This is a genomic window from Pseudomonas sp. MWU347 (assembly GCF_017947305.1).
Classification (GTDB): Bacteria; Pseudomonadota; Gammaproteobacteria; order Pseudomonadales; family Pseudomonadaceae; genus Aquipseudomonas; species Aquipseudomonas putida_A.
This window is the reverse complement of the sequence record NZ_JAFGZB010000007.1, coordinates 1-113715: the sequence shown is the minus strand read 5'-3', so window position 1 is coordinate 113715 and position 113715 is coordinate 1. Positions and strand designations below refer to the sequence as shown.

Here is a 113715-nt window from a genome sequence, read left to right as displayed (position 1 = left end):
TTCTACCTCAGCTTCAGGGTGGCAAGGCCGATCAACACGAGAATCACGGTGATGATCCAGAAACGGACGATCACGCGTGGCTCGGGCCAGCCCTTGAGTTCAAAGTGGTGGTGAATCGGTGCCATGCGGAACACACGGCGCCCGGTCAGCTTGAAAGAGGCAACCTGGATAACCACCGACAGGGTTTCCATCACGAACACGCCGCCCATGATGAACAGGACGATTTCCTGACGGACGATCACTGCGATGGTGCCCAGTGCCGCGCCCAGTGCCAGAGCACCGACGTCGCCCATGAACACTTGCGCCGGGTAGGTGTTGAACCAGAGGAAGCCCAGACCGGCACCGATCAGCGCGCCGCAGAACACGATCAGTTCGCCCGCACCCGGCACGTAAGGGATCAGCAGGTATTCAGCGAATTTCACGTTACCCGACAGGTAGCAGAAGATCCCCAGACCGCCGCCGACCATCACGGTTGGCATGATCGCCAGACCGTCGAGGCCGTCGGTCAGGTTGACCGCGTTGCTCGAACCGACGATCACGAAGTAGGTCAGCACGATGAAACCGGCGCCCAGCGGAATGCTGTAGTCCTTGAGCATCGGCAGGATCAGCGTGGTCTCAACCGGCGTGGTCGCGGTCATATAAAGGAAGATCGCTGCGCCCAGGCCAAAGACCGACTGCCAGAAATATTTCCAGCGGCTTGGCAAGCCACGGGAGTTCTTCTCGATCACTTTGCGGTAGTCGTCGACCCAGCCGATGGCACCGAACAGCAGCGTCACCAGCAGCACGACCCAGACGTAGCGGTTGCTCAGGTCAGCCCACAGCAGGGTGCTGACACCGATGGAAGACAAAATCAGTGCGCCACCCATGGTTGGCGTACCCGACTTGGACAGGTGCGATTGCGGGCCGTCATTACGAACGGACTGGCCGATCTGACGGTTCTGCAGGGTGCGGATCATCCACGGGCCATAGCACAGCGACAAAACCAGCGCGGTCAGCACACCGAGGATCCCGCGCAGGGTCAGGTACTGGAAGACCGCGAAGCCTTTGTAGAACTGTTGCAGATACTCCGCTAGCAGCAGCAGCATTAATGTTTCTCCAGACTGGACCCGCACAGAGCCGCAACGATGTTTTCCATCGCTGCACTGCGCGAACCCTTGATCAAAATGGTGGTGTTTGTGTCCTGCTCGGCGTCGAGGGCCTGGATCAGTTCGGCTTGCGTGCCGAAGTGATGCGCCTCTTTACCGAATGCGTTCACGGCGTGGACCATGTTCGGCCCGACCGCGTAAAGCGCGGAAACCTTGCCCCGGGCATATTCGCCCACGTCGCGGTGCCCCTGCTCCGCCCAGTCGCCCAACTCGCCGATATCTCCGAGCACCAGGACGGTGCGGCCGGAAAAGCCGGCGAGTATATCAACGGCCGCGCACATGGAGGTGGGGTTTGCGTTGTAAGTGTCATCGATCACGCGCATGCCGTTCTTCGCCAGTTGCGCGACGGTGCGACCCTTGACCGGTTGTACCGCGCCAAGCCCGGTGGCGATGCCGAACAGCGACACGCCCAGGGCGTGAGCGGCAGCGGCGGCAGCCATGGCGTTGGCCACGTTATGGGTGCCGAGCAGGTTCAGCTGAACGTGCTCCACACCTTCAGGTGTATGCAGGTTGAAGGCCGGGCAACCCCGGGCATCAGTGCTCAGGTCGCTGGCGTAGAAATCTGCCTGAGGATTGTTCAGGGAGAAGGTCAGCACCTTGCGTGCGCCGGCGCGGAGCTTCCAGATGCCAAAGGCCTTGTCATCGAGGTTGAGCACGGCGACGCCATCCGCTGCCAGCCCGTCGATGATCTCGCCTTTGGCTTCGACGATTTTTTCCGGCCCGCCGAACTCGCCAACGTGAGCGGTACCGGCGTTGTTGAGAATCGCCACGTGTGGCTTGGTCAGCCCGACGGTGTAAGCGATTTCGCCCAGACGCGAAGCGCCCAGTTCGATCACGGCGGCGGTGTGTTCCGGCGCCAGTTCGAGCAGGGTCAGCGGTGCGCCGAGGTCGTTGTTCAGATTGCCGCGCGTCGCCAGCACCGGACCGCGGGTACGCAGGATGCTCGCGAGCATTTCCTTGACCGTGGTCTTGCCGCTGGAGCCAGTGATGGCCGCGACTGGCTGGGTGAATGCGGCACGGTTCAACGCACCCAACTGGCCGAGGGCCTGGCGGGTATCCTTGACCAGCAGTTGCGGCAAGGTGCTGTCGACGACTTCGCGCTCGACCAGTGCCGCCACCGCGCCTTTGCCGGCGACGTCATTCAGATAGTCGTGACCATCGAAGCGCGGGCCAGTCAGGGCAATAAACAGTTGGCCAGCGGTGATCGCACGGCTGTCGATGCTGACGCCATCGAAACTGGCATCGCTGCTGATCAGACGGGCGTCGAGCACGTTGGTCAGTTCGCTCAATGTCAGGGCCTTAAGCATGGGCCACCTCCCACGCGGTGAGGGCATGATCGGCTTCGACCAGGTCGGAGAACGCGTGGCGCTCGCCGTTGATTTCCTGATAGTCCTCGTGACCTTTACCGGCCAGCACGATCACGTCATCCGCCGAAGCGCCAGCGATCAGTTGCGCAATCGCCTGACCACGGCCGGCGACGAAGGTGACGTTATCCACAGCGCTGAAACCGGCGCGGATGTCGTCGAAAATCTGCGCCGGGTCTTCCGTGCGCGGGTTGTCATCGGTGACCAGCACGCGATCAGCCAGACGCTCGACCACTTCGGCCATCAGCGGACGCTTGCCGCGATCACGATCACCGCCACAGCCGAACAGGCACAGCAACTGGCCTTTGACGTGTGGCCGCAGTGCGCTCAGAACCTTTTCCAGGGCATCCGGGGTGTGGGCGTAATCGACCACCACCAGCGGCTGAGTGCCGCCACCCAGACGCTGCATGCGTCCGGCCGGGCCTTCGAGTTTCGGCAGCACCTTGAGAATTTCGTCTAGGGCGTAATCCAGACCGAGCAAGGCGCCGACTGCCGCCAGTACGTTGCTCAGGTTGAAACGACCGAGCAGCGTGCTGCGCAGGTGATGCTCGCCCTGCGGCGTGACCAGCGTGGCGCGCACGCCGTGGTCATCGAACTGCGCTTCACGGCAGAACAGGTAGGCGCTGCTGTCGAGCAGGCTGTAGGTGATCAGGCGCGAATCGCGTTTTTCGGCGGCCAGTTGCCGACCGAAATCGTCGTCGAGGTTGACCACGCGGCACTTCAGGTCATTCCAGGCGAACAGCTTGGCCTTGGCCTCGGCGTACGCCTCCATGGTGCCGTGATAATCCAGGTGATCGCGGGACAGGTTGGTCATCACCGCCACATCAAATGCCAATGCGGTGACCCGACCCTGATCCAGACCGTGAGACGACACTTCCATGGCCACGGCTTTAGCCCCGGCCTTCTTCAGGTCGCCCAAGGTTGCTTGCACGGCAATCGGATTCGGCGTGGTGTGCAGACCGCTTTCCAGCGCGCCATAGAAGCCGGAGCCCAGCGTGCCGACGATGCCGCAGTGCTGACCGAGCAGGTCGAGTGCCTGCGCGACCAGTTGGGTCACGCTGGTCTTGCCGTTAGTGCCGGTGACACCGATCAGGTTCAGGTGATGGCTTGGCTCACCATAAAAGCGCCCGGCGATGTCGGACAGCTGCGCCGCCAGGCCTTTGACCGGAATCAACGGAACTTCGGTGATCGGCAGCACGGTGGCGCCTTCCACTTCATAGGCAACCGCCGCCGCGCCGCGCTGCAAGGCATCGGCGATGTGCGCACGGCCATCGAACTTGCCGCCCGGCACGGCGAGGAACAGGTCACCCGCGCGTACGTTGCGGCTGTCCAGCGCCAACTCACGGATCAGCAGATCGTGGCCGGCGTGGGGGAATATCTTGTTCAGACTCAGAGACATCAGCCGCGCCCTCCATTGGCTTTCAGCGGAACGACCGGGGTAGCGTTGGCCTGTTGGGTGGTCGGCAGGTTGTCCGGGGTCACGTTCATCAGACGCAGGGTGCCGGACATCACGCGGCTGAACACCGGTGCCGACACCAGACCACCGAAGTAACCGGCCTTGGACGGTTCATCGATCACCACCACGATGGCGTAACGCGGATCGCTCATCGGGCCGAAACCGGCGAACAACGAACGGTACGAGTTTTCGGCGTAGCCCTTGGTGCCCACCGACGTTTTACGTGCAGTACCCGACTTGCCGGCCACGTGATACGCCGGCACCTGCGCACGGAACACGCCGCGCGGTGCTTCAATCACTTGCTGCAGCATGCCTTGCATGGTTTTCGCGACCGCTTCCGGCAGTACCTGGGTGGTCTGCGGCGGCTTGTCGGTTTTGATCAGGGTCAGCGGTGCGAGACGACCGTTGTTGGCCAGCGCCGAGAACGCGTGCACCAACTGGATCGCGGTCACGGAAATACCGTAGCCGTACGACAGCGTCGCGGTTTCAGCCTTGCGCCATTCGCGGTAGTTCGGCAGGTTGCCGACGCGCTCGCCCGGGAAGCCGAGGCCGGTGTCCTGGCCGAGGCCGACTTTCTGCGCGAGGCGGAAAATGGTTTCGCCACCAATATCGAACGCGACCTTACTCATGCCGACGTTACTGGAGTTGATCAGAATGCCGGTCAGGTCGAGTACCGGACCTTCGGTCTTCGACACGTCCTTGATGGTGTACTTGCCGATCTGCAGGGAGCCCGGGTACACCTCGACGGTGTCGCTCGGTTTCCAGCGGCCGGTTTCGATCGCGGCACTCATCGAGATCGCTTTCATGGTCGAACCCGGTTCGAACACGTCGATCATCGCGCGGTTACGCATCATCGCCGGCTGCAGGTTGCGCCGGTTGTTCGGGTTGTAGGTCGGCTGGTTGACCATGGCGAGAATCTCGCCGGTCTTCACGTCCATGATCACCAGGCTGCCGGCCTTGGCGCCGTTCTCGATGATCGCGTTGCGCAGCTCGCGGTTGGCCAGGTATTGCAGACGCAGGTCAATCGACAACGCCAAGGGCTTGCCGGCCTTGGCGTTCTTGGTGACCTGGACATCCTTGATCAGCCGACCGCGCCGATCCTTGATGACCTGCCGCTTGCCCGGGACACCGGCCAGCCACTCGTCGTAGGCCAGCTCGACGCCTTCACGCCCGTGATCGTCAATGTCGGTAAAGCCGACCATGTGCGCGGTAACTTCACCGGCCGGATAGAAGCGGCGGAATTCTTCGATGCCGTAAACGCCCGGCACTTTCAAGTCGAGCACAGCCTGGCCCTGCTCGGGGGTCAACCCGCGCACCAGATAAATGAATTCTTTGTTGGCCTGGGCTTCGAGACGTTCGGCCAGGGCTTTCGGATCCTGCCCCAGCGCAGCGGCCAGCGCCGGCCACTTCTCTTTGGCGGTCTGCATTTCCTTGGCGTTGGCCCACAGGGTCGTCACCGGGGTACTCACGGCCAACGGCTCGCCGTTACGGTCGGTGATCAGACCACGGTGAGCAGGAATCGGAATATGACGCAGACTGCGCGCGTCGCCCTGACCTTTGAGGAAGTCACGGTCAACCACTTGCAGGTCGATGATGCGCCAGCAGATCGCCGCGACCATCACGCCGAGCAGTGCCACCATCAGGCGGAAGCGCCACGGGAAGAGTGCCCCTTCGAGTTTCATCATGGCGCCACCATCTTCACGTCAGCCGCGCCAGGGATGTGCATTTTCAGTTGTTCGGTGGCCAGCACTTCGATGCGGCTGTGCGCAGTCCAGGTGCTTTGCTCGAGAATCAGGCGCCCCCACTCGGCCTGCGCCTTGTCGCGCACGCTGAGTTCGTTATAAAGATTGTTGAGCAACTGCCGGTTCCAGTGCGCGCTGTAAGACACGCCGATGGCCGACACGAGCACGCCGATAAACAGCAGCAGCATGATAAAGCTGCCGCCCGGCAGGGGCTTGGCGAAAAGCTTGCTCACCGCAACTTCTCCGCGACACGCATGACAGCGCTACGGGAACGTGGGTTGGCTTTGAGTTCGGCGTCGGAGGCCGTCTGCGCTTTGCCGTGGATTTTGATTTTCGGTTCGAACGCCACGTGGCGCACGGGCAGGTTGCGTGGCAGGTTGTCAGCTTCGCCTTTCACCAGCTTGCGCATGAACAGTTTGACGATGCGGTCTTCCAGCGAGTGGAAGCTGATGACCACCAGACGGCCACCGATCTCCAGAGCATCCAGGGCGGCTTCGAGGCCGGCTTCCAGATCGCCCAGTTCGTTGTTGACGTGAATGCGCAAACCCTGGAATGCACGGGTCGCCGGGTTCTTGCCCTTCTCCCACGCCGGGTTGGCGACTTTCAAGACTTCAGCCAGATCAGCGGTGCGCTCGAACGGCTTGATGTCGCGGCGCTCGGCCACGGCACGGGCCATGCGCCCGGAGAAACGCTCTTCGCCGTATTCCTTGAACACCCGGGCGATTTCTTCCACCGGCGCGGTGTTGACGAACTCGGCGGCGCTGATGCCACGGGACGGATCCATGCGCATGTCCAGCGGGCCGTCGTTAAGGAAACTGAAGCCGCGTTCGGCGTCGTCGAGCTGCGGCGAAGACACGCCGAGATCGAGCAGGATACCGCTGACCTTGCCGCTCAGACCTCGCTCGGCAACCACCGAACCCAGCTCGGCAAAGCTGCGCTGCACAACGACAAAGCGGCCGTCTTCGGCCGCTAGCGTTTGCCCGGTGGCAATCGCTTGTGGATCTTTGTCGAACCCGATGAGCCGACCGTCCGTCCCGAGCTGGCTGAGGATCAGCCGACTGTGCCCGCCGCGCCCGAACGTACCGTCCAGATAGCAGCCATCAGGACGTACGGCGAGAGCCTCGACGGCTTCGTCAAGCAGTACGGTGATGTGGTTAAAGCCGCTATCAATAGTCACAGGATCAAATCACGCAGTTCATCAGGCATGGCGCCCGGTTGTTGAATAGCAGCAAGGTCAGCGGCAGACACCGCGTTCCATGCATCCTCGTCCCACAATTGGAACTTGTTCAGTTGGCCCACCAGCATCGCTTTCTTATCAAGCTTGGCGTATTCGCGCAGACGCGGTGGAACCAGAAAACGACCACTGCCGTCGAGTTCGAGGTCGACGGCATTACCAATCAATAAACGCTGCAGGCGACGGTTCTCTTCGCGAAGCGAAGGGAGTGCGCGCAACTTGGTTTCAATGATTTCCCACTCGTCGAGCGGGTAGACACACAGGCACGGATCAACGGCATCAATGGTCACGATCAATTGGCCGGAACTACGCGAAACGAGCTCGTCACGGTACCGGCTCGGCATGGCGAGACGGCCCTTTGCATCGAGACTGATAGCGTTAGCTCCGCGAAACACGTCAGCGTTTCTCCAATTTTTATCGTTTTGAGCTCAAAAAACCCACTTCATGCCACTTTCCGCCACTTGCGCACACTATAGGAATGCGCCCACCACACCGTCAAGGCGCGGATCAAAGGAAAACCCTTACAGAACGGAGATTTAGGAGCTTAAAAGGAGGGGTAACGACAATTTGGCGGACACTTTTGACCAATAACTTGATGCAGCACTGAAAGCTGCGCTCGGAAGTTAAAGTAATTTGTTAAGAGTAAGATTTTTTCGGTATTACAAAAGCGCTTCTGCTGTTGATTGAAGCAAGGTGGGAAATGGCTATTACTGCATTTGCCGCTGCCGGACTTTAGCGCAGGCCTGCCGATAATAACCAGCCCTGATGCCATTGATTCAAGCAGGGAAAGAAAAAGGTGGAGAGTCGATCTGTAAGCCGGGTTCTGTCTTGAACAGTCATTCGTCTACGATGGCCATCACTGGACATCTTTAGCAACCTACCCGGTCCCAGCGCGGGCCACGCCTTGGGACCCTATTTGGTCTTGCTCCAAGTGGGGTTTACCTAGCCACGAACTGTTGCCAGACGTGCGGTGCGCTCTTACCGCACCTTTTCACCCTTACCGGCGCCGAAGCGCTTAGGCGGTTATTTTCTGTGGCACTTTCCGTAGGCTCACGCCTCCCAGGCATTACCTGGCACTTCGCCCTATGGAGCCCGGACTTTCCTCCCCCCCCTAATTTTCATAGAGGGCAGCGACTGTCCGATCGACTCTCCGCCGCGCAGGTTAACGGCAGAGCGCCCGAAGAACAAGCGCTAATAGCCGTGAAACCCGTCTGCGCGACGGGTTACTCGCCCTTCTGCTGTTCCAGTGCGACCTGATACAGCACGTTTTTGCGCTCGCCGGTGATTTGCGCGGCCAGAGCGGCGGCACGCTTGAGCGGCATCTCTTCGAGCAACAGATTAAGCACGCGCATCGCTTCGCTGCTGACGGCGTCTTCGGACTCCGGTGCAGACCAGCCTGCGACCAGCACCACACACTCCCCCCGCTGCTGATTGCTGTCGGACTCGACAAACGCACGCAGCTCAGCCAGCGGCAACCCCTTAAGCGTCTCGAAAGTCTTGGTGATTTCCCGGGCCAGCAATGCCTGACGCTCTCCACCGAACACGGCTTCCATGTCCTGCAGGCATTCGAGAATACGGTGCGGGGCCTCGTAGAAAATCAGCGTGCGCGGCTCTTCTTTGACTGCTTCCAGGCGCGCCTTGCGCCCTACCGACTTGGCCGGCAGGAAGCCTTCGAAGATGAATCGGTCGGAGGGCAGGCCCGCCGCCGACAGCGCCGCGATCAAAGCACAGGCGCCCGGCACCGGCACCACATTGATCCCCGCCGCCCGCGCCTGACGCACCAGGTGGTAACCCGGATCGGAAATCAGCGGCGTCCCGGCATCGGAAATCAACGCGACGTTATCGCCCGCCAGCAAACGGGTAATAAAGCGGCTACCTTCATCACGTTCGTTGTGTTCGTGGCAGGCGGCCAACGGCGTGGCAATGCCGAAGTGCTGCATCAACCGCGCCGAGTGCCGTGTGTCTTCGGCGGCGATCAACGCCACTTCGCGAAGGATTTTCAGAGCCCGGGCGCTGATGTCGTCCAGGTTGCCGATGGGCGTCGCCACCACATAAAGCGAGCCAGCAGCGGAATTCAAAGGACCTGGAGCAGTCAAAGCGCACACCTCGTGTTCGGTAAAAGCCGGCATTGTAGCGCGTCACGAGGCTTGCGAACCGTATGAGCCAAGCGCGGTTTTGCACGCAGTTGTGCGCCGCTGCAACATTTACTCCAGCTAAATTGATTGATTCACGCCAGTAACATCGCGCCCCGGCCAGTGCTTGGGTACAATTCCACGCTAATTTGATCGAGTATCAGGAACACTTACATGATCGCTTGCCTGCGGCTGTTCACTGCCCTCTGCCTCGCTGCCTTGCTGGCGGCCTGCGCCAGCTCCCCTTCCTCCAGCCTTGGCGAACTTCCACGGACTCCGGATGCCAGCATCGAGCAACTGCTCGAACAGGCTACCCAGGCCAAGACGCCGGAAAAAGCCGCGCTGTTGCGCTTGAGCGCGGCAGACTTGGCATATCGCCAGGGCAACGCCGGCCAGTCCGCGCAGATCCTGCAACAAGTGCCGATGGAGCAGTTGAAGCCAGGCCAGCAGATCTTCGCCAGCACCCTGTCCGCTGAGCTGGCGATGACTCGCAATCAGCCGAAAGCCGCGCTGACGGCCCTGAGCCATCCGAGCCTGCAGCATCTGAGCGAAATGCCGGAAGACCAGCAAGTGCGCACCGGCACCGTGCATGCCCGCGCACTGGAAGCCGACGGCCAGACCCTGGCTGCGGCTCGCGAGCGCATCTTCATCGCACCGATGCTCAAAGGCGAAGTCGCAAGCAAGAACCACGAAGCGATATGGACCCTGATCGCCTCGCTACCAACCGATCAACTGCAACCCAATACCTCCGACGATCTCGGTGGCTGGATGGGCCTGGCCCTGGCCGTGAAAACCGCCGGCACTCTGGAACAGCAGCAAGCGGCGATCGATGCCTGGCGCGCACAAAACCCGAAACACCCGGCGGCAATCAACCTGCCGCTGCCCCTGACCAAACTCAAGGAACTGGCCAGCCAGCCCCTGAGCAAGATCGCCCTGCTGCTGCCGCAAGACGGCCCACTGGCCTCGGTCGGCAAGGCCCTGCGTGAAGGTTTCATGGCGGCGCACTATCAAGCGCAACAGGCCGGCCAGAAGCCGCCCGCCATCGAGTTCTACGACAGCTCCAAGCTGACCTTGATGGACGATTTCTACCGCAAGGCTCAGGCTGACGGCGTGCAACTGGTGGTCGGCCCGCTGGAAAAACCACTGGTCAAACAACTGAGCACCCGTCCGCAACTGCCGATCACCACCCTCGCATTGAACTACAGCGAAGGCGATCAAGGTCCGGCGCAACTGTTCCAGTTCGGCCTGGCGGCTGAAGACGAAGCCCGCGAAGTTTCGCGTCGTGCCCGCGCCGACGGCCTGCACCGCGCGGCGATCATGGTGCCGAAAGGCGAATGGGGCGACCGCGTACTGCGTGCGTTCAGCCAGGACTGGCAGGCCAATGGCGGCAGCATCGTCGCCACCGAACGTGTCGATCAGCCGGTGCAACTGGCCCAGCAGATCGCCGACATGTTCCAGCTGCGTCAGAGCGAAGCCCGCGCCAAGAGCCTGCAGAACGCCGCTGGCACCAACGTAGCCGCGCAGCCGTCGCGTCGTCAGGACATCGAGTTCATCTTCCTCGCAGCCACCCCGCAACAGGCGCAGCAGATCAAGCCGACCCTGAACTTCCAGTACGCCGGTGACGTTCCGGTGTACGCAACGTCCCACGTCTACAGCGCCAGCGGCGATGTGAACCAGTACAACGACATGAACGGTGTGCGCTTCTGCGAAACCCCGTGGTTGCTGGAAGCCAATGACCCGCTACGCCAGCAAGTCACCGCGCAATGGCCACAAGCGGCCGGCAGCCTCGGCCGCCTGTACGCCATGGGCGTCGATGCCTACCGTCTGGCACCGCGCCTGGGTCAGTTGAAGGCGCTGCCGGACAGCCGCATCGAAGGTCAGTCGGGCAGCCTGGGCATGACCCAGACCCAACGCGTGGTGCGTCAGTTGCCATGGGCGCAGTTCGTCAACGGTCAGGTTCAACGCCTGCCGGACACCCCGCGCTGATGCCCGACGGCTCGCACCTGCAGAGCGGCAAGGATGCCGAGCGCCAGGCGCTCGAGCATCTGCAACACCACGGTCTGCGCCTGCTGGCGCAGAACTGGTCATGCAAACGGGGCGAGCTTGATCTGGTCATGCTTGATGGCGATACAGTAGTATTCGTCGAAGTCCGCTACAGAAAAAACACTCAATGGGGTGGCGCGCTCGCTAGCATCGATGAGCGCAAACGGCAGAAACTGATTTTCGCCGCACAGTATTTTCTTCAGCGTGAGTCACGCTGGGCCGACTCCCCTTGCCGCTTCGACGTGGTGGCCATCGACAGGCACCCGGATCAATTGAACTGGTTGCAGAATGCGTTCGATGGTTGATTCTCTGCACACCACCCCGGACACTTTCACCGACAATTTTTGCTCTTTGCTTTGCGGGCTGCACATTCACGTGCCGAACAGCCGCGCTACTTAAGGTCACACAGATGGACATGCAATCCCGAATTCGCCAGCTTTTCCAGGCCAGTATCGACACCAAGCAACAGGCGATGGACGTACTTGCACCGCACATCGAGCAAGCCAGCCAGATCATGGTCAACGCCCTGCTCAACGAAGGCAAAATGCTTTCGTGCGGCAACGGCGGCTCTGCCGGCGACGCCCAGCACTTCTCCTCGGAGCTGCTCAACCGCTTCGAGCGCGAACGCCCGAGCCTGCCGGCCATCGCCCTGACCACCGACAGCTCGACGATCACCTCGATCGCCAACGACTACAGCTACAACGAAGTGTTCTCCAAGCAGATCCGCGCACTGGGTCAACCAGGCGACGTATTGCTGGCGATTTCGACCAGCGGTAACTCGGCCAACATTATTCAGGCGATCCAGGCCGCACATGATCGCGAAATGATTGTCGTAGCATTGACTGGCCGCGATGGCGGCGGCATGGCTTCGCTGCTGCTGCCTGAAGATGTCGAGATTCGCGTACCGGCCCATGTCACTGCACGTATTCAGGAAGTCCATCTGCTGGCGATCCATTGCCTCTGCGATCTGATCGACAGCCAACTGTTCGGGAGTGAAGAATGACCCCTAATCGCCTTGGCCTTCTGGCCTTGACCCTGTGCCTCGGCATCAGCGGCTGCACCTCGGTGGTGAATGCCAGCCGTGAAGCGCCGATTGAAGACGACCGCGGCACCCGAACCTTCGGCAGCAAAATCGACGACTCGCTGATCGAGACCAAAGTCGGCGTCAACGTGGCCAAGGCCGACCCCGGCCTGGACAAGGACTCGCATATCGTCGTCACCAGCTTCAACGGCGTGGTGCTGCTCGCCGGCCAGACGCCGCGCGAAGACCTCAAGGCCAAGGCTGAACAGGCCGCCGCCAACGTCCAGCGCGTGAAGAAGGTGCACAACGAGCTGCAAGTGATTGCGCCGTCGAGCTTCCTCGCCCGCCAGAACGACGCCTGGCTGACCACCAAGATCAAGACCCAGATGCTGACCGATGCCAGCATTCCCGGCTCGCGCATCAAGGTCGTGACCGAGAACGGCATCGTCTACCTGCTGGGCCTGCTGACCAAGCAGGAAGCCCAACAAGCGACCAACCTGGTGCAGAGCGTTTCCGGTGTGCAGAAAATCGTGAAGCTGTTCGAATACATCGACTGATACGCGACGAGCAGACACAAAAAAGGCGATCCATCCGGATCGCCTTTTTTATTACTTCACCACTTTCAGGCTTGGCCGGCCGCTTGGTCGCGGCGGCTCGCTGCCCGGTGGCGGCAAGTCGTCATCGGGTTCGACATCGTCTTCGTCATCCATCGGCGACTCGAGATCGAACACCATGCCCTGCCCGTTCTCCCGGGCGTAGATACCCAGAATCGCGCTGATCGGCACATACAGACTGTGCGGAACGCCACCAAAGCGACCCTCAAAGGTCACCACGTCGTTGTCCATGTGCAAGTGACGCACGGCGCTGGGCGAAATGTTCAGGACAATTTGCCCGTCACTGGCGAAGCCCTGCGGCACCTGCACTGCCGGGTATTCGGAATTGACCAGCATGTGCGGGGTGCAATCGTTATCCACAATCCACTCGTAGAGCGCGCGGACCAGATAAGGTCGACTGGAGTTCATAGCGGCTCCTTAAGCCTTAGCGCATATCGCGTTCGACGCCAGACAGACTTGCCTGGAAAGCCTCACGCGCAAACTGGCGCTCCATATAATCAAGCAGCGGCTTGGCCGGCCGCGGCAGTTCAATACCCAGAATCGGCAAACGCCAGAGTATTGGCAATAGGCAGCAATCCACCAGACTTTGTTCCTCACTGAGGAAAAACGGCTTGTCGGCAAACAGCGGCGACACGCCCGTCAGGCTTTCACGCAATTCCTTACGCGCCACGACACGCGCGGCCTCCTTGGACTTGGGATCAAGAATCAGATCCACCAGACCACACCAGTCGCGCTGAATACGGTGAATCAGCAGACGACTGTTGGCACGCGCCACCGGATAAACCGGCATCAGTGGCGGATGCGGGTAACGCTCATCCAGATATTCCATCACCACGGTCGACTCCCACAACGCCAGGTCGCGATCGACCAGTGTCGGGAGACTGCCGTAAGGGTTCACCTCAATCAGTTTAGGCGGCTGGCGACCAGCTTCCACGTAAATGATTTCGGCGCTGACACCCTTCTCTGCAAGCACGATGCGCACTCGGTGGGAATAGTGGTCGGCGGGGTCGGAGTAACAGGCCAACCGATTGGTCACGCCCATGGCGATCCTCCTCGCTTGTTGAAATTATCGGAACCGGAAAAACGCGCGCGCCCAGAGGGCGCCTCCCGCAATGCCTGGCGAACCAGACCTTGCGTTATCGGAGGAACCCTTGGGCGCGCGCGATTAACAGCAATGCTTGAAGCGTATCAGTGCACGTCTTTCCAGTATTCACGCTTGAGCAGGTAGGCGAACACAAAGAAGAACGCCAGGTACAGCAAGACGTAAGTACCGATGCGCTGATGTTGCAGCTTAACCGGGTTAGCCGAGTAAGCCAGGAAGGTTACCAGATTCTTGACCTTCTCATCGAACTGCTCTTCGTTCAGAGCACCGGATTTCGGCACGATGGTCAACTGATCGCACGCTTCATGGGTCAGCGGCGTACCGGTCAGCGGATCGTATTGCTTCTTGCCGTCCTCGACGATCTGCACTTGCTTGCAGCCAACCACCTGGCGACCTTGCAGGCCGACCAGCACGTTAGGCATGCCGACGTTCGGGAAGACCTTGTTGTTCACGCCCCAAGGACGTGCCGGATCTTCGTAGAACGAGCGCAGGTAACCGTAGAGCCAGTCAGTACCACGCACGCGAGCCACCAAAGTCAGGTCCGGCGGAGCAGCACCGAACCAGGTCTTGGCGTCCGCCGGCTGCATGCCGATGTTCATGTGATCGCCGATCTTGGCGCCAGTGAACACCAGCTTCTCGAGCATCATTTCGTGGGGAATGCCGAGGTCATCGGCCACCCGCTCGTAACGCTGAAACTTGGCACTGTGGCAGCCCATGCAATAGTTGGCGAAGGTCCGCGCACCATCTTGCAGGGCAGCCTTGTCGGACACGTCGATATCGACTTTTTCCAGCTCCGGACCACCGTGTTCAGCGGCGAAAGACAGCACAGGCAGAGCAGCAAAAATCAGAGCAAAAAATAACTTTTTCATCAGCCAGTCACCCTTTCCGGAACCGGTTTGGTCTTCTCGAGCCTGGTGTAGAACGGCATCAGAATGAAGTAGGCGAAGTACAGGAAGGTGCAGATCTGCGACACCAGCGTGCGCTCCGGCGTCGGGGCCAGTACGCCCAGAATGCCGAGGATCACGAAGGAAATGCAGAACACCACCAGCCAGATTTTGCTCATCCAGCCCTTGTAACGCATCGATTTGACCGGGCTGCGATCCAGCCACGGCAGCACGAACAGCATGGCAATCGAGGCGCCCATGGCGATAACACCCATGAGTTTGTCCGGGATCGCACGCAAGATCGCGTAGAACGGTGTGAAGTACCAGACCGGTGCAATGTGCTCAGGCGTCTTGAACGGGTTGGCTTGCTCGAAGTTTGGTTTTTCGAGGAAGTAGCCGCCCATTTCCGGGAAGAAGAACACGATAAAGCAGAAGATGAACAGGAACACCACTACGCCGACGATGTCTTTCACGGTGTAGTACGGGTGGAAAGCAATGCCATCCAGCGGGACACCGTTTTCGTCTTTGTGCTTCTTGATGTCGACGCCATCAGGGTTGTTCGAGCCGACTTCGTGCAGCGCCAGAATGTGCAGCACCACCAGACCAAGAATCACGATCGGCAGGGCCACGACGTGCAGGGCGAAGAAGCGGTTCAGGGTGATTCCGGAGATCAGGTAGTCACCCCGAATCCACTGGGTCAGGTCGTTACCGATCACCGGAATCGCACCGAATAGCGAGATGATCACCTGGGCACCCCAGTAGGACATCTGACCCCAAGGCAGCAGATAACCCATGAAGGCCTCGGCCATCAGCGCCAGGTAGATCAGCATGCCGAATACCCAGACCAGTTCACGTGGTTTCTGGTACGAACCGTAGAGCAGGCCACGGAACATGTGCAGATAGACCACGATGAAGAACGCCGACGCGCCGGTGGAGTGCAGCAGACGCAGGATCGAGCCGTACTCGACATCGCGCATGATGTATTCGACGGAAGCGAACGCCTCTTCTGCCGACGGCGTGTAGCTCATCGTCAGCCAGACACCGGTGACGATCTGATTGACCAGCACCAGCAGCGCCAGCGAGCCGAAGAAATAGAAGAAGTTGAAGTTTTTTGGCGCGTAATACTTGCTGAGATGGTCTTCCCACATTTTGGTCGCAGGGAAGCGCGCATCCACCCAATCCATGAACTTGCTCATCACGCTTTCTCCGTATCGACGCCAATGACAATCAGGTCATCGGTCTCATAGGAATGCGGGGGAACTGGCAGGTTCAAAGGCGCAGGTTGCGACTTGTAGACGCGGCCAGCCAGATCGTAGTGGGAGCCGTGGCAAGGGCAGAAATAGCCACCGACCCAGTCCTTACCCAGATCCGCAGGTGCCACTTCGGGACGGAAGGTTGGTGAGCAACCCAAGTGAGTGCAGATCCCGATCAGCAGGAGAATTTCCGGCTTGATCGAACGCACTTCAGGGTCGACATAGGTGGGTTGCGTGGAGTTCTTGGAAGTCGGATCGGAGAGCTGGCCCTCGATCTTCTTGAGATTCCCCAGGATTTCCGCAGTACGGCGGACAATGAACACCGGCTGGCCGCGCCACTCGGCAATCATCTGCTGTCCTGGCTCGATCTTGCTGACATTCACTTTCACCGGTGCACCGGCGGCTTTCGCCTTGGCACTGGGAAACCATGACCCCACGAACGGGACCGCAGCCCCCACCGCTCCTGCAGCACCCACCACGGATGTGGCTGCTACCAAGAAGCGACGCCGGCCTGCATTCACGCCGTCATTGCTCATTCAGTCCTCTCCCATCAGCTTTGTGGCCTGTTAAATCAGGCATCTACTAAATAAATCAATGTTACTTATAAAAATTTTGCCGAGATGGTAATGAAAAGCCCCAATTCTGACAAGGGAATTACCCGGAGCTCACACCCTCAAGCCTTGCAGTATAGGGGGTCTACGAATGTGGCAAGTTGTCACAGCGCAATTCTTTTGATAAATCGCAGGCATAAAAAAAACGCCCGGTTCCGTGAGGAATCGGGCGTTCTTTTTTGAACGTGGAAACGAATTAACGCTTCGAGTACTGCGGACGCTTACGCGCTTTACGCAGACCAACTTTCTTACGTTCAACTTCACGGGCGTCGCGAGTAACGAAGCCAGCTTTGCGCAGAGCGCTACGCAGGGTTTCGTCGTAGTCCATCAGAGCGCGAGTGATGCCGTGGCGGATTGCGCCAGCCTGACCACTTACACCACCACCGATGACAGTGACGTAGATGTCGAACTTCTCGACAGTCTCGGTCAGTTCCAGCGGCTGACGAACTACCATGCGGGCAGTTTCGCGGCCGAAGAACGAGTCCAGGGAGCGGTTGTTGATGGAGATGTTACCAGTACCCGGACGCAGGAAAACGCGTGCGGTTGCGGTCTTGCGACGGCCAGTGCCGTAATTTTGAGTCGCCGACATAATGAACTATTCCGTTAAATCTTCAGTTCTTGGGGCTGCTGAGCAGTATGAGGGTGTGCAGCGCCCGCATAGACTTTCAGCTTACGGTACATGTCACGACCCAGCGGGTTCTTAGGCAGCATGCCTTTAACCGCGGTCTCGATCACGCGCTCAGGGGCTTTGGCGATCAGCTTTTCAAAGTTGATCGACTTGATGCCGCCCGGGAAACCGGAGTGGGAGTAGTACATTTTGTCAGTGGTTTTAGCGCCGGTTACACGGATCTGCTCGGCGTTGATTACGACGATGTAGTCGCCGGTGTCAACGTGAGGAGTGTACTCAGGCTTGTGCTTGCCACGCAGACGGCTCGCGATTTCGGTGGCCAGACGACCCAGGGTCTGACCAGCAGCGTCGACGACAAACCAGTCGCGCTTTACTGTTTCCGGTTTAGCAGTAAAAGTTTTCATTCTTTATAGCCTCAGGGGCCGCCTGTAAATAAGACGGCGGATCTTACTGAATAGTGCGTACTTTGACAAGTCAAAGGCAGCCGGATACAGACGCTTTCGGGGGCTCGGGTCGGCGCGTCCGTTCAACGGCAAGATTCTTCGGCGGCGGCGCATCACTTCCACTGCAGAAAGAGGTCGGCAATTATGCAGATTGCGAAAAAATTTTCAACCTGCTTTTATGATTGTTTTGCCCAAGGAGCACCCGATGGACTATCGCCAGCTAGGCCGTACCGACCTGAACGTGAGTGCAATCTGCCTCGGCACCATGACCTGGGGCGAGCAAAACACTGAAGCTGAAGCCTTCGCCCAGATCGAACGGGCCAAGGAAGCCGGGATCAATTTCATCGACACCGCCGAGATGTACCCGGTGCCGCCGAAAGCCGACACCTACGCCACCACCGAGCGCTACATCGGCAATTACTTCAAGCGTCGCGGCGACCGCGCCGACTGGATCCTAGCCAGCAAGATCGCCGGCCCCGGCAACACCATCGACTACATCCGCGACAAGAACCTGCGCCACAATCGCCAGCACATCACCGCCGCGGTGGATGCCAGCCTCGAGCGTCTGCAGACCGATTACATCGACCTTTATCAATTGCACTGGCCAGAGCGCAGCACCAACTTTTTCGGACAGCTGGGCTACAAGCACAAGATCGAGGCCAACCTGACGCCGCTCGAAGACACCCTCGAAGCGCTCGACGAACAAGTGAAGGCCGGCAAGATCCGCCACATCGGTCTGTCCAACGAGACGCCGTGGGGCACCATGCGTTTCCTAGCCTTGGCCGAAGCCCGTGGCTGGCCGCGCGCGGTGTCGATCCAGAACCCGTACAACCTGCTCAACCGCAGCTTCGAAATCGGCCTGGCGGAAATCGCCATTCGCGAACAGTGCGGCCTGCTCGCGTACTCGCCGCTGGCGTTCGGCTTCCTGTCCGGCAAGTACGAAGGTGGCGCTCGCCCGCCGAAAGGCCGCCTGAGCCTCTACAGCCGCTTCAGCCGCTACTTCAACCCGCAGTCGGAAGCTGCTTGCAGCCGTTACGTGGCACTGGCCCGGGAACATGGTCTGGACCCGGCGCAAATGGCCTTGGCGTTCGTCACCCAGCAACCGTTCGTCACCAGCAACATCATTGGCGCGACGACGCTGGAGCAACTGGACAGCAACATTGCCAGTTTTGATCTGAAACTTTCCGATGAAGTGCTGGCGGGGATCGAGGCGATTCACAAGGATCACCCGAATCCGGCACCTTGATCGACCGCTAAAAGCTTCGCGAGCAAGCCCGCTCCCACAGAGGCTCACCGCACCTGTGGGAGCGAGCTTGCTCGCGAAGAGGCCAGTCAACTCACTGCAAATTTCAAAGCGACCGCGCAATGATCTCCTTCATGATTTCATTGGTGCCGGCATAGATGCGCTGCACGCGCGCATCCGCCCACGCCCGGGCCACCGGGTATTCCCACATGAAGCCGTAGCCGCCATGCAACTGCACGCACTCGTCGAGCACCTTGCATTGCAGGTCGGTGCCCCAGTATTTGGCCATCGCCGCTGTTGGAACATCGAGCTTGCCTTGCAGGTGCAGTTCCAGGCACTTGTCGACAAAGACCCGGCCGATCTGAATCTCGGTAGCCATTTCCGCCAGTTTGAAGCGGGTGTTCTGGAAGTCGGCAATCGCCTTGCCGAACGCCTTGCGATCACGGGTGTAATCCAGCGTCCATTTCAGCGCAGCTTCGGCTGAGGCCAGACCACCGATCGCTACCGTCAGTCGCTCCTGTGGCAATTCCTGCATCAAATAAGCGAACCCTGCCCCGGCCTGACCCAACAGGTTTTCCTTGGGAACACGCACGTCCTGGAAGAACAATTCCGACGTGTCCTGAGCCTTCATTCCGACCTTCTCCAGGCGTTTGCCCTTCTCGAAGCCCGGCGTATTCGCCTCTACCACAAACAGGCTAGTGCCCTTGGCACCGGCCTTCGGATCAGTCTTGGCGACGACGATCACCAAATCAGCGAGGAAGCCGTTGGTGATGAAAGTCTTGGAGCCGTTGATCACGTACTCGTCGCCATCCAGCACCGCCGTGGTCTTGACCCCTTGCAGGTCGGAGCCGGCGCCCGGTTCGGTCATGGCAATCGCACTGACCATCTCGCCAGAGACCAGTTTCGGCAGGTATTTGTGCTTAAGCGCTTCGCTGCCGTAATGCAGGATGTACGGTGCGACGATGTCCGAATGCAGCGAAAAGCCGATACCGGTCAGACCCAAGCGACCGACCTCTTCGATCACCACCGCGCTGTACAGAAAGTCCGCGCCCAGGCCGCCGTATTCTTCCGGCAGGTGTGAGCAGAGCATCCCCGCCTCCCCGGCCTTGTTCCACAGCTTGCGGTCGATGTGGCCTTGTTTCTCCCATTGCGCATGGAACGGGACAGCCTCTTTTTCGAGGAAGGTTCGTACGCTGTCGCGGAACAATTCGTGCTCGGAGCTGAACAAGGTTCTGGGGATCATGCGGCACCTTTCATTCTTGTTGGAGGGATATGACCTTCAGAGACTAAGCCTCACCTCCGACACAGGACACTGGACACATCCGACAAAAAATAAGACGATCCAGCCGTCTGGTGACCACTTTCCCTTATAAAAACAAAACAAAAGTTGAATTATGTCCAAGCAAGTCTCCACGCCCTTGCGGCGCGTCAGCATCCTGGCAATCGACCGGGTTTTCGCATCCACTCTCATGCAGGCCAAGGATTTCTTCCATCTGGCCAGCCTGCGTTACGGCAAACAACTGGGCCACGGCCTGACACCGGCGTTTGAAACCCGCCTGGTCAGCCCCGACGGCAAACCGGTGAACAGCTTCAGTGACGTGATGATGCCGGTGGACGGCGGCCTGGAAAACGCCGACGTCATCATCCTCCCGGCGTTCTGGGACGACTTTGAAACCCTGTGCGGCCGTTATCCACAAATCCTGCCGTGGCTGCGCGAGCAGCATGCCCGCGGCGCCGTGCTCTGCGGCGAAGCCACCGGGGTGTTCTGGCTGGCCGAGGCCGGACTGCTCAATGGTAAGGAAGCGACCACCTACTGGCGCTTCTTCAATGCCTTCGCCGAGCGCTTCCCCAAGGTGTACCTCAATCAGGACAAGCACCTGACCGACGCTGACAACCTGTATTGCGCCGGCGGCACCACTTCGGCCTGCGATCTCTATATCTACCTGATCGAACGCTTCTGCGGCGCCAACGTGGCGCAAGCCGTGGCCCGCGACATTCTGTATGAAGTGCAGCGCAGTTATTCGCCGGGTCGCATCGGTTTCGGCGGGCAGAAGCTGCACCAGGACGTGATCATCCTGCAGATCCAGCACTGGCTTGAAGAGCATTTCGCCGACAAGTTCCGCTTCGAAGACGTGGCCCGCGAGCACGGCATGAGCATCCGCAACTTCATGCGCCGCTTCCAGACCGCGACTGGTGACAAGCCGCTGCACTACCTACAACGGTTGCGTATAGAGACCGCCAAGGGCTTGCTGTCCGGCAGCCGCAAGAGCATCAAGACCATCAGTTATGAGGTCGGCTACGACGATGCGAGCTTCTTTGCGCGACTGTTCCGCCAGCATACGGAGCTGTCGCCGAACCAGTATCGGCAGCAGTTTCAGCAGGCAGCATAACTCCCTGCCCACGCACAAAACCACTGTGGGAGCGGGCTTGCTCGCGAAAGCGTACTTTCAGTTGGCATCTATTTAGCTGACACACCGCATTCGCGAGCAAGCCCGCTCCCACAGGGGTACTGCGTCGCATAAAAAAAGGCCTGCAATTGCAGGCCCTTTTTCTTTGACGAAGCTGTTTAAGGCTTGTGCGCCCGCGACAGGAATTCGTGCGATTGCATCTCCAGCAGACGGCTGAGCGTACGCTGGAATTCGAACGTCAGGCGTCCGCCGGTGTACAGGTCTTTCAACTCGACTTCGGCAGAAATGATCAGCTTGACGTTACGGTCGTAGAACTCGTCGACCATGTTGATGAAACGCCGGGCGATGTCATCAGTGGTGACGCTCATCTGCTCGACGCCACTGAGCAGCACGGCGTGGAAGATCTTGCCCAGCTCGATGTAGTCGTTCTGGCTGCGTGGGCCGTCGCACAGTTCGCGGAAGTCGAACCAGGCCACGTCGTCGCAGGTGCGCAGGGCACGGATTTCACGGTTCTCGATGATCAGCACATCGTTTTCCACCGCGGCGGTGCATTCCGGCGTCAGGGCCTTGAAGCTCTTGCGCAGGCTTTCATGGGCGGCTTCATCCAGCGGATAGTGGAACAGCTCCGCTTGTTCGAGGTGGCGCAGACGGTAGTCGACACCGCTGTCGACGTTGACGATCTCGGTGTTCTGCTTGATCAGCGCAATAGCCGGCAGGAAGCGTGCGCGTTGCAGGCCGTCCTTGTACAAGCCGTCCGGAACGATGTTCGAGGTCGCGACCAGGGTCACGCCGTTCTTGAACAGCTCTTCCATCAGCGTGCCGAGGATCATCGCGTCGGTGATGTCCGAAACGAAGAATTCATCGAAGCAGATCACTCGCGACTCGGTCGCGAAGCGCTTGGCGATGATGGTCAGCGGGTTTTTCTCGCCGCCCAGGGTTTTCATCTCTTCGTGCACACGCTTCATGAAGCGGTGGAAGTGGGTGCGGGTCTTTTCCTTGAACGGCAGCGCTTCGAAGAAGGTGTCGACCAGGTAAGTCTTGCCGCGACCCACGCCGCCCCAGAAGTACAGGCCCTTGACCGGCGTCTGATCCTTCTTGCCAAACAGCTTGCCCAGCAAACCCGGCTTGTTCTGCTCGGCCGCGATCAGATCGTCGTACAGGCGCTGCAGATGACGCACGGCAGTTTCCTGCGCGGCGTCATGGAAGAAGTCCGGGCGTTTCAGATCAGCTTGATATCGTTCTAGGGGCGTCATAATTCGTTAGCAAGGCAACAAAAACGGGCCGTCACTGTAGCGACGGCCCGTAGGAATGGCAATCAGCCCTTGGTCGGGCCGCGCCGCGGATTAGTCCTGAACCGGGGTCAGTGCAACGCGCAGAGCTTCGACAGCCGCGTCCCGCGCAGCAGCATCGGCGAACGCCGGGCTGTCGCCAACGCACTCGCCTTCCAGCCACACGCTGAAGCTCAGGTCTTGATTGCGGATGTCCAGCGCCTGACCGGATTGCAGTTGCTTGGTCACTTGGCCGGCGGTTTTGCCGTCGGCAAAGTTGCGCGACAGCAATAGTTGCTCGCCATCAGCCGCCAGCAGACGGAAGCGGAAGCTGCCGTCGTCTTCACGGAAGCTCACGAAACGTGCAGCTTTCACGGCTTTCTTTTTGGTGGTCGCCGCGACTTGCACCTGATTGACGAACGAACGCAGGCCGACCGCTTCACGCAGTTCGTTGAGGAACGGCGTCGCCACCGCACGAGCCTTTTTCGCGCCGTGTTGCAGGATGTCTTCCAGATCCGCCGGGCGCTCGATCAACTGGTGATAGCGCTCGCGGGACTCGCCCAGTTCATTGTCGAGCAACTGGAACAGACGATTCTTCGCCTCGCCCCAACCCAGACCGCCGAGCAGTTCGCTGCGGAATTCGTCCGCCTGCGCCGGTGTGGCGAACGCCTGAAACAGAGTGAACAGGTGCGAGTTATCCGGATCTTTGGCTTCGCCCGGCGCTTTGGAGTCGGTGACGATCCGCGAGATCGCGTCCTTCATCTCTTTGGCGCTGGAGAACAGCGGGATGGTGTTGTCGTAGCTCTTCGACATCTTGCGCCCATCGAGGCCGGGCAAGGTCGCCACGCTCTCCTCGATCAGCGCTTCAGGCATGGTGAAGAACTCTTTGCCTTGGCCGAACAGGTGGTTGAAGCGCTGGCCGATGTCGCGGGCCATTTCCACGTGCTGGATCTGGTCACGACCGACCGGGACCTTGTGCGCGTTGAACATCAGGATGTCCGCCGCCATCAGCACCGGGTAGCTGTAGAGACCCATGGTGATCCCGGCATCCGGGTCTTCACCGCTCTCGACGTTCTTGTCCACCGAGGCCTTGTAGGCGTGCGCCCGGTTGAGCAAGCCTTTGGCGGCGACGCAGGTCAGCAGCCAGGTCAGCTCGGGGATTTCCGGAATGTCGGACTGGCGATAGAAGGTCACACGGTCGACATCCAGGCCACCGGCCAGCCAGGTCGCGGCGATTTCCAGACGCGAGCGCTGGATGCGCAGCGGGTCATCGCATTTGATCAAGGCGTGGTAGTCGGCCAGGAAGTAGAACGAATCGGCATTGCTGTCGCGGCTGGCGAGAATCGCCGGGCGGATGGCGCCGGCGTAGTTGCCCAGGTGCGGCGTGCCGGTGGTGGTGATGCCGGTGAGGATACGGGTACGGTTCGTCATGGGTAATCGCTTGTCAGACTGCAATCAATTCGAGAGACGCGGCAGGATCAGATCCTTGAGATCGGTCAGCTTGCCATGAAAAAAGTGTCCGCATTCTGCCACTTTCAGCAGCTCATGGGGGCGCTGGAGTTTTTCCGACCAGTCGTAGACCAACTGCGGATCGATCACTTCGTCGGTTTCCGGCTGGATCACGGTCAGCTCGCCGTGCTGTGGCAGTTGATCCTGATCGCCCAGGCGCATCACCGCCGGCGCGACCATAAACAACTGCTTGAGCTGCACGCCTTGGGCTTCGAGACGACCGCCGAGACTTGCTGCAACAAATCCGCCGAAGGAGAAACCGAACAGGGTCAGCGGCAGCTCCGGATGCTTTTCCAGTAGCCATGCTGCGGCAGCCTGAGCGTCGTCGACTTCACCGCTGCCCATGTCGTGGGAGCCTTCGCTGGCACCGACGCCGCGATAGTTGAAGCGCAAGGTGATCAAACCTGCGTCGCGCGCAGTGCGCTGCAGGGTCGAGACGACCTTGTTGAGCATGGTGCCGCCCTGCACCGGGTTTGGATGGCAGATCAGCGCAATGCCGACTGGCTGCTCGTTATCGAGGTACAGCGCTTCGATTTGGCCGACTGGGCCGGCAATCACTACAGGGGTTTCACGCATCAGCAAGGAAGGAACTCCGTGACCTCGAATCGGGTCGACTCGTCTAGCAAATTGTCTGTGCCAATCTATTGCGAGTGAATCGCGGTATACAGCGCAGGTTCGAGCCGTTAACGTAAAGCAAAGCCGTTTATAGAGGAAGGACTCGTGGAACACTCGCTCTTAGTTTGGTTGTTACCGACTCTTGCCCTGGTTGTGGGTGTCGCCATTGGATTCCTGATCGCTCGCGTCGCACCGAATGCCGCGCCGAGCCGCACGCAGCGTCAACTGGATGATATCCAGGAGCGTTTCGACAGCTATCAAAACGAGGTGGTCACTCACTTCAACAGCACCGCGACGCTGGTCAAGAAGCTGACCCAGAGCTATCAGGAAGTGCAGGATCATCTCGCCGAGGGTGCCAACCGCCTGGCCCTGGACGAGCAGACCCGTCAACGCCTGATCGCCGCTTTGCACGCCGATGCCGCGCAGGCACCGCGCGAACGCCTGACGCCGCCGCGCGATCAGGAGCCGCCACGCGACTACGCGCCGAAAGCCCCGAACTCGCCGGGCATGCTCGATGAGCATTACGGCTTGAAGAAGTAATCAGCCTTCGCTGCAAGCAAAAAGCCCCCGGACAATTCGGTTGTCCGGGGGCTTTTTTGTATCTGATGATTTGAGGGTGTTGGTCCGGCCCCTTCGCGAGCAAGCCCGCTCCCACAGGGTCATGTGGTGAACGCAGATTCTGTGAACAACCCCCATCCCTGTGGGAGCGGGCTTGCTCGCGAAAGGGCCAGCACGGGCAACCCAAAAAAATGCCCGGTCACAAGACCGGGCATTTCTTCACTCAAGCATTCACTTACGGATACTGCTGAACCGTCCCCGGCTGTTGCTGCTGACCACCATACTGCTGACCCGGAATCGCTTTCAGGTTGACCTCGACGCGGCGGTTCTGCGCGCGGCCATTGACGTCACCGTTGCTGGCAATCGGGTTATCCGGGCCGGCGCCACGGGCCGAGAGGTTGGCACCGCTGACACCTTGAGAAGTCAGGTAGGTGGCCACGCTCTGCGCACGACGCTGAGACAGGTCCATGTTGTGCTGGCGGCTGCCGGTGCTGTCGGTGTAGCCGACGATTTCGATCTGGTTCTGGTTGAACTCTTTCAACGAGTTCGCCAGGTTGTTCAGCGGCTGATAGAAGCTTGGCGCGATGTTCGCCGAATCGGTGGCGAAGGTGATGTTGCCTGGCATGATCAGCTTGATCTGATCGCCCTGGCGCTGCACTTCAACCCCGGTGTTGGCCATGCTGGCGCGCAGCTTTTTCTCTTGCTGGTCGGCGTAGTAACCGTAACCGGCCGCCGAGGCACCAACGACCGCCGCGCCGATCAAGGCACCCTTGCCACGGTTGTTGTGGTCGATGGCGGCACCTGCCAAGGCGCCGGCCAGCGCACCGAGACCGCCGTACTTGGCGGTTTTGCTCATGCCTTGCGAGCCACCGTCGGCCTGCCCCTGATTGTCATACGGGTTGGGCGAGGCGCAGCCGGCCAACATGGCCACAGCGGTAGCAACAATAATCAAACGAGGCGTGGTGAACATGAAAAGCTCCTGGTTTTTTTCGCATTCTGTGTGGCAGCGGCCCTAGGCAATAGACCTGTGCGGGCGTTGGATCATGACAATGCCGAAAAATTCCGCCGCACATTCATGACAAAATGTTTAGGCGCGCACGAACGGGTTTTCGCGCATTTCATCCCCGAGACGCGTGTCCGGGCCATGTCCGGCAACCACGATTGCGTCTTCGTCGAGGGTGTACAGCCGCTGCTTGATCGATCGCACGATGGTCGCCTGATCGCCGCCCCACAAATCCGTGCGCCCTACCCCGCGACGAAACAGCGTGTCGCCGGCAATCAACAGCTTAGCCTCGGAAAACCAAAAGCTCATGGAACCGGGCGTATGTCCCGGCGTATGCAGCGCCACGCCGCAGCCGCAGGCCAGTTCTTCATCGTCGCTCAACCAGCGATCCGGCGACGGCACCGGCGTGTAGGGCACACCGAACATCTGGCATTGCATTTCAAGGTTGTCCCACAGGAACTGGTCTTCCTTGTGCAGATGCAGGGTTGCGCCGGTCTTTTCCTTCATCTGCCCGGAGGCGAGGAAATGATCGAGATGCGCGTGGGTGTGGATGATGCTGACCACTTTCAGACCGTGGGCATCGAGGCGCGCCATGATCAGATCGGGGTTGCCGCCCGGATCGACGACGATGGCTTTTTTCGTGATGGGGTCGCCGATGATCGTGCAGTTGCACTGCAGCGGGCCGACGGGAAAGGTTTCGCGGATGAGCGCAGGCGCTGGAACAGTCATGGGGCAATCCTGATCAATATTCGACGGCGGCGAAAACCGCTGATGTCGAAGATTTTAGCGGGACTAGATCATTAACCCCAGCGCCTTGGCGCGGGCCACCGCCTGAGTACGCCGCTCAACCCCCAACTTGCTGTTGATATGGCTGGCATGGGTTTTCACCGTATGCAGCGAAATGAACAGTTGCTCGCTGATTTCCTGATTGGAACATCCCTGGGCAATCAAACGCAGCACCGCCAGCTCGCGACTGCTGAGTTGTTCGGCAGATCCACATTCAATGACAGGACGGGCAACCACCAGCGGAAAATGCGTCAGCAACTGCTGTCCTGCCAGTGCTGGCGAGTTTTGCAGCTGGCTGCGCAGCCAGTCCGGATGCGCTTTGATCAAGGCGTCAAATGGCTGTATCACGCCGCCCGCCGCCGCTTCCAGCGCCTGGTTCAATGCTTTGCGTGCCTCGGATTCGCGACCACTGCTCAGCAGCAAATTCACTTTCTGCGCCAGCGCCATCACACACAGCAACTGGCGCCCGGTTTGCTGACCGTTTTCCAGCAACACATTCAACCGCCCTTCGGCGAGCATCGGCTGGCCCTTGATCACGTCGAGCAACGCTTGTTGCAATTCCACATGCAGCGGCAGCTGTGGATGAAATTCCGGTGGTGCGGCTGCACGTTCGCCGGTGTAGGTCTGGCCCAGTCGTGCCAGCCAGGCTTCGGCCAGATCAGTGCGGCCTTGCGCCAGCCACAGTTCGCATTTGACCAGGGTGATCATCGCCAGATAGTAGATCGGCGGCACATCCCATATATGCATCAGACGCTCGGCTTCAGCGAGTTCGGCGAAGGCCTTGGCGAATTCGCCGAGGCTGCCGTCGAGACGGGCGATCACGCAGTGACCGATCAATACGCTGATATCGCGACAGGCCCGCGCTTCGGCCAGACCGCTCAGCAATCGGGCCCGGGCCTGCTGCGGTTGCAAGCGCATCGACAGCAGAAAACCTTCATACAGCGTCAATCGCGCACGCACCGCGTACAGACGTTGCGCCGACAACCCGCGCAGACGATCAAGACCCTGATGCACCTCATCCAGTGCCCGCAGAATTTCCCCACGCGATTGCAGGACCCGCGCCCGGTCGTAATGCGCCAAGGCTTCGAACAACGGATTGCCGACCCGCTGCGCCAGCTCGAGGGATTCTCGATTCAAGCCCCGCGCACGCCACAGGTCACCGTCGGCGATCGCCAGATTGGACAAGGTCGACAGGCACATCAGGCGTTGCCCGTAACGTTTCACCGGCAGGCTTTCCAGCGCTTCGCTGCAATAGCGCTGGGTCAGCTCACGATGCCCGCGCCCGCGGGCGATGATGCCGCTGAGCGCCAGCCATTGCGCGAGCATCGACTTCTGCGCAGAGGCCGAAGGCGCCGGCAGGAAACGACTTAAATGACTGGCCAGCTCTTCAGCGGCATCCAGCTGACAGGCCAGCCCGAGCGCCCAGCTGTAGAGCACGATCAAGCGTGGCGTGCTGATCAGCAGACTGTCGGGCAAGTCCATTTTCCAGCGCAGCAGCATGCCCACGTTCTGCTCGGCGAGCAGTTGTTCCTCGGACAGGTTCTGCACCAGATTCGCTGCGACATCCAGATGGCCGGCGCGCAAGGCCTGCTCCACCGCTTCGTCGAGCAGCCCTTGAGCATTGAACCAGCGACAGGCGCGCAGGTGCAGGGTCGCCGCCGGCACCAGCGTCTGGGTCACGGGACGGCTGCGCAGCAGATCGGAAAACAAATGGTGATAGCGATACCAGTGACCGTGTTCGTCCAGCGGTACCAGAAATACCTGATGCGCCAACAGAAACCGCAGGATTTCGGCGCTGTCGTGGGCTTCGCGCACCGCGTCGCACAGCTCGCTGCAAAAGCGCTCTTGAGGGGCGGTGTCGTAGAGAAACGCCTGCACCTCGGCCGGCAGGCAATCGATCACTTCTTCCAGCAGGTAATCGCGGATCAGCCCTTCCCCGCCGTTCAGCGCGGCTGGCAGCGGAGCCCCGCTGCCAGCCTCGGAGACCGCGAGCAACCAGAAACGCAGCCCGGCCACCCAGCCTTCGCTGCGCTGGATCAGGTTTTCCAGCGCTTCGCCGCGCAATGAACTGCTGTGTCGATCGAGCAGCGTCAGGGCTTCATCGTGGGTCAGGCGCAAGTCCTGCTCATGCAGTTCAAGCAACTGGCGCGACAGGCGCAGACGCGCCAGATGCCAGTCCGGGCGCTGCCGACTGGTGACCATGACCAGCAAGCCATCGGGAAGATGATTGAGGAAAAACTGCAGGCAACGGTCGAGTACCGGGCCTTGGGCGAGATGGTAGTCGTCGAGCACCAGCAACAGCGGCGCCGTCGGTTGCAGTTGCAGGGCCAGTTCATCGAGCAAGCCATCGAGCCATTCTTCGAAGGCGAACGGCTGATGGCGCTGGCGCATCTTCAACAGGCCGAGTGCACGACTGCCCAGATCCGGAAAGTAGTCCTGCAGTCCCTCCAGCAATCGCTCGAGAAACCGCCCCGGATCGTTATCCCGTGGGCTCAATCCCAGCCAGAGACTTTGCCAGTGCCCCGGCAGGCTCTGACAGAACTCCACCGCCAGCGAACTCTTGCCGAACCCGGCCGGAGCGCACACCAGTAACAGACGTCCACCGAGCCCGGTTTGCAGGCGCTCGCAGAGACGTGGCCGCAAGACGTATCCGTCCGGCAGCGGAGGACGGAAAAAACGTCCGTCCAGTGCCGCGACGGCAACGCTTGCGGGACCCGGAAGTGGGGACAGATCAGTCATGGCCGGCTCTTGTTCGAATGGCTATTGGCGGCGTAGCAGATGTCCGCAGCCTAGCCTTAAACGTAGCGGTTATGAAGGTTGCTGCTACAAATGGCTACAAAAAGACTGTCGCGAGCCGGCAGCTCCTACAAAATCAACGCCAAAAAAAACGCCCCGAACCAGTCGGGGCGTTTTTTCGAGGATGCGGCCTCGGGTCAAAGCTTAGCGGATACCGTCCTGGCCCAGGTTGCCCGGCTGGAATTCGCTCTTGGTGGCAGAGAAACCGAAGTCATACGCTGATTTTTCTTCGTTCTTCATGCCCAGCGCCAGGTAGCGACCCGATTGCAGGTCGTACAGGGCTTCCAGCGCGTACCACGGCACTTGCTTGTCGTAGTAGTCCTCGGCATGCGCTTCGGCGACACGCCACAGCTGACCGCGACCGTCGTAGTGGTCGATGACTGCTGCCTGCCAGGTGTCTTCGTCGATGTAGAAGTCACGTTTGGCATAGATATGGCGCTGACCCGGTTTCAGGGTGGCGACCACGTGCCAGACACGACGCAACTCGTAACGGGTCAGGTCCTGGTTGATATGGCCGGCCTTGATGATGTCGGCGTACTTGAGGGTCGGCGAGTCGATCTTGTAGCTGTTGGAGGCAATGTACATCTCTTTCTTGCCTTCGAGCTTCCAGTCGTAGCGATCCGGCGCACCGTTGTACATGTCGAGGTTGTCGGAGGTACGCAGACCGTCCGCCGCAGTGCCCGGGCCGTCATAGGACACTTGCGGTGCCTGACGCACACGACGCTGACCAGTGGCGTAGACCCACGCCTTGCGCGGCTCCTTCACCTGGTCGAGGGTTTCGTGCACCAGTAGCACGGTACCGGCCAGACGTGCCGGCGCGGTCACTTTCTGCTTGAAGTAGAACAGGATGTTGCCCGGGTTGGCCGGATCGTAGTCCTTCATCTTGTCGCGGAACACGAACTGGTCCTGGAAGTACACCAGGCTGAACGAGCCGTTGGTTTGCGGAGTCGCCTGGGTCACCAGACGGGTCACGCTGCCACCGCGATAGCGGGTGATGTGGTTCCAGATCACTTCCAGACCGCTTTTGGGAATCGGGAACGGCACGGCGGTATCGAAGTTTTCCAGACCGTTACCGCCTGCGACCAGATTGGTGGTGGTGGCGTTTTTCTTGATCGCGGCGAACACATCATCCGGCACGGTCGAGCCGCGATGGGACGGATAAACCGGAATCTTGAAGGTGTCCGGGTAGCGCTTGAACATCGCGTACTGGCCCGGAGCAAGCTTGTCCTTGTACTGCTCGACGTTCTGCGCGGTGATGGTGAACAGCGGTTTTTCACTGCCGAACGGATCGGACAGGAAGCCCTTGCTGTCGACCGTGCCGGCATTTTTCGCCAACGGTTTCCAGGCAGGGATCGAACCGTCGGCGTTGCCGGCCATTTCGGCGCCCATCGGGGTCAGGCTCTTGCCCAGCTTGTCGGCTTCGGCGGCGGGAACGGCCGCCATGACGCTGGTCGCCAGCAGCGACAAACCCAGAACACTCGCGTGGAACAGACTCTTTGTTATTTTCATATGTGTGTTCGTCCTGAAAAAACTGTGCTTAGAAGTTCACGCCGACGCTCAAGGCCACGAAGTCACGATCGTCCACGGTCGTGTAGTCGCCGCCAAAGAAGTTGGTGTAGGCCAGGCTCGCCGTGTAGGTGTTCTGGTATTCGGCATCGAGACCGAGGCTGATGGCCTTGCGACCTTCCTCGAAGTTGCCGCCAGGGCCTGGCGAGTAACCTTTCACGTCGTGCGACCAGGCCACGTTCGGCTTGAGGTTCACACCGGCAAACACGTCGCTGTAATCCCAGATGGCACGAGCGCGATAGCCCCACGAAGTGGCCGTGGTGAAACCATCGTTGTTGCAGTTGCTGGAAACGTTGTCGCGCGAAGCCCCCGGCCCGGCACCGTTGATGGTGGAGGTGTTGAGGATCTGCGAGCAGGTGTTGAGACCTCCCGTGGCAGGCAGTTCGCCCGGGCCGAACACCGGATCGCGGCCGTAACGGGCTTCGGATTTGCTTTCCAGACCACCGACGTGGGTCACGCCGACTTCACCCACCAGGGTCAGCCGGTTGGCGCCCATCACCTGATCGAAGAAGTGCGTCAGGGTGGTTTGCAGTTGGGTGATTTCTTTACGGTTGTAACCGTGCAGATCCTGGCCCGGCACGCCGTTGAGGACCGACGCGTTGGTCAACGCGCCTCCCAGCGGACGTACGCCGGCGAACAGGATGTCGGTGGAGTTCAACTGCACCGGAGCATTCGGCCGGTAGCTGACTTCACCGCTCCACGCCGTACCGGTAGGCAGGGTAGTGGAGAAGCTCAGACCGTAGAGGCGAATGTCTTCAGGGTATTCGATGAAGTATTCCGAGTTGCCTGCCACGACCAGCGGGCCCAGTGCCTGGAACGGCCCTGGCAATGCCTTGACGCCGTTATAGATCGACTGGGGCGCGCCGGTGGCGCTGAAGATCGGCGCACGGCTGTGGTAGTTCATGAAGTAGGCGCCGAACTCGGTGGCCAGCGGGTCGAACATGTACTTGGCGGAAACGCCCCACTGCCCGCTGTCACGCGCGTTGCGGTTGGGCGAACGGCGCACCAGCACGCCCTCTTCGTTGACGTCGACACCAGCGTTGGCCAACGGCCCGAGCGCAATACCCGGAATGGTCGAACGCTTGTTCAGTACCCGCAGGTTGTCGTCGCAACCGGTGGTGACGATGTCCGGCTGCGAGAAGAACGTGCCGCAGTTGTCGGTCACGGTCTTCTGCCAGTCGATCTGGTAGAAACCTTCGGCCGAGAGGTTTTCGGTAATGCTCTGGGACACGTAGAACATGTTGACCGGGATCAGGCCTTCCTTGATCTCGGCACCCGGACGGCGGAACGCAGACACGTCGATCGGGTTGATCGAGTTGATGCCACCACCGATGAAGGTACTTTCGCCCCAGTTCACCACCTGCTTGCCCAGACGCACCGAACCTGGCTCATCGGCAATCGAGTAGTTGTGGTAGACGAAGGCGTCGAGGATCTGCCCGCCGGAAGAACGCGCCGCGACGTCGCGGTTGTGGTTGCTGACGTCCTTGTATTCCAGGTCCTGATTCTGCAGCGCGAAGTCGTACCAGTATTTGCCCCGGACGAAGACCCCGGTGTCGCCGTATTTCAGTTCCAGATCATGGATGCCCTTGAAGATCTTCGAGAAGGCTTGCCCGCTCTTGAAGTTCAGGTGGCCGTTGTCGGAGGTCTGGGACAGGCCCTTGCCGCCGTTGTTGACACCAATAAGGTCCTTGTTCGGCTGCTGGGTCGAGATACTCATGCCCAGGGAGAGCGAGGAGTCGAACTGACCTTCGATTTCACCGACGTTGAAACTGACGCCGAATGCGGGCCCGGCGAGCGTAGAGGCAAGACTGACGGCCAGAGGCAGTTTAGCCCGGCGCCAGAACTGGTTTACTGATGTCATCGACGCTACTCCATGTGCATTATTGTTATGGCAGTGAGTACTTTTAAAAACGCCTGGAAGACCGGGAGCCAGTAGCCACCCGACGTCACTCCAAAGTTGCATCGCCCCTGTTCGTGCGTGTGCCCCGTTCTTAAAAATCCTTGAGCGGACTATAGCCAGCAGGGGGTACTGCTTGATCCCTCTAAAGTGTGATTTGCAGCTGCCGGCCACTCTGGAACAGTCCTTTCGCCAGTCCGACACATGTCGGCACGGCAAGGATGGCTGAATTTTTCGATTTAACAAGCCAAGCGCTTGCTTGGTGGGTCTGGCGCGCCGGTTTCGGCGCGCCAGCAGACACTCAAAGTGTCGAAAGGAAGGTGCTGTTGTTGGCCTGCCATTCGGTGATGTCGAGGCGGATGCGCTTCTTGTCGAGCTTGCCGACACTGGTCTTGGGAATTTCCGTAACAAGGGCGATCTGGCTTGGAATCGCCCACTTGCTCAAGTGCCCTAGTTCCACGAACGGCTTGAGGTGTTCCTTGAGCTCGCGCGCCCCGATCTCGTGCCCTTCGCGGATCACCAGCAGTGCAAACGGCCGCTCGCCCCATTGCGGATCGGCGATGCCCACCACTGCTACTTCACGTACCGCGACGTGACGGCTGATCAGGTCTTCGAGGTCCAGCGAGGAAATCCACTCGCCGCCAGTCTTGATCACATCCTTGATGCGGTCGCGGATGTCGATCACGCCCATGCTGTCGAGCGTTGCCACATCGCCGGTGTGCAGCCAGCCGCCGGCCCAGAGCTCGGCGCCCTTCTGCGGTTCGTTGAAATAGCCTTCGGTGAGCCACGGCGCGCGCAGGACCAGTTCGCCCTGGGTTTCGCCGTCGGCGGGGAGGAAGTTGCCCTCGGCGTCGACGATCGCCGCTTCCACCAACGGCCCCGGCACACCGGCCTTGATCCGGTAAGTGGTGCGCTCATCTTCGGTGCCGGCCATCAACTCGTCGTTCAAATGCGCACAGGAAACCAGTGGCCCGGTCTCCGACATGCCGTACGCCGCCGTCAGCTGAATGCCCCGGGCCTTGGCGGTTTCATACAGCGTACGGTTGAGCGCGCTGCCACCGATGACGATCTTCCAGCCGCCGAAATCGGTGCCCTGCGCGCCTTTGGCGTTGAGCAGCATTTGCAAAATGGTCGGCACGCAGTGGGAGAACGTGACCTTCTCTTTGCGCCACAGCTCGACGAGGAACTCCGGGTCGTAACGCCCCGGATAAACCTGCTTGAGCCCGAGCATGGTTGCCACGTACGGCAAGCCCCAGGCATGCACATGGAACATCGGGGTAATCGGCATGTACACGTCGTTGGTGCCGAGCAGGCGCACGCTGTCGATCGCGCCCATGATCGTCGACACGCCCATGGTGTGCAGCACCAGTTGCCGATGGGTGAAGTACACGCCTTTCGGGTTACCGGTGGTGCCCGTGGTGTAGAAGGTAGTGGCGACCGAGTTCTCGTCGAAGTCCTGGAAGTCGTACTGCGGGCTCGCAGCGGCCAGCAGTTGCTCATACTCGCCGACCAGGTTCGGCAGCTCGGCGGTCTTTTCCGGCAGATCGGTCAGCAGCAGGGTTTTCTCGACGGTGGTCAGGTGCGGCGCGATGGCCTGGTACAGCCCGACGAACTCGCTGTTGACCAGCACGAAGCGGTCCTCGGCGTGGTTCATGGTGTAGAGGATCTGCTCCGGCGACAGACGCACGTTGATGGTGTGGATCACCGCGCCGATCATCGGAATGGCAAACATGCATTCGAGGTAGCGATGGCTGTCCCAGTCCATCACCGCCACGGTGTCACCCGCCTTCACTCCGGCCGCCGTCAACACGTTGGCCAGCCGCGCCACCCGCTCGATCAGGGTCGGATAGCTGTAGCGCAACTGGTCTCGGTAGATGATCTCGCGGGTTTTCTCGTAACGGGCGCCGGACATCAGCAGCCGTTTGATCAGCAATGGATACTGGTAGGCCCCATCGGCCGGGGGAATGACGCGAGTCTGCAACATATGAATCCCTTTTCTGGCTGCACGGTGTTGGCGTAGAGAGCGTTACTCTAGAGCCGTTATACCCCAGTCAAATCAGCCGAAGGAATGATTTGCACAGCCGTACAAATGCTAGCTTTGCGCCAGCATTTGTCGGTATTTCAGCGCCGTTCAGGCCGTTTGCCCTACAGCCGCTTCTGAAGGCGTCCGTGGGAAAACCAGCGCAGCAAGGAAGGTCAATGCGCCGAAACCCGCCAGAATCAAGTAAAGCCCGACAAACCCATGGCGCGGCTCGATGTAGGCAATCAGCGGAATCGCCGTCGCACTGGCGCCGAACGACAGGCAGTAACGCAGGGCGAAGACCCGCGATTGCCACTGCGGCGCGACGAAATTGGCGACCATCGAGTCGTTCACCGTCACCTGACCGAACACCACGAACATGAACGCCGCACCGAGCACGATCACTGCCCAGCCATCGACATACGCCATGGCGTACAACAGCGGCGCCTGAAACAGCGTCAACACAATAAACGGCCATTTCAGGCTGACTCGGTGCAGCACCTGGCCAATGCTCAACTGCGCGACTGCACCAAAGGCATACGCGAGGCTGACCACCACGCCGAGGGTTTGCGGCGAGGCGAACAGGTCATGCAGACGTTCCTGAAACAGCTTCGGATAGGTCATGGTGGTGGCGTTGAACACCACGCCACCGGTGGCCGTCGCCAGCGCCAGCACGCCGAATACCATGAGCATCGAAATCCGCTGCCCGGCAGCGCCCTTCAGTGCGGTGTGTGGACGCTGCGGGATCGGCTCTTCACGCACCTGCAAGGCAAAGCCGATTCCCAGCATGATCGCCACCACCCCCGGTAACACAAAGGCCGACCGCCAGCCGAACTGCGCCACCAGCAACCCGGTGATCAGCGCCGAGAACGCCACGCCGAGGTTGCCCCACATGCCATTGATGCCGATCTCCCGCCCGCGATTCTGCGCGTAGGCCACCAGCATCGCGGTGCCCACCGGGTGGTAGATCGCGGCGAAAATGCCGATCAGGGTCAACCCGATCACCAGCATCGTCGGGCTGGTGCTCAGCCCGGTGAAGATCGCCGAGGCGCCGATGCCGAAGAAAAACACCAGCATCATCTGCCGCCGACTCCAGTGATCGCCCAGCCAGCCGGCCGGTAACGAACAGGCGCCAAAGGCAATGAACCCACCCAGCGAAAGGCCGATCAGCGCGGCGTAGTCGAGGCCGAAGGCCTGGGTCATGCCGAGCACGGCGGCGGGGAAAATCAGCATGAACATGTGATCGATCACATGGGCGGCGTTGACGTAGCGAATGACGTTTCGAGATTGATTCATGGCGGCACGCTTGTGTTTGTTATGGGCGGATTGTTGTCAGCGGCTTTATGCTAAGTTGGCGAAAAAGCGCATACCTGCCAACCAGGTCATCGAATCCGACATGTTGATCAGCCACTTCGAACACGGTCCGGTGAGCGCCTATCCCCGGGATTATCTGGACGGCGCGCACCAGTCGCTGCACCTGCATCGCGAGGCGCAGTTGCTGTATGCCGTCCGAGGGATCATGCGGGTGGTCACCGACCTCGGTGCCTGGGTGATTCCGCCAAGCCGCGCAGTGTGGATTCCGCCGCAAGTCGCGCACGAGATATTCATGTCCGGCGATGTGCAGATGCGCTCGCTGTTCATTGCCCCCGAGCTGTCACCGGCCGGCCTGCAACAGTGCTGCGTGCTGGCGGTGACGCCGCTACTGCGCGAGTTGATCCTGCGCGCCGTTCAAGGCCCGCCGCACGCGGATAATCCGCTGATCCAGCAGTTGATGCTGGAAGAGCTCGCCAGCCTGGAAAACCTGCCGCTGCACATTCCAATGCCTACTGACCGACGCCTGCAGAACATCTGTCTGGCGTTGCTGCACACACCGGATCACCCCAACACCCTGGAAGACTGGGCGCAGCAGGTCGGCGCCAGCTCACGCACTCTGGCGCGGCTGTTCCAGCGACAACTGAAGATGAGTTTCAACGCCTGGCGCCAGCAACTGCGCCTGATGGAAGCGTTACCGCGCCTGCTCGCTGGGGACAGCGTGCAGCGCGTGGCGCGGGATCTGGGGTACGGCAGCGCGCGGGCGTTCAGCGCGATGTTTCGCCGGTTGCTCGGGGACAATCCCCGGGAGTACCTGAATAATCTGAGCAAACTCAGCCAACTCGTGTAGGAATTCCCCATTTCCCTGTGGGAGCGAGCTTGCTCGCGAAAGCAATCTTCCAGTCACCTGTGATATCGACTGATCCGACGCCTTCGCGAGCAAGCTCGCTCCCACAGTTTTGATCGGGTTTCAGCTCTTAGTGCATCTCGGTAAACGCGATTTTCACGCCGAGAGCGATCAGCACCGCGCCCATGGTGCGGTCGAACCAATGGCCCATGCGGGCAAAACCGGCACGTACACGTTGCTGACTGAACAGCATCGCCACTAGACAGAACCAGAAAGCGGTCGCAACGGCCAGATAGACGCCGTAACCGGCCTGGACCGCCAGCGGTGTGTGCGGGTTGATCACCACGGTAAACAGCGACAGGAAGAACAGCGTGGCTTTCGGATTCAGACCATTGGTCACGAAGCCCGAGGTGAACGCGCCGCGCGCCGTGCGCACGCCGGCTTCCTTGTGCAGATCATCGGTAACGGTTTTCGCCGGCTGCGCGCGCAAGGCCTTGAAGCCGATATACAGCAGGTAAGCGGCCGCGGCCCATTTCAAGGCGTTAAACAGCACGATCGACTGCGACACGATCAGGCCGATGCCCAGCAGTGAATAACCCACATGCAGGAAAATCGCCGTGCCCACGCCCAGTGCGGTCCAGGTGCCGGCGCGACGCCCATGGGTCACGCTCTCGCGCACCACCACGGCAAAGTCCGGGCCGGGGCTGGCCACGGCCAGCAGATGGATCAGTGCAACGGTCAAGAACTCGGTCCAGTACATGGGGGCTCCTCTGGGGGTGATCATCAACTTGAACACATCGCCTGAATGCTTTTCCCCTGTGGGAGCGGGCTTGCTCGCGAATGGCGTTGTGTCAGGCAACCTTTATGGGTCTGACACGCCCTCTTCGCGAGCAAGCCCGCTCCCACAGGTTTTGTGAGCACCTCGGGCACTGCGTAACGTTTTGTTTCATCTGGTAGGCTCGGCAGATTACGCCTTCCGTTCCAAGCACAAAAGGTACAGTTGATGACGAACCCGCGCCGCGCCGTATTCCTCGATCACCCGTCACTGGATCTCGGCGATCTCGACCTCAGCCCGTTGCGCGCCTGCTTCAGCGACCTGCAACTGTTCGCCCAGACTGCGCCTGATCAAGTCGCCGAACGCCTGCACGGGGCCAGCGTGGCGATCACCAACAAGATCCGCATCGATGCCGCCACGATGGCCGCCAACCCGGATCTGCAACTGATCCTGATCACCGCCACCGGCACCAACAACGTCGATCTGGACGCGGCTCGCGCCCACGGCATCACCGTGTGCAACTGTCAGGGTTACGGCACGCCGTCGGTGGCGCAACACACGATCATGCTGCTGCTCAACCTCGCCACCCGTCTCGCGGATTATCAAAAAGCGGTCGGCGAAGGTCGCTGGCAGCAAGCCAGACAGTTCTGCCTGCTCGACTACCCGATTGTCGAACTGGAGGGCAAAACCCTCGGCCTGCTTGGTCACGGCGAACTCGGCGGTGCGGTCGCGCGACTGGCCGAAGCGTTTGGCATGCGCGTATTGCTCGGGCAGATTCCAGGCCGCCCCGCCCGCCCGGATCGCCTGCCACTGAACGAACTGCTGCCGCAGATCGACGCCCTGACCCTGCACTGCCCGCTCAACGAACACACCCGGCACTTCATCGGCGCCCGTGAACTGGCGTCGATGAAACCCGGCGCCTTTGTGGTCAACACCGCTCGCGGTGGTTTGATCGACGAGCAAGCCTTGGCCGACGCGTTGCGCAACGGTCACCTTGGCGGCGCCGCCACCGACGTGCTCAGCGTCGAACCGCCGGTCAACGGCAATCCGCTGCTGGCCGCCGACATTCCACGGCTGATCGTCACTCCGCACAACGCCTGGGGCAGTCGCGAAGCGCGGCAACGCATCGTCGGCCAATTGACCGAAAACGCCCAGGCATTCTTCAGCGGTAAAGCGCTGCGGGTCGTCAGTTGATAAACTGCGGCACTTTTTTTCCAAGGAGCAGTTATGGATCCGCGCAGTGAAGTACTGCTTCGTCAGGCCGAGTTATTCCAGGGTTCGCTGTTGTTGGCCGGTTTGCCTGCCGACGATCTGCTCGGGCGCCTGCCCAATGCGTTCGGCTGGTGCTGGCATGCCGGCGATCAGGCCGCTCTCGATGCGCGCTTCGAAGGTCGCAGCCATTTCGGCGTAAACGTGCCGGAGCGCGAGTTCGACAGCGCCGTGGTGTTTTTGCCCAAGTCCAAGGATCTGACCGATTACATCCTCAATGCCGTGGCCGCACGTCTGCCCGGGCGCGAGGTGTTTCTGGTCGGGGAAAAACGCAGCGGCATCGAGGGTGCGTCCAAGCAACTCAACCCGTTCGGCAAGCCGCGCAAACTCGACAGCGCCCGTCACTGCCAACTGTGGCAGGTCACCGTGGCCAACGCGCCTGAAGCAAAATCGCTGGAAAGCCTGGCGCAGACTTATGAGCTGCCGCTGGCCGAAGGCCCGCTTAAAGTCATCAGCCTGCCGGGCGTGTTCAGCCATGGTCGACTGGACCGCGGCAGCGCCCTGCTGCTTGAGCATCTGGACAAACTGCCGAGCGGTCATCTGCTGGATTTCGGTTGTGGCGCCGGGGTTTTGGGCGCGGCGGTCAAACGGCGTTATCCGCACAATCAGGTGACTTTGCTCGACGTCGATGCCTTCGCCGCCGCCAGCAGTCGCCTGACGTTGGCGGCCAACGGTCTGGACGCCGAAGTGCTGACCGGCGACGGTATCGACGCTGCACCGATGGGTTTGAACGCGATTCTGAGCAACCCGCCGTTCCATGTCGGCGTGCACACCGATTATTTCGCTACCGAAAACTTGCTGCGAAAAGCGGCCAAACATCTGAAAAACGGCGGCGAACTGCGCTTGGTTGCGAACAGCTTCCTGAAGTATCAGCCGCTGATCGAAGAGCATCTGGGCGTGTGTGCAATCAAGGCCGAAGGCAATGGTTTCCGGATTTACCGGGCCAAGCGCGGCTGAGAATTTGTTCTTGCTCTATCGGTTTTGCGAAGGCAGAATCCGCTCCGTCCTAGGGGAGTAGTCTCCCACGAGCGCCAAGCTCGTCCGGCATACGTCAACATACTTGATCCTCAGATCATGGCGTATGCGACCCAAGCGTCCGCACCAGACGGATCGCAGGGTTTGACAAGACCTATGACACGCACACCTTACCCGGGGCGGGAAGGCTGTACGTGTCATAGCCGTGTCGACCCGCCCCTTAGGAAAATCCTGATGCTGGACTCGTTACTCGTTCCCACCGCAATCGTTGCCTTGGCCGAAATCGGCGACAAGACGCAACTGCTCGCGCTGATTCTCGCCGCTCGCTTTCGCAAACCCTGGCCGATCATTGCCGGTATCGTCGCTGCGACCCTGGCCAACCACGCGGCAGCCGGTGCGGTAGGCGCCTGGTTCGGCAGCTTCTTCTCCGATTCGGTGCTGCACTGGATTCTCGCCGCGAGCTTCACCGCCACTGCGCTGTGGACGCTGGTCCCGGACAAGATGGACGACGATGAAGCCAGCACCGCACGCAAGTTCGGCCCCTTCCTGACCACGCTGATCGCGTTTTTCCTCGCGGAAATCGGCGACAAGACGCAGATCGCCACCGTGATGCTGGCGGCGCAATACCCTGAGCTGTGGCTGGTGATTATCGGCACCACCTTGGGCATGTTGATTGCCAACGTGCCGGTGGTATTGGCGGGTAACTTTGCTGCGGAGAAACTGCCGCTGACCCTGATCCGTCGCCTGGCCGCTTCGGCGTTCTTCATTCTGGCGATCGTGGCGGTGTACAAGGCGATGCAGAGCAGTGGCTGGATTTAACCCCCGTCCACTGAACTACCCAAAACCTGTGGTGAGGGGATTTAGCGAAACGTCGCACCGCCCCGATGGGGCGCGAAGCGCCCCCAAGCTGACCACCTCGGTGCACCCGGTACACCGCAGTCATAGGTTTTGGGGCTGCTTCGCAGCCCATCGGGGATAAATCCCCTCACCACAATAAAGCCAGTTCCCTTCAAGCCCCGACGGACTCAGGATTTAGGGGCTTTCTCGTACAACGGCATGACTTTTGGAATCGCTGCCTGCAGCGAGGCGATCCGGCTGGACGAGGCCGGGTGGGTGCTCATGAACTCCGGCGGTGCGCCTTCCGAAGCCTTGCTCATCTTGTTCCACAAGGTGATCGCCGCATTCGGGTTGTACCCGGCGCGGGCGGCCAGTTCGAGGCCGATCAGGTCGGCTTCGTTTTCGTTGGCACGGCTGTTGGGCAAGGTCATGCCGTAGTTGGCCACGGTGTCGGCCAGCGCCAGGCTGTCCTGACCCAGACCGAGCAACGCACCGGCACCCTGCTTGGCCATTTCAATGCCATAGGCTTTGGACATCGCCTCACGACCGTGCTCGCGCAGGGCGTGGGCGATTTCATGGCCCATGACCGCCGCGATTTCATCGTCGGTCAGCTTCAGGCTGTCGATCAGCCCGGTGTAGAAAATGATCTTGCCGCCAGGCCCGCAGTTTGCGTTGAGCTCGTCGCTCTTGATCAGATTGACTTCCCACTGCCACTGCGCCGCATCCGGGCGGAAGTTCGGTGCCTGGGCGATCAGCCGGTTGGCAATCGCCTGAACCCGCTTGGCCTCCGGGCTGGTCTTGTCCAGCACGCCTTTGCTCGACGCCTCGCCGACGGTCTTCTGATAGGACTGGGCATACATCTGGTCGACCTCTTGCGAGGACAGCATGCTGAACATGTACTGCTTGCGCTCCACACCGACGGCTCCGCCGCTGGTGGTGTTGACCGACTGACAACCGGCCAGCAACAGCGCTGCGCTCAGTGCACTTACAACCAATGTCTTGTTCATTCAAAAGCTCCCTGAAAACCTGCCGCGTATCGTAGGGGGTGAATTGTATCGGCGCCAGATACAACAGACGTGTTGCAGCGTCTTTCGGAAGTTTCCCACCGCTGTTGTCGTAAAAAATTCACAGCACCCGGCAAGTCTGCTGCCGCTGCGTCGCGCACCGATCCATTTGCGACATCCTCCGCCCTTTGTTCCGCTCAACGCTCATGGCGCCATGCCTGCTGCCGATACAACAGCGCAGACGTCCTCTTGCGTGCGGAGCTCCCATGAAGTTCAAGTCGATCCAGTTTTCCGTGGCCGCCCTGGCCGGCGCCATCGTCCTCAGCGTGGTCGCCGCGCTGGTGCTGTACGCGCTGTTTTCCGGTGCCCGCACTCAAGACATGGTGCAACAGCGCACCCAGGCGCAGTTCGAACAAGTCATCGAACAGCGCCTGACCTCGCTGGCGCAGACTCAGGTCAGCCAGATCCAGCGCGAACTCGAAGCGCCGTTGCTGATTGCCGGCGGACTGGTGCGGGTCAACGCGCTGCTCGGCACACCGGGTGCCGATGGCCAGCCGCGACTGAGCATGAGCCGCGAGCAACTGATCAGCCTGATCAAGGAAAACGTCGAAAAGAATCCGAAGATTCTCGGCACCTACATCGGCTGGGAAAAAAACGCACTGGACCACAATGACGCGGCCTACATCGGCAGCGCCGTGATCGGTATCGATCCCGCCAACGGACGCTTCCTGCCGTGGTGGTTCCGCAATACCGACGGCAGTCTGGGCGTGGACAAACTGGCCGATGTCGACGATCAGAAAACCCTGTCCACCGGGGTGCGCGCCAGTGAGTACTACCTCTGCTCCAAGGAAACGAAAAAGCCCTGCGTGATCGATCCGGCGCCGTACAAGGTCGGCGACAAGATCGTGATGCTCGCCTCGTTCATTGAGCCGATCATGCTCAACGGCGCATTCCAGGGCATCGTCGGCGCCGACCTGTCGGTGAACTTCATTCAGGAAATGCTCCTCGGCGCCAACCAGAAGCTGTACAGCGGCGCCGGGCAAATGGCCCTGATCGGCGGCAACGGCCGGATCGTTGCCTATACCAAAGATCCGAGCAAATTCGGTGAAAAGGTCAGCGACATTCTCGACGCCGAGCAGATCGCCAACATGGCCAATCTCAAACGCGGCGAAGTCACCTACTCGGTCAACAAGGACAAGGGCCGCATCGAGCTGTACCTGCCGTTCGGCATCGGCCAGACCGACGCGCGCTGGACCCTGATGCTGCAACTGCCGTTGAACGCGGTGATGGCGGATCTGCAAAAACTCCAGGCCGACCTTGATGCGCAACGCAAGTCCGACACCTTCGGCATGGCCATGGTCGGCCTGATCATTGCCGCCATCGGTTTGCTGGTGATCTGGCTGATGGGTCACGGCATCGCCCGACCGCTCAAGCAAATGGTCGCCATGCTCGATGACATTGCCAAGGGTGAAGGCGATCTGACCCGTCGTTTGAGCAGTGATCGCAGTGATGAACTGGGCTCGATCGCCAAGGGTTTCAACACCTTCCTCGCCAAGTTGCAGGCGATGATCACGCAGGTGGTGACGTCGGTGCAGAGCGTCAGCGATTCCTCGGAGCACACTGCCGACATCGCGATTCGCACCAACATCGGCATTCAGAAACAAATGGCCGAGATCGATCAGGTCGCCACCGCGGTGCAGGAGATGACCGCGACTGCGCAAGACGTGGCGCGCAACGCCACTCAGGCTGCGCAAGCCGCCAGCCACGCGGATCAGGCTGCCGGCCAAGGCATGCAGATCGTCCGTGATACCTCGAACTCGATTGGCGTACTGGCGGTGGAAATCGGCAAAGCGGTGGAGGTCGTGCAGACGCTGGCCAAGGACAGCGAAAACATCAACGCGATCCTCATCGCGATTCGCGGGATTGCCGAGCAGACCAACCTGTTGGCGCTGAACGCAGCAATCGAAGCGGCGCGGGCCGGCGAACAAGGGCGCGGCTTTGCGGTGGTGGCGGACGAGGTGCGCAATCTGGCGCAGAAGACCCAGAAGGCCACCGAAGAAATCCAGAGCATGATCCAGCAGCTGCAACAGGGCACCCGCGATGTGGTGCGGGTCATGGAGGACAGCCAGAACCGCACCGACGAAAGCGTGCAGCACGCGGCGAAAGCGGCTGAAGCGCTGGAGACAATTACTCAGGCGGTGTCGGTGATCAATGACATGAACACGCAGATTGCCAGTGCCGCTGAAGAGCAGAGCGCAGTGGCGGATGACATCAACCGTAACGTGATCAATATCGGTCAGGTGGCGAATGAAGTGGCGGGCGGTGCGGATGAGTCGAGTTCGGCCAGTGCCGGCCTGACTAAATTGGCGGAGCAGCAGCGGCGGTTGATCAATCAGTTCAAGGTCTGAAAAGCGAAAAGCCCCTCACCCTAACCCTCTCCCAGAGGGAGAGGGGACTGACCGAGTTGTCTCCCGTCATACATCGACCTGAAATAACCAGTCGATTATGGATTCAAAGCTGAGCGTTCAAGTCGGTATATTTCGTCAATATCCCCCAATCAGTCCCCTCTCCCTCAGGGAGAGGGGTCTGACCGAGTTGCCTCCCGTCATACATCGACCTGAAATAACCAGTCGATTATGGATTCAAAGCTGAGCGTTCAAGTCGGTATATTTCGTCAATATCCCCCAATCAGTCCCCTCTCCCTCAGGGAGAGGGTTAGGGTGAGGGGCTTTTGACTTAACCCGGGGTCAGGCATTCCGGCCCATTGAGCTTCGGATCATTCACCAGATTCGCCAGCACCCGCTCGCGCAATGCCGCCGGCTCACTGGCGAGCAAGCCCTGCAGCACATGCAACGGCGTCGCGGGATCGAGCCATGCCGCCTGCCCTGCCTCATCAAGAATCAACGGTCGGCGCTGACTGGCCGCCGGCTGCGTGATGACGGCGGTGCTCAGCCACACCTGCTCCTGCACCGGATACGCCTCCCAGATCGCCGCGAAAAACAGCGACGAGCCCTCCCCCGGCGTCAGCCAGTACGGGCGCTTGCGCAGGTTGCCGCGCCATTCGTAGAAACCGTTGGCCGGCAGCAGACAGCGGCGCAGGCGCAGCGCCTCGCGGAACATCGGTTGCTCGGCGACGGTTTCGGCCCGGGCATGCGCCGGGGTACGCGACAGATCGGTCAGCCACGGTGGCGTCAGCCCCCAACGGGCGCGGGCCAGGGTGCGTTGGCCGTCGGCCTCGGCACGCAGCATCAACACCGAATCATTGGGGGAAATGTTCCACTGCGCCTGCTGATCGGCGGGAAATCCGGGCAGGGCCGCGAAATCGCGGTTCCAGCGAAACAGGGCATAACGTCCACACATGGGGCAACACGACTCAGAAAAAAAACGAACGCCAGCCTAACAGACCAGCGTCCCGGGGAAGCTCTCCGGTTCATCGCCGGGCAGCGGCAGCGCGGCATTGTACGCGGTGATCAGTTCGCGGGCGTATTCGGCCTGATCGTTTTCGACCGATAGCCCCAACAGGCCAAAAATCGGCAATTCCCCCGTGCCGCCGAGCAGATCGCGGCCCACCAGGTGCGCTTCGATGCCTTCACTGGCGAGCATGCCCTTGAGCATCTCGCCCTCCATCAGGTTTTCCGGCTCGTAGATTCGCTGCATGGGCGCCCCTCACTCGTTTTCGCTGAAGACTTCCAGAAACCAATCCTCGCCATGCACCTGCAAGACAAACTTGATCGGTTGACAACACACCTGGCAGTCCTCGATGTAGGTCTGATCACCGCCGGACAGGTCCACCGTCGTCTCGACCTCTTCACCACAATACGGACATTCATACAGTGCGCTTTCCAGCATCGCGGTCTCCCAGGTGACTTGTGCGTATAATCGCCGGTCTATTTGCAGGGCTATTTTTGTCTGGCTACTTTTTCAGACCGTGCCCCGTTGGTTTTCGATCAAAACCTTTACTTACCCTAGCCGTTTCCAACAAGAGAGCATGATGGGCGAATTCGATGCCATCCGACCTTACGACGACAGCGAAGTACCTGCGGTACTGGCAAGACTGCTCGGCGACAAGGCGTTTCTAGATATCCTCACCCACTTCCGCTTCCCGCGTTTTGCCGGTGCCTTCGGCTGGATGCTCAAACCACTTATAGCCCATCGGCTGCGTCGTGAGTTTGCCGACGTGACCTCCGTGGCCACTTTGCAGGACAAAGTCGAGTTCTACGTCGACCACACCATCGAGCGCGCCACTGATGGCGTGACCTACACCGGTGTCGAGCAATTCAAGTCCGGCAGCGCTTATCTGTTCATCGCCAACCACCGCGACATCGTGATGGACCCGGCCTTCGTCAACTACGCGGTGTACCACGCCGGCCTGCCGACCCCGCGCATCGCGATCGGCGACAACCTGCTGCAGAAACCCTTCGTCAGCGACCTGATGCGCCTGAACAAGAGTTTTATCGTGCATCGCTCGATCACCGGGCGCCGCGAGAAGATGGCGGCGTATCAATTGCTGTCGGCGTATATCAACCACTCGATCCGCAACGATTGCGCCTCGATCTGGATCGCGCAGGCTGAAGGCCGGGCGAAGGATGGCGACGACCGTACCGAGTCGGCGATCCTCAAGATGTTCCACATGAGCCGCAAGGACGAGCCGTTCGGCGAAGTGATTCAGTCGCTGAACCTGACCCCGGTGTCGATCAGCTACGAATACGACCCGTGCGACCAGGCCAAGGCCCGCGAGTTGTACATCCGCGCCACCACCGGCACCTACGCCAAGGCGCCGGGCGAGGATGACGTGAGCATTGCCAAGGGCATCACCGGTTATAAGGGCCGGGTGCACGTGAACTTCGCCGCGCCGATCACCGAGCTGTTCGAAGACACCAAGCAATTGGCGGTCGAGATGGACAAGCAGATTCTCGGCGGTTATCGCCTGTTCCCGGTGCATTACCTGGCGTATGCGATGTGGGCCGATGCCGATCCGCAACTGAACGTGCCGAAGGCCGCCGAGGTGTTCCCGGCCGATGAGCTGGCCAAGGCGCAGGAAGAATGGCAGCGCCGGCTGGACGCCTGCCCCGAGGAGCACCGTCCGTATCTGGTGCTGCAATATGCGACGCCGGTGCGCAATCAGTACCGAGTGAAGGCTGGGTTACCGTTGTAAACAGGCATAGCGGAGCCCCTGTGGCGAGGGGATTTATCCCCGATGGGTCGCGAAGCGGCCCCAGGATTCTGCCTGAATAATCATGGGCCTGCTGCGCAGGCCATCGGGGATAAATCCCCTCGCCACAAGGTTTTGCATTCGCTTCAGAAGCGCGTGCTGATCCAGGAGACGATCAGGGCCAGCCCGAGGCAGGCAAAACCGAAGCGGTAGAAAAAGCGGTTCATGCGCAACGTCGCCCAATCCAGAATCGGTTCGGCGTTGGGTTGGGCCTGGCGTTGCGCGGCGATGCTGGCCATGGCGCGTTGTTCACGACGGCGGGTCGCGTGCAGCAGCCAACTGCCTGGAAAGGCCAGTGCCAGTGCCAGCAGGTTGATCAATTTGGCGGGATGGGCGGTAAACAGCGTCATCAAGTGCAGCGACATCACAGACCTCGGAACTGAATCGGTGTGGCAGGCGCCAGATCGACGACCGCGGCGCGGATTCTACCGAAACACGCCTCCACTACCCTACCCTTTGCGACAAATAACCTGACAATCGACCGATGGCTGCCCTGTGTCACGGCATCGTCATTTACATCGGCCACCATGCGCGCCTCGAAACACACATGGAACGCGACATGCTTCACGCCGAAAACCAGGATCGCCTGTACCTCATCACCCCGACCGACGAACAACAGAGCCTCGTCGGCAGTCTTGCCTTCAATGTTCAGGATCGCCACTGGCTGGTGTATTGCGCCCTCGGCGGGCATCAGCATGCGGATTTGCCGGAGACGGATTTGCTGACGGGTGTCAGCGTGCTTGATTTTTATTCCCAAGCAGCCTGAAAAGTAAAAGCTCCCTCACCCTAACCCTCTCCCGGAGGGAGAGGGGACTGACCGAGTTGTTTATTCGAGGTGCATCGACCTGAAAACTCCAGGTGAACGCCGGTTCTGAAAAGCCCCCGATCGGCTCCCTTCCCCCTCGCCCCCCTGGGGGAGAGGGCTGGGGTGAGGGGGTACGATTCCATGCCCCACAAAAAAGCCCGGAGCCATCACTGGCGCCGGGCTTTTTCACATCAACCGCACAGCTTACTCGGCGAGGATCTGACCCACGGTCGGGTCCTTGAACAGACGGGTCAAGGCATCGCTCAACACGTCGCTGACCAGCTTGGTGTTGGTTTCCTGGTTCGGCGCCATGCCGAAGCGCTGGTCCAGCGAAGCACCGTAGCGCCCGCTGTAGCGACGGTTGCCGCTCTGCACGTCGGAGCGGAAGGTCGCGCCGATGGTGGCTTCGGTCACGTACATGCCTTCTTTCGGCGACTGGTACTTCAGCTCGGTCAGGGTCACGGTCAGTTGCGGCGCGTTCATCCCGTTGCTGGTCGGGGTGAAGCCGAGTAGACGTACGGCGGCTTCAGCCTGCGCCTGCAACTTGGGCAGGATCTGCTCACGCTGCACGGTGATCGCGCTGGTTTCCGGGTACAGGCCGCCGCGGGTGCCGAGGGTTGGCGACGGACGACCGTCAACCACACGCACCACCACTTGCTGGCCATGGCCGACCGGGGCCAACTGCGTGGTCAGCTTCGGTTCCGGGCTCAGTTGTTGCGGGCTGTGGGCGCAGCCAACCAGGGTCAAACTGGTCACAGTGATCAAACCGAACAACAGGCGTTGCAACATGCTCTTTTCTCCAGAATCAGGCACAAACAGGCCGGCAGTATAGCGGTGGGCCACTGCGGGTCACCAGCACCCGACAGTGAATACTCAAATGTCTGACCCAGCCGTGGGAATGCGGTTCCTGTCACAGATTATTCACCGCCCATACACGTTGGCGTCACGGCCGCCCGGCAAGCTTCAAACCAGTCCTCCAACAAGGTACTCGGCCATGCGCTATCTGATCTCGTTGTTCGCCCCACGCCCACTGCACCGCAGCTTTGCCCTGCTCGACCGCAACGGTCATTGCCAGGCATTCAAACAGTGCAGCCTGCAACCGATGGGCGATGGTTGGGTGGAAATCGAAGAAATCCGCCTCAACTGGTTGCACCAGCCACTGCCCGCCAGCGCCCGCGTCATACCGTCGCAGCCCCGCGCACGCGTGCAAGCGATGTTGAGCATCTGACCGGATGCCTAATAAAAGTCATTAAACACGAGCAACTGCCCGCATTTCTTCGATACAATCTCCCCCCGATTATAAGGACGTCTCCTGATCGGGCCCCGCAACACCGTCAATGCGCATGCATCGACACCCAAATCGCCCACAGAGAGCCGCCCACACAGATCGAGTGAAGTTGGCGCGCTTGCCTGTTCTTCCGGCAAAAACCCCGCTTTTCGCGAATCTGCAGAGCTGTCATGACGCTCGGCCACCGCGTTGTTTTGCCCTTGCGGGCGGGGTGCCAGGCCTGGACAGCCCTTTTTTGAGGTTCACGTCTTCAAAAGAGCGTGAAAAAAACGGGTTTTCACAACTTCACAAGAGTGTGGCGAGCAAATGAAAAGTTTTGCGTCTGAACATGCACCATTAGCGTCTGAAACAGCCCAACGACACAGGACCGGGTATACCTCGAACATCGGAGCCTGAAGCCTGTCCGCTACGGATTTGGTTGCACAAAAACGGATGTCTCGACCATAAGTCGAATTGCCAGCCGCGTGCTGAAATGAGTTCATGGAGCTCTTGAAGCCAGGCCGCATGCATCCGTCGAAGTTGCGAAAAATTGCGAAGATTCGGACATGACGAACCTGACCATGGGTATCCGGGGCGCAACTGACCTGCCCCGTCACTCCCTGGCAGCCATGCCGACAATTTGGTGCTGCAGATTTTGGAGACGCGTTAAATGGCGCATAACGAAGCAGTCGACGTAGTTCTGGTTGGGGCGGGCATCATGAGTGCCACCCTGGCAGTACTGCTCAAAGAGCTCGACCCGGCGATCAAGCTGGAAGTCGTCGAGTTGATGGATTCCGGTGCTGCGGAGAGTTCCAACCCGTGGAACAACGCCGGTACCGGCCACGCCGGCCTGTGCGAGCTGAACTACACGCCGCAGGCAGCCGACGGCAGCGTCGATATCAAGAAAGCCGTGCACATCAACACCCAGTTCGAAGTGTCCAAACAGTTCTGGTCGTACCTGACCAAGAAAGGCACCTTCGGCTCGTGCAAATCCTTCATCAGCCCGGTGCCGCACCTGAGCTTCGTTCAGGGTGACAAAGGCGTGTCGTTCCTCAAGGAACGCTTCAACGTGCTGCACAAGCACCACGCCTTCTCCGACATGGAATACACCGAAGACAAGGCCAAGATGGCCGAGTGGATGCCGCTGATGATGCCGGGCCGCTCGCCGGATGAAGTCCTGGCCGCCACCCGCGTGATGAATGGCACCGACGTCAACTTCGGCGCCCTGACCAATCAGTTGCTCAAGCACCTGACCAGCGCACCGGACACCCAGGTCAAATACTGCAAGCGCGTCACCGGCCTCAAGCGTAACGGCGCCGGCTGGACCGTCAGCATCAAGGACGTCAACAGCGGCGCCAGCCGTGAAGTCGACGCCAAGTTCGTCTTCCTCGGCGCTGGCGGCGCGGCTCTGCCATTGCTGCAGGCTTCGGGCATCGAAGAAAGCAAAGGCTTCGGCGGCTTCCCGATCAGCGGGCAATGGCTGCGTTGCGACAACCCGGAAGTGGTCAAGCACCACCAGGCCAAGGTCTACAGCCAGGCGGCAGTCGGTTCGCCACCGATGTCGGTGCCGCACCTGGACACCCGTGTGGTCGATGGCAAGAAATCCCTGCTGTTCGGGCCATACGCCGGTTTCACCACCAAGTTCCTCAAGCACGGTTCCTTCATGGACCTGCCGCTGTCGGTTCGCGCCGGCAACATCGGCCCGATGCTGGCAGTGGCGAAGAACAACATGGATCTGACCAAATATCTGGTCAGCGAAGTGATGCAATCGATGGAGCAGCGTCTGGAATCCCTGCGCCGCTTCTACCCGGAGGCGAAAGCCGAGGACTGGCGCCTGGAAGTGGCCGGCCAACGGGTACAGATCATCAAGAAAGACCCGAAAAAGGGCGGCATCCTGCAATTCGGTACCGAACTGGTTGCGGCGAAAGACGGCTCCCTCGCCGCCCTGCTCGGCGCTTCGCCAGGTGCTTCGGTAACCGTTTCGATCATGCTCGAGCTGATCGAGAAATGCTTCCCGGCCAAGGCCAAGGGTGAGTGGGCGGCCAAACTGGCGGAGATCTTCCCGGCCCGCGAGAAGGTTCTGGAAACCGATGCTGCGCTGTATCGCAAGATCAACACGCAGAACAACATCGCGTTGGAACTGGTTGAAGAAAGCAGCGAGACCCCAAGCTTCGCTTGATCTTGCGACATAAAGAACGCCCCGTACTCAGTGAGTGCGGGGCGTTTTTTTTGCTGGGATAAAAACCAATACTGCTGGCTCACCAACACTTGTGGTGAGGGGATCTATCCCCGATCGGCTGCGCAGCAGTCGCAAAACCATTGATGCGATTTACCTGACACCCTTGCACTCAGGCTTCGGGGCCGCTACGCAGCCCATCGGGGATAAATCCCCTCGCCACAGATATCGGGTGATCTCAACCGCGAGCCTTGTCGATCAGCTCGATGTACTCGGCCGCGTTACGCTGATCCTTGATCAGCTCAACGAAGGTCTGACCGTGCTCGTCCTTGCCATCCACGTCATAACCGGCAGCCACGAAGAACGTCAGAAAGCGCTCGAAATCGTCGATGCGCAGGCCACGGTAGGCCTTGATCAGTTTGTGCAGCGACGGCGAAGTGGCGTCGACCGGTTCAAAATCGAGGAACAGCTTGATCTGCTCATCGCCGATCTCGTCACCAATCACCTGTTTCTTATCTTTACGCATTGCCGACTCCAGCTCGCAGACATTACACGGGGCGGGCAGTTTACCCCTGCCCTGCCACCAGGCTCAACGCGCACGAACGGCCCCGGTGTGCAGATCGGCCCAGATGTGGCCGTTGGCATAACTGAGGAACTGTACATACACCGTGTCGTTGCGCAGCAAATCGATCACCACCCGGTACTGGGCCAACGGGTAGAACAGAGTCAGGGTCTTGCTCTTGTCGTCGTAAACCGGTTTTTTCAGGCTTTTGCTTTCGCCGTCGAAATTGATCAACACCTGAGTGATGGTCGCCCCCTTGTTCAGCGACTTGCCCTTGAGGCGGATCATCAGCGGCGACGTGACCGGAATCGGCTGCTGATTGGACTGGCGTTGTGCGCCGACCACCACCGAATAATCGGTGACCTGCAGCAGTTGTTGCTGCTCGGGTTCGGCACCGCGCAGGGTCTGGTCGTCCGGCGGCAGGAATTGACTGTGCATCGGTGCCGGGGCGGCGGCCAAGGGCAGGCTGAGGGTCAGCAACAGGGCGACAATGCTGCGGATCAAGAGGCTCATGGCAGGCTCCGGGGGCGGGGCCGAGCACTCTAGCATGGGTGTAGCAGATGGATCAGCACACACAAAACAACTGTAGGAGTGAGCCTGCTCGCGATAGCGTCGTATCAGTCAACATCAACATTGCTGACAGATCGCTATCGCGAGCAGGCTCACTCCTACAGGGGATAGTGCAGGGTTCTTACATGCCTTTAACGGCAAAGATCCCGTTGGCGTTGCGCCAGTAACCTTTGTAGTCCATGCCGTAACCGAAGATGTAGCGGTCAATGCACGGCAGGCCGACGAAGTCTGCCTTCAGATCAGGACGCGCCTTGCGGTCGTGATCCTTGTCGATCAGCACGGCGGTGTGCACTTTGCGCGCGCCGGCGTGTTTGCAGAAGTCGATGATCGCGCCCAGGGTGTGACCTTCGTCGAGGATGTCGTCGATGATCAGCACGTCGCGGTCGATGAACGAGACTTCCGGCTTGGCTTTCCAGAACAGGTCGCCGCCGCTGGTTTCGTTGCGATAACGGGTCGCGTGCAGGTAGGACGCTTCCAGCGGGAATTGCAGGTGAGTCAGCAGTTTTCCGGAGAAGATCAGGCCGCCGTTCATCACGCAGAACACCACCGGGTTGCTGTCGGCCAGTTGTTCGTTGATTTGTGCACCGACGCGGGCGATGGCGGCCTCGACTTCAGATTCGGTGTACAGGCAGTCAGCCTCTCGCATGATTTGACGGATATGCTCGAGATCAGCGGACATGGCGCTCTCCAGGGGGATGTTTTCGGAAAAGCGGGCAAAGGTACGCATCCCGTGAGGTCGAATCAAGCCTTAATGGACTAACGTACTCAATGTCCTATAGGACATCACCCTCGGATAGATTAATCTAGGCCGGTTTTTTTGCCCGCCGCCGGAGTTTTTCCATGCCCATCCTCGAGATCCGCCACCCGCTGATCCGCCATAAACTCGGCCTGATGCGCCGCGCCGATATCAGCACCAAGAATTTCCGTGAGCTTGCTCAGGAAGTCGGCGCCCTGTTGACCTATGAAGCTACAAAAGATCTGCCGCTCGAATCCTACGATATCGCAGGTTGGTGCGGCACTGTGTCGGTAGAGAAAATCGCCGGCAAGAAGATCACCGTCGTGCCGATCCTGCGCGCCGGCATCGGCATGCTCGAAGGCGTGCTGAGCCTGATCCCGGGTGCCAAGGTTTCCGCTGTGGGCGTTGCCCGCAATGAAGAAACCCTGCAAGCGCACACTTATCTGGAAAAACTGGTTCCGGAAATCGACGAACGGCTGGCGATGATCATCGACCCGATGCTCGCCACCGGCAGCTCCATGGTCGCGACCATCGATCTGCTGAAAAAAGCCGGTTGCAAGGACATCCGCGCAATGGTGCTGGTGGCCGCGCCGGAAGGCATTGCCGCTGTGGAACAGGCTCACCCAGACGTGACCATCTACACCGCTTCCATCGATGAGCGTCTGAACGAACACGGTTACATCATCCCAGGGCTTGGCGATGCCGGTGACAAGATCTTCGGTACCAAGCAGAAGGACGCGTGAGCATGCAGCAAGAGTTCAACGATCCGCTCTGGCGCACGGTGCTGTCCGGCGCCCAGATGCTGTTCGTGGCTTTCGGCGCCCTGGTGCTGATGCCGCTGATCACCGGGCTTGACCCGAACGTGGCACTGTTCACCGCGGGTCTGGGGACGATTCTGTTCCAGATCGTCACCGGGCGTCAGGTGCCGGTATTCCTTGCATCAAGCTTTGCCTTCATCACCCCGATCATTCTCGCCAAGGGCCAGTTCGGCCTCGCCGCGACCATGGGCGGCGTGATGGCAGCCGGTTTCGTCTACACCTTCCTCGGCCTCGCCGTGAAAATCAAAGGCACCGGTTTCATTGACCGTCTGCTGCCGCCAGTGGTGATTGGCCCGGTGATCATCTCCATCGGTCTGGCCATGGCGCCGATTGCCGCGAACATGGCGATGGGCAAGGCGGGTGACGGTTCCGAGCTGATCCACTACCAGACCGCGATGATGATCTCGATGCCGGCCCTGCTGACCACGTTGATCGTGGCGGTGTTCGGTAAAGGCATCTTCCGTCTAGTGCCGATCATTTCCGGCGTGCTGGTCGGTTTTGCCATGTCGTTCTATTTCGGCGTGGTCGATACCGCGAAGATTGCGGCGGCGCCATGGTTCGCCCTGCCGCACTTCACCGCTCCGGAGTTCAACTGGCAGGCGATCCTGTTCATCGTTCCGGTGGCGCTGGCTCCGGCCATCGAGCACATCGGCGGAGTGATCGCGGTGGGTAGCGTGACTGGTCGTGACTATCTGAAGAAACCGGGCCTGCATCGCACCCTGCTCGGCGACGGCATCGCCACCACGGCGGCCGGTCTGTTTGGCGGCCCGCCGAACACCACCTACGCCGAAGTGACCGGCGCGGTGATGTTGACCAAGAACTACAACCCGAAAATCATGACCTGGGCGGCGATCTTCGCCATCACCCTGGCGTTCATCGGCAAGTTCGGCGCGCTGCTGCAAAGCATTCCGGTGCCGGTGATGGGCGGGATTCTGTGCCTGCTGTTCGGCTCGATCGCGGCGGTGGGGATGAACACCCTGATCCGTCACAAGATCGACCTCGGTGAGGCGCGCAATCTGGTGATCGTGTCGGTGACCCTGGTGTTCGGTATCGGCGGTGTGCTGGTCGGCACCGGCACTGGCCCGGACGACTTCGGCCTCAAAGGCATCGCGCTGTGCGCGGTGGTGGCGATTGCGCTGAACCTGATTCTGCCGGGCAATGATGGCTGGAAGAACAAGAAGGCCGATGAGCCGCTGATTTAAGGGTCTGGATCCTTGTTGTCTGACAGATAGCTTTCGCGAGCAAGCCCGCTCCCACATTTGATCTTCAGCGCACCGTAGATCAAATGTGGGAGCGGGCTTGCTCGCGAAGCTTTTGGCTTTAAAGCGCCAGCGGCGCTCGTTCACACAGGGTTGCCAACGCCTTCGCCCATTGCGGGTCATCATTCAGGCACGGCACCAGCACCAACTCCTCGCCCCCCGCTTCGCGGAACTGTTCCTTGCCGCGATCACCGATCTCTTCCAGCGTCTCGATGCAATCGGCGACAAACGCCGGGCACATCACCAGAATCTTCTTCACCCCGCTTTGCGCCAGCTCGTCCAGCCGCGCTTCAGTGTAGGGTTCGATCCACTTCGCCCGCCCCAGACGCGACTGAAACGACACCGACCATTTGCCATCGGCAATGCCCGCGCGCTTGGCGAACTCTGCGGCGGTGCGCATGCACTGGGCGCGGTAACAGGTGGCCAGCACGGCCGGCGAAGCGTTCTTGCAGCAATCCGCGTTTTTCAAGCAGTGATTGCCAGTCGGATCGAGCTTGGTCAGGTGCCGCTCCGGCAAGCCATGGAAGCTCAACAGCAAGTGATCGTAGTCCTGCTGCAAATGCGGGGTAGCGCTGGCGACCAGCGCGTCGATGTACTCAGGCTGATCGTAAAACGGTTGCAGCACCGAGAGTTTTACATCGAGCTTCTTCTCGCGAATCACCCGCTTGGCTTCTTCGATCACCGTGGTCGTGGTGCTGTCAGCGAACTGTGGATAAAGCGGTGCCAGCGTGATGCGCTTGTGCCCCGCCGCCACCAGTTGCAGCAACCTGGTTTCAATCGACGGCTCGCCGTAACGCATGGCCAGTTCCACCGGGCCGTGGGTCCACTGGGTGGTCATCTGCTGCTGCAGACGACGGCTGAGCACCACCAGCGGCGAGCCCTCCTCCCACCAGATCGAAGCGTAGGCATGGGCCGATTGCTCGGGGCGCTTGATCAGGATCAGCGACACCAACAGCCGCCGCACCGGCCACGGCAGGTCGATCACATACGGGTCCATCAGAAATTGATTGAGGTAGCTGCGTACATCGGCCACCGAGGTGGAGGCCGGGGAACCCAGGTTGACCAGAAGCAAGGCGTGATCGGTCATGCATCGTCCTATTTCAAAGGCGGCCGGAGAGATCATCCAAAGCCGCGCGCAAATCCGTGAACTGGAAAGTGAAACCCGCTTCCAGCAAGCGTGCCGGCACGGCCCGTTGGCCACCCAGCAACAGCAATGACATTTCGCCAAGCCCGACCTTCAGCGCCAGGGCCGGCATCGGCATGAACGCCGGGCGGTGCAGTACGCTGCCCAGCGTCTTGGCAAACTCGCGATTGCGCACCGGTTTCGGTGCGCACGCATTATAAGGACCGCTCGCCTGATCGCGGTGCAGAAGAAAATCAATCAGGGCGATTTGATCATCGATGTGAATCCACGGCATCCACTGCCGACCATTGCCCAGCGGCCCACCCAACCCGAGTTTGAACGGCAGCAACAGCCGCGACAAAAAGCCGCCCTCGGCCGACAGCACCAGCCCGGTTCGCACCAGCACCACGCGGATGCCCTGACCTTCGGCACGCTGGGCGGTTTCCTCCCAGGCAATGCACAACTGACTGGCAAAATCGTCGATCACTGGCGGCGAATCTTCGGTCAGCTCGCGTTCGCCGCCGTCGCCGTACCAGCCAACAGCCGAACCGGAGATCAACAACGCCGGTTTCTGCTGCCGTGTTTCCAGCCAGGCCAGCAGGGTTTCGGTGAGGGTGATGCGGCTGCTCCACAGCAACGCCTTGCGCCGGTGGGTCCATGGCCGATCCGCGATCGGTGCACCGGCCAGGTTGACCACCGCGTCCAGCGGCTCGTTGCCGAAGTCTTCGAGACGCGCAATTGCACGCACCTGCGCGCCACAGATTTTCGCGACCTTTTCCGGGCGTCGACTCCACACCGTCAATTGATGGCCCTGCCCCGACCAGTGTCGGCAGAGCTGACGGCCTATCAAACCAGTACCGCCGGTCAGCAATATGCGCATGACTTCTTCCTCGCGTGGCGTTTTACCCGGATCACTAGTCTATTTTTATAAGCAGGGATCATTTCTATCGGGCAGGCTCTATTGTTTAACCATAGGCCAAGCTGTCAGAACGAGAACGCTAGAAGTTATACCAAAAAACAAAATTGTACAGGTTTCATTGACGGCGTAGTCTGTACAGAAAGGTAAACGAGGCCCCTATGACTGTACCTATCGCAATCATCGGCACCGGCATCGCCGGACTCTCCGCCGCGCAGGCGCTGACAGAGGCCGGACACACCGTCCAGCTCTTCGACAAAAGCCGCGGCAGTGGCGGACGCATGTCGAGCAAACGCAGCGACGCCGGTTCGCTGGACATGGGCGCGCAATACTTCACCGCCCGCGACCGGCGTTTCGTCACCGAGGTGCAACGCTGGCAGAGCTTGGGCTGGGTCGCCGAGTGGACGCCGCAGCTCTACACCTTTCAGGGCGGGCAACTGAATCTGTCGCCGGACGAACAGACGCGCTGGGTCGGCACGCCACGCATGAGCGCGATCACCCGGGGTTTGCTCGACGGTCTGGAAGTGCACTTCGCCTGCCGCATCACCGAAGTCTTTCGCGGTGAAGAACACTGGCACCTGCAGGACGCCGAAGGCTTCACCCACGGTCCCTTCAGTCACGTGGTGATTGCGACGCCAGCGCCGCAAGCCACGGCGTTGCTGGCTGCGGCACCGAAACTGGCCGGTGCGGCCACCGGGGTAAAAATGGACCCGACCTGGGCCGTCGCCCTCGCCTTCGATACGCCACTGGATACGCCGATCGAAGGTTGCTTCGTGCAGGACAGCCCCATCGACTGGCTGGCACGCAACCGCAGTAAACCGGGGCGCGATACCATGTGCGACACCTGGGTGCTGCACGCCAGCAGCGCCTGGAGTCGGCAACACATCGACCTGTCCAAGGAAGCGGTCATCGAGCAACTGCACGGTGCATTCGCCGAACTGCTGCACAGCGCGATGCCCGCTCCGACTTTCAGCCTCGCCCACCGCTGGCTCTACGCACGCCCTGCGACCGGCCACGAATGGGGCACGCTGGCCGACGCCGATCTGGGCTTGTACGCCTGCGGCGACTGGTGCCTGTCGGGGCGTGTCGAAGGGGCCTGGCTCAGTGGCCAGGAAGCTGCACGCCGCTTGCACGAACACCTGCAATGAATCGCATCAATCCGCAAAAATTGCTGCTGTCGAAGTGGACAGCAGCCCACCCGCAAAACCGCGAAAAACATTTTCTGGTCACCGAACTGTTCCGGGATGAGGAAGGCACGGTGCTGGAGATTGAGTTGCAGGCGGTGCTGACCAAGCGCGCCGAACGCCTCGATTGGCAGACGTTGAAGAACAACGATCACTGGTTACTGGGCTGGCAATAAAGATCCTGTAGGAGTGAGCCTGCTCGCGATGGCGTCGCATCATTCAACATCAATGCTGCCTCCCACAGTCGATCGTGGTAAACCTGGAAAAACTTATACAAATGAGTTGACTTGTACACGCATGAATCTATGCTGAGGAAAAGTTGTACAGAGATAAATATCTGTACAGGAATAGATTCGAGGTGTGCATGTCCGATCTTTCTGCTTCCCGGCCCAAAATCGCCATCAGCGCCTGCCTGATGGGCGCCGAAGTGCGCTACAACGGCGGGCACAAGGAATCGCGGTTGTGCAGCCGCACCCTTGCCGAGTATTTCGAATTCGTGCCGGTATGTCCGGAAGTCGCGATTGGCCTGGGCATCCCGCGCGAACCGATCCGCCTGGTTGGCGATCCCGATGCTCCTGAAGCTATCGGTACGGTCAATCCGCAAATCAATGTCACCGAACCACTGGCAGCCTACGGGCAGAAAATGGCCGGCGAGCTCAATGACATCTGCGGCTATATCTTCATGCAGCAGTCGCCTTCGTGCGGTCTGGAGCGGGTCAAGGTCTATCACGCCAACGGCGCGCCGGTGAACGGCGGCGGCCGTGGCATCTACGCTCAGGCGTTCTGTGCGCAGCACCCTGACCTGCCGGTGGAAGAAGCCGGACGCCTGAACGATCCGGTGTTGCGGGAAAACTTCATCACCCGCGTGCTCGCCTACAGCGCCTGGCAGCAGGTGCTCGAACAAGGCTTGAGCCGCCGCGCACTGACCGAATTCCACTCACGCTACAAATACCTGCTGATGGCACACAACCCTGAGCAATACAAAGCCTTGGGCAAACTGCTGGGCAACATGGCCAAGACCGATCCGGTCGAACTCGGCCCGCGCTATTTCAGCGAGTTGATGAGCGCGTTGAAGAAATGCGCTACCCGCCGCACCCACAGCAACGTGCTGCAACACATCAGCGGCTACCTGAAACAGGCGATCAGCCCGGAAGACAAACAGGAAATGCAGCATGTCATCGGCCAGTACCGCCACGGCATCGTGCCGCTGGTGGTGCCATTGACTCTGCTCAAACACCACTTTCGCCAACACCCGGATCCGTACATTGCGCGGCAGGTTTACTTGCAGCCGCATCCGGAAAACCTCAGCCTGCGAAACGCCATTTGATGAACGACAAACTCGACACCAGCGCCCAGGAAGACCTCGGCGCCGACTTCAAGAAAGCCCTCGACGAGGGCTGGCTGCCGATCCGCGAAGTGGCGCGGCAGACCGGGGTCAACGCCATCACCCTGCGCGCCTGGGAGCGCCGTTACGGGTTGATCGTGCCGCAGCGCACGCCCAAGGGCCATCGCCTGTATTCCAGCGAACATGTGCAACGAATCCTGACCATCCTGACCTGGCTTAACCGCGGCGTGGCCGTCAGTCAGGTCAAACCGTTGCTCGATGCTCCGCAAGCCTTTACCGAGACGGTGGAAAACGACTGGCAACGGCAGCGCCAGTCCTTGCTCGGCGCCGTCATCCAGCTCAATGAGCGCAACCTCGACGACAGCATCAACCAGGCCATGGCCCTGTACCCGCCACGCACCCTGTGCGAGCAATTGCTCCTGCCGCTGCTGGCCGAACTCGAGCAGCGCTGGCAAGGCCAGTTCGGCGCACAGATGGAACGGGTGTTCTTTTATTCCTGGTTACGCAGCAAATTCGGCGCGCGCATCTACCATAACAATCGGCAATTACACGCTGCGCCGTTGCTGCTGATCAATCACTCGGACCTGGCACTGGAACCTCACCTGTGGCTATGCGCGTGGCTGATCAGCAGTGCCGACTGCCCGGTGCAAGTGTTCGACTGGCCGCTACCGGCCGGAGAACTGGCGCTCGCGGTCGATCATCTGCAAGCGCGGGGAGTGCTGCTGTATTCCAGCAAGGCGATGAATCTGGCGCAGCTGCCAAAACTGCTGAATGGCATCGGCACTGCAAAAATGCTCGTCGGACCAACGGTATGCATCCACCAGACCGAGTTGTCCGTAAGAACCCCTGAGATCGCTGATCTGATCCTGGCCGAAGACCCGCTCTCGGCACATCAGGAACTGGTTCAGCGTGGGCTGATTTAATGGAAACCGCCATGCAATTGATCTGGCTGCGCAGCGACTTGCGCCAACATGACAACACCGCCCTCGCGGCCGCCGCAGCGCGCGGTCCGACGGTTGCCGTGTATCTGTTGAGCCCGCAGCAATGGCTGGAACATGACGACGCCGCGTGCAAGGTCGACTTCTGGCTGCGCAACCTGCGTGAGCTGAGCAGTCGCCTCGGCGAGCTGAACATCCCGTTGCTGCTGCGCACCGCCAATCATTGGGATCAGGCCCCGGCGGTGCTGCTCGAACTTTGTGTGCAATTGAATATTCAAGCTGTGCACGTCAACGAAGAATATGGCATCCACGAAAGCCAGCGCGACGCCGCGGTGGCGGTGGCCCTGAAGACCAAAGGCATCGCTTTCCACAGCTACCTTGACCAACTGCTGTTCAAGCCCGGCACGGTACTGACCAAAACCGAAACCTACTTTCAGGTGTTCAGCCAGTTCCGCAAGGTCTGCTATGAACGCCTGCACCGCTCGATGCCGGTGCTGGTCAAGACGCCCGGCAAACAGGCAAAGCTGAACATCGACAGCGATCCGGTGCCGGCATCCGTCGCCGGTTTTGCAACGCCGAGCGAGTCTTTGCGCACACTGTGGCCGGCCGGCGAACAGGAAGCCCGGCGCCGTCTCGACACCTTCGCCGACGCGCAGATCGACTACTACCAGAGCGAACGCGACTTCCCGGCCAAACCCGGCACCAGTCAACTTTCCGCGTACCTCGCCGCCGGGGTGATTTCGCCGCGCCAATGCCTGCATGCGGCCTTGCAAAGCAATCAGGGCGAGTTCGACAGCGGCAAGGTCGGCGCGGTGACCTGGATCAACGAGCTGCTGTGGCGCGAGTTCTACAAACACATTCTGGTGGGCTACCCACGGGTTTCGCGCCACCGCGCATTTCGCCCGGAAACCGAAGCCTTGGCCTGGCGTGATGCGCCGGACGATTTGGCGGCCTGGCAAGAGGCGCGTACCGGTTTGCCGATCATCGATGCGGCCATGCGCCAACTGCTGGAAACCGGCTGGATGCACAACCGTCTGCGGATGATTGTGGCGATGTTCCTGACCAAGAATCTGCTGATCGACTGGCGTGAAGGCGAGCGCTTTTTCATGCGCCACCTGATCGACGGCGATCTGGCGGCGAACAACGGTGGCTGGCAATGGAGTTCTTCGACCGGCACCGATTCGGCGCCGTACTTCCGCATCTTCAATCCGCTGAGTCAATCGGAAAAATTCGACAGCGAAGGCCTGTTCATCAAGCACTGGCTGCCTGAACTGGCCGGCCTGAACAAGAAGGAAGTACACAACCCGGCCAGCGCCGGCGGACTGTTCGGCGTGGCGGATTATCCGGCGCCGATCGTCAATCTCGGGGCTTCGCGCGAACGCGCGCTGGCGGCGTTCAAGAACCTGCCGTCGCGCTCGTCTATGGAAGAAGTTCATGAGTGAATTCCTGCGCCGCTTCGCCCGCCAGTTCGCCGAGTTGAACAAAGACAACTTGCAACGTCTGGGCGAGCTGTACAGCGATGACATTCACTTCACCGACCCGCTGCATGAAGTGCAGGGGCTGGTGCAACTGCGCCATTACTTCAGCGAGCTGTACGCCAACGTCAGCGAGCTGCGCTTCGATTTCCACGGCTTCGACCAGATCGCTGACGGTGAAGGTTACCTGCGCTGGGTCATGAGTTACCGCCACCCGCGTCTGGCCGGTGGTCAATTAATTCGCGTCGCCGGGTGTTCGCACCTGCTGTGGCGGGACAAGGTTTATCGCCACCGGGATTATTTCGATGCCGGGGCCATGCTGTATGAACATTTACCCGTATTGGGCCGGGTGATCGCCTGGTTGAAAAGGAGAATGGGATGAGTCGTACACCTCCACGGCGTTATTGGCTGACCGGTGCCAGCAGTGGCATCGGCGCAGCACTGGCTGAAGACATTCTGAAAAGCGGCGCGCATCTGGCTGTAAGCTCGCGTCAGGTGGCACCGCTCAAAGTGCTGTCGCAACGCTACCCGGGGCAAGTGCTGGTGGTGGCCGGCGACCTGACCAACAGTCAGACCGTGCGCGAAATCGGCCAGCAGATCGAACAGGCCTGGGGCTCGCTGGACAGCGTGATTCTCAATGCCGGCACCTGCGAGTACGTCGATGCGCGACAGTTCGATGCCTCGATCATCGAACACGTGGTGCGCACCAACCTGCTCGCCAGCAGCTACTGCATCGAAGCAGCCCTGCCGTTGCTGCGCAAAGGCACCGCGCCGCATCTGATCGGCATGGCCAGTTCCGTGACCTACCTGCCGCTGCCCCGAGCCGAAGCCTACGGCGCGTCGAAAGCAGGGCTGCGCTATCTGTTCGAATCGCTGCGGATCGACCTGGCCGTCGAGGGCATCGATGTCACCATCATCAGCCCGGGTTTTGTCGAAACCCCGCTGACCGCCAAGAACGACTTCCCGATGCCGTTGAGCTGGCCTGTGGATAAAGCGGCGCGGCACATCTTCGCCAAGCTCAAGGATCGTCCGCTGGAGATCGCCTTTCCGGCACTGTTCATGGCGGCGCTGTGGCCACTGTCGAAGCTGCCGGCGCGCCTGCAACTGGCGATCGGCAAGCGCATGGTGCGCAGCAACCCACCGCTGCGGGACCCGATATGAAGATTGCCATTGTCGGCAGCGGAATCGCCGGCCTGACCTGCGCCCACCTGCTCAATCGCCGACACGACATCATGGTGTTCGAGGCCAGCGACTGGGTCGGCGGTCACACGCATACCGTGCAGGTGACCGTCGATGGCCGCGAATACGCCGTGGACACTGGGTTCATCGTGTTCAACGACTGGACCTATCCGAACTTCATTCGATTGCTTGGCCAGATCGGCGTGTCGTTCAAACCGACGGAAATGAGCTTCTCGGTCACCGACCCGGACACCGGTCTGGAATACAACGGCAACAACCTCAACAGCCTCTTCGCCCAGCGCAGCAACCTGCTGTCCCCGGGGTTCTGGGGCATGTTGCGCGACATTCTGCGCTTCAATAAAGAAGCCCAGCGCGACCTCGCCGAACAGCGCATTGCCGCCGATACCACGCTCGACGATTACCTCAAGGCTGGCGGTTATGGCGAACGTTTCATCCTGCATTACATCGTGCCGATGGGCTCGGCGATCTGGTCGATGCCGATGGCCGAGATGCTCAATTTCCCGCTGCAATTCTTTGTGCGCTTCTTCAAGAATCATGGCCTGCTGTCAGTCAGTGATCGCCCGCAATGGCAGGTGATCGAGGGCGGCTCCAGTGCCTATGTCGCGCCACTGACCGCAGCGTTCCAGGACAAGATCCGCCTCAGTTGCCCGGTGACGCGCATCGATCGCGATGAACACGGCGTGGTTATCCACAGCCCGGCCGGCATCGAGCGTTTCGACAAAGTCGTGCTTGCCTGCCACAGCGACCAGGCTCTGCAATTGCTTGGCACGCCAAGCCAGGCGGAACGCTCGATCCTCGGCGCCCTGCCCTATGCCGATAACGAAGTTGTGCTGCATACCGATACCCGTCTGCTGCCGACCCGCAAACTGGCGTGGGCCAGCTGGAATTATCGCTTGAGCGGCGCCGGCCATACCCACGCGGCCGTTACTTACGACATGAACATCCTGCAGGGTATTCAGAGCGACACTACGTTCTGCGTCAGCCTCAATCAGAGCGCCGGGATCAGCCCGTTCAAGGTGCTCGCCAAATACACCTACGCCCACCCGCAATTCAGCCTCGCGGCGGTAGCGGCGCAAAACCGCTGGGCCGAACTCGACGGTCAGCAGCACACCCATTATTGCGGCGCCTACTGGGCCAACGGCTTTCATGAGGACGGCGTGGTCAGCGCGTTGCGCGTGGCCGCCGCGTTCGGGGAAAGCTTATGAACAGCGCCCTGTACAGCGGCTGGATTGGCCATCGGCGCTTTTCGCCCAGACGCCACGAATTCCGTTACCGGATCGGTCTGTTGTACCTCGATCTGGCGGAACAGGACGCCGTGTTCGAAATGTCACCGTTTGCCAGTCGCAGCCGCTTTGCACCGTTTTCGTTTCGCGAAACCGACTACCTGAAAACCTTTACCGGCAGCGGCATGCGCCTGATCGATGCGGTACGCCAGCAAGTCGGCGTCGCCATCGGCCATCAACCGCAGGGTTCGATCTGCCTGCTGACCCAACCGCGCAGTTGGGGTCTGGCGTTCAATCCGGTGAGTTTCTTTTATTGCCACGAGGCCGACGGGCAACTGGCGGCGATTCTCTGCGAAGTCACCAACACGCCGTGGTGCGAGCGTTATCACTACGTGCTGCCGGCCCGCACACCGACCGACCTGCAAGACTTTCACCAGCACTTCGCCGTGGCCAAGGCCTTTCATGTCTCGCCGTTTTTGCCGCGTGACCTCGAGTACCGCATGAGCTTCAGCCCGGCTGCGCAAAATCTCGGCGTGCACATGGCCGACTGGCAGGGTGAGCACAAGCTGTTCGACGCCAAGCTCAATCTGCAGCGCGAACCCCTCGACCGCCACAGCCTGCACCGCTACTTGCGACGTTTTCCGTGGATGACCGCGAAAACCTGTCTGGCGATTTACTGGCAAGCCGTGCGCCTGTTGCTCAAGCGTGCTCCGATTTTTGCTCATCAGGCTGCCGACGGCAGCTTTCAGATCGCCACTGTGCCTCCCAAGGAGCACCACCATGAAATCCTCTAGCCTGTCGGTCAGTCGCTTCAGCACCAACGGTTTGACCGGTTCGCTGCTGCGTCGCGGCGTTTTGCGGCAACTCAGTCAGCTCAAACACGGGCAATTGCTGGTGGTCGAGGATGGCGAACGCCTGATGTTCGGCACACCGGGCAGCCACCTGCTCGGCGAAATCCATGTGCAGGATGCAGCGGTGTGGGGCATGGTCGCCGGCAACGGATCGATTGGTGCCGGCGAAGCGTTTATCCACGGTTACTGGAGTTCACCGGACCTGACGGCGGTCGTGCGCGTGTTCGTCAGCAACCTCGACGTGCTCGACGCCATGGAGCGCGGTCTGGCCCGCCTCAGCCGGCCGCTGGTGCAAGGCCTGCACTGGCTCAACCGCAACACGCGCAAGGGGTCGCAGAAAAACATCGCGGCGCACTATGACCTCGGCAACGACCTGTTCGAACAGTTTCTCGACCCGACCATGATGTATTCGGCGGCGCAGTTCCTCAGCCCCGACGACAGCCTGGAACAGGCTCAGTTGAACAAGCTGGAACGGATCTGCCAGAAGCTCGCGCTCAAACCCGAAGATCACCTGCTGGAGATCGGCACCGGTTGGGGCAGCATGGCGCTGTACGCCGCGCAGCAATACGGCTGCCGTGTCACCACCACGACGCTGTCGAAAGAGCAGTACGCGTTTACCGCCAGGCGCATTGAAGCACTGGGGTTGCAGGATCGGGTAACGCTGCTGCTCACCGACTACCGCGACCTCACCGGCGAATACGACAAACTGGTGTCGATCGAGATGATCGAAGCGGTCGGTCACCGCTTCCTGCCCACCTATTTCAAGCAATGCGCGCACCTGCTCAAGAGCAACGGCCTGATGCTGTTGCAGGCGATCACCATCCGCGAGCAGCGCTACGAGCAGGCCAAGCGCGGCGTCGACTTCATCCAGCGCTACATCTTCCCCGGCGGCGCCCTGCCCTGCGTGCAGAAGATGCTCGAAGTGGTCAGCCGCGAGACCGATATGAACCTGCTGCACATGGAAGATTTCGGCCTGCACTACGCCCGCACCCTGCGCCTGTGGCACGAAAACTTTCGCCGCGCCCATGGCCGTTTGAGCGAGTTGGGTTACGACGATTACTTCCTGCGACTGTGGGAGTTTTACCTGTGCTACTGCGAGGGCGGGTTTCTGGAGCGCACCATCGGCACCGCGCAACTGCTGCTGGCCAAACCGGCCGCGATGCCGGCGCCGTTGCTCGGACGCTTCGATGCTTGAGCGGCTGACCAATGCCGTGCTGTTCCAGGTCGGCTGGCTGGCCTGTGTCATCGGCGGCGACAGTCTGTGGCTGCTGCTGGCGCTGGCGGTGCTGGTGGTCCATTTTGGTTGGATCAGCAGTTGGGCGGAGGAAGGTCGCCTGATCCTCAGCGTGGTGCTTGTCGGTACAGCCGTAGACAGTCTGTTGCGCGCTGCCGGCGTGTTCGAATTCCAGGACCTGTCGCCACTGATTCCGCTGTGGCTGATGCTGCTCTGGGCCTTGCTCGCGACCACGTTGCGTCACTGTCTGCAATGGAGCGCCCGCCCGTGGTGGCTGACCAGCGTGCTCGGCGCGGTGGGCGGCGCCGTGTCCTATTACGGCGGCGGACGTTTGGCCGGCGTGCAATTTCCTTACGGTGAAGTGCCGACCCTGATCGGCATCGGCCTGCTGTGGACGCTGCTGTTTCCGCTGCTGCATGCCATGGCACGGCGCCTGAGCCACTGAGCGTCTGTCAGGCCTTTCACACAGCAACCGGTGGCTGCCTTACACTGCGCAGCATGAAAACCATTCCCCACCAGCAAATCACCGAGCCAGCGGTCACCTGTTCGACCTGCGCAGCGTGCTGTTGCCAGCTCGAAGTGATGCTGATCACCGACACCGGCGTACCTGAACGCTTTATCGATACCGATGAGTGGGGTGGTGAAGTGATGCTGCGGCTGGACGACGGCTGGTGTGCGGCGCTGGATCGCGACAGCATGATGTGCACGATCTATGAGAAACGTCCGCTGATCTGTCGCGAATTCGAGATGGGTGCACCGGAGTGCATTGAAGAACGCAAAGGCATTGCCACTGCTTACCGCTGATTTCAACAGCAGCTCAAAACCAATGTGGGAGCGGGCTTGCTCGCGAATGCGGTGTGTCAGTCAATTCTGTTGTCGACTGACACACCGCATTCGCGAGCAAGCCCGCTCCCACAAAGATTTGTGCAAGCTGCAGTTACAGCGGCATCGTGTAATGCAGCGCGTAGCTTTCTACACCGTCGTTGCTGCTGGCCAGGCCGGCGTTGGAATAGTGCGTCGCCCGAATCCCCACTTCATGCCCGCCATTGAAGCGCAGACCAAAACCGATACGGTCTTCGAACTGGAAAGAGCCGCCGATGTTGTTGCTTTCATATTTGGTGTTGGAGAACGCTGCGACACCAATGCCCGCTTCAACATACGGCTTGACCGACTGACCGGCAAACTCGTAAACGAACACCGGCGAGAACGACAGGCTGTTGTTGCTGGAAGTCTTGTCACCTTCCCAGTAAGTGTAAGCGCCGCTCCAGTAACCGGTCAGGCGACCGACATCACTTTGCAGCCAGCTCTTGTCCCAATCGAAATTCATGCCCAGGCGATAAGTCATGGTCGAATCGCTGGTCGCACCCACTGCAAATTCAACACCTGCAGCTTGCGCGGTAATACTTTGCCCCATCAGTGCGGCCGCAATCGCGGCCAAGCAGAATAGTCGCTTCACTTTGAAACTTCCTTTTCCGGAACGATCGTTTGGTTTTCTAGATAACTCATCGCTATAGAAGCTAGCGCCTGATTAGAAGTTCAGCTGTTTTTTTAGTTATTTCACATTTTTTTTACAAGCTGAATTTTTCGACGTCGCCGGCAACCTGACCCAGCAGGGGCAGGGTCTTGCGGAAGAACGCGGGGTCGGCACTGGTCCAGAATCTGACCGGGCGGTTCGGCCCTTCGGCGAGCAGATCACGTTCGGCCAGCAACCGTTGCAGTTGCCGCGCTACGGCTGCGCCAGTGTCAATCAGGCTGATGCTGTCGGGAATCATCGTCTTGAGCATCGGCTTGAGAAACGGATAGTGAGTGCAACCGAGAATGATCGTGTCGCAACCGTTGGCCAGCAGCGGGTCGACGTAGTGCTGCAGCAACGTGCGCAACTCGGCGCTGTGCAGATCACCGCTTTCAATCAGTTCCACCAGGCCGGGGCACGGCTGGGTGATGACGCGAACGTCAGCAGCGAAGCGGTCAAGCAACGCGGCGAACTTGGCACTCTGCAACGTGCCGGTGGTGGCGAGCACGCCAACCACACCGCTGCGGGTGGCGGCAGCTGCGGGTTTGACCGCTGGCTCCATGCCAACGATCGGCCACTCGGGGAAATCCCGGCGCAGATCGGCAACCGCGGCCACCGTCGCCGTGTTGCAGGCGATCACCAGGGCCTTGGCGCCCTGCTCCCGGAAAAAACCGGCCATCACATTGCAGCGCTGGCGGATGAACTCCGGGGTTTTCTCGCCGTAGGGAATATGCCCGCAATCGGCGAAATACAGCAGTGATTCATGGGGCAGCAAACGCTGGATTTCAGCCAGTACCGACAAGCCGCCGACACCGGAATCGAACACCGCGATCGGCGCCTCACGCATGCTGCGAACCACAGACGCTGCAACCCGGATCACGCTTGACCCGCAATTCACGGAAGCGCGAACCCAAGGCATCGATCAACAGCAAACGACCCACCAACGGTTCGCCAAAACCGACCAGCACTTTCAACGCTTCAAGCGCCTGCAGGCTGCCGACCAGCCCCACCAGGGGCCCGACCACACCGGCCTCGCTGCACGTCAGTTCGGCTTCGCTGCCATGCCCGTACAGACAGTGGTAGCACGGACTTTCCGGGCGGCGCGGGTCGAACACCGACAACTGCCCTTCCAGACGAATCGCCGCGCCGCTGACCAGCGGTTTGCGCGCTGCCACACACGCGGCGTTGACCGCCTCGCGGGTGGAGAAGTTATCGGAGCAGTCGAGCACCAGATCCACCGCCGACACGGCGGCGGCCAGGGAATCCTCGTCCAGCGCCTGACGATGAGGCACCAGTTTAATCTCGGGATTGATCGCGCTCAGGCGCTTGAGCGCCGAGTCGACCTTGCTCATGCCGACGCTGTCGGTGTCATGAATGATCTGGCGCTGCAGGTTGGTCAGGTCGACCGTGTCGAAATCCGCCAGATGCAATTCACCGACACCGGCCGCCGCGAGATACAGCGCGACCGGGGCGCCGAGACCGCCGAGGCCGACGATCAGCACGCGGCTGTTTTTCAGCTTCAGTTGCCCGTCGATGTCGATGTGTTGCAGCAGAATCTGCCGGCTGTAGCGCAGCAATTCCTGATCATTCAGCACGGCAGACGCCCCAGGCTGATCCGTTGATGGCCGCCCAGATCGGTGCGGCTGTGGACTTGTTCAAAACCGCGAGTGAGCAACAGATCACGCACGGCTTCGGCTTGATCATAGCCGTGTTCGAGCATCAGCCAGCCGCCGGCTTCCAGATGATCCGGAGCCTGCGCGACAATCAGGCGCAGATCGTCGAGCCCGTCGACACCGGCCACCAGCGCACTGGCCGGTTCGAAGCGCACGTCGCCCTCGACCAGATGCGGATCGGCAGCCGCAATGTACGGCGGATTGCTGATGATCAGGTTGAAACGTTGGCCTTCGAGGGCGCTGAACCAGTGACTGCTCAGCACCGTGGCGTTGTTCAGGTTCAAGCGCTGACGGTTGCGTTCGGCAAGGGCCACGGCTTCCAGCACGCGATCCACCGCCGTGACGTTCCACGCCGGGCGTTCGCTGGCCAGGGCCAGGGCAATCGCGCCGCTACCGGTGCCCAGATCGAGGACTTTCGCCGGCGTTGCCGCCAGCAGTTCCAGTGCGGCCTCGACCAGCAACTCGGTGTCCGGGCGCGGGATCAACGTGTGCGGCGCGACTTCCAGATCGAGCTTCCAGAACCCCTGCTGACCAAGGATGTAGGCCACCGGCTCGCCACTTCGACGCCGTTGCAGGTACTCGGTAAAAATCAGCACCGCTTCGCTGGGTACGATGCGCTCGGGCCAGGTGTGCAGGAAGCTTCGCGATTTGCCCAGTGCCGCTGCCAGGAGCAATTCGGCATCCAGGCGCGCGGTGGGCGAGTCCGGCAATTCGGCAGCGCGCAACAGACTGGCGATGATGGTCATTTATTCACCTATCGCTGCAAGTTGGTCGGCCTGGTATTCGGCCAGCAAAGGCTCGATCACCGCTTCAACGCCACCGGCGAGGATTTCATCAAGGGAGTACAGGGTCAGGTTGACGCGATGGTCAGTGACCCGGCCCTGGGCAAAGTTGTACGTGCGAATGCGCTCGGAACGATCACCGGAACCCACCAGCAACTTACGCTCGCTGGCAATCGCATTCGCCGCCGCTGCGGTTTGCTGATCGTTGAGTTTGGCCGACAGCCAGGCCATCGCCCGGGCACGGTTCTTGTGCTGGGAACGTTCTTCCTGACACTCGACGACGGTGCCGGTCGGTATGTGCGTGATGCGGATCGCCGAGTCGGTGGTGTTGACGTGCTGACCACCGGCCCCGGAGGAGCGGTAAGTGTCGACACGCAGATCCGCCGGGTTGATCTCGATGGCTTCGCGCTCGTCCGGTTCGGGCATCACCGCCACGGTGCAGGCCGAGGTGTGGATACGGCCCTGGGATTCGGTAGCGGGTACACGCTGTACGCGGTGCGCGCCGGATTCGAACTTCAGCTTGCCGTAAACGTTGTCGCCTTCAATGCGGGCGATGACTTCTTTATAGCCACCGTGCTCGCCTTCGTTTTCCGAAAGGATCTCCACGCGCCAGCCACGTCGTTCGGCGTAACGCGAGTACATGCGAAACAGATCGCCGGAGAAGATCGCCGCCTCGTCGCCACCGGTACCGGCGCGAATTTCGAGAAAGACGTTACGCCCGTCATTGGGATCCTTGGGCAGCAACATGCGCTGCAGATCATCTTCCAGCCTGATCAGCAATTCCTTGGCTTCGCGGACTTCTTCCACGGCCATTTCACGCATGTCCGGGTCGCTGTCCTTGAGCAGCGCCTGGGCGCCTTCAAGATCACTTTGTACGCCGAGCAGCTTTTTGTAGCCTTGTACCACCGGCTCGAGTTCGGCGTATTCCTTGGAATAGGCGCGGAATCTGGCCTGATCGGCAATGACTTCGCCGTCGCCGAGCAGCGCGGTCAGTTCCTCGAAACGGTCCTGGAGGGTGTCCAGCTTGTTGAGCAGTGACGCTTTCATTGCGGTTTTTTATCCGAAAAACTATCCGGTGAGCCCTCGAGGGCAAAGAGTTCCTGGGCCATGGCCAGCGCATCGAGGCGGCCTTCGGCAGAAAGCTTTTTCAATTGCACGCTGGGCGCATGCAGCAGTTTATTGGTCAGGCCACGGGCCAGTTGCCCGAGCACCTCTTCGGCGTTGCCGCCGTTGGCCAGCAGACGCAGGGCTTTTTGCAGCTCCTCGTCGCGCAGGCGTTCGCTTTGTTGCCGATAAGCCTTGAGCACATCGACCGCCGCCAGCTCACGCAGACGCACCATGAAATCGTCGGCGCCGACCGAGACCATCTCTTCCGCCGCCTGGGCTGCGCCCTGACGACTCTTGAGGTTCTCGGCGACCACTTCGTGCAGATCGTCGACGCTGTACAGGTAAACGTCGTCGAGTTCGCCGACTTCCGGTTCGATGTCGCGGGGTACGGCGATGTCGACCATGAAGATCGGTTTGTGCTTGCGCTGCTTCAGCGCGCTTTCCACCGCGCCCTTGCCGAGGATCGGCAACTGGCTGGCGGTCGAACTGATCACGATATCGCTGCGCACCAGTTCCGCCGGAATGTCCGACAGCAGCACCGCGTGCGCGCCGAACTGCTCGGCCAGCAGGCTGGCACGTTCCAGCGTGCGGTTGGCGACCACGATGCGCTTGACCCCCAGCTCATGTAAATGGCGGGCGACAAGCGTGATGGTCTCGCCAGCGCCTATCAGCAGGGCCTGACTGCGTTGCAGGTCGCTGAAAATCTGTTTGGCCAGACTGACCGCGGCAAACGCCACGGACACCGGGTTTTCGCCGATGGCGGTGTCGGTACGCACTTGCTTGGCGGCATTGAACGTCGCTTGAAACAGCCGCCCCAGCAGCGGGCCGATGGTCCCGGCCTCGCGAGCCACGGCGTAAGCCGATTTCATCTGGCCGAGAATCTGCGGTTCGCCCAGCACCAGCGAGTCGAGCCCGGAGGCGACGCGCATCATGTGACGAACTGCCGCATCATCTTCATGCACATAAGCACTCGCGCGCAGCTCATCGAGGCTTAAATGGTGATAATCGGCCAGCCAGCGCAGAACCAGATCAGCCGAAACCTGATCCTGTTCTATATACAGCTCACTGCGATTGCAGGTGGAGAGGATCGCAGCTTCGCGGCTGTCGGTGAGTCGGCAGAGCTGCTGCAAGGCCTCCACCAGCTGCTCAGGGGTAAAGGCCACGCGCTCGCGGACGTCTACTGAAGCAGTCTTGTGGTTAATACCGAGTGCAAGGAAGGCCATTCAAGGTCGCTGATGGTGACGTGAAGCCGGCAATTGTCCTACTTCGTCAGATTCAGAACAACTACCGCTGACTATTGTCCCAATTGTCGGCCACTATAAAGGCCACATTCGAGACTCGGTTATGTTTGGCCGAAGGCTTGTGTCATGATGATCCGACCGCAGGTTAGTCGTCCTCTTCCTATATGAATAGATCTTCCGCGTTGCTCCTTGCTTTTGTCTTCCTCAGCGGCTGCCAGGCCATGGCACCCGTTTCGCCGGACGGTACCCCGCCGGTCGAAGACACCGCGTCCCCGCCTGAAAAACCCAAGGTTTACAGCTCGTTCAGCGAGGAAACCGTTTTCAGCCTGCTGAGCGCCGAACTCGCCGGCCAGCGCAATCGGTTCGACATTGCCCTGGACAACTACGTGACCCAGGCGATCAATACTCAGGACCCGGGGGTTTCCGAGCGCGCGTTCCGCATCGCCGAATATCTCGGTGCCGACCAGCCTGCGCTGGACACCGCACTGATCTGGGCAAAAAACGCCCCGGACGACCTTGAAGCGCAACGCGCCGCCGCCGTGCAACTGGCTCGCGCCGGGCGTTACGACGACTCCATGGTCTATATGGAGAAAGTCCTGCAGGGCAAGGGCGACACACATTTCGACTTCCTCGCGCTATCGGCCGCCGATACCGATCAGGAAACCCGCAACGGCCTGATGAAAAGTTTCGACCGTCTGCTGCAGCGCCACCCGAAGAACAGCCAGCTGATTTTCGGCAAGGCCCTGCTGCTGCAACAGGACGGCGACAATAAAGCCGCCCTGACACTGCTCGAAGACAACCCGCCGGAAGAAGGCGAGATTGCGCCGATCCTGCTGCGCGCGCGTCTGCTGCAAACCATGAATCGTGGCGACGAAGCCCTGCCGCTGTTGCGCAAAAGCATCAAGAAATACCCGGACGACAAACGCCTGCGCCTGACTTATGCGCGCACGCTGGTTGAACAGGACCGGATGGATGACGCCAAGGTCGAGTTCTCCACCCTCGTTCAGCAATACCCGGAAGACGACGAACTGCGTTATTCGCTGGCACTGGTGTGCCTGGAAGCCAAGGCCTGGGACGAGGCCAAGGGTTACTTGGAAGACCTGATCGCCCGGGAAAGCCACGTTGACTCGGCGCACCTCAACCTGGGGCGCATCGCTGAAGAACGCAACGACCCGCAGGGCGCGCTGATCGAATACGCGCAGGTCGGCCCTGGCAATGACTATCTGCCGGCGCAACTGCGTCAGGCAGACATTCTGATGAACAACGGCAAGACCGCTGAAGCCCAGAGCAAACTGGCGGCCGAGCGCGATGCCCAACCGGATTACGCGATCCAGCTGTATCTGATCGAATCCGAAACCCTGTCGGCCAACAAACAGGACGACAAGGCCTGGAAAACGCTGGATAAAGCCTTGCAGCAATACCCGGACGATCTGAATCTGCTCTACACCCGGGCCATGCTCGCGGAAAAACGCAATGATCTGGCACAGATGGAAAAAGACCTGCGCCTGATCATCAAGCGCGACCCGGACAACGCCATGGCGCTCAATGCGCTGGGCTATACCCTGTCCGATCGCACCACCCGCTACGCTGAAGCCAAGGCCCTGATCGAACAGGCGCACCAGATCAATCCGGAAGACCCGGCGGTACTCGACAGCCTCGGCTGGGTGAATTTCCGCATGGGCAATCTGGACGACGCCGAAAAATATCTGCGTCAGGCGCTCGAGCGTTTCCCGGACCACGAAGTCGCCGCGCACCTGGGCGAAGTTCTGTGGGTCAAGGGCAATCAGCGCGAGGCCAAGCAAGTCTGGGGCAAGTACCTCAAAGATCAGCCCGACAGCACCATCCTGCGCAGCACCATCAAGCGCCTGACCGGATCCGAGACTCTTTAACTCATGTTTTTGCGCCACGTTATTGTTTTCAGCTTCATCGCCCTGCTCGCCGGTTGCGCGGGCTTCGGCGCTCGCGAATCGGTCGAGGGCCACGGCAGTCCGGCTCAGTGGGCCGCGAACAAACAACAGCTGACCGGCCTCGACGGCTGGCAGATCGACGGCAAGATCGGCATTCGCGCACCGAAAGATTCCGGTAGCGGCACGCTGTTCTGGCTGCAACGCCAGGACTACTACGACATTCGCCTGTCCGGCCCGCTGGGTCGTGGCGCGGCACGTCTGACCGGGCGCCCGGGCAAGGTTTCGCTGGAAGTCGCCAATCAGGGCCGCTATGACTCCGAGTCACCGGAAGCGCTGCTCGAAGAGCAACTCGGCTGGAAGCTACCGGTGTCGAATCTGGCCTGGTGGGTCCGTGGCCTGCCGGCCCCCAGCAGCAAAAGCCGTCTGACCCTCGATAACGACAGTCGCCTGGCCAATCTGGAACAGGACGGCTGGAAGGTCGAGTACCTCAGCTACGCCGAGCAAAACGGTTACTGGCTGCCCGAGCGGATCAAGCTGCACGGCACCGATCTGGACGTGACGCTGGTAATCAAGACCTGGCAACCGCGTAAATTGGGGCAATAACGCATGACCGCTCCACGTCTGACGCTGCCATCGCCGGCCAAGCTCAACCTGATGCTGCACATTCTCGGTCGCCGGGCAGACGGCTATCACGAACTGCAGACGCTGTTTCAGTTCGTCGATTACGGCGACGAAATCACCTTCGCCGTGCGCGATGACGGCGTGATTCATCTGCACACCGAATTCGCTGGCGTGCCCCACGACAGCAACCTGATCGTGCGCGCGGCGAAAATGCTTCAGCAACAGTCCGGCTGCACACTCGGCATCGACATCTGGATCGACAAGGTGCTGCCCATGGGCGGCGGCATCGGTGGCGGCAGCTCGAATGCGGCGACCACCCTGCTCGGCCTCAATCACTTGTGGCAACTGGGCTGGGATGAAGATCGCCTCGCCGCGCTGGGCCTGTCGCTCGGCGCCGACGTGCCGGTTTTCGTCCGTGGTCACGCGGCTTTTGCCGAGGGCGTGGGCGAGAAACTGACCCCGGTCGACCCCGAAGAACCGTGGTATCTGGTGCTTGTGCCGCAAGTCTCTGTAAGTACGGCAGAAATTTTTTCCGATCCTTTGTTGACACGTAACACGCCGCCCATTAAAGTGCGCCCCGTTCCCGAGGGAAACAGTCGAAATGACTGCTTGCCGGTGGTTGCAAGGCGTTATCCAGAAGTACGTAACGCATTGGATTTGTTAGGTAAATTTACCGAAGCAAAACTCACCGGAACTGGAAGTTGTGTGTTTGGGGGCTTCCCAAGCAAAGCTGAAGCTGATAAAGTCTCGGCCCTTCTGACAGAGACCCTTACAGGGTTTGTAGCGAAAGGAAGCAACGTTTCGATGTTGCATCGCAAGCTGCAAAGTCTGCTCTAAAAGGAATCAAGTGCAAGGCACTTGAAGCAACAGATACAGGGGCGTCGCCAAGCGGTAAGGCAGCAGGTTTTGATCCTGCCATGCGTTGGTTCGAATCCAGCCGCCCCTGCCATTTTCTATACTCATCCAGGTTACCCTCAGCCTCTAGGTACTGCGCGTGTCCAAGATGATGGTCTTTACGGGGAACGCTAACCCCGATCTGGCTCGGCGTGTTGTACGTCAGCTGCATATCCCTCTCGGTGACATCTCTGTCGGTAAATTCTCCGACGGCGAAATTACTGCCGAGATCAATGAAAACGTTCGCGGTAAAGACGTTTTCATTATTCAGCCGACTTGCGCTCCGACCAACGATAACCTGATGGAACTGGTAGTGATGGCTGATGCCTTCCGCCGCTCCTCGGCTACTCGTATTACTGCTGTTATTCCTTATTTTGGTTATGCCCGTCAGGATCGCCGTCCGCGTTCCGCACGTGTGGCTATCAGCGCGAAAGTCGTTGCTGACATGCTTACCGTAGTCGGCATCGACCGTGTTCTCACGGTTGATCTGCATGCTGACCAGATTCAGGGCTTCTTCGATATTCCGGTAGATAACATCTACGGCTCCCCGGTTCTGGTGGATGACATTGAAGATCAGCGCTTCGAAAACCTGATGATCGTGTCCCCGGACATTGGTGGCGTCGTGCGTGCACGGGCTGTTGCCAAATCCCTGGGCGTGGATCTCGGGATCATCGACAAACGCCGTGAGAAAGCCAATCACTCTGAAGTGATGCATATCATCGGTGATGTCGAAGGGCGTACCTGCATTCTGGTCGATGACATGGTCGATACCGCCGGCACTCTGTGCCACGCGGCCAAGGCCCTGAAAGAACATGGCGCAGCCAAGGTCTTTGCCTACTGCACACACCCTGTGCTGTCGGGTCGGGCCATCGAGAATATCGAAAATTCCGTGCTGGACGAGCTGGTGGTGACTAACACCATCCCGCTGTCCGCTGCAGCACAAGCCTGTGCACGTATCCGTCAACTGGATATCGCACCGGTTGTTGCCGAAGCGGTTCGCCGCATCAGCAATGAAGAATCGATCAGCGCGATGTTCCGTTAAGGGCCCTGCCCTTCTCGAAATGTCTCGTTGACGAAAAGCGCCCCGCCCCGGCATTCCTGTCGGGGCGGGGCTTTTTTGCCCATACCGTGTTTGGCGCTGGTCGCAAACGCCACTCGGTCATGGCTATTTTGGAGATACAAAATGAACGATTTTACTCTGAATGCTGAAGTGCGTTCCGACCTGGGGAAAGGTGCGAGCCGCCGCCTGCGTCGTCTCGCCGCTCTGGTTCCAGCTGTTGTTTACGGTGGCGACAAAGCCCCTGAATCCATCAGCATGCTGGCCAAAGAAGTTGCCAAACTGCTCGAAAACGAAGCGGCTTACAGCCACATCATCGAGCTGAACGTTGGTGGCAAGAAACAAAACGTCGTCATCAAAGCCCTGCAACGTCACCCGGCCAAAGGCCACGTGATGCACGCTGACTTCGTACGCGTTGTAGCTGGCCAGAAACTGACCGCTATCGTTCCTGTGCACTTCATCAACGAAGCTGCTCCAGTGAAGAAAGGCGGCGAAATCTCGCACGTTGTTGCCGAGATCGAAGTTTCCTGCCTGCCAAAAGACCTGCCTGAGTTCATCGAAGTCGACCTGGCTGACGCTGAAATCGGCACCATCGTTCACCTGTCGGACCTCAAAGCTCCTAAAGGTGTCGAGTTCGTTGCTCTGGCACACGGCGATGACAAGGCAGTAGCCAACGTCCACGCTCCACGTGTTGCTCCAGAAGCTACCGAAGAAGGCGCAGCAGAGTAATTTCACTCTGTTCGTCGGAGTGAGTGAAACATCGCGGACTGGAACGTAGCGAGAAAGCGGGCGAGAACGCGGAGTTTACATTCATGGTAAATGAGCAATTTTCGTCCACTTTCGCCGCCTTCACTGCTTGCGGCGATGTTATCCACCACTCCAAGGAAGGGCCCCTATCGTGACTGCCATCAAACTGATCGTTGGCCTGGGAAATCCAGGCGCTGAATACGAACAGACCCGGCATAACGCAGGGGCCCTTTTTGTTGAGCGCATCGCTGCCGCGCAAGGTGTGAACCTTGTGGCCGATCGCAAATATTTCGGCCTGACCGGGCGCTACTCGCATCAGGGTCAGGATGTTCGTCTGCTGATTCCCACCACCTACATGAACCGCAGCGGCCAGGCCGTGGCGGCACTCGCCGGTTTCTTCCGCATCAAGCCTGAAGAAATCCTGGTGGCGCACGACGAACTCGACCTGCCTCCGGGCGTCGCCAAGCTCAAACAGGGCGGCGGCCATGGCGGTCACAACGGGTTGCGCGACATCATTGCGCAACTGGGCAATCAGAATACTTTCTACCGCCTGCGGCTTGGCATCGGCCACCCGGGCGTCGCCAGTATGGTTTCAAATTTCGTCCTGGGTCGTGCGCCACGCGCCGAACAGGAAAAACTCGATGCCAGCATCGACTTTGCCCTCGGCGTGCTGCCGGATATCCTCGCCGGTGAATGGAACCGCGCGATGAAAAACCTGCACAGCCAGAAGGCCTGACTCTAATCCGAGGGGAAACACCATGGGATTCAATTGCGGCATCGTCGGCCTGCCTAACGTCGGCAAGTCCACCCTGTTCAACGCCCTGACCAAATCCGGTATCGCGGCCGAGAACTTCCCCTTCTGCACCATCGAGCCGAACAGCGGCATCGTGCCGATGCCGGATCCACGTCTGGAAGCCCTGGCGGCCATTGTCAATCCGAAGCGCATCCTGCCGACCACCATGGAATTCGTCGACATCGCAGGCCTGGTGGCCGGCGCCTCGAAAGGTGAAGGTCTGGGCAACAAGTTCCTGGCCAACATCCGCGAAACCGACGCCATCGCTCACGTGGTGCGCTGCTTCGAAGACGACAACGTGATCCACGTTTCCAACAGCGTCGACCCGAAGCGCGACATCGAAATCATCGACCTGGAACTGATCTTCGCCGACCTCGACAGCTGCGAGAAGCAACTGCAGAAAGTCGCGCGCAACGCCAAGGGCGGTGACAAGGACGCAGTCGTTCAGAAAGCTCTGCTTGAGCAACTGATCGCGCACTTCACCGAGGCCAAGCCTGCGCGCAGCCTGATGAAGAACATGAGCGCTGACGAAAAGTCGGTGATCAAGGGCTTCCACCTGCTGACCACCAAACCGGTCATGTACATCGCCAACGTCGCTGAAGACGGTTTCGAGAACAACCCGCACCTGGACGTGGTCAAGGCCATCGCCGAAGAAGAAGGCGCCATGGTCGTTCCGGTGTGCAACAAGATCGAAGCGGAAATCGCCGAGCTCGATGACGGCGAAGAGAAAGACATGTTCCTCGAGGCCTTGGGCCTGGAAGAGCCTGGCCTGAACCGCGTGATCCGCGCCGGCTACGAAATGCTGCACCTGCAGACCTACTTCACCGCCGGTGTCGAAGAAGTCCGCGCCTGGACCGTCCGCGTCGGTGCCACTGCACCACAAGCTGCTGGCGTGATCCACACCGACTTCGAGAAAGGCTTCATCCGCGCCGAAGTCATCGCCTACAACGACTTCATCCAGTACAAGGGCGAAGCCGGTACCAAGGAAGCCGGTAAATGGCGCCTGGAAGGCAAGGACTACATCGTCAAAGACGGCGACGTGATGCACTTCCGCTTCAACGTGTAAGCGACACGCCCAAGAAAAAGCCGCGTTTGATACGCGGCTTTTTTGTGCCTGACAGATTTGTTTGCAACACCACCAATCCCCCTGTGGGAGCGGGCTTGCTCGCGAAGGCGATGTGTCAGCCACATTAATATCGACTGATATACCGCCTTCGCGAGCAAGCCCGCTCCCACAGTTGGAATTGTGTAGGTCAGGTTTTTTTGGTGCGCGGCAAGAAAATCGCCAACACCCCGAACAACGGCAAAAACGAGCACAGGAAATACACGTACTCGATACCGTGTACATCCGCCAGATGCCCAAGCAGCGCCGCGCCAATCCCGCCAAACCCGAACATCAAGCCGAAGAACACCCCGGCGATCATCCCGACATTACCCGGCACCAGTTCCTGCGCGTAAACCACGATCGCCGAGAACGCCGAAGCCAGAATGAAGCCGATCACCACGCTGAGGACAGTGGTCCAGAACAGATCGACGTGCGGCATTAGCAACGTGAACGGCGCCACGCCGAGGATCGAAAACCAGATCACCGCCTTACGCCCGATCTTGTCGCCGATCGGCCCGCCAAAGAACGTCCCCGCCGCCACCGCGCCGAGAAACAGGAACAGGTGCAGTTGCGAGCTGGCCACCGACAGGTCGAACTTCTCGATCAGGTAGAACGTGAAATAGCTGGTGAGGCTGGCCATGTAGAAATACTTGGAGAACACCAGCAGACCGAGCACCACCAGCGCACTGATCACTCTGCCCTTCGACAACCCGTGAGTCGCCGCCTGACCGGCCTTGAGTTTGAACAGGTTCAGGTGATGGGCATACCAGCGGCTGATGCGATACAGCACGAACAGCGCAAACACCGCGAACAAGCCAAACCACGCCACGTTGCCCTGACCGAACGGAATAATGATCGCCGCCGCCAGCAACGGGCCGAACGCGGAACCGGCGTTACCACCGACCTGGAAGGTCGATTGCGCCAGACCAAAGCGTCCGCCCGAGGCCAACCGCGCGATCCGCGAAGCCTCGGGATGAAAGGTCGAGGAGCCGATACCGATCAGCGCCGCCGCCAGCAGAATCAACGGGAAACTGCCGACCATCGACATCATCACGATGCCGATCAGCGTGCAAACCGAACCTGCCGGCAATAGCCACGGTTTCGGATGGCGGTCAGTGTGATAACCGACCCACGGCTGCAACAGCGACGCGGTCAATTGGAAGGTCAGCGTGATCAGGCCGACCTGGGTGAAGCTCAAGCCATAGTTGGCTTTGAGCATCGGATAGATCGACGGCAGCACCGACTGAATCAGGTCGTTGATCAAATGCGCCAGCGCCACCGCGCCGATGATACGCATCACCAACGGGCTGCTTTGGGGGGGAGCGGACGCCGAGGCAGCGGCGGTCTGAGCGTTGCTGATAGCCATGAAAGTTTCCGTACAGCAGATGGGTGCACGCAGGCAGGTGCGTCAATGTGCCATTTTTCGGTGCGCCAGCGCCATCCCCTTAGCCAGCTAACTAACTGACTGACCGTCGCACGCGAAGTGATAGCGCAACGCCATGGTCTGAATCTTGCCTTGCTTCTCCCCTCGAACGCGGCGGCCTTACAAAGGCCTCCGAGAATGGGAAGTTTCGCTACAGAGCCGGCCTACAGAGCGGGCGAGAGTGAACTTTCGGGGCCTTTTAGCAGGGCACGACATCGAGGTCGCACGACCGTGATGCACGCCAATGGTGCGTGATGTCCAGAGGAGTCATGAGGCATGCAGGCTTTCTTGTCACCGGGGATCAAATTGCTGGGGCGGTTTGGATTCGCGCGTAAATTCCAGCTGTTGTTTCTGCTGTTCATTCTGCCGTTGGCCGGCAGCCTGTTGATGATCGGCCAGGACTATCGCGACAAGCTCAATCTGATTTCCGGCGAACGCGCCGGCGTACGCCAGTTGCTCAGCCTTGATGCGCTGGACAACCTGCTCGCCGCCCAGCGTGACCGCGCCGCCCGTTGGCGCGCCACCGAAACCAATCGCCAGCCAACCCCGGCCACCCTCGCCGCCATGGCTGCGTTTGACGCGGTGCAACCAGCCGTCCAGCAAGCCACCAGTGATTTGGGCAACGCGCTGAAAAATGAAGGTGCCGAAGGCGAAACCCTCGCCCGCTATCAAGCCCTGCAAACCGCGCTCGGTGGTCTGGATTCGAAAAGCCTGAGCAGCGTCGGTTGGTGGCCGGACGGTTACGATCGTTTCACCAACGCCCTCAGCGCCCTGCAAGCCTTGCGCGAGCAGATCGTCATGGACAACCGCCTGACGTTGGCGCCATGGCTGGAAACCTATCTGCTGACGCAGATATCCACGCAACACGCACCGGATCTGATCGAGCGTGTGGGTCGCCTCGCCGCCGTCGGCCAGGCTTCGGTGGTCTCGGGACAATTCACCCTGCAAAGCCGCTTGCAGCTGCGTGACTTGCGCGGCCGCATCGGCGACGCCCGCGAGCAGCTTGTCAAAACGGCAGGCCTGCTCGAAGCGCGCCTGCCGAGCGATCTGCAAACCTGGGCCGGTCAATACCACGACAGCCTCAAGCGTCTGGACGCTGGGCTGAAGGTGCTGGATGACGGCGTGTTCGGCGGCAGCATTACCCTCAAGCCTGAAGACTTCGAACGCAGCCTCGATGCTCTGCTGGGTGATCTCGCGTCGTTGCGCCAGCAATCACTGCTGTCACTGGATCAGCGCCTGGACGCTTACCACGCCTCGGCGATTCGCCAGTTCATCGTGGTCGCCGCCGTGTTCGGTTGCCTGCTGCTGGCGGCGCTGTATCTGTTCGTCTGCCTGCAGGCTTCGATCCGCCGCAGCGCCAGCGGCATTACTCTGCTGGCCGAGGCCCTGCGTGACGGCAATCTCAGCCTGCAAGTGCCGGTGGTGGGCCGCGATGAGCTGGCGGCGATCAGCACCGCGCTCAACGTTGCCGTGGTGCAACTGCGCGCGAGCATGCTCGGGGTCGATCACGAAACCTCGCAACTGAGTCACGCGGTGCGCAGCCTCAACGATCATTCGAGCGGCGCGCTGAGCGAAGTCGAAGCGCAGCAGTTGCAGATCAGCCAGATCGCCGCCGCTGCCACGCAACTGGCCGCCACTTCGCAAGGTGTGGCGCAGAGTTGCGAACAGGCGTCCGGCAGCGCCCAGCACACCCGGCGCATCGCCGCCGACAGCAGCCGCGACAGCCAGCGCACCACGGCGAGCATTCAGCAGCTCAATCAACGCCTTAACGAAACCGCAGCGGCACTCGGTCGAGTCAGCGAACAGGGCCAGCAGATTCAACTGGTGGTCGACACCATTCGTGGCGTCGCCGAGCAGACCAATCTGTTGGCGCTCAATGCCGCAATTGAGGCGGCACGGGCCGGCGAACAGGGACGCGGCTTTGCCGTGGTCGCCGATGAAGTGCGCAGCCTGTCGCAGCGCACCCAGTCATCGACCGCGCAGATTGCCGGCACCGTCGACAGCTTGCGCGCCACGGTCAACGAAGCGGTGAGCCTGATGGAGGCCGCGTGCGGCCAGGCACAATCGGATGCTGAAGCCGTGACCGGTCTTGGTGAACGTCTTGGTGAAATCGCCAGCGCGGTGCAAAGTGTCACTGACACCTTGGCGCAGATCGCCACCGCCGTTGAGGAACAGGCGAGCACCGCCGATGAAGTCAGCGGCAATATCCAGCAGGTCGATCAGGCGGCGATGCGTTTGCTTGAAGGTGCGCGGGCGGTGAACCTCGCAGCGGACACGCTGAGCCAAGGCAGCCATGCGTTGAGCGCCAATACCGCGAGATTCCAGCTGCGTTGACGCCCTGCCCGCCCCCGATTTCCGGGGTCGGAGGATAAGCGGTTGAAAATAAGAAGAAATATTTTAAATTTACGCTTGACGCTTTTCCATTTCAGGGGAATAATGCGCGCCACTTGGCTACATAGCTCAGTTGGTTAGAGCATAGCATTCATAATGCTGGGGTCCGGGGTTCAAGTCCCTGTGTAGCCACCAAGTACTAAAAACGGCTTACCGAAAGGTAGGCCGTTTTTTTATGCCTCGAGAAAACCGTCATCTGTGGTGAGGAGATTGATCTCCTCGCCACAATGCCAGGCCCGACCTATTCAGGTCTGCTCTGCCGACAAGGCTATCAGCCCCTTCGCCCAGATCTGCCGAGTGCGCAACCCGACCATCGCCCGCCAATCCGGATCGGCCGGATAGAACTGCTCCAGCAGTTTCAACTTGATCGCCCGCCCCGTCGCATCCAGCGGATCGCCATGCAGATGCAACCAGTGATCATCGCGCAAATAACGATGCACCTCCGGCCCCGGATACGTCCCGCATTCGATCACGAACGGCATCAGTTGCACGCCCGGCAACGCACTGAGCAATGCCTGTGAGGTGTAGCCGGTAGCCGTCGCGGCGACACCGGTTTCGCTCAACGTTTCGGCGCCGGTGTGCAAGGTGTACAACCATGGGCCGTAGATCGACTGTGCTTGCGCCAACGCCGGATAAGGCGCCTGGGTGATGGTCAGCAACATCGGATGACCGTATTCGCCGGCGCCGGTGTGCAGGTCGAAACACATCACGGTTTCCGCGCCCGCCAGATGCGCGTCGATGATCTGGTGCAGCGTGCGATTCGACCAGCTCGGCGCGCGGCCGCCGTAGAACAGACCATCGGGGTGACTGTGCTGACCGCCCTCGACTATCGACATCACCGCCGGCCAGCCGTGTTCGGCAATCTGTGCGTCGAGCAAAGCGTCGGCGCGCTGACGCTCGGGGCCGTGCAACTCGGTGCAGGCGTAGATCTCGTGCAGCGTGGCGTAGGCGCGGTTGTCCGGCAACGGCCCGGTGAAATCCAGGTGATTGCGGTTGAGGTCGATGTTGTCTTCGTTGACCCGCCGCAGCCACGCGGTGCCCCACGGGTTGATCAGGTGGATCATCACTACCGCGACATCCTTGGGCAGCGAGCCCGGCACGAAAGTCTTCAGCCAGTCGATCTGGCAATCCGAACCGTAATAGCCCTCAACTCCGTGAGTGCCGCTGAGCGCCACCAGCCGGCGCTTTGCCTGCGGATCACCGAGCACCGCGACATCAGTGCTCAGCGGTTCGCCGAAAGGGCCACAGCGCGGATGGGCGTAGGAGGTGAGCGTGGCGCCAGCGGCGTTGGTGGCGGCAAGAAACCGTTCACGTTGATCGCGGTAGCTGGATTCGGTGGGGAACTCGCTGTGCATGCGTCGCCTCTTGTTGGTTTTGTATTTGTGGGAGCGAGCTTGCTCGCGAAAGCGATTGTGCATTCAACATTTTGGTTGCCTGACACGCCGCATTCGCGAGCAAGCTCGCTCCCACAGGGGCTTTGTTTCAGTTCGATGAGTTTGACGTTGACCCTAGCGAATATCCGCCCGGAAAAGAAAGACAAAAATGCCCGCCGGTTTGCGTCGCGACCGAGCGGTCGATAAAGTCCGTCAGACCTTTCACCCCACGGACGGAGAGCCCCACGTGTTTCCAGCCCTGCCCCTGAGCCGCTTTCGCCTGCCTGCCCTGACGCTGATCATCAGCGCCCTGACCCTCACCGCGTGCAACGCCCCGCCCTCCTCGACCTTGCCGCTGGCGCCGGAAGCCGCTTCCGGTTACCGCACCGACCTGCAGACCCGTCACGCCAGTAAACACATGGCCGCTGCCGCCAATCCACTGGCCGCCGAGGCCGGGCGCGAGATGCTGCGCAAGGGTGGTTCGGCCATCGACGCGGCGATTGCCATGCAAGCAGTGCTGACTCTGGTAGAACCGCAATCCTCCGGGATCGGTGGCGGTGCGATGATTGTGTTGTGGGACGGCAAACAGGTGCGCACCTACGACGGACGTGAAACCGCCCCGGCGGGTGCCACCGAGAAGCTGTTCCTGCAGGCCGACGGCAAACCGATGCCATTCCCGCAGGCGCAGATCGGCGGGCGCTCGGTGGGTACTCCGGGCGTGCTGCGTGCGCTGGAAATGGCACACAAACAACACGGTCGCCTGCCGTGGGCCACGCTGTTCGAGCCGGCGATCAAACTCGCCGAGCAGGGCTTTGCGATTTCACCGCGCCTGCATTCGCTGCTGGAATCCGACCCGGTGATCCGTAAATCGCCGGACATGGCCGCCTACTTCCTCAACCGCGACGGCAGCGTCAAAGCCGTCGGCACCCGTCTGCAAAACCCGGCATTGGCCGCCGTGCTCAAGCGCATCGCCACCGAAGGTCCGGACGCGCTGTACAAAGGTCCGATCGCCGAAGAGATCGTCGCCAAGGTGCAGGGCCACGCCAATCCCGGCAGCCTGTCACTGAATGATCTTCAGCGCTATCAGGCCAAAGAGCGCGCGCCGCTGTGCACCGACTACAAACGCTGGCAGGTCTGCGGTATGCCGCCGCCGTCGTCGGGCGGGATCGCCGTGGCGCAGATTCTCGGCACCTTGCAGGCGCTGGAAAGCCGCGACCCGCGTCTGTCGCTGACACCGCTCAAACCTGTGAAAACCAACAAACCGGCCGGTATCGAACCCGATCCCCAAGCCGTGCACCTGATCGCCGAAGCCGAACGCCTGGCCTACGCCGACCGCGCGCAATACGTGGCCGATACCGACTTCGTTCCGGTGCCGGTCAAAGGCCTGGTCGACCCGGGTTACCTCGCCAGCCGCGCCAGCCTGATCGGCGAGCGCAGCATGGGCAGCGCCAAGCCGGGCACACCGCCGGGCGTGCAAGTGGCCTACGCCCCGGATCGCTCGCCGCTGCGCATCTCCACCTCGCAAGTGGTCGCCGTGGATGATCTGGGCGGCGCGGTGTCGATGACCACCACCATCGAAGCGGCATTCGGCTCACATCTGATGGTTCAGGGCTTTTTGCTGAACAATCAGATGACCGACTTCTCGTTCATCCCCGAAGAGCACGGGCAGAAAGTCGCCAACCGCGTCGAACCCGGCAAACGCCCACGCTCGTCGATGGCGCCGACGCTGATCTTCGACCGCAACAGCGGCGAATTCCTCGCCAGCGTCGGCTCGCCGGGCGGCTCGCAGATCATCGAATACGTGGCCAAGACCACCGTCGGCCTGCTCGACTGGAACCTCGACCCGCAAAGCGCCATCAGCCTGCCCAACTTCGGCAGCCGCAACGGCCCGACCGAACTGGAACAAGGCCAGTTCAGTCCGGCGCTGATTCAAGCGTTGAAAGACAAGGGACATGTTGTGAATGAAATCGACATGACCAGCGGCACGCAGGCGATCGTGCGGATCAAGGATGCGCAAGGGAAAGCCTCGCTGGAAGGTGGCGCGGATCCACGGCGTGAGGGGGAAGCGTTGGGGGATTGAGATTACGCAGGAAAAAACAAAAGGCTTACCGCGAGGTAAGCCTTTTTTGTGCCTTGTAAATTGTGCTCCTCTGCCGCAAGAGGCTAGCTAATCAAACCGGCAGGATTTTACCGTCCACCGCATCGCCAATCGTCAGGAAATGCCCGCCGGCCACGTGGTGCAGCGTGCGCAAGCCATCATGCCCGTCGAAATGCCAGCGCCCGTCGCTGAACACCCGCTCATCCGCCTGAGCGGCGATGACTTCGGCGAGGAACAGGTCGTACTGCTCGTGGTTGCGCGGCTCCGGCAGCAAGCGGCATTCGAGCCAGGCCACGCAGCCTTCGAGCAGAGGCGCCTCGACGGTTTCACCAGCGAAGGTTTGCAGGCCATAAGCCTGAAACTTGTCCTGCCCCTGATTCTGCTGGATCTCCAGACCCGAGGTATTGCCGACGGTTTGCACGATGTCAGCCTGATTGACGCACGGCACGTTGAGCACAAAAGTGCCGGACGCTTCGAGCAACTGGCGGGTCCAGGTGGACTTGTCGAGGACGACCGCAACTTTCGGCGGTTCGAAATCCAGCGGCATCGCCCACGCGGCGGCCATGATGTTGCGCTGGCCGTCATGGGCAGCGCTGACCAGCACGGTCGGCCCGTGATTGAGCAGACGATAGGCTTTGTTCAGGGGCACCGGGCGGCGGTGGGAAGCACTCATGGGGATCTGCTCCGGGGAAAAAGGAACAGATTGTAGCGCCAGACCACAGAAAGAAGGCGGATGAAAAACCTGTGGGAGCGAGCTTGCTCGCGAAGGCGATAGGTCAGTTACATCAATGTTGAATGACACACCGCATTCGCGAGCAAGCTCGCTCCCACATGGGATCAATGGAGATTAGTTAGAGAGTTGATTGGCAAACTGGCCGACCGCATCCACCACTTTCTGCGCGCCGTCCTGGATCTCGACGATCACCGTGCCCGCTTCCGCCGCCAGTGCCAGGCCCTGTTCAGCCTGAAGCTTGCCATCGGTCATCAGGGCCACGGCGTTACGCGCCATTTCCTGGTTCTGTCGCACCACAGTGACGATCTCTTCGGTCGCCTGACTGGTGCGCGAGGCCAGTTGCCGCACTTCGTCGGCAACCACCGCAAAGCCCCGGCCCTGTTCGCCGGCACGAGCCGCTTCGATGGCGGCGTTGAGCGCCAGCAGGTTGGTCTGTTCGGCAATGCCGCTGATGGTTTTGACGATGGTACCGATCACCTGCGACTGCTCGTTCAGTGCCTCGATGCCCTCACCAGCCGCCTGCATGTGGCGCGACAGATCACGCATCACATTCACTGCCTCGGTGACCACCGTAGTGCCACGTTGAGCGGTGCTGTCGGTTTGCTGCGAAGTGCTGTAGGCAATGCTGGCCGCGTCGGCTACCGCTTGTTCGCGATTGACCTGATCGGTGATCACCGTGGCGAATTTCACCACTTTGTACAGTTTGTTGTTGGCATCGACCACCGGGTTGTAGGACGCCTCCAGCCACACCGTACGACCATGGCTGTCGACCCGCTTGAAGCGGTTGGCGACAAACTCGCCGTTGTTCAGGCGACGCCAGAAATTCTGGTACTCGGCGCTGTTGTACTCCTCGGGCGTACAGAACATCCGGTGATGTTTGCCTTTGATCTGCGCCAGGCTGTAACCCATGCCATGCAGAAAGCGCTCGTTGGCATTGAGCACGTTGCCATTGAGGTCGAACTCGATCACAGCCGTCGAACGCACCAGCGCGCCGATCAGGTTTTCGTGTTCGCGGGAGGCTTCAATGGTGCGGGTCAGGTCGCTGGAGAAGATCGAGAAATGCTTGATCCGCCCGTCCGAAGAGCGCACCGGCTGCACGATGGAGCGCAGCCACGCCTCTTCGCCATTACCACGCAACAGGCGCACGGCTCCGGCGAAATGCTCGCCACGGGTGAGTGCGGCCTTGAAACGGTGATGAAAGTCGTCGGCCTTCACGTGCGCCGGAACGATATCTTCAATGGCGCGCCCCACCAGATCCTGGCTCTTGTAGAGCATCTCGCCAAGGAAGTTCTGATTGACCGACTGAATCCGGCCATCAGGTTCCAGAGTCAGCACCAGCATCTCGCTTTCCAGGCTTTCCTTCACCTGCAGCAGGCTGGAGAGTTCTTCACGAAGAGTGGCCAGCTCTTGCTTGAGGCGTTTGTTGAACATGGGGAAATACCGATAGGCAGGGTAGAAAGCGGGATGCAGCTTAACCATCGGCCTTGGAAAACTTTTCTGAAGAGCGTTTGAGACCGGCCAGTCAAAAATAATCCCGCCGGGCTTTTACTCCTATCGATCACTCCACTGAGCCGTTACAAAAGCCGCCGCTCTGGCCCGGCCACTTCAGGTATTCTCAGGTCAAATTGCAACAACATGTTGCAGGTATCCGCCCGATAAGGAGTGCCGTTTTGGATTTATCGACCGCTGCCTGGATGATGCATGACACCCGCCTGATTCTTTGCTGCCTGCTGGCGATTGCGACGATTATCGTGTTGATCAGCGCCACCAAACTTCCACCTTTTCTCTCGATCCTGATCGGCACTTTTATTGCCGGTGTCGGCGCCGGTCTGCCGCCAGAGGATGTAGCGAAGGCGTTCAGCAAAGGCGCCGGGGCGATTCTCGGAGAAGCGGGGATCATCATTGCCCTGGGTTCGATGCTTGGCGCACTGATGGCCGAGTCCGGCGCTGCCGACCGTATCGCCTCGACGCTGCTCGGGCTGGGCAAAGGCAAGTCCCTGCCGTGGGTCATGGCGTTGGTGGCGATGGTGATCGGCCTGCCGCTGTTCTTCGAAGTGGGGCTGGTGATGATGGTGCCGATCATCTTCGTCATGGCCCGCCGCTCGGGTCAGCCATTGTTGAAAATTGCGATTCCGGCGCTGGCCGGGATGACCACCCTGCATGCCCTGATGCCGCCGCATCCCGGGCCGCTGATCGCGGTCAGCGCATTGCATGCCGACCTTGGGCTGACCATGTTGCTGGGCTTCAGCATCGCGATCCCGGCCGTGATTCTGGCGGGGCCGATCTACGGCAACTGGCTGTCGAAACGCATGCACGTCGATGAGCCGGCAGAGCTCGGCGCACTGTTCAGCGCCCCGCCGAAAGCGCCGCGCCAGCCGAGTTTCGGCCTGTCGCTGCTGATCATTCTGTTGCCGGTGCTACTGATGCTCGGCAGCACCTTGGCCAAAGTCGCGATGCCCCCCGAAAGCAGCGTCGCCCTGACCCTGAAGTTCCTCGGCGAACCGTTGGTGGCGCTGGGCATTGCGGTGATGGCGGCGGTGATCTGCCTCGGTTGGGCCAACGGCATGCCGCGCGAGCAAGTCGGCGGCACGCTGCGCAAAAGCCTGGCGCCGATTGCCGTGTTGCTGCTGACGATTGGTGCCGGCGGCGGCTTGAAGCAGACCTTGCTGGATGCCGGCGTCAGCCAGACCATCAGCAAAGTCGCCGAAGGCGCGCACATGCCGTACCTGCTGCTGGCCTGGCTGATTGCCGTGGCACTGCGTCAGGCCACCGGCTCGGCGACAGTCGCGACCACGACGACGGCGGGGATTCTGGCGCCGATGATGGCGGGGCTCGCCGCGACGCAAAGCTCACTGGTGGCGCTGGCGATTGGCGCCGGCTCCGTGTTCTTCTGCCACGTGAATGACGCCGGCTTCTGGATGGTTCGCGAGTACTTTGGCTTGCAACTCAAACAGACCATCTGGGTCTGGTCGATCCTGCAAACCATTGTCTCGGTGGTGGGACTGGTCGGGACGTTGCTGTGGTGGCACTGGCTGACCTGATCAGCCTTCAGGAACAGGGCGCCACCGAACGGCGCCCGACACCGGGCATGCGCACACCGAAGTAAGCCGCGCTGACGATGCCAACCGCCCCCATCACCGCACAGAACATTACGCAGATCCACGGACTCCAAGGCATCAGACCGATCAGCAACAGCGGTGTGATGCTCGCCCACGCGGCGTAGGCAATGTTGTAGGTGAAGGAGATGCCCGACACGCGAATCCGCGCCGGAAACAATCCGACCATCACCGACGGCACCGCGCCGACCACACCACAGGCCAGACCGGCGATGGCGTATGCCAGACCCACCCAGTTGCCGCCCGTGATCAAACAGCTGTAAAGCACGCCAACGCCCAATGGCAGCAGCAGGCTATAAAGCATGACCGTGCGCCAGGCACCGATGCGATCGACCAGCAGCCCGGCAATCACACAGCCGATGTTGAGGAAGACGATGCCCAACGCGCTCAGGGCAAAGGTGTGACTGGCGCTCATGCCGAAGGTTTTCTGCATCATGGTCGGGGTGATGACCACGAACACCACCACCGCCGACGTCAGCACACAGGTCAGCAGCATCGCCGGCAACATCGCCAGACGATGCTCGCGCAGCACCGTGCGCAGCGGCAGTTCGACCCGCGCTTCACGCTGGGCTTCCATGGCCATGAACACCGGGGTTTCGCTCAACCAGCGGCGCAGGTAGACACCGATCACGCCGAACACACCACCGAGCAGGAACGGATACCGCCAGGCGTAATCAAGGATTTCTGCCGGGGTGAACACTTGTGCGAGGAACGTGGCGGTCAGCGCGCCGATCAGGTAACCGAAGGTCAGTCCGGCCTGCAGGAAGCCCAATGCATAACCGCGATGCCCGGCAGGCGCGTGCTCGGCGACGAACACCCAGGCGCTCGGCACTTCGCCGCCGACCGCCGCGCCTTGCAGGATGCGCAGCGCCAGCAACAGCAGCGGTGCGAAATAACCGATCTGGGCATAAGTCGGCATGATCCCGATCAGCAAGCACGGCAGCGCCATCATCAGGATGCTCAGACTGAAAACCTTTTTCCGGCCCAGACGATCGGCGAAATGCGCCATCAGAATTCCGCCCAGCGGGCGCGCCAGATAACCGGTGACAAAGATCCCGAAGCTTTGCAGCAGACGCAGCCACTCGGGCATTTCCGGCGGGAAGAACAACTGGCTGAGGGTCAGGGCGAAGAACACGAAAATGATGAAATCGTAGATCTCCAGCGCCCCGCCGAGGGCCGCAAGACCGAGGGTCTTGTAGTCGGAGCGGCTGAACGGCGCCGGTCGGGCTGTGGATTGGGCAGTCATGGCAAAGAACTCTGGCAGGCAAAAAACCAAGGCGCCCATGGTCTACGCAAATCTGCCTGGGGACAACCCGTTAGACCATAGTCCCGGTTTCGCAAAACCAGCTCACAAAACAGCCAGGCTTGATTTACTGTTTAGACCAGTCTCCAGCCGCACCTGGTGAAAACCTGTGGGAGCGGACTTGCTCGCGAATGCGCTGTGTCAGCCAAATCAGCGTCGACTGACACACCGCATTCGCGAGCAAGCCCGCTCCCACCCAAAGCACTCAGCGTGCTGCAGACCCACAATAACCATAAAAATCCGAGGTACTCCCTGTGGCCGTTGATATCGAAGATAGCCGCTCTGCGCGCTTTGCCTTGCGCTGTTCAAGCTTTGCCGAACGCTGGTTCCCCGACTCCTGGGTATTCGCCGCACTGGCGGTGATCATTGTCGCGCTGGCCACTTTGGCCATGGGCGCCAAACCCACCGATGCCGCGATGGCCTTCGGCGACGGGTTCTGGAGCCTGATCCCGTTCACCATGCAAATGGCCTTCGTGGTGATTGGCGGCTACGTCGTCGCCAGTTCGCCGCCAGCGGTCAAACTGATCGACAAACTGGCGCGCATCCCGAAAAACGGCCGCTCTGCCGTGGCCTGGGTCGCGCTGATCTCGATGGTCGCCTCGCTGCTGAACTGGGGCCTGTCGCTGGTGTTCGGCGGTTTGCTGGTGCGCGCCCTCGCCCGCCGCACCGATCTGAAAATGGATTACCGCGCGGCCGGTGCGGCGGCGTATCTGGGCCTGGGCGCGGTCTGGGCGCTGGGCCTGTCCTCATCGGCGGCGCAGTTGCAGGCCAACCCGGCCAGCCTGCCGCCGGCGATCCTGTCGATCACCGGGGTGATTCCGTTCACGCAGACCATCTTCCTCTGGCAATCCGGCGCCATGCTGCTGGCGCTGATCGTGATTTCGATCATCGTCGCCTACGCCACCGCGCCCGGCCCGAACTCTGCGCGCGACGCCAAGGATTGTGGCATCGACCCGGCGTTCAACCTGCCACCGCTGCAACCGCGTACCCGGCCCGGCGAATGGCTGGAGCACAGTCCGCTGCTGATCATTCTGCTGGTGTTGCTGGCGGCCGGTTGGCTGTTCCACGAGTTCTCGAGCAGACCGGCGATCACCGCGATTTCCGGGCTCAACACCTATAACTTCCTGTTCATCATGCTCGGCGCCCTGCTGCACTGGCGGCCACGCAGCTTCCTCGATGCGGTGGCCCGGGCGGTGCCGACCACCACTGGCGTGCTGATCCAGTTCCCGTTGTACGGCTCGATCGCCGCGCTGCTGACCACGGTCAAAGGCGCCGATGCGCAGACGCTGGCGCATCACATCTCGACCTTCTTCGTCAGCATCGCCTCCCACGACACCTACGCGTTGCTGATGGGCGTGTACTCGGCGATTCTCGGCTTCTTCATCCCGTCCGGCGGCGGCAAGTGGATCATCGAAGCGCCCTACGTGATGCAAGTCGCCAACGATCTGCAGTACCACCTCGGCTGGGCGGTACAGATCTACAACGCCGCCGAAGCGCTGCCGAACCTGATCAACCCGTTCTACATGCTGCCGCTGCTGGGCGTGCTCGGTCTGAAGGCGCGAGACCTGATCGGCTTCTCGTTCGTGCAATTGCTGGTGCACACGCCGCTGGTGCTGTTCTTGCTGTGGGTGCTGGGGACGACATTGGCGTATACGCCGCCGGCCATTCCTTGAGTCAGTGCGGGGCGCGGTCAATCGGCCGACGCCCCGCCTTTCCCTTCCTGACAGCGCCGTGTTGAGGCCGACATGGCTTTCTGTCGCAAATAATGGCTCAGCGCCATCATCGTCCTTTACCGCATTACCGCCTCGGTAATATCCTTGCGCGCCGAAAATATGTTTCATTTTTTTGCCAAGCGCCAAGGGAGTTGTTGCAATGATCGTAGGGATTGACCTGGGAACCACCAACAGCCTCGTCGCCGTCTGGCGTGGCGAATCCTCCGAATTGGTGCCCAATGCCCTCGGTCAGTTCCTGACACCGAGCGTGGTGGGGCTGGATGATCAGGGCCGGATTCTGGTCGGCCAGGCTGCGCGCGAGCGTCTGCACACCCATCCGCGCCTGACGGCGTCGCTGTTCAAGCGTCACATGGGCAGCGCCACGGAAGTCTATCTGGCCGACAAGGCGTTTCGTCCGGAAGAGCTGTCCGCGCTGGTGCTGAAAAGTCTGAAAGAAGACGTCGAACGGGCTTATGGCGAAACCGTCACTGAAGCGGTGATCAGCGTCCCGGCCTACTTCAGCGACGCCCAGCGCAAAGCCACGCGGATCGCCGGCGAGCTGGCCGGGCTGAAAGTCGAGAAGCTGATCAACGAACCGACTGCCGCCGCCCTCGCTTATGGGCTGCACCAACGCGACAAGGAAACCTCGTTCCTGGTGTTCGACCTCGGGGGCGGCACGTTCGACGTGTCGATTCTGGAGTTGTTCGAAGGGGTCATGGAGGTCCGCGCCAGCGCCGGCGACAACTTCCTCGGTGGTGAAGACTTCGACAGCGTGCTGCTGGAACACTTTATCGACCAGCACCGCTCGGTCGCCGACTTTCCTGACCGCAACAGCGTCATCCAGCCCCTGCGCCGCGAGGCTGAGCGTGTGCGCAAGGCCCTGGGTCAGGACAGCAGCGCCGAGTTCCGGCTGCAACTGGGTGACCGCCACTGGACCCACACCATCACCCAGCAAGAATTGGCGACGCTTTACATGCCACTGCTCGAGCGCCTGCGCGCGCCGATCGAACGGGCTCTGCGCGACGCACGCATCCGGGTCAGCGACCTTGATGAGATTCTGCTGGTCGGCGGTACTACCCGGATGCCGCTGGTGCGCAAACTTGCCGCCGGGTTGTTCGGCCGCTTTCCGTCGATCACCCTCGATCCGGATCAGGTGGTGGCGCAAGGCGCAGCCATTCAGGCAGCACTCAAGGCCCGCTCGGCCGCACTTGAAGAAGTGGTGCTGACCGACGTCTGCTCCTACACCCTAGGCATCGAAACTTCGACTCAGATTGGCCGCAATTATGAGGCCGGTCACTACCTGCCCATCATCGAGCGCAACAGCATCGTCCCGGTCAGCCGGGTCAAGACCGTGTACACCTTGCAGGACAATCAGGAGCAGGTGGTCGTGCGGATCTTCCAGGGCGAAAGCCGTCTGGTCAAAGACAACGTTGCGCTTGGCGAACTGGCGATCAAGGTGCCGAAACGCAAGGCCGGCGAAGTGTCCCTCGATGTCCGTTTCACCTATGACAACAACGGCCTGCTGGAGGCCCAGGTGAATATTCCGCTGACCGGGCAACAACATTCGCTGGTCATCGAAAACAACCCCGGCGTGCTCACGCCTGAAGAGATTCAGCAACGCTTGCAGAACCTCGCTCAGCTCAAGATTCACCCGCGCGAGCAACAGGTCAACACGCTGCTCAGTGCCCGTCTCGAACGGCTCTACCAGGAAAGCCTGGGCGACCTGCGCGATCAGATTGGCCATTGGGCCAAGCAATTCCAGATCGCGCTCGACTCGCAGGACGAGCGCCAGATTCGTGAAGTGCGCACCGAGCTGAGCAGGCACCTGAGCGAACTTGATCGCACGCCGTGGCAATAAGGGAGCGCTGACATGGATTGCTGGTCCTTCCTGCATTTGCCCGATGACGCTGACGTCCGCGATATCAAGCGCAGCTATGCACGCCTGCTGAAAACCTTCAGGCCCGATGAAGATCCCGAAGGCTTCCAGCGCTTGCGCGAAGCCTACGAACGCGCGCTGGCGATTGCCCAATGGCGCCTGGAAAACGCCGAACAGGAAGACGAGCAGGACGCCGACGTCGCTGTCGCCACGGCGTCCAGCGCCTTTGCTGCACTGGCGCTCGATAATGCCCTGGCCAACAGCTCCAGCCAGGCGCAAAACCAGGCGTGGGATTTCGCCTCTCTGGAGGTTTCGCCCGTCAGTCCGGCAGCCCCGGAGCCGTTTGTGCCGCCATCGAAGGACGACGCCCTGCGTGTCGAGCCGCTGGCGGCGGACGCGGGCGCCGACGCGCAGAGTCTTGAAGCGCAGGCCGCATGGCGATTGCTTGAAGATCTGTCGCCAGACAACCTCGGCGAGCGCTGGGAGCAGGCGCAACAACAAGGCTGCGCCAAGGCATTCGAAAGGCTGTTGCTGCAATTATGTTTTGAGCATCCACAACTGCGCGGCCCGGTACTGCACTGGGCCGTCGAGCAGTTGGGATGGTTGGGCCCCTGGCAAGAAGTGCTGATGAATGATCGCCAGCGCGACATGCTCGCCGAGAGCCTGATGTCCGACTATCGAAACGCCTTGCAGGCGCTGCTCGAAAGCCAAAGCGAGCGCGAATTCCTCAACTTGCTCAAACACTACAGCGGCCAGCCGTGGCTCCAGGTATTCGATCGCCGCGAGCAATGGCAACAAAATCTGCTGCATCTGCTTAACGACCATGAGTGGAGCGTGCCGCTGTTCGACCGTATCGGCCAATTGTTCGGCTGGGATCACACCAAAGGTCTGCACCCGCAACCAGACTGGCTTTGGGAAAAATTGATCGAACGCTGCAATCAGGAAAGTTTCTACGACAACCTGCGGGCCAAGGCTGAAAGCGATCGTACGTGGGCGGCCGACGTGCAGGCAGCGCATCTGTTGATCAACCCGCTCAAAACGATGCAGCAGAAGAAGATCATCGACGGCTTTGGTCAGAATGAATGGCAGGCCTGCCACGATCTGTCGGAAAAGCTCAAATGGCGCTTCCCGGAGCTGCTCGCGCGATTGCCCTACGCCGACGTTTTTTACTGGCGGCGGTTTTTGCCACGGCCCATCGCCGACGAGACCTGGGTGCGGGTCTGGACGGCCATTGCCTTGGCGCTGTTCCTGTTCTATCTGGCTTCGCCACAAAAAGATGCGGCAACCCTGGCCTTCATTCCGCTGGGGTTAGCGTGTGTGCCGGTGTGGTTTTTTCGTTTTGCGCTGAGTTGGTGGGTGGTGCTGACGTCTCACGTGATCGTTGCGGATCTTTGGCTCACCGAAGGGCTGATTCCGCGCCGATGGAACCCTGACACCCGCTGGCTGGTAATACGCCACGGGCTACCGCAGGTGGTCATGGTGCTGCTGTTTTCGCTGCTGCTCGGGCCACTGGGCGCACTCACTTACGTGGGCGTGATCCTGATCGGACTGGTGCACAAACGACGAATCGGCTCGCTCGACCCGCAGCTGAGCAATAACCACCCCTGGCTGACCGCGCTGCACTGGGCGCACTTCAGTCCGCTGCAACTGCTGTTTCTGGTGGTGATGACCGCGATAACGGCGGCCAGCAGGCTCGGCTATTCCTTGCACTCGCTGATGCCCGGCTAGAACAGCAGCGGGCTTGCGTTGCGCCTGTTGTAATCGAGTGAATCGTTGTGGGAGCCGACCTGGTCGCTCCCACATTTGTTTTGCTGCACCTGAAAGTGTCACCCAACTGTCACATTGCCTTGCTAGCGTCCGCCCGAAACAAACTGAAACAATTAAGCAGAACGGGCTGACAGATGAAAGACGAGACAGACGGCACTGACGCACCTGAATCCGACAACCCCACCGACACCAGTCGCCGCCGCTTTCTCGGCGGTGTCGCCGTCCTCGGCGTGGGCGCGACCCTGGCCGGCTGCGGCAACGCCAGCGATCAACCGGGTAAACCAGTCGAGCGCCCGCTGAGCCCGACCGAGCTGGACAAGGCCTTGCGCGAGCAGGTGAAAACCGTGGTTGTGATCTACGCCGAGAACCGTAGCTTCAACAACCTGTTCGGTGATTTCCCCGGTGTCGAAAAGCCGCTGTCGGCGCTCAAGCCTGCCGATTACCAGCAACGTGACCGCGACGGCAGCCTGCTGCAGACGCTGCCGCCAGTCTGGGGTGGCGTGCTGCAGATCGGCCCGCAAACGCTTGATGGCGTGACCTACCCCAGCGCCACGCAGTTTCAGGAAAACCTGCCCAACGCGCCTTTCGCCCTCAAGGGCCCGAATGCCGAAGACTTGCCGTTCGGTCTGGTGACCCGTGATTTGTGGCACGTGTTTTATCAGAACCAGATGCAGATCAATGGTGGCAAGAACGACGGCTTCGTCGCCTGGGCCGATTCCGGTGGGCTGACCATGGGTCATTACGCACAGAGCCGTTATTCCCTGCGTCTGTGGGATGTGGCCCAGGAATTCGTGCTGTGCGACAACTTCTTCCAGGGCGCTTTCGGCGGCTCGTTCCTCAATCACCAATACCTGATCAGCGCCACCGCGCCGTTCTATCCGGACGTAGCCAATTCGGTGGCCAAGTCACAGATTGCCGCCCTGCAAAGCGATGATCCGACTGACCCGCGCCTCAAGCCATTGGAACAGTCACCCGCCGGCGCCATGACCGGCCCGCCGCAGTTCGGCCCAAGTGCGCTGACCCCGGACGGCTTCGGCGTCAACACCCTCGCCCCGCCGTACTGGCCGACGTGGATTCGCGATCCGGAGCGTCCGGCGTACTCCAAGCCGGATCTGCCCAATGTGATGGTGCCGCAGACCCACGAGCATATCGGCGACAAACTGTCGAAGAAGAATGTCGACTGGGCCTGGTATGCCGGCGCCTGGCAGGCGACGCTGGAGCAGTACAAGGACTCGGGCGGGATTCCGAAGATCCCCAACTTCCAGTACCACCACCAGCCGTTCAACTACTTCAAGCAGCAAGGCCCGGAGAACCCGCAAGAGCGCAACAAACGTCTGCGCGATGCCGGCCTGGGCGATGAGTCGAGCAGCAACAAGTTCTTCGCCGATGCCGAGGCCGGCAAGCTGCCGGCGGTAACTTTCTACAAACCGCAGGGTAACCTGAACATGCACGCCGGTTATGCCGACGTCGCCTCCGGTGACCGGCACATCGTGCGCGCCCTGAAGGTGCTGCGCGAAAGTCCGCAGTGGAAAAACATGGTGGTGGTCGTGACGGTCGATGAAAACGGCGGCTGGTGGGATCATGTGGCGCCACCCAAGGGCGATCGCTGGGGCCCGGGGTCGCGGGTTCCGGCGCTGGTGGTGTCGCCATTCGCCCGCAAAGGCACGGTGGATCACACGGTTTACGACACGGCGTCGATCCTGCGCCTGATCACCCGAGTGTTCCAACTGGAAACCCTCGACGGCCTCAAGCAGCGCGATGAGGCAATGATCGCCCGTGGCCAGAAACCGATGGGCGATCTGACCAACGCCCTGCATTTTCAGGCGTGAAACCGAGTTCTGCGGGCTGACGCAAAAATCCGTGAATGACCGCTTCTCTGTGCAACACGGCTGATCCAATATGAAGCGCCCCGAACCCGGGGAACCCACGCTGAAAAGGATCTGAGCATGTTCAAACTCGCAGGATTTACCCCCGCAGTTCTTACCCTCGCCGCGCTCACCCTGAGCGCGGCTGCCCACGCCGATGTCGACCTGAAGCTGGGCAGCACCGAGCGCGTCACCCGCCTCTTCGCCTACCCCAACAATTGCAGCGTGATCTGTTATCGCAACTGGTCCCTGGAGCAGACCGTCGCCCATTACCTGAGCCAGAGCGTGCAGCGCGATGGTTACAGCGATGCCAAGGTGTTGGTGAAGAACGATAACGGGCAGATTTACGCCGAGATCAGCGGCGTGCCCAAAGGTTACGACAAGCCGCTGTCGGCGCTGCTCGATGCCGGTGATCTGGCCTATAACGGCGCCAGCAAGCTCAATGCCGATGGCAAATGGGCGTACAGCTGGTATCTGTTCCTGCCGCTGGGCATGGCCCTGGAAAACCGCAAGAGCGTCGAACTGCTGCACTTCCCGCCGGACTATTCGCTGACTCAGGCGCAGGACTACCTGCGTTCGAACACCACCGACCGCTGGGCCACGCTGCTGACCGTCAACGGCATCCCGGCCGAGCAGACGCCGGCCTATCAAACCATCATCGACATCGCGCCAATCGCCGCGCCGTCCAACGCCGGTAGTGATCTGGAGGGCGTCTACGACTACTTCAAGGATTATCAGACCACGCTGGTCAAGCAGTTCAGCCAGACCAGCGCCGGCACCACCCTGCCGATGGTCGCGTTCGGTGCGCCGGTGCGTAACTGGATCAAGCAGCAATACGGCCCGACCGTGGCCGTATTGGGTCTGGCGACCATCAGCCCGAGCGCGGGGGTGAACGTGCCGGTGCTGGGATCGAACCATCCGAGCTACATCTGGTACGCCGCCGACCCGGCCAGCTATGACGGCGATGAGGCCAAGGCCGATGCCGCCGGTTTGAAGGTCATGGGTCAGGACTTGAGCGCCGCTTGCTGGCAAGCCGGGATGGGCAGTAAACCGGGCACCGATGCGAAAGCCCTGCTCAACAGCTGCACGCAGACCTGGCAAGTGACGCAAAAGGGCAAGACCTGCGAACTGTTCTACACCTCGATCCGCAACCTGACCCCGGCACAGGCCGCCGCCAAGTGCTCGACCACGCCAATCAAGGCCCAGTTGCAACAGCTTCAGGGCGAATTGCCGGCCACCGCCGTTCCTGCACCACACCTCTGATCCGCTGAAAAAGCTTCCCGTGTCAGTCAATGCTGACGCGGGGAGCAGCCAATCACGCCTGTCAGATCTGACAGTAGACAGTTTGAGGGATACACCGGAATATTGGATCCAAACATGTTGCAGCGCTGACAGGACGTCAGACCAGGGAAGTCGCAGCATTTGCCGACAGGGACCGTTATGAATAATCAGGCCCATCAACACAACATCCCACGCGACGCACCCGGCATCTACCCGTTTGCCGGATTGCCGGTGCGTCTGGGTTTCCCATCCACCGAGGATTTCGAAATCGTGCAGGACCACCACGGTCACGCGGCAGTGGTGGCGCGCCGGGCGTTCTTGCGCATCACCCGGATGTGTCGGGTATCCGGACAACTGTTGCCCTATCGCTGCCGACAGACGCGTCAGTTACTGGCCGGCATCCATCTCTACGATCCGCGCTTTTGCGGGTTGCTCGAACACGCCTGCGATCCGAATGTGTTTCTGGACATGAGTGAGCTGTGGCTGTGGGCACTTCGCGACATTCAGCCGGGTGAACGCCTGACCATCGACTTCGCCGCCACCGAAGACCGTTTGCTGCAACAGTTCGCCTGCACCTGTGGCTCGCCGCGCTGTCGTGGGTGGATCACCGGCTACGATGAGCCACCCAGTATCGAGGGCCAGCACTTTTTGCAGCACTGGCGGCATCCACACTGATCGGGATTACAACGCCCCGACCGGACGCAGACGATATTGCGGCGGCAGTTGCTCGAAACCGCTGATGGTGGTGTTCAGGCTTTTCCAGCGACCGTCCTTGATGCCGTAGATGCAGCCGTGAATCGACAGGCTCTGGCCGCGGTGCCAGGCGTTCTGGATGATGCTGGTGTGCGCAACGTTGGCCACTTGCTGGACGACGTTGAGTTCGCACAGCCGATCGACCTGCTCTTCCTCGGTCGGCAGCTTGGCCAGTTCTTCACGTTTTTCGTAATACAGGTCGCGGATCGAGCGCAGCCAGCCATCGATCAGACCGAACTGGCGATCCTGCATCGAGGCGCGCACACCGCCGCAGCCATAGTGGCCGGTCACGAGGATGTGTTTGACCTTGAGTACATCAACCGCGTACTGGATCACCGACAGGCAATTGAGGTCAGTGTGCAGCACCACGTTGGCGACGTTGCGGTGTACGAACAGATCGCCCGGCAGCATGCCGACGATCTCGTTGGCCGGCACCCGCGCGTCGGAGCAGCCGATCCAGAGATATTCCGGGGTCTGCTGGCGCGCCAGCTTGGAGAAGAAATCCGGGTCTTCCTTGGTGATCGCGTCAGCCCAACGCTCGTTGTTATCAATCAGGTCTTGTAAGTCGTGCATGGTTAAGGCCTCAAGAAAGATGCGCTGGTATGACAGACGACCGCCCGTCGGGGTCACGCAAGAACCGCAGGTGTTTTTCTTTGGAATTCTCGGGTGCACGGTGAGTCCACTCAGTAAGGCCCACAGTATGAGGATTTGCCATGACTGATTCACGACGTCCGTTCGATGCGGTGCAACCGGAATCCATCGATGACAACGAAGACCGCATGGGCTCGGTGCATGAGCTGGATTTCGATGAAGACGAACCCAGCGCGAAAATCGGTGACGAGATTCCGGAACGTGAACGCGAGCAACTGATGCCCGCTGAACGGGTGCGCGAGGCCGGGCTTACCGGTGCATCGACGGCTGATCACGAACCGACCGACGATGACTTGAGCCCGGAAACACTGATTCACGAGGATGGCGCACGCGATGCCGAAGAGGCTGGCGAGGGCAATCAGGCCGATTGGGATCTGAGCATTGTCGATGAGGATGACATCGGCGGCGGCAATGGTCTGGATGAGGCGGAGCTGGCGCGGCGTGATCCGCTGGATGGCAATCGCTGATCTGTATTGCCTGTAAGGACGCCTTCGCGAGCAAGCCCGCTCCCACAGAGAATTGAGACTCGGCTCAAAACCAATGTGGGAGCGGGCTTGCTCGCGAAGCTTTTAAACAAGATCAGTCGACCAGGGTGCAGGCCATCACTACGGCGTCTTCGCGCCCGCCCACCGCCGGATAATAATCGCGACGCCGGCCAATCTCATTGAAACCATACCGCTCGTATAGCCGGAAGGCTGCAGTATTGCTGTCGCGCACTTCCAGGAAACACTCCCGCGCCGAGGCCGCATACGCCCGCGACATCAGATGCTCGAGCAGCGTCAGCCCCAGCCCCCGTCCCTGATTCTCCGGTTTGACCGTGATATTCAGCAGATGCGCCTCGTCGAGAATGATCTGCACCACGCCATGGCCGACCTGCTGCTGGCCTTCGAACATCAGCCAGATCTGGTATTTGCCCAGCCCGTCGAGAAAAATCCCGCGCGTCCAGGGATGGCTGTACGCCGCGTATTCGATCTTCAATACCGCGTCCAGGTCCGCCTCGGTCATCGGGCGGAACGATACAGCTTCACTCATTCGATGGTTTCCAGCGCGCCATCAGCCGACGCATGGCTTGCCACACAGCGGCTTTGCGCTGTGGCTCTTCGATTAACAATTCCAGACCGGGGATGGCCCATGCCAGGCCCAGGCCTTCGATCTGCAATTCACTATTGAACGCTTCGGCGTCCGCTTCACCGGCAAAGCGCACCGCCGGCAGGCCGATCAGCCACAGGCAGGCGCAGGGTGCCGCTTCCATCTGTACCGAGAGGAAACCCTGAACAAAGTCGCGCGCCGCTTCCGGGCCCTGATCCATGGTGCCGCGGTTCAGCCACGGCCAGCGCACCGGCTCGCCGACGATTTGTGGCGCATCCGGCAGACCGGCGGCGCGCAACATGTCTTTAAGCAGCAGATAGGCCGGATCGCGGCTCTGGAACGCTTCGCCTGTGGGTAACTCGACCAGCAGCAGGCAAGCCCCGGCGCGCAGCAACTGCAGGGCAAAACGCGGTGGCGGCACGGGCGCGGGTCTGGCGACAACTGGCGCCTCCTCGACCTCTTCCACCGGTTTGGCGCCATTGCGGGTACTGGCGAGCGACGGGCGTGGCACTTCGATCTTCGGCCGTTCGACCGGACGGGCGGGCTGCGCCGGAGCTTCGGCCTGTACAACCGGCATCACCACGACCTCTGGCTCAGGCTCGGGCATGTCCAGCAGCTCGGGCCGCGACGGGGCGGCGAAAGGCAATTCGGTGCGCGGCAGCCAGTTGACCACCTGCATGGCGTTCAAATAGGCGCGGCGGCGGGACTCGATAAGCAAAGGGTCGGCCACTTGTGGATAACTGAAGTGGGCTGATTCTACAGCCCTTCGTTCAAGATCGCTTGCTGTTGATCGATAGCCTTTACCAGGGCTCGCTCCCTGAGAAAATGCGACAGCCCGTCCCGAGAGTGAATCGCATCCCTCGTGATGCAGTACAATCGCGGCTTTTAATCGCCAACCAGCCGGCCATTCCGATGATCGAACCCAAGCGCGTCTTGCGCGCCCTCGCTGAACACTGGGCACTTCTGGAGCCACTGTGCGAGCACTTCGACCAGGGCACCCTGAGCCTCAACGAACTGCGCACGCAACTGGCCGCCCAACAACTGGACAGCACGCCGCAGGACATCACCAGCCTGCTCGACGTGTGGATTCGCCTGGACATTCTGGTCCCCGTGGCGAAAAGCCCGAACCGTTTCGAGCTCAACGCGCAGATCCACGACTTCCTCGCCTACCTGCGCCGTGAGCACCGTCTGGGCCTGTGCCTGGAAATCGAAGCCTACTTGCGTCACCTCGAACGTCTGGCCGGCTACATTCAGGACGCGTTCGATGTGCGCGACGGCAACGACCTCGCCCGTCAGCTGCGTTTGCTCGACATGCGCGTGCGCGACGTGCTGAAGAAACTCGACAACGACGAGCAGGCACTGGTCGCCGTGGCCGAACGGGCCAAGACCAGCGACCGGCAGATTCCGCTGCGTCAGCGATACGCCGAAGTCCTGGCGACCTGGGACGAATACGTCGAGCCGATGATCGACCTGGTGAACGCCGACGGCGCCTTCGAACAAGGCGTGCGCAAGGTCGAAACCGTGCTGCTGAAGATGCTCAGCGAACAGCAGCGCCTCGGCCATCTGGTCGATGACGACATGCTGCTGCGCACCCACGCGCGCATCCTCGAAATGCAGACCAGCGCCCAGTTGACCCTGCGCCACGCCCGCGAACTGCTGCTGCCGCTGCGTGAAGAAGCGCGCCGGCACAACGCCGTGACCCGTGGCGCCGCGCTGGCGCTGGCGGCGATTCGCCGCAAAGGCATCGACGCCGTGCCGCAAGCGGCGATGCCGCTGTTCACCCGGCCGCAAAGCACCTTCCTCGGCAGCGCCAGTCAGGTCGAAGCCTACGTCTACGCCCTGGCGCGTTTCGAGCCGAAACCGGCGCGTTTCCCCAAAGCGCACAAGACCCAGAAATCCGGCGATGCCCCGCGTGCACCGCGCACCGTGCGCGAGATGGTCGAGCGTTGCGAAGAGTCCCTGCCGATGCCGGATCTGATGACCTGGTTGCTGGAGCAGGAACCGGACGGCGCCACCGACGAATTGCTCTACTGGTTCTCGCGTCTGTCGCGGGAAAAACGCTTCACCCGCGAGCGTCTGGAACGCCGCGAATACCACACTCACGAGCACCAGGTCAGCCTGCGCTCCTTCGCCCTGCTCTCGGCCCGCGACTCCGCCGCCGAGGATTCTGCGAGCATCCCCAATGCATCTTGATCTATCCGAACTGTCCCAACTGGCGCCGATCTTCCGCGAGCTGTTCAAGGGCTATCACGTCAGCCGCCGCGACCCGGAGTTGTACGCGCAACTGTCGAACTTCCAGGATCAATACCGCACGCTGTTCAAGGCGCTGGGGTTCGAGCTGGTCTGCGACACCCGTGGTTTCTACTACTTCGTGCCGGACATGGCCGCTGCGGCGGTGAACAAGACCGCTCAGCGCCTGGCGCTGTTCACCTTCATTCTCGTCGAGCATCTGGCCGATCAGGGCCGCGATCCGATCGCCGTGCTCGACGGCGGCAGCCTCGGCCGTGAAGAACTGCCGTCGTTGCTGGATAAATACCGCGACCTGTTCATCCAGGCCGAAGTGCAGACCGTCGAAGAACTCGAAGAAAAAATCATGCGTCGCATGACCCAGCTCGGTTTCGCCGGCGAAGAAAACGGCGTGTACCGTTTCCTGCCGCCGATGCACCGTTTCCTCGATGTCTGCCTGTCGGTGCAGCAGGACCGCGATCTGGCGGCCAGCGTACACAGCGTGCTGCCGCTGCCGGCACCGGTGCTGATCGACGAAGAGGCCGAAGCCAAATTCCTCGAGACCGACGATCCGCTTGATCTCAGCGAATTTGAGGAAGAGAGCGAAGAAGACGCACTGGCCCGGGCCATTGCCGAAGAACAGGAGTCCGACGCATGAGCCAGGAACGCTACGGCATCCGCCGCTTTGCCCTTTTGAACACCGCCGGTTACAGCCTCGGCCTGTTCCCGCTGGAAGAACCGTTGTCGGTCTACGGCGCGAACAACCTCGGCAAATCCGCCTCGATCAACGCCTTGCAGTTCCCGATTCTGGCGCGCATGTCGGACATGAGTTTCGGCAAGTACAGCCTGGAACAATCGCGGCGTTTCTACTTCGCCTCCGACACCAGTTACATCCTCGTCGAAGTCAATCTGCCCCACGGCCCGCACGTGATCGGCGTGGTCGGTCGCGGCCCGGGTGGTGGTTTCGGTCACCAGTTCTTCGCCTACGCCGGCAAGCTCGATCTGGCGCATTACCAGAAGAACGACACTTGCCTGCGTCAAAAAGAACTGTTCAGCAACCTTGAGAAAGAAGGCCTGAAAGCCTACGAACTCAAGCCGGACGAACTGCGTCGTTTGCTGGTGGGCGGTCACACGTCGATCCCGCTGGACCTGACCCTGATTCCGCTGCGCTCCACCAGCGAGCAGAGCCTGAAGACCTTCCGCGCGCTGTTCATCAACCTGCTGCACATGCGCGAAATCACTGCGGCCAAGCTCAAGCAGTTGTTCCTCGATGCCTTCGAGCACAGCCTGCGTTCCGGCAGCGTCGACTACATCGCCGCGTGCGAAGAAGCCTTCCGCGATGTGCGCCGGATGGAGCAGGACTACAACTCGCTGGTCGCTGCCGGCCCATTGGTCGAAGCTCTGGCCAACGGCGTGAAACAGCGCGATGTGCTGCGTGGCAAACTGCATCGCCTGTCGCCGTTGCTCGACTCGTTGCTCGGCACCTGGTCGGACTACGCCACGGCGCGCAAGGAAGAGCTGACGATCCAGGCCGAACACTACCGTCGCGAACAGGATGATCTGCAAAACGATCAGCGCGGTGGCACGCAGGAGCTGATGCGTCTGGAACGGGAAATCTCCGGCATCCAGCGCTGGCTGGGTGAACTGTCGGTGCTGAAGAATCGCTTTGCGCTGGTCGATGACGTCAAAGTGCTGGAGCAACAACTGCTCGCGGCCAAGGACGCGCACGACGAACTGGCTGGTGCGCTGGCACAGTCGCGGCAGTTCAGCGCCGAGGATCTGGAAGAACGTCTGCGCGATCTGGAAAAACGCCTGAAGTCGGTGAAGCAGCAACTCGATCACGCCGACAACAACAGCTACGCCCGCCTGCGCGAAGAGTTCTCGCAGCAGGACGTCGAGCGCCTGATGCGTCTGTTCAACAGCGCGCTGTTCAGCCTGCCGCTGGGCGAACATGGCATCACCCTCGACGAGGATGGCGAGTGGGTCAAATCGGTCGAGCTGATCCTCGATGGCTTCAAGGGCGAGCGCTTCGAAGTGCCGGGCCTGTCGATCGACATCTCGCACATCGAGCCGCCGGCTCTGCAAGCGCTGGCCGACCGCGCCGCGCTGCGTGACCAGAAAGAACGTCTGGAAAAAGAGCTCAAGCAACTCAAGACCCAGCAAGCCGTGGCCGCCGACCGCGCCGCGAGCAAGACCCAGACCGAAGCGCTGTACCAGCAAGTGCTGGATGCGCAGAAAGCCCTGGAAGATTTCCGTCGCACCCAGACCCTGAGCGCCGAAGAAGGCGACAAGCTCGAGCAACTGGCGCAGATGGAAGCGGCGCAGGACGAACTCAAGCGCTCCAGCGATGCGTTCACCGAGCGCGTCCAGCAACTGTCAGCCAAGCTGCAACTGGTCGGTCGGCAGATCGCCGACATGGAAGCCAAGCAGCGCACTCTCGACGACGCCCTGCGCCGCCGTCAGTTGCTGCCGGCGGATCTGCCGTTCGGCACGCCGTTTATGGATCCGGTCGACGATTCGATGGACAACCTGCTGCCGCTGCTCAACGACTATCAGGACAGCTGGCAAGGCTTGCTGCGCGCTGACGGGCAGATCGAAGCGCTGTACGCGCAGGTGCGCCTCAAAGGCGTGGCCAAGTTCGACAGCGAAGACGACATGGAGCGCCGTCTGTCGCTGCTGATCAACGCTTACGCGCACCGTACCGACGAAGCCCTGACGCTGGGCAAGGCCCGGCGTGCGGCGGTCACCGACATCGCCCGGACCCTGCGCAACATCCGCAGCGACTACGACAGCCTCGAGCATCAACTGGCGCTGTTCAACCGCGAGATCAACAAGCGTCAGGTGTCCAACCTGCAGAGCTTCCGCATCGTCCTGGCGCCGAACAAGGAAGCGCTCAAGCACATCGATCAGATCATCCACAGCGCCGGTCAGTACGAAGAAGGCGAAACCCTGTCGGTGTTCGATCTGAGCCAAAGCGCGGAACAGGACAACAAGAACGAAGAGGCCAAGGAGTACCTGGCGCGGCTGGTGGCGGCGAACCACAACCAGCTCGGTCTCAAGGACTTGTTCGAACTGGCGTTCGAGATCACCAAGGTCAACGGTCAGCCGGTGATTCACACCGACATCGACGGCGCGGCGTCCAACGGCACCACCATGACCATCAAGGCGCTGACCAACATGTACTTGTTGCTGCACTTGATGGACCGCGATCTGGCCGGTCGCGTGCGCCTGCCGTACTACCTCGACGAGGCGGCGGACATCGACGAGAAGAACCAGGCAGCGCTGCTGGAAACCAGCCTGCAATTGGGCTTCGTGCCGATTCTGGCGAGTGTGAAGCCGCAAGTCTGCGCCAGTGTCGCCATCGACCTGGAGGGCGGCAGCGGCCCGGCGGGGATCTACATCGACGAGGCGGACTGGAAGTACATCCGCCGGCATGATGTGGTGAAGGCCACCGTCAATGTGCAAGCCGATGAGCCGGAGCTGGATGAGGTTTGATCGACTTTAGCTGAAAACCAAAAAGGGCCGCGATCTGTTGGGATCGCGGCCCTTTTTTATGGCTTTGGGTTTGTGCTGATCAGGAGGACCTCATCGCTGGCAAGCCAGCTCCCACAGGTTTTTGCGTTGAATACACATTCTGTATACGACACAAACCCTGTGGGAGCGGGCTTGCCCGCGAAGGCGTCCTTCCAGACGCCACATCAATGACGGGTTATTTACCGAGCGAAATCTTCGGCGCCCAAGTCAGCCACTCATCCTCGAACTTGTCGAACAACGGGAACGTCTGCTCAGGTCGTGCCGGGTTGCCCATGCGCTCACCGTCCGGCGTGGCGAAGGCGATGCCTCCCTGAATCGCTGTCTCCAGCGACTCCGTGCGCACCGTCAAACCATTGAACAAGCCGATGTCGAAACCGACACCGCTGGTGTTCCAGAATCGGCTGCCGCTGCGCACCAACGGCGCGTATTTTGGCTCGATCAAAATGTGCACCAACACCCGGTCAGCCGTCTGGCCCAGTTCGTAACCGGTGACCTTGCCCACGGTGATTTCGCGGTAGGTCACGGGTACGCCCGGTTTCAGCGAGCCACGACGCGCGGCACTCAACACCAGACTCAAGCCAGCCTCCTGCTTGCTCACTTCCGGCGGACTGGCCAGCGCAACGAAGTTCTTCTGCGGGCCGAGATTTTTCGCCGCCGGCTGCACTTCCACATACTGCCCGGTGACCAGGGTTTCCAGGTTCTGGGTCTTGATCAACCCCAACTCCGGCTTGACCACCCAGAACTGACTGCCGACCCGCGCAATGCGCTCCGGCACTTCGGTGATCCGCGCGGTAATCATCACGGCTTGCAGATCGTCGGTCAGATCGACGTCTTCAATCTTGCCGACATCCAGCCCTTTGAAACGAATCGGTGTGCCCGGGCGCAAACCGTCGGCGCGGTCGACCTTGATCGTCACCAGCGTGCCTTTCTGGTTGGCCTCGTCATGATTGGCGAACAGACGGAAGCGCGGAATACGCTTCTGCAGTGGCGCCTTGGCTTGCGGCGTTTCGAAAGCGATACCGCCGGCCATCAATGTCTGCAACGACTCGCTCTTCACTTGAATACCACCTGTCAGACCACCGGTGAGGGTGATGCCGCTGACATTCCAGAAGCGTGTCGACGCGTTGACCAGGTTTTCGTACTCCTTCTCGATATGCACGCCGATGACGATTTGCTTTTTGGTCTTGGAGAACTGATAGCTCTGTACCGAACCGACCTTGACCTGCTTGTACAGAATCGGACTGCCGACTTCGATCGAACCGAGAACATCGGTAAACAGCACCAGGTGCAGACCCGGCGAACGCAAATCCAGCGGCGGCGCTTTTGGCCGCGCCTCGAATTCGCGTTTCGGCGCGGCACCTTTGTCGCCCGGACGCACGGCGATGTAGTTACCTTTGACCAACGCTTCGAGCCCGGTGATACCGGCCAGGGAAATCGACGGTTTGACCACCCAGAACTGCGTGCCTTCGACCAGATAGTCCTCCGCCAGAGGATCCAGCGTCAGCTCGGCGGTGGCACTGTTCAGATCCGGATCGATTTTCAGCGCCTTCATGTTGCCGACCTGAATGCCCTTGTACATCACCGGCGTACGACCGGCCTGCAGGCCTTCGAAGTCACTGAGTTTGACCTTGACCCGGATGCCGGCAGCGGCGGCGTCGAAGTCTTCATACAGACGGAACGGCAGGCTTGGATCGGTGGGCGGACTGTCCTTGCGATTCTCCGGAGTGGCGAAGGCAATACCGCCGGCGACGATGCTCGCCAGGGATTCGCTGCGTACCTTCACCCCGGACAGGTTGGCGTCGATGCTGATGCCGCTGGCATTCCAAAAACGTGTGTGTTTGCGCACCAGTTTGGCGTAGGTCGGCTCGATGAACACTTTGAGCTCAACGGTGCTCTGGTCTTCAGACAGCACGTAGCTTTTGATCTGGCCGACCTTGATCTGCTTGTAGAACACCGGACTGCCGCGGTTCAGCGAACCGAGGCGATCGGCCTTGATCGTCAGGTGCAGGCCGGGCTTGGAGTCCGATAGCGGCGGCTCTTCGGCCAGCGCCTTGAACTTGCGGGTCGGCTCGCCTTCACCGGGACTGATGGCCACGTAGTTACCTGAAACCAGGGTTTCCAGACCGGTGATGCCGGCCAGGGTCACGCTCGGTTTCACCAGCCAGAAACGCGTGCTGGTCTTGAGGTACTGCTCGACGTCCTTGTTCATCTCGACGGTGGCAATCACGCCTTTGGAGTTGCCCTCGTCATCAAGTTTGAGCGTCTTCACCTTACCCACCGGCATGCCCTTGTAGACCACTTCGGTCTTGTTGGCCTGGATGCCTTCACCGCTTTCGAAACGCACCTGAATCTCGATGCCGGTTTCGTTATAGGCACGCCAGCCGAGCCAGCCGCCGATGATCAGGGCAATCAGAGGCAGTACCCAAATGGCAGACCAGTTCGAGGCCGGTCGGGTTTTCGCTACAGGCAAATCAGTCATGGTCGTCGTCCGACTCCGTGTTATCCCAAATCAGTCGGGGATCGAAAGTTACTGCGGCAAGCATCGTCAGAATCACCACACTGGCGAAGGCGATGGCGCCAAGGTTGGCTTCGACACTGGCAAGCCGGCCGAAGTTGACGACCGCCACCAGAATGGCGATCACAAAGATGTCGAGCATCGACCAACGACCGATGAACTCGATGAAGCGGTACATCCAAATCCGCTGCCGCGCGGACAACGGCTGACGTCGCTGCACCGAAAACAGCAGCAGTGCGATGCCCACCAGTTTGAAGGTCGGCACCAGAATACTGGCGATGAACACCACGGCGGCAATCGGGATCATGCCGTGCTGCACCAACTGGATCACGCCGGACATGATGGTGCTCGGGTCGCCCTGCCCCAGCGAACTGACCGTCATGATCGGCAACACATTGGCCGGGATGTAGATAATCGCAGCCGTGATCAGCAGGGCCCAGGTTCGGGCCAGACTGTTCGGACGACGAGCGTGAACCAGCGCACCGCAGCGGGTGCAGGTCTGCTCGTCGGTGTCCGCATCCCGTTTGTTCAATTCATGGCATTCGGTACAGATCAGAATGCCCGCATCAATCGCCCGCATGGGCATCCTCTCCTGATAACGCCTGCCAGATCTGATGCGGTGACATCACCACTTCCAGCCAGACCTGAACCAACAACAAACCGATGAAACACGCCAGACCGAGGCCGACGGTGATGGCCGCCATGTCCGCCAGTTTGACGATCGCCACGAGGACGCCCATGAGGTAGACCTCGAGCATTCCCCAGTCTTTGAGGTGGTGATAAATGCGGTAGAGCAATAAGCCGTAACTGCGTCCGACGTTGAATCGAATCGTCAGCAAAACGAATAACTGGCACAGCAACTTCAGCAACGGAATAGCCATACTGCACAGGAATACAACGATCGAAACGCCCTGCATGTCCGTATTGAACAAGCCGAGCACGCCGCTCCAGACCGTATCCTGCGAAGATTGTCCGAGGATATTGAGTTGCATGATGGGTAAAAAGTTTGCCGGGATGTACAGCAATAATGCTGCGATCACCAAGGCAAGGCTGCGCTGCACCACATTATGGCGATGGGCGTACAACTCGTAACCGCAGCGCGGGCAGAGTGCTTTCTCGCCATGGGCAAGCTTGGGCTTGCGCATCAGCAGGTCGCACTCATGACAGGCCACCAAGTCTTCCAGCGGTAAATCTGACAGCCCTTGGGCGTCAACCGGATCTGACATAAAGGCTCTGGCTCCGAAGAAGATGGGGGTTATTCTAGTGTTCTGATTCGAAAATAACTGTGCAAAATTGTTCGCTGCCTAAGTAAAAAT

General features: G+C 60.5%; 105 protein-coding genes, 2 tRNA genes, 1 other RNA gene and 1 riboswitch. Of the genes, 52 read left to right on the top strand and 56 right to left on the bottom strand.

Features of this window, described 5'->3' with window-relative positions:
* Window positions 1–2 precede the first annotated feature (2 nt).
* The 9 genes from mraY to rsmI form a co-directional block, all read right to left on the bottom strand.
* Window positions 3–1085 carry a phospho-N-acetylmuramoyl-pentapeptide-transferase gene (gene mraY, locus KCG87_RS16460; protein ID WP_025109289.1) on the bottom strand — a complete coding sequence of 361 codons (1083 nt, stop codon included), beginning with the start codon at window positions 1083–1085 and terminating at the stop codon, window positions 3–5.
* The gene (gene murF / locus KCG87_RS16455) at window positions 1085–2452 is read right to left on the bottom strand and encodes a UDP-N-acetylmuramoyl-tripeptide--D-alanyl-D-alanine ligase (RefSeq protein ID WP_135296532.1); all 1368 of its coding nucleotides are present in this window, start codon (window positions 2450–2452) and stop codon (window positions 1085–1087) included. Before murF ends, mraY begins: the two co-directional genes overlap by 1 nt.
* Entirely contained in the window at window positions 2445–3908 is a 1464-nt protein-coding gene (locus tag KCG87_RS16450) for a UDP-N-acetylmuramoyl-L-alanyl-D-glutamate--2,6-diaminopimelate ligase (protein ID WP_210558547.1), read from the bottom strand. The genes murF and KCG87_RS16450 overlap by 8 nt, the downstream gene beginning before the upstream one ends.
* A complete protein-coding gene (locus KCG87_RS16445) occupies window positions 3908–5647 on the bottom strand; it encodes a penicillin-binding protein 2 (RefSeq protein WP_171061849.1) in 1740 nt (579 codons plus the stop codon). Before KCG87_RS16445 ends, KCG87_RS16450 begins: the two co-directional genes overlap by 1 nt.
* Complete coding sequence (ftsL, locus tag KCG87_RS16440) at window positions 5647–5940, bottom strand: cell division protein FtsL (RefSeq protein WP_007961627.1); 294 nt, start codon at window positions 5938–5940, stop codon at window positions 5647–5649. The genes KCG87_RS16445 and ftsL overlap by 1 nt, the downstream gene beginning before the upstream one ends.
* Window positions 5937–6878: a 16S rRNA (cytosine(1402)-N(4))-methyltransferase RsmH gene (gene rsmH / locus KCG87_RS16435; protein WP_097086287.1), complete on the bottom strand. Its 942-nt coding sequence runs from the start codon at window positions 6876–6878 to the stop codon at window positions 5937–5939. The genes ftsL and rsmH overlap by 4 nt, the downstream gene beginning before the upstream one ends.
* A gap of 2 nt (window positions 6879–6880) precedes the next feature.
* Window positions 6881–7336, bottom strand: coding sequence for a division/cell wall cluster transcriptional repressor MraZ (mraZ, locus tag KCG87_RS16430; RefSeq protein ID WP_003228026.1), 456 nt, complete (start codon window positions 7334–7336; stop codon window positions 6881–6883).
* Between the two features lie 401 nt (window positions 7337–7737).
* Window positions 7738–8091, bottom strand: an RNA gene (gene rnpB / locus KCG87_RS16425) — RNase P RNA component class A.
* 73 nt (window positions 8092–8164) lie between these two features.
* The gene (rsmI, locus tag KCG87_RS16420) at window positions 8165–9070 is read right to left on the bottom strand and encodes a 16S rRNA (cytidine(1402)-2'-O)-methyltransferase (protein ID WP_210558548.1); all 906 of its coding nucleotides are present in this window, start codon (window positions 9068–9070) and stop codon (window positions 8165–8167) included.
* A gap of 177 nt (window positions 9071–9247) precedes the next feature.
* On the opposite strand from rsmI, the gene KCG87_RS16415 reads away from it, so the two are divergent.
* From KCG87_RS16415 to KCG87_RS16400, 4 genes are all read left to right on the top strand, one after another.
* Entirely contained in the window at window positions 9248–11059 is a 1812-nt protein-coding gene (locus KCG87_RS16415; RefSeq protein ID WP_210558549.1) for a penicillin-binding protein activator, read from the top strand.
* Window positions 11059–11421 carry a YraN family protein gene (locus KCG87_RS16410; RefSeq protein WP_027612188.1) on the top strand — a complete coding sequence of 121 codons (363 nt, stop codon included), beginning with the start codon at window positions 11059–11061 and terminating at the stop codon, window positions 11419–11421. The genes KCG87_RS16415 and KCG87_RS16410 overlap by 1 nt, the downstream gene beginning before the upstream one ends.
* 104 nt (window positions 11422–11525) lie before the next feature.
* Entirely contained in the window at window positions 11526–12119 is a 594-nt protein-coding gene (locus KCG87_RS16405) for a phosphoheptose isomerase (RefSeq protein WP_007961622.1), read from the top strand.
* Entirely contained in the window at window positions 12116–12694 is a 579-nt protein-coding gene (locus KCG87_RS16400; RefSeq protein WP_007961621.1) for a BON domain-containing protein, read from the top strand. The genes KCG87_RS16405 and KCG87_RS16400 overlap by 4 nt, the downstream gene beginning before the upstream one ends.
* Before the next feature lie 51 nt (window positions 12695–12745).
* Here the strand turns inward: KCG87_RS16400 and KCG87_RS16395 are convergent, their stop codons facing one another.
* From KCG87_RS16395 to rplM, 7 genes are all read right to left on the bottom strand, one after another.
* Window positions 12746–13159 carry a ClpXP protease specificity-enhancing factor gene (locus KCG87_RS16395; RefSeq protein WP_135296535.1) on the bottom strand — a complete coding sequence of 138 codons (414 nt, stop codon included), beginning with the start codon at window positions 13157–13159 and terminating at the stop codon, window positions 12746–12748.
* Window positions 13160–13175: 16 nt separating this feature from the next.
* Window positions 13176–13793: a glutathione S-transferase N-terminal domain-containing protein gene (locus tag KCG87_RS16390; protein ID WP_007961620.1), complete on the bottom strand. Its 618-nt coding sequence runs from the start codon at window positions 13791–13793 to the stop codon at window positions 13176–13178.
* A gap of 146 nt (window positions 13794–13939) precedes the next feature.
* Window positions 13940–14722, bottom strand: coding sequence for a cytochrome c1 (locus tag KCG87_RS16385; protein ID WP_007917027.1), 783 nt, complete (start codon window positions 14720–14722; stop codon window positions 13940–13942).
* The gene (locus KCG87_RS16380; protein WP_096797145.1) at window positions 14722–15933 is read right to left on the bottom strand and encodes a cytochrome bc complex cytochrome b subunit; all 1212 of its coding nucleotides are present in this window, start codon (window positions 15931–15933) and stop codon (window positions 14722–14724) included. The genes KCG87_RS16385 and KCG87_RS16380 overlap by 1 nt, the downstream gene beginning before the upstream one ends.
* Window positions 15933–16526 carry a ubiquinol-cytochrome c reductase iron-sulfur subunit gene (gene petA / locus KCG87_RS16375; RefSeq protein WP_003228055.1) on the bottom strand — a complete coding sequence of 198 codons (594 nt, stop codon included), beginning with the start codon at window positions 16524–16526 and terminating at the stop codon, window positions 15933–15935. Before petA ends, KCG87_RS16380 begins: the two co-directional genes overlap by 1 nt.
* 271 nt (window positions 16527–16797) lie before the next feature.
* Window positions 16798–17190 carry a 30S ribosomal protein S9 gene (gene rpsI / locus KCG87_RS16370; protein WP_007961615.1) on the bottom strand — a complete coding sequence of 131 codons (393 nt, stop codon included), beginning with the start codon at window positions 17188–17190 and terminating at the stop codon, window positions 16798–16800.
* A gap of 14 nt (window positions 17191–17204) precedes the next feature.
* Window positions 17205–17633, bottom strand: coding sequence for a 50S ribosomal protein L13 (gene rplM, locus KCG87_RS16365; RefSeq protein WP_003228062.1), 429 nt, complete (start codon window positions 17631–17633; stop codon window positions 17205–17207).
* Between the two features lie 244 nt (window positions 17634–17877).
* On the opposite strand from rplM, the gene KCG87_RS16360 reads away from it, so the two are divergent.
* A complete protein-coding gene (locus tag KCG87_RS16360) occupies window positions 17878–18918 on the top strand; it encodes an NADP(H)-dependent aldo-keto reductase (RefSeq protein ID WP_210558550.1) in 1041 nt (346 codons plus the stop codon).
* Between the two features lie 103 nt (window positions 18919–19021).
* Here KCG87_RS16360 and KCG87_RS16355 read toward each other — a convergent pair whose 3' ends face one another.
* Window positions 19022–20158: an acyl-CoA dehydrogenase family protein gene (locus tag KCG87_RS16355; protein WP_003228064.1), complete on the bottom strand. Its 1137-nt coding sequence runs from the start codon at window positions 20156–20158 to the stop codon at window positions 19022–19024.
* Between the two features lie 250 nt (window positions 20159–20408).
* Between KCG87_RS16355 and KCG87_RS16350 the strand changes: the two genes are divergently transcribed.
* A complete protein-coding gene (locus KCG87_RS16350) occupies window positions 20409–21305 on the top strand; it encodes a GlxA family transcriptional regulator (protein ID WP_171061848.1) in 897 nt (298 codons plus the stop codon).
* A gap of 176 nt (window positions 21306–21481) precedes the next feature.
* Here KCG87_RS16350 and zapE read toward each other — a convergent pair whose 3' ends face one another.
* The 3 genes from zapE to KCG87_RS16335 all read right to left on the bottom strand — a co-directional run bounded on the left by zapE (window position 21482) and on the right by KCG87_RS16335 (window position 24676).
* Complete coding sequence (gene zapE / locus KCG87_RS16345) at window positions 21482–22576, bottom strand: cell division protein ZapE (RefSeq protein WP_041074841.1); 1095 nt, start codon at window positions 22574–22576, stop codon at window positions 21482–21484.
* 90 nt (window positions 22577–22666) lie between these two features.
* Window positions 22667–24022: a tryptophan--tRNA ligase gene (locus tag KCG87_RS16340; protein WP_210558551.1), complete on the bottom strand. Its 1356-nt coding sequence runs from the start codon at window positions 24020–24022 to the stop codon at window positions 22667–22669.
* A 24-nt stretch (window positions 24023–24046) separates the two neighbouring features.
* Window positions 24047–24676, bottom strand: a complete 630-nt coding sequence (locus tag KCG87_RS16335) for an alpha/beta fold hydrolase (protein ID WP_097086289.1) — start codon at window positions 24674–24676, stop codon at window positions 24047–24049.
* A gap of 144 nt (window positions 24677–24820) precedes the next feature.
* Here KCG87_RS16335 and KCG87_RS16330 point away from each other — a divergent pair, with 144 nt between their 5' ends.
* The gene (locus KCG87_RS16330; protein ID WP_027612195.1) at window positions 24821–25255 is read left to right on the top strand and encodes a DUF1043 family protein; all 435 of its coding nucleotides are present in this window, start codon (window positions 24821–24823) and stop codon (window positions 25253–25255) included.
* Window positions 25256–25508: 253 nt separating this feature from the next.
* Here KCG87_RS16330 and KCG87_RS16325 read toward each other — a convergent pair whose 3' ends face one another.
* From KCG87_RS16325 to KCG87_RS16295, 7 genes are all read right to left on the bottom strand, one after another.
* Window positions 25509–26243 (bottom strand): OmpA family protein, encoded by a 735-nt coding sequence (locus KCG87_RS16325; RefSeq protein WP_007961595.1) that lies wholly within the window; start codon window positions 26241–26243, stop codon window positions 25509–25511.
* Window positions 26244–26360: 117 nt separating this feature from the next.
* Complete coding sequence (locus tag KCG87_RS16320; RefSeq protein ID WP_027612196.1) at window positions 26361–27005, bottom strand: MBL fold metallo-hydrolase; 645 nt, start codon at window positions 27003–27005, stop codon at window positions 26361–26363.
* A 63-nt stretch (window positions 27006–27068) separates the two neighbouring features.
* Entirely contained in the window at window positions 27069–29801 is a 2733-nt protein-coding gene (locus KCG87_RS16315; RefSeq protein ID WP_210558552.1) for a LuxR C-terminal-related transcriptional regulator, read from the bottom strand.
* 201 nt (window positions 29802–30002) lie between these two features.
* The gene (locus KCG87_RS16310) at window positions 30003–31367 is read right to left on the bottom strand and encodes a DUF1329 domain-containing protein (RefSeq protein ID WP_027612198.1); all 1365 of its coding nucleotides are present in this window, start codon (window positions 31365–31367) and stop codon (window positions 30003–30005) included.
* A gap of 28 nt (window positions 31368–31395) precedes the next feature.
* Complete coding sequence (locus KCG87_RS16305) at window positions 31396–33285, bottom strand: DUF1302 domain-containing protein (protein ID WP_134787308.1); 1890 nt, start codon at window positions 33283–33285, stop codon at window positions 31396–31398.
* Between the two features lie 337 nt (window positions 33286–33622).
* Window positions 33623–35305, bottom strand: a complete 1683-nt coding sequence (locus KCG87_RS16300; protein WP_027612200.1) for a fatty acid--CoA ligase — start codon at window positions 35303–35305, stop codon at window positions 33623–33625.
* Window positions 35306–35452: 147 nt separating this feature from the next.
* Window positions 35453–36637 (bottom strand): MFS transporter, encoded by a 1185-nt coding sequence (locus KCG87_RS16295; RefSeq protein ID WP_098965555.1) that lies wholly within the window; start codon window positions 36635–36637, stop codon window positions 35453–35455.
* A 100-nt stretch (window positions 36638–36737) separates the two neighbouring features.
* Between KCG87_RS16295 and KCG87_RS16290 the strand changes: the two genes are divergently transcribed.
* Entirely contained in the window at window positions 36738–37502 is a 765-nt protein-coding gene (locus KCG87_RS16290; protein ID WP_098965556.1) for a helix-turn-helix transcriptional regulator, read from the top strand.
* A 127-nt stretch (window positions 37503–37629) separates the two neighbouring features.
* On the opposite strand, the gene KCG87_RS16285 is transcribed toward KCG87_RS16290, so the two are convergent.
* The gene (locus tag KCG87_RS16285) at window positions 37630–38259 is read right to left on the bottom strand and encodes a LysE family transporter (protein ID WP_027612203.1); all 630 of its coding nucleotides are present in this window, start codon (window positions 38257–38259) and stop codon (window positions 37630–37632) included.
* Between the two features lie 243 nt (window positions 38260–38502).
* Here KCG87_RS16285 and KCG87_RS16280 point away from each other — a divergent pair, with 243 nt between their 5' ends.
* The 3 genes from KCG87_RS16280 to KCG87_RS16270 all read left to right on the top strand — a co-directional run bounded on the left by KCG87_RS16280 (window position 38503) and on the right by KCG87_RS16270 (window position 41337).
* Complete coding sequence (locus tag KCG87_RS16280) at window positions 38503–39468, top strand: 2-hydroxyacid dehydrogenase (protein ID WP_210558553.1); 966 nt, start codon at window positions 38503–38505, stop codon at window positions 39466–39468.
* Between the two features lie 33 nt (window positions 39469–39501).
* Complete coding sequence (locus tag KCG87_RS16275) at window positions 39502–40500, top strand: class I SAM-dependent methyltransferase (protein ID WP_027612205.1); 999 nt, start codon at window positions 39502–39504, stop codon at window positions 40498–40500.
* A 40-nt stretch (window positions 40501–40540) separates the two neighbouring features.
* Window positions 40541–40663: riboswitch (yybP-ykoY riboswitch) on the top strand.
* Window positions 40664–40752: 89 nt separating this feature from the next.
* Entirely contained in the window at window positions 40753–41337 is a 585-nt protein-coding gene (locus tag KCG87_RS16270) for a TMEM165/GDT1 family protein (RefSeq protein ID WP_134787312.1), read from the top strand.
* Between the two features lie 206 nt (window positions 41338–41543).
* Here KCG87_RS16270 and KCG87_RS16265 read toward each other — a convergent pair whose 3' ends face one another.
* On the bottom strand, window positions 41544–42362 hold the full coding sequence (locus tag KCG87_RS16265; protein ID WP_027612207.1) for a M48 family metallopeptidase: 819 nt from the start codon (window positions 42360–42362) through the stop codon (window positions 41544–41546).
* 263 nt (window positions 42363–42625) lie between these two features.
* On the opposite strand from KCG87_RS16265, the gene KCG87_RS16260 reads away from it, so the two are divergent.
* Window positions 42626–44767, top strand: a complete 2142-nt coding sequence (locus tag KCG87_RS16260; RefSeq protein ID WP_210558554.1) for a methyl-accepting chemotaxis protein — start codon at window positions 42626–42628, stop codon at window positions 44765–44767.
* A gap of 328 nt (window positions 44768–45095) precedes the next feature.
* Here KCG87_RS16260 and KCG87_RS16255 read toward each other — a convergent pair whose 3' ends face one another.
* From KCG87_RS16255 to KCG87_RS16245, 3 genes are read right to left on the bottom strand one after another with little or no spacing between them, the layout of a single operon-like run.
* The gene (locus KCG87_RS16255) at window positions 45096–45719 is read right to left on the bottom strand and encodes an SOS response-associated peptidase (RefSeq protein ID WP_007967716.1); all 624 of its coding nucleotides are present in this window, start codon (window positions 45717–45719) and stop codon (window positions 45096–45098) included.
* 36 nt (window positions 45720–45755) lie between these two features.
* Window positions 45756–46016, bottom strand: coding sequence for a DUF2007 domain-containing protein (locus KCG87_RS16250; protein ID WP_003228093.1), 261 nt, complete (start codon window positions 46014–46016; stop codon window positions 45756–45758).
* A gap of 9 nt (window positions 46017–46025) precedes the next feature.
* Window positions 46026–46208, bottom strand: coding sequence for a CPXCG motif-containing cysteine-rich protein (locus tag KCG87_RS16245; protein ID WP_134787315.1), 183 nt, complete (start codon window positions 46206–46208; stop codon window positions 46026–46028).
* Between the two features lie 142 nt (window positions 46209–46350).
* Here KCG87_RS16245 and KCG87_RS16240 point away from each other — a divergent pair, with 142 nt between their 5' ends.
* Window positions 46351–47514 (top strand): 1-acyl-sn-glycerol-3-phosphate acyltransferase, encoded by a 1164-nt coding sequence (locus KCG87_RS16240; RefSeq protein WP_177439983.1) that lies wholly within the window; start codon window positions 46351–46353, stop codon window positions 47512–47514.
* Between the two features lie 143 nt (window positions 47515–47657).
* On the opposite strand, the gene KCG87_RS16235 is transcribed toward KCG87_RS16240, so the two are convergent.
* A complete protein-coding gene (locus tag KCG87_RS16235; RefSeq protein ID WP_007967709.1) occupies window positions 47658–47936 on the bottom strand; it encodes a hypothetical protein in 279 nt (92 codons plus the stop codon).
* Between the two features lie 194 nt (window positions 47937–48130).
* Between KCG87_RS16235 and KCG87_RS16230 the strand changes: the two genes are divergently transcribed.
* Window positions 48131–48337 (top strand): hypothetical protein, encoded by a 207-nt coding sequence (locus tag KCG87_RS16230; RefSeq protein WP_027612213.1) that lies wholly within the window; start codon window positions 48131–48133, stop codon window positions 48335–48337.
* Between the two features lie 243 nt (window positions 48338–48580).
* On the opposite strand, the gene KCG87_RS16225 is transcribed toward KCG87_RS16230, so the two are convergent.
* On the bottom strand, window positions 48581–49165 hold the full coding sequence (locus KCG87_RS16225; RefSeq protein ID WP_003228101.1) for a YajG family lipoprotein: 585 nt from the start codon (window positions 49163–49165) through the stop codon (window positions 48581–48583).
* Between the two features lie 205 nt (window positions 49166–49370).
* On the opposite strand from KCG87_RS16225, the gene KCG87_RS16220 reads away from it, so the two are divergent.
* Both KCG87_RS16220 and mqo read left to right on the top strand, forming a co-directional pair.
* Window positions 49371–49604, top strand: coding sequence for a hypothetical protein (locus KCG87_RS16220; protein WP_003228102.1), 234 nt, complete (start codon window positions 49371–49373; stop codon window positions 49602–49604).
* A gap of 709 nt (window positions 49605–50313) precedes the next feature.
* Window positions 50314–51822, top strand: coding sequence for a malate dehydrogenase (quinone) (gene mqo, locus KCG87_RS16215; RefSeq protein ID WP_027612214.1), 1509 nt, complete (start codon window positions 50314–50316; stop codon window positions 51820–51822).
* Window positions 51823–52057: 235 nt separating this feature from the next.
* Here the strand turns inward: mqo and KCG87_RS16210 are convergent, their stop codons facing one another.
* The 3 genes from KCG87_RS16210 to KCG87_RS16200 all read right to left on the bottom strand — a co-directional run bounded on the left by KCG87_RS16210 (window position 52058) and on the right by KCG87_RS16200 (window position 53630).
* Window positions 52058–52345 (bottom strand): PA4642 family protein, encoded by a 288-nt coding sequence (locus KCG87_RS16210; protein WP_134787316.1) that lies wholly within the window; start codon window positions 52343–52345, stop codon window positions 52058–52060.
* A gap of 63 nt (window positions 52346–52408) precedes the next feature.
* Window positions 52409–52894, bottom strand: a complete 486-nt coding sequence (locus tag KCG87_RS16205; RefSeq protein WP_210558555.1) for a hypothetical protein — start codon at window positions 52892–52894, stop codon at window positions 52409–52411.
* Window positions 52895–53072: 178 nt separating this feature from the next.
* A complete protein-coding gene (locus KCG87_RS16200; RefSeq protein ID WP_016987197.1) occupies window positions 53073–53630 on the bottom strand; it encodes a hypoxanthine-guanine phosphoribosyltransferase in 558 nt (185 codons plus the stop codon).
* Between the two features lie 161 nt (window positions 53631–53791).
* Between KCG87_RS16200 and upp the strand changes: the two genes are divergently transcribed.
* On the top strand, window positions 53792–54430 hold the full coding sequence (gene upp / locus KCG87_RS16195) for a uracil phosphoribosyltransferase (protein WP_003228118.1): 639 nt from the start codon (window positions 53792–53794) through the stop codon (window positions 54428–54430).
* Window positions 54431–54432: 2 nt separating this feature from the next.
* Complete coding sequence (locus KCG87_RS16190; protein ID WP_003228120.1) at window positions 54433–55707, top strand: uracil-xanthine permease family protein; 1275 nt, start codon at window positions 54433–54435, stop codon at window positions 55705–55707.
* 118 nt (window positions 55708–55825) lie between these two features.
* Here the strand turns inward: KCG87_RS16190 and hemH are convergent, their stop codons facing one another.
* Complete coding sequence (gene hemH, locus KCG87_RS16185; protein WP_098965564.1) at window positions 55826–56851, bottom strand: ferrochelatase; 1026 nt, start codon at window positions 56849–56851, stop codon at window positions 55826–55828.
* A 13-nt stretch (window positions 56852–56864) separates the two neighbouring features.
* Complete coding sequence (locus KCG87_RS16180) at window positions 56865–57767, bottom strand: TIGR01777 family oxidoreductase (protein WP_115988916.1); 903 nt, start codon at window positions 57765–57767, stop codon at window positions 56865–56867.
* A gap of 197 nt (window positions 57768–57964) precedes the next feature.
* On the opposite strand from KCG87_RS16180, the gene KCG87_RS16175 reads away from it, so the two are divergent.
* The 12 genes from KCG87_RS16175 to KCG87_RS16120 all read left to right on the top strand — a co-directional run bounded on the left by KCG87_RS16175 (window position 57965) and on the right by KCG87_RS16120 (window position 68057).
* Entirely contained in the window at window positions 57965–58951 is a 987-nt protein-coding gene (locus KCG87_RS16175) for an FAD-dependent oxidoreductase (protein ID WP_210558556.1), read from the top strand.
* Window positions 58948–59163, top strand: coding sequence for a TIGR02450 family Trp-rich protein (locus tag KCG87_RS16170; protein ID WP_027612220.1), 216 nt, complete (start codon window positions 58948–58950; stop codon window positions 59161–59163). Before KCG87_RS16175 ends, KCG87_RS16170 begins: the two co-directional genes overlap by 4 nt.
* 188 nt (window positions 59164–59351) lie before the next feature.
* On the top strand, window positions 59352–60314 hold the full coding sequence (locus KCG87_RS16165) for a DUF523 and DUF1722 domain-containing protein (RefSeq protein ID WP_027612221.1): 963 nt from the start codon (window positions 59352–59354) through the stop codon (window positions 60312–60314).
* Window positions 60314–61255: a MerR family transcriptional regulator gene (locus KCG87_RS16160; RefSeq protein WP_096797277.1), complete on the top strand. Its 942-nt coding sequence runs from the start codon at window positions 60314–60316 to the stop codon at window positions 61253–61255. Before KCG87_RS16165 ends, KCG87_RS16160 begins: the two co-directional genes overlap by 1 nt.
* Before the next feature lie 11 nt (window positions 61256–61266).
* Window positions 61267–62712, top strand: a complete 1446-nt coding sequence (gene phrB / locus KCG87_RS16155; protein ID WP_210558557.1) for a deoxyribodipyrimidine photo-lyase — start codon at window positions 61267–61269, stop codon at window positions 62710–62712.
* Window positions 62705–63127: a nuclear transport factor 2 family protein gene (locus tag KCG87_RS16150; RefSeq protein ID WP_027612224.1), complete on the top strand. Its 423-nt coding sequence runs from the start codon at window positions 62705–62707 to the stop codon at window positions 63125–63127. The genes phrB and KCG87_RS16150 overlap by 8 nt, the downstream gene beginning before the upstream one ends.
* Window positions 63124–63906: an SDR family NAD(P)-dependent oxidoreductase gene (locus KCG87_RS16145; RefSeq protein WP_095136816.1), complete on the top strand. Its 783-nt coding sequence runs from the start codon at window positions 63124–63126 to the stop codon at window positions 63904–63906. Before KCG87_RS16150 ends, KCG87_RS16145 begins: the two co-directional genes overlap by 4 nt.
* Window positions 63903–65150 carry an FAD-dependent oxidoreductase gene (locus KCG87_RS16140; RefSeq protein WP_134787318.1) on the top strand — a complete coding sequence of 416 codons (1248 nt, stop codon included), beginning with the start codon at window positions 63903–63905 and terminating at the stop codon, window positions 65148–65150. Before KCG87_RS16145 ends, KCG87_RS16140 begins: the two co-directional genes overlap by 4 nt.
* On the top strand, window positions 65147–65962 hold the full coding sequence (locus KCG87_RS16135) for a DUF1365 domain-containing protein (protein WP_210558558.1): 816 nt from the start codon (window positions 65147–65149) through the stop codon (window positions 65960–65962). Before KCG87_RS16140 ends, KCG87_RS16135 begins: the two co-directional genes overlap by 4 nt.
* Window positions 65949–67214, top strand: a complete 1266-nt coding sequence (locus KCG87_RS16130) for a cyclopropane-fatty-acyl-phospholipid synthase family protein (protein ID WP_134787320.1) — start codon at window positions 65949–65951, stop codon at window positions 67212–67214. Before KCG87_RS16135 ends, KCG87_RS16130 begins: the two co-directional genes overlap by 14 nt.
* Window positions 67207–67698: a DUF2878 domain-containing protein gene (locus KCG87_RS16125; protein ID WP_210558559.1), complete on the top strand. Its 492-nt coding sequence runs from the start codon at window positions 67207–67209 to the stop codon at window positions 67696–67698. Before KCG87_RS16130 ends, KCG87_RS16125 begins: the two co-directional genes overlap by 8 nt.
* Before the next feature lie 53 nt (window positions 67699–67751).
* Complete coding sequence (locus KCG87_RS16120) at window positions 67752–68057, top strand: YkgJ family cysteine cluster protein (RefSeq protein WP_007967664.1); 306 nt, start codon at window positions 67752–67754, stop codon at window positions 68055–68057.
* Window positions 68058–68190: 133 nt separating this feature from the next.
* Here the strand turns inward: KCG87_RS16120 and KCG87_RS16115 are convergent, their stop codons facing one another.
* The 6 genes from KCG87_RS16115 to hemA form a co-directional block, all read right to left on the bottom strand.
* Window positions 68191–68709 (bottom strand): acyloxyacyl hydrolase, encoded by a 519-nt coding sequence (locus KCG87_RS16115; protein ID WP_027612230.1) that lies wholly within the window; start codon window positions 68707–68709, stop codon window positions 68191–68193.
* Window positions 68710–68821: 112 nt separating this feature from the next.
* A complete protein-coding gene (gene murI, locus KCG87_RS16110) occupies window positions 68822–69613 on the bottom strand; it encodes a glutamate racemase (protein ID WP_115988911.1) in 792 nt (263 codons plus the stop codon).
* Window positions 69606–70361 carry a molybdopterin-synthase adenylyltransferase MoeB gene (locus KCG87_RS16105; RefSeq protein ID WP_098965579.1) on the bottom strand — a complete coding sequence of 252 codons (756 nt, stop codon included), beginning with the start codon at window positions 70359–70361 and terminating at the stop codon, window positions 69606–69608. Before KCG87_RS16105 ends, murI begins: the two co-directional genes overlap by 8 nt.
* Window positions 70355–71185, bottom strand: a complete 831-nt coding sequence (prmC, locus tag KCG87_RS16100; RefSeq protein WP_098965581.1) for a peptide chain release factor N(5)-glutamine methyltransferase — start codon at window positions 71183–71185, stop codon at window positions 70355–70357. Before prmC ends, KCG87_RS16105 begins: the two co-directional genes overlap by 7 nt.
* Window positions 71186–72268 (bottom strand): peptide chain release factor 1, encoded by a 1083-nt coding sequence (gene prfA, locus KCG87_RS16095; RefSeq protein ID WP_210558560.1) that lies wholly within the window; start codon window positions 72266–72268, stop codon window positions 71186–71188.
* Complete coding sequence (hemA, locus tag KCG87_RS16090) at window positions 72265–73551, bottom strand: glutamyl-tRNA reductase (protein WP_064589169.1); 1287 nt, start codon at window positions 73549–73551, stop codon at window positions 72265–72267. Before hemA ends, prfA begins: the two co-directional genes overlap by 4 nt.
* 182 nt (window positions 73552–73733) lie before the next feature.
* Between hemA and KCG87_RS16085 the strand changes: the two genes are divergently transcribed.
* The 8 genes from KCG87_RS16085 (at window position 73734) to ychF (ending at window position 80654) form a co-directional block, all read left to right on the top strand.
* On the top strand, window positions 73734–75458 hold the full coding sequence (locus tag KCG87_RS16085; protein ID WP_098965585.1) for a tetratricopeptide repeat protein: 1725 nt from the start codon (window positions 73734–73736) through the stop codon (window positions 75456–75458).
* A 3-nt stretch (window positions 75459–75461) separates the two neighbouring features.
* Window positions 75462–76079 carry a lipoprotein insertase outer membrane protein LolB gene (lolB, locus tag KCG87_RS16080; protein WP_095136807.1) on the top strand — a complete coding sequence of 206 codons (618 nt, stop codon included), beginning with the start codon at window positions 75462–75464 and terminating at the stop codon, window positions 76077–76079.
* A 3-nt stretch (window positions 76080–76082) separates the two neighbouring features.
* A complete protein-coding gene (ispE, locus tag KCG87_RS16075) occupies window positions 76083–76934 on the top strand; it encodes a 4-(cytidine 5'-diphospho)-2-C-methyl-D-erythritol kinase (RefSeq protein ID WP_027612238.1) in 852 nt (283 codons plus the stop codon).
* Window positions 76935–76971: 37 nt separating this feature from the next.
* A tRNA-Gln gene (locus KCG87_RS16070) sits at window positions 76972–77046 on the top strand.
* 45 nt (window positions 77047–77091) lie between these two features.
* Complete coding sequence (locus KCG87_RS16065; RefSeq protein ID WP_003171603.1) at window positions 77092–78033, top strand: ribose-phosphate pyrophosphokinase; 942 nt, start codon at window positions 77092–77094, stop codon at window positions 78031–78033.
* Between the two features lie 141 nt (window positions 78034–78174).
* Window positions 78175–78777, top strand: a complete 603-nt coding sequence (locus tag KCG87_RS16060) for a 50S ribosomal protein L25/general stress protein Ctc (protein ID WP_095136806.1) — start codon at window positions 78175–78177, stop codon at window positions 78775–78777.
* Window positions 78778–78946: 169 nt separating this feature from the next.
* Window positions 78947–79531 (top strand): aminoacyl-tRNA hydrolase, encoded by a 585-nt coding sequence (gene pth / locus KCG87_RS16055; RefSeq protein WP_003228164.1) that lies wholly within the window; start codon window positions 78947–78949, stop codon window positions 79529–79531.
* Window positions 79532–79553: 22 nt separating this feature from the next.
* Entirely contained in the window at window positions 79554–80654 is a 1101-nt protein-coding gene (gene ychF / locus KCG87_RS16050; protein WP_047599160.1) for a redox-regulated ATPase YchF, read from the top strand.
* 187 nt (window positions 80655–80841) lie between these two features.
* On the opposite strand, the gene KCG87_RS16045 is transcribed toward ychF, so the two are convergent.
* Entirely contained in the window at window positions 80842–82059 is a 1218-nt protein-coding gene (locus KCG87_RS16045; protein WP_103521170.1) for an MFS transporter, read from the bottom strand.
* A gap of 333 nt (window positions 82060–82392) precedes the next feature.
* On the opposite strand from KCG87_RS16045, the gene KCG87_RS16040 reads away from it, so the two are divergent.
* Both KCG87_RS16040 and KCG87_RS16035 read left to right on the top strand, forming a co-directional pair.
* Window positions 82393–84450 (top strand): methyl-accepting chemotaxis protein, encoded by a 2058-nt coding sequence (locus KCG87_RS16040; protein ID WP_210558561.1) that lies wholly within the window; start codon window positions 82393–82395, stop codon window positions 84448–84450.
* Window positions 84451–84565: 115 nt separating this feature from the next.
* Window positions 84566–84642: transfer RNA gene (locus KCG87_RS16035), tRNA-Met, on the top strand.
* Between the two features lie 110 nt (window positions 84643–84752).
* Here KCG87_RS16035 and KCG87_RS16030 read toward each other — a convergent pair.
* Window positions 84753–85862, bottom strand: a complete 1110-nt coding sequence (locus KCG87_RS16030) for a M14 family metallopeptidase (protein ID WP_210558562.1) — start codon at window positions 85860–85862, stop codon at window positions 84753–84755.
* Window positions 85863–86127: 265 nt separating this feature from the next.
* On the opposite strand from KCG87_RS16030, the gene ggt reads away from it, so the two are divergent.
* Window positions 86128–87960, top strand: coding sequence for a gamma-glutamyltransferase (gene ggt / locus KCG87_RS16025; RefSeq protein WP_210558563.1), 1833 nt, complete (start codon window positions 86128–86130; stop codon window positions 87958–87960).
* 91 nt (window positions 87961–88051) lie between these two features.
* Here ggt and KCG87_RS16020 read toward each other — a convergent pair whose 3' ends face one another.
* Window positions 88052–88651 carry a flavin reductase family protein gene (locus KCG87_RS16020; RefSeq protein ID WP_097086259.1) on the bottom strand — a complete coding sequence of 200 codons (600 nt, stop codon included), beginning with the start codon at window positions 88649–88651 and terminating at the stop codon, window positions 88052–88054.
* A 174-nt stretch (window positions 88652–88825) separates the two neighbouring features.
* Complete coding sequence (locus KCG87_RS16015; RefSeq protein WP_098965600.1) at window positions 88826–90142, bottom strand: PAS domain-containing methyl-accepting chemotaxis protein; 1317 nt, start codon at window positions 90140–90142, stop codon at window positions 88826–88828.
* A gap of 239 nt (window positions 90143–90381) precedes the next feature.
* On the opposite strand from KCG87_RS16015, the gene KCG87_RS16010 reads away from it, so the two are divergent.
* Entirely contained in the window at window positions 90382–91752 is a 1371-nt protein-coding gene (locus KCG87_RS16010; RefSeq protein ID WP_210558564.1) for a gluconate:H+ symporter, read from the top strand.
* Window positions 91753–91759: 7 nt separating this feature from the next.
* On the opposite strand, the gene KCG87_RS16005 is transcribed toward KCG87_RS16010, so the two are convergent.
* A complete protein-coding gene (locus KCG87_RS16005) occupies window positions 91760–93073 on the bottom strand; it encodes an MFS transporter (RefSeq protein ID WP_210558565.1) in 1314 nt (437 codons plus the stop codon).
* Between the two features lie 311 nt (window positions 93074–93384).
* On the opposite strand from KCG87_RS16005, the gene KCG87_RS16000 reads away from it, so the two are divergent.
* The 6 genes from KCG87_RS16000 to KCG87_RS15975 all read left to right on the top strand — a co-directional run bounded on the left by KCG87_RS16000 (window position 93385) and on the right by KCG87_RS15975 (window position 102306).
* Window positions 93385–94803, top strand: a complete 1419-nt coding sequence (locus KCG87_RS16000) for a TIGR00366 family protein (RefSeq protein ID WP_210558566.1) — start codon at window positions 93385–93387, stop codon at window positions 94801–94803.
* 199 nt (window positions 94804–95002) lie between these two features.
* Window positions 95003–96700: a molecular chaperone HscC gene (locus KCG87_RS15995; RefSeq protein WP_003228190.1), complete on the top strand. Its 1698-nt coding sequence runs from the start codon at window positions 95003–95005 to the stop codon at window positions 96698–96700.
* Window positions 96701–96712: 12 nt separating this feature from the next.
* Window positions 96713–98446, top strand: coding sequence for a J domain-containing protein (locus KCG87_RS15990; protein ID WP_210558567.1), 1734 nt, complete (start codon window positions 96713–96715; stop codon window positions 98444–98446).
* A 173-nt stretch (window positions 98447–98619) separates the two neighbouring features.
* A complete protein-coding gene (acpA, locus tag KCG87_RS15985) occupies window positions 98620–100314 on the top strand; it encodes an acid phosphatase (protein WP_210558568.1) in 1695 nt (564 codons plus the stop codon).
* Window positions 100315–100431: 117 nt separating this feature from the next.
* The gene (locus tag KCG87_RS15980; RefSeq protein ID WP_135296564.1) at window positions 100432–101613 is read left to right on the top strand and encodes a hypothetical protein; all 1182 of its coding nucleotides are present in this window, start codon (window positions 100432–100434) and stop codon (window positions 101611–101613) included.
* 177 nt (window positions 101614–101790) lie between these two features.
* On the top strand, window positions 101791–102306 hold the full coding sequence (locus KCG87_RS15975; protein WP_027612253.1) for an SET domain-containing protein-lysine N-methyltransferase: 516 nt from the start codon (window positions 101791–101793) through the stop codon (window positions 102304–102306).
* Between the two features lie 6 nt (window positions 102307–102312).
* Here KCG87_RS15975 and can read toward each other — a convergent pair whose 3' ends face one another.
* Entirely contained in the window at window positions 102313–102957 is a 645-nt protein-coding gene (gene can, locus KCG87_RS15970; RefSeq protein WP_210558569.1) for a carbonate dehydratase, read from the bottom strand.
* Window positions 102958–103097: 140 nt separating this feature from the next.
* Between can and KCG87_RS15965 the strand changes: the two genes are divergently transcribed.
* Window positions 103098–103502, top strand: coding sequence for a serine kinase/phosphatase (locus KCG87_RS15965; RefSeq protein ID WP_210558570.1), 405 nt, complete (start codon window positions 103098–103100; stop codon window positions 103500–103502).
* Window positions 103503–103614: 112 nt separating this feature from the next.
* On the opposite strand, the gene rimI is transcribed toward KCG87_RS15965, so the two are convergent.
* Together rimI and KCG87_RS15955 are read right to left on the bottom strand one after the other, a co-directional pair.
* Window positions 103615–104067 carry a ribosomal protein S18-alanine N-acetyltransferase gene (rimI, locus tag KCG87_RS15960; protein ID WP_064589192.1) on the bottom strand — a complete coding sequence of 151 codons (453 nt, stop codon included), beginning with the start codon at window positions 104065–104067 and terminating at the stop codon, window positions 103615–103617.
* A complete protein-coding gene (locus KCG87_RS15955) occupies window positions 104060–104803 on the bottom strand; it encodes an energy transducer TonB (RefSeq protein WP_210558571.1) in 744 nt (247 codons plus the stop codon). The genes rimI and KCG87_RS15955 overlap by 8 nt, the downstream gene beginning before the upstream one ends.
* Window positions 104804–105036: 233 nt before the next feature.
* Between KCG87_RS15955 and mksB the strand changes: the two genes are divergently transcribed.
* From mksB to mksF, 3 genes are read left to right on the top strand one after another with little or no spacing between them, the layout of a single operon-like run.
* Complete coding sequence (gene mksB / locus KCG87_RS15950; RefSeq protein ID WP_167734176.1) at window positions 105037–106317, top strand: Mks condensin complex protein MksB; 1281 nt, start codon at window positions 105037–105039, stop codon at window positions 106315–106317.
* Window positions 106307–107008, top strand: a complete 702-nt coding sequence (mksE, locus tag KCG87_RS15945; protein WP_016773189.1) for an Mks condensin complex protein MksE — start codon at window positions 106307–106309, stop codon at window positions 107006–107008. Before mksB ends, mksE begins: the two co-directional genes overlap by 11 nt.
* Window positions 107005–109845: an Mks condensin complex protein MksF gene (gene mksF, locus KCG87_RS15940; RefSeq protein ID WP_003228206.1), complete on the top strand. Its 2841-nt coding sequence runs from the start codon at window positions 107005–107007 to the stop codon at window positions 109843–109845. Before mksE ends, mksF begins: the two co-directional genes overlap by 4 nt.
* A 214-nt stretch (window positions 109846–110059) precedes the next feature.
* Here the strand turns inward: mksF and KCG87_RS15935 are convergent, their stop codons facing one another.
* From KCG87_RS15935 to KCG87_RS15925, 3 genes are read right to left on the bottom strand one after another with little or no spacing between them, the layout of a single operon-like run.
* Window positions 110060–112363, bottom strand: a complete 2304-nt coding sequence (locus KCG87_RS15935; RefSeq protein WP_202371198.1) for an MlaD family protein — start codon at window positions 112361–112363, stop codon at window positions 110060–110062.
* Window positions 112356–112979, bottom strand: a complete 624-nt coding sequence (locus tag KCG87_RS15930) for a paraquat-inducible protein A (protein WP_027612260.1) — start codon at window positions 112977–112979, stop codon at window positions 112356–112358. Before KCG87_RS15930 ends, KCG87_RS15935 begins: the two co-directional genes overlap by 8 nt.
* The gene (locus tag KCG87_RS15925) at window positions 112966–113625 is read right to left on the bottom strand and encodes a paraquat-inducible protein A (RefSeq protein ID WP_027612261.1); all 660 of its coding nucleotides are present in this window, start codon (window positions 113623–113625) and stop codon (window positions 112966–112968) included. Before KCG87_RS15925 ends, KCG87_RS15930 begins: the two co-directional genes overlap by 14 nt.
* Between the last annotated feature and the right edge of the window lie 90 nt (window positions 113626–113715).

What these genes read in the sequence shown, in the direction of transcription:
- mraY (WP_025109289.1), bottom strand. Translation starts at nt 1,085, where the DNA reads ATGCTGCTGCTGCTAGCGGAGTATCTGCAACAGTTCTACAAAGGCTTC.
- murF (WP_135296532.1), bottom strand. Translation starts at nt 2,452, where the DNA reads ATGCTTAAGGCCCTGACATTGAGCGAACTGACCAACGTGCTCGACGCC.
- KCG87_RS16450 (WP_210558547.1), bottom strand. Translation starts at nt 3,908, where the DNA reads ATGTCTCTGAGTCTGAACAAGATATTCCCCCACGCCGGCCACGATCTG.
- KCG87_RS16445 (WP_171061849.1), bottom strand. Translation starts at nt 5,647, where the DNA reads ATGAAACTCGAAGGGGCACTCTTCCCGTGGCGCTTCCGCCTGATGGTG.
- rsmI (WP_210558548.1), bottom strand. Translation starts at nt 9,070, where the DNA reads ATGCCGGCTTTTACCGAACACGAGGTGTGCGCTTTGACTGCTCCAGGT.
- KCG87_RS16415 (WP_210558549.1), top strand. Translation starts at nt 9,248, where the DNA reads ATGATCGCTTGCCTGCGGCTGTTCACTGCCCTCTGCCTCGCTGCCTTG.
- KCG87_RS16410 (WP_027612188.1), top strand. Translation starts at nt 11,059, where the DNA reads ATGCCCGACGGCTCGCACCTGCAGAGCGGCAAGGATGCCGAGCGCCAG.
- KCG87_RS16405 (WP_007961622.1), top strand. Translation starts at nt 11,526, where the DNA reads ATGGACATGCAATCCCGAATTCGCCAGCTTTTCCAGGCCAGTATCGAC.
- KCG87_RS16400 (WP_007961621.1), top strand. Translation starts at nt 12,116, where the DNA reads ATGACCCCTAATCGCCTTGGCCTTCTGGCCTTGACCCTGTGCCTCGGC.
- KCG87_RS16395 (WP_135296535.1), bottom strand. Translation starts at nt 13,159, where the DNA reads ATGAACTCCAGTCGACCTTATCTGGTCCGCGCGCTCTACGAGTGGATT.
- KCG87_RS16390 (WP_007961620.1), bottom strand. Translation starts at nt 13,793, where the DNA reads ATGGGCGTGACCAATCGGTTGGCCTGTTACTCCGACCCCGCCGACCAC.
- KCG87_RS16385 (WP_007917027.1), bottom strand. Translation starts at nt 14,722, where the DNA reads ATGAAAAAGTTATTTTTTGCTCTGATTTTTGCTGCTCTGCCTGTGCTG.
- KCG87_RS16380 (WP_096797145.1), bottom strand. Translation starts at nt 15,933, where the DNA reads ATGAGCAAGTTCATGGATTGGGTGGATGCGCGCTTCCCTGCGACCAAA.
- petA (WP_003228055.1), bottom strand. Translation starts at nt 16,526, where the DNA reads ATGAGCAATGACGGCGTGAATGCAGGCCGGCGTCGCTTCTTGGTAGCA.
- rpsI (WP_007961615.1), bottom strand. Translation starts at nt 17,190, where the DNA reads ATGTCGGCGACTCAAAATTACGGCACTGGCCGTCGCAAGACCGCAACC.
- rplM (WP_003228062.1), bottom strand. Translation starts at nt 17,633, where the DNA reads ATGAAAACTTTTACTGCTAAACCGGAAACAGTAAAGCGCGACTGGTTT.
- KCG87_RS16360 (WP_210558550.1), top strand. Translation starts at nt 17,878, where the DNA reads ATGGACTATCGCCAGCTAGGCCGTACCGACCTGAACGTGAGTGCAATC.
- KCG87_RS16355 (WP_003228064.1), bottom strand. Translation starts at nt 20,158, where the DNA reads ATGATCCCCAGAACCTTGTTCAGCTCCGAGCACGAATTGTTCCGCGAC.
- zapE (WP_041074841.1), bottom strand. Translation starts at nt 22,576, where the DNA reads ATGACGCCCCTAGAACGATATCAAGCTGATCTGAAACGCCCGGACTTC.
- KCG87_RS16340 (WP_210558551.1), bottom strand. Translation starts at nt 24,022, where the DNA reads ATGACGAACCGTACCCGTATCCTCACCGGCATCACCACCACCGGCACG.
- KCG87_RS16335 (WP_097086289.1), bottom strand. Translation starts at nt 24,676, where the DNA reads ATGCGTGAAACCCCTGTAGTGATTGCCGGCCCAGTCGGCCAAATCGAA.
- KCG87_RS16325 (WP_007961595.1), bottom strand. Translation starts at nt 26,243, where the DNA reads ATGTTCACCACGCCTCGTTTGATTATTGTTGCTACCGCTGTGGCCATG.
- KCG87_RS16320 (WP_027612196.1), bottom strand. Translation starts at nt 27,005, where the DNA reads ATGACTGTTCCAGCGCCTGCGCTCATCCGCGAAACCTTTCCCGTCGGC.
- KCG87_RS16315 (WP_210558552.1), bottom strand. Translation starts at nt 29,801, where the DNA reads ATGACTGATCTGTCCCCACTTCCGGGTCCCGCAAGCGTTGCCGTCGCG.
- KCG87_RS16310 (WP_027612198.1), bottom strand. Translation starts at nt 31,367, where the DNA reads ATGAAAATAACAAAGAGTCTGTTCCACGCGAGTGTTCTGGGTTTGTCG.
- KCG87_RS16305 (WP_134787308.1), bottom strand. Translation starts at nt 33,285, where the DNA reads ATGACATCAGTAAACCAGTTCTGGCGCCGGGCTAAACTGCCTCTGGCC.
- KCG87_RS16300 (WP_027612200.1), bottom strand. Translation starts at nt 35,305, where the DNA reads ATGTTGCAGACTCGCGTCATTCCCCCGGCCGATGGGGCCTACCAGTAT.
- KCG87_RS16295 (WP_098965555.1), bottom strand. Translation starts at nt 36,637, where the DNA reads ATGAATCAATCTCGAAACGTCATTCGCTACGTCAACGCCGCCCATGTG.
- KCG87_RS16290 (WP_098965556.1), top strand. Translation starts at nt 36,738, where the DNA reads ATGTTGATCAGCCACTTCGAACACGGTCCGGTGAGCGCCTATCCCCGG.
- KCG87_RS16285 (WP_027612203.1), bottom strand. Translation starts at nt 38,259, where the DNA reads ATGTACTGGACCGAGTTCTTGACCGTTGCACTGATCCATCTGCTGGCC.
- KCG87_RS16280 (WP_210558553.1), top strand. Translation starts at nt 38,503, where the DNA reads ATGACGAACCCGCGCCGCGCCGTATTCCTCGATCACCCGTCACTGGAT.
- KCG87_RS16275 (WP_027612205.1), top strand. Translation starts at nt 39,502, where the DNA reads ATGGATCCGCGCAGTGAAGTACTGCTTCGTCAGGCCGAGTTATTCCAG.
- KCG87_RS16270 (WP_134787312.1), top strand. Translation starts at nt 40,753, where the DNA reads ATGCTGGACTCGTTACTCGTTCCCACCGCAATCGTTGCCTTGGCCGAA.
- KCG87_RS16265 (WP_027612207.1), bottom strand. Translation starts at nt 42,362, where the DNA reads ATGAACAAGACATTGGTTGTAAGTGCACTGAGCGCAGCGCTGTTGCTG.
- KCG87_RS16260 (WP_210558554.1), top strand. Translation starts at nt 42,626, where the DNA reads ATGAAGTTCAAGTCGATCCAGTTTTCCGTGGCCGCCCTGGCCGGCGCC.
- KCG87_RS16255 (WP_007967716.1), bottom strand. Translation starts at nt 45,719, where the DNA reads ATGTGTGGACGTTATGCCCTGTTTCGCTGGAACCGCGATTTCGCGGCC.
- KCG87_RS16250 (WP_003228093.1), bottom strand. Translation starts at nt 46,016, where the DNA reads ATGCAGCGAATCTACGAGCCGGAAAACCTGATGGAGGGCGAGATGCTC.
- KCG87_RS16245 (WP_134787315.1), bottom strand. Translation starts at nt 46,208, where the DNA reads ATGCTGGAAAGCGCACTGTATGAATGTCCGTATTGTGGTGAAGAGGTC.
- KCG87_RS16240 (WP_177439983.1), top strand. Translation starts at nt 46,351, where the DNA reads ATGGGCGAATTCGATGCCATCCGACCTTACGACGACAGCGAAGTACCT.
- KCG87_RS16235 (WP_007967709.1), bottom strand. Translation starts at nt 47,936, where the DNA reads ATGTCGCTGCACTTGATGACGCTGTTTACCGCCCATCCCGCCAAATTG.
- KCG87_RS16230 (WP_027612213.1), top strand. Translation starts at nt 48,131, where the DNA reads ATGCTTCACGCCGAAAACCAGGATCGCCTGTACCTCATCACCCCGACC.
- KCG87_RS16225 (WP_003228101.1), bottom strand. Translation starts at nt 49,165, where the DNA reads ATGTTGCAACGCCTGTTGTTCGGTTTGATCACTGTGACCAGTTTGACC.
- KCG87_RS16220 (WP_003228102.1), top strand. Translation starts at nt 49,371, where the DNA reads ATGCGCTATCTGATCTCGTTGTTCGCCCCACGCCCACTGCACCGCAGC.
- mqo (WP_027612214.1), top strand. Translation starts at nt 50,314, where the DNA reads ATGGCGCATAACGAAGCAGTCGACGTAGTTCTGGTTGGGGCGGGCATC.
- KCG87_RS16210 (WP_134787316.1), bottom strand. Translation starts at nt 52,345, where the DNA reads ATGCGTAAAGATAAGAAACAGGTGATTGGTGACGAGATCGGCGATGAG.
- KCG87_RS16205 (WP_210558555.1), bottom strand. Translation starts at nt 52,894, where the DNA reads ATGAGCCTCTTGATCCGCAGCATTGTCGCCCTGTTGCTGACCCTCAGC.
- KCG87_RS16200 (WP_016987197.1), bottom strand. Translation starts at nt 53,630, where the DNA reads ATGTCCGCTGATCTCGAGCATATCCGTCAAATCATGCGAGAGGCTGAC.
- upp (WP_003228118.1), top strand. Translation starts at nt 53,792, where the DNA reads ATGCCCATCCTCGAGATCCGCCACCCGCTGATCCGCCATAAACTCGGC.
- KCG87_RS16190 (WP_003228120.1), top strand. Translation starts at nt 54,433, where the DNA reads ATGCAGCAAGAGTTCAACGATCCGCTCTGGCGCACGGTGCTGTCCGGC.
- hemH (WP_098965564.1), bottom strand. Translation starts at nt 56,851, where the DNA reads ATGACCGATCACGCCTTGCTTCTGGTCAACCTGGGTTCCCCGGCCTCC.
- KCG87_RS16180 (WP_115988916.1), bottom strand. Translation starts at nt 57,767, where the DNA reads ATGCGCATATTGCTGACCGGCGGTACTGGTTTGATAGGCCGTCAGCTC.
- KCG87_RS16175 (WP_210558556.1), top strand. Translation starts at nt 57,965, where the DNA reads ATGACTGTACCTATCGCAATCATCGGCACCGGCATCGCCGGACTCTCC.
- KCG87_RS16170 (WP_027612220.1), top strand. Translation starts at nt 58,948, where the DNA reads ATGAATCGCATCAATCCGCAAAAATTGCTGCTGTCGAAGTGGACAGCA.
- KCG87_RS16165 (WP_027612221.1), top strand. Translation starts at nt 59,352, where the DNA reads ATGTCCGATCTTTCTGCTTCCCGGCCCAAAATCGCCATCAGCGCCTGC.
- KCG87_RS16160 (WP_096797277.1), top strand. Translation starts at nt 60,314, where the DNA reads ATGAACGACAAACTCGACACCAGCGCCCAGGAAGACCTCGGCGCCGAC.
- phrB (WP_210558557.1), top strand. Translation starts at nt 61,267, where the DNA reads ATGCAATTGATCTGGCTGCGCAGCGACTTGCGCCAACATGACAACACC.
- KCG87_RS16150 (WP_027612224.1), top strand. Translation starts at nt 62,705, where the DNA reads ATGAGTGAATTCCTGCGCCGCTTCGCCCGCCAGTTCGCCGAGTTGAAC.
- KCG87_RS16145 (WP_095136816.1), top strand. Translation starts at nt 63,124, where the DNA reads ATGAGTCGTACACCTCCACGGCGTTATTGGCTGACCGGTGCCAGCAGT.
- KCG87_RS16140 (WP_134787318.1), top strand. Translation starts at nt 63,903, where the DNA reads ATGAAGATTGCCATTGTCGGCAGCGGAATCGCCGGCCTGACCTGCGCC.
- KCG87_RS16135 (WP_210558558.1), top strand. Translation starts at nt 65,147, where the DNA reads ATGAACAGCGCCCTGTACAGCGGCTGGATTGGCCATCGGCGCTTTTCG.
- KCG87_RS16130 (WP_134787320.1), top strand. Translation starts at nt 65,949, where the DNA reads ATGAAATCCTCTAGCCTGTCGGTCAGTCGCTTCAGCACCAACGGTTTG.
- KCG87_RS16125 (WP_210558559.1), top strand. Translation starts at nt 67,207, where the DNA reads ATGCTTGAGCGGCTGACCAATGCCGTGCTGTTCCAGGTCGGCTGGCTG.
- KCG87_RS16120 (WP_007967664.1), top strand. Translation starts at nt 67,752, where the DNA reads ATGAAAACCATTCCCCACCAGCAAATCACCGAGCCAGCGGTCACCTGT.
- murI (WP_115988911.1), bottom strand. Translation starts at nt 69,613, where the DNA reads ATGCGTGAGGCGCCGATCGCGGTGTTCGATTCCGGTGTCGGCGGCTTG.
- prmC (WP_098965581.1), bottom strand. Translation starts at nt 71,185, where the DNA reads ATGACCATCATCGCCAGTCTGTTGCGCGCTGCCGAATTGCCGGACTCG.
- prfA (WP_210558560.1), bottom strand. Translation starts at nt 72,268, where the DNA reads ATGAAAGCGTCACTGCTCAACAAGCTGGACACCCTCCAGGACCGTTTC.
- hemA (WP_064589169.1), bottom strand. Translation starts at nt 73,551, where the DNA reads ATGGCCTTCCTTGCACTCGGTATTAACCACAAGACTGCTTCAGTAGAC.
- KCG87_RS16085 (WP_098965585.1), top strand. Translation starts at nt 73,734, where the DNA reads ATGAATAGATCTTCCGCGTTGCTCCTTGCTTTTGTCTTCCTCAGCGGC.
- lolB (WP_095136807.1), top strand. Translation starts at nt 75,462, where the DNA reads ATGTTTTTGCGCCACGTTATTGTTTTCAGCTTCATCGCCCTGCTCGCC.
- ispE (WP_027612238.1), top strand. Translation starts at nt 76,083, where the DNA reads ATGACCGCTCCACGTCTGACGCTGCCATCGCCGGCCAAGCTCAACCTG.
- KCG87_RS16060 (WP_095136806.1), top strand. Translation starts at nt 78,175, where the DNA reads ATGAACGATTTTACTCTGAATGCTGAAGTGCGTTCCGACCTGGGGAAA.
- ychF (WP_047599160.1), top strand. Translation starts at nt 79,554, where the DNA reads ATGGGATTCAATTGCGGCATCGTCGGCCTGCCTAACGTCGGCAAGTCC.
- KCG87_RS16045 (WP_103521170.1), bottom strand. Translation starts at nt 82,059, where the DNA reads ATGGCTATCAGCAACGCTCAGACCGCCGCTGCCTCGGCGTCCGCTCCC.
- KCG87_RS16040 (WP_210558561.1), top strand. Translation starts at nt 82,393, where the DNA reads ATGCAGGCTTTCTTGTCACCGGGGATCAAATTGCTGGGGCGGTTTGGA.
- KCG87_RS16030 (WP_210558562.1), bottom strand. Translation starts at nt 85,862, where the DNA reads ATGCACAGCGAGTTCCCCACCGAATCCAGCTACCGCGATCAACGTGAA.
- KCG87_RS16020 (WP_097086259.1), bottom strand. Translation starts at nt 88,651, where the DNA reads ATGAGTGCTTCCCACCGCCGCCCGGTGCCCCTGAACAAAGCCTATCGT.
- KCG87_RS16015 (WP_098965600.1), bottom strand. Translation starts at nt 90,142, where the DNA reads ATGTTCAACAAACGCCTCAAGCAAGAGCTGGCCACTCTTCGTGAAGAA.
- KCG87_RS16005 (WP_210558565.1), bottom strand. Translation starts at nt 93,073, where the DNA reads ATGACTGCCCAATCCACAGCCCGACCGGCGCCGTTCAGCCGCTCCGAC.
- KCG87_RS15995 (WP_003228190.1), top strand. Translation starts at nt 95,003, where the DNA reads ATGATCGTAGGGATTGACCTGGGAACCACCAACAGCCTCGTCGCCGTC.
- KCG87_RS15990 (WP_210558567.1), top strand. Translation starts at nt 96,713, where the DNA reads ATGGATTGCTGGTCCTTCCTGCATTTGCCCGATGACGCTGACGTCCGC.
- acpA (WP_210558568.1), top strand. Translation starts at nt 98,620, where the DNA reads ATGAAAGACGAGACAGACGGCACTGACGCACCTGAATCCGACAACCCC.
- KCG87_RS15980 (WP_135296564.1), top strand. Translation starts at nt 100,432, where the DNA reads ATGTTCAAACTCGCAGGATTTACCCCCGCAGTTCTTACCCTCGCCGCG.
- KCG87_RS15975 (WP_027612253.1), top strand. Translation starts at nt 101,791, where the DNA reads ATGAATAATCAGGCCCATCAACACAACATCCCACGCGACGCACCCGGC.
- can (WP_210558569.1), bottom strand. Translation starts at nt 102,957, where the DNA reads ATGCACGACTTACAAGACCTGATTGATAACAACGAGCGTTGGGCTGAC.
- KCG87_RS15965 (WP_210558570.1), top strand. Translation starts at nt 103,098, where the DNA reads ATGACTGATTCACGACGTCCGTTCGATGCGGTGCAACCGGAATCCATC.
- rimI (WP_064589192.1), bottom strand. Translation starts at nt 104,067, where the DNA reads ATGAGTGAAGCTGTATCGTTCCGCCCGATGACCGAGGCGGACCTGGAC.
- KCG87_RS15955 (WP_210558571.1), bottom strand. Translation starts at nt 104,803, where the DNA reads ATGCAGGTGGTCAACTGGCTGCCGCGCACCGAATTGCCTTTCGCCGCC.
- mksB (WP_167734176.1), top strand. Translation starts at nt 105,037, where the DNA reads ATGATCGAACCCAAGCGCGTCTTGCGCGCCCTCGCTGAACACTGGGCA.
- mksE (WP_016773189.1), top strand. Translation starts at nt 106,307, where the DNA reads ATGCATCTTGATCTATCCGAACTGTCCCAACTGGCGCCGATCTTCCGC.
- mksF (WP_003228206.1), top strand. Translation starts at nt 107,005, where the DNA reads ATGAGCCAGGAACGCTACGGCATCCGCCGCTTTGCCCTTTTGAACACC.
- KCG87_RS15935 (WP_202371198.1), bottom strand. Translation starts at nt 112,363, where the DNA reads ATGACTGATTTGCCTGTAGCGAAAACCCGACCGGCCTCGAACTGGTCT.
- KCG87_RS15930 (WP_027612260.1), bottom strand. Translation starts at nt 112,979, where the DNA reads ATGCGGGCGATTGATGCGGGCATTCTGATCTGTACCGAATGCCATGAA.
- KCG87_RS15925 (WP_027612261.1), bottom strand. Translation starts at nt 113,625, where the DNA reads ATGTCAGATCCGGTTGACGCCCAAGGGCTGTCAGATTTACCGCTGGAA.